This is a genomic window from Hydrogenophaga sp. ZJX-1 (genome assembly GCF_048590325.1).
GTDB lineage: Bacteria > Pseudomonadota > Gammaproteobacteria > Burkholderiales > Burkholderiaceae_C > Hydrogenophaga.
Window position 1 is genome coordinate 1 of record NZ_JBMBRA010000003.1, and the last position, 113,858, is coordinate 113,858.

Below are 113,858 nucleotides of genomic sequence, written 5' to 3' on the forward strand. Positions count from 1 at the left end.
GTGGTCAGGCCGATGTTTTCATTGACCCGGCCGTCGCCCGCGATGTAGTGGGCGTCCAGCAGTTCGTTGTCGTAGGTGCCTGCCGCCACCGGGCCACCCGCCACGGTATCGGCGTCGGCCACCAGCGGGGCACCGGTCTGGCCATCGACGGGATTGGCGGTGTGGGCGATGTCGACCAGGAACGCGTGGCCGGAGCTGACCGCGTTGACCACGCTGATCGGTGCGGCCGGGTTGCCCTCGACCAGGGCGCCGCCCTCCATCACCACCTGCGGGAAGCCGTTGGGTCCGCGGATGAACTTGCCGTATTGGTCGGTGGCGAGCAGCGGCACGCTCAAGGCATTGAGGTCGGTGAGTTCGATGCCCAGGATGTCGCGTGCCTGCGCCTTCACGACCGCCCAGGTCGCCATGCCGCCGAGGATCACGTCGTCTGCGGTGCCGTAGATGCCATCGCCACCCAGATCGCGGTTGACGATCAGGCCACCGGTGGCCTGGGGTTCGCCGTTGGCGTCGAACTCGTAGGCCCGCAGGAACACCTGATGCGACGGGTGCGAGCTGTAGGTCTGGTTCTGATCGACGAAGGGCGAGGTGGTGTTGGTTTGTTCGTGGATGTCGTCGGCCGTGCCCAGAACTCCGTCTGCACCAGGCTGATTCGTCGCGCGGGTCACCACCATGAAATTGGTGGTACCGCCCTCCACATACAGCGGGTCATCGGGCTGCAGCGGGATGAACACCGTGCCATTGCCACCCTTGGCCACCAGATCCAGTCCGTGGTCAAAGAACTGACCGAAGAAGGTCATCCAGGCGTTGAACGGAGCGGAGAGTCCTTCGTCCGGTGCCGTGTTCGGGAGGAAGAAGGTCTCGAACGGTGTGCCGTCGGCACGCGTGCCACTCACCAGGCCCGCGCCGTCAATGCCTGCCGCGGCCGCCACGGCCGCCGGGTTGTTGGCCGTCTGGTCAACGATCAGGTTGCTGATGGTGCGGGGATCGGAATCGACCACGTTTTCCGAAAGCCCGTAGTCGTTGTTGGTGACACCAAAAAATGGCGCGTCATCGCCTTCGTTGAGGAAGTCGGGCTCCAGCAGGCGCGGGAAGGTGTTGTCGGACGCGCCGAACTCGGACTGACCCTGCACCAGGTTGTTGAACGAGCCGTCCACCGTGCGCAGACCCTGCGCCATGCGCGGGTTGTCTACCAGGTCGAGCAAGTTCTCTCCCGCCGCGTGCCGCTCCGCGATCTTGATCTGGTTCAGGATGAACTGCAGATCGGACCCGATGAAATGGACGCCGGGGCTGACGACGCCATCCTGCGGCCCGTTCAGCAGGGGCGCTGGGGCCGGTGGCGGCGTACCGACCCCCACCGAACCTGTGGCCGCTGAAAAGACCGTCTCCAGCACCCTGTTGCCGCCCTCAAAATGGGCTTTGACACGCAGGGCGACCCCCTGGAGATCCGCGGTCACGGTGAAGCTCGTTCCCAGCGCGGTCGGTGCGCCGCCGTTGGGGCCCGCGATGTCGCGGAACAGGCCGCTGCCCGCCACCGTTTCCGCCTGCCAGATGTAGCTCACCGGGTTGGTGATGCCATCGCCATCGACCACGCTGCCCAGGTTGACGGTGAGCGTCTGTCCCACGACAGGCGCGGTGTCCGACACCGCGAGCAGGCCCGTGGGCTGGAGGTTGGTGCCGGAGAGCAGCACCGTGCCGTCGTTGAACTGCAGCCGTTCGATGTTGGTCAGGCGGTCCACCCCATCCGACAGGAGCCCACCACCGACGGCGGGGTCCACGTTGTGGGTGACCGTGGTCACTCCGTCCACACCACCCACCGTGACCACGGTGTAGTCTGCGATGTTGCCCGAGAACACCGCCGTGTCGTAGCTGTTGTCGCCCGTGAGGATCTCGCGCTGGATCACCAGCTGGCCGGGGTTGATGGCGCCGGACAGCATGAACGGAATCAGGGGAATCATGCTGTCGTAACTGTCGAGCTCCGTCCCTGTACCGTCGTTGTTCGACATCACCTTGATGCGCACGTTGAGCCAGCGGTCGCCGTCGATGATGTCGTCGCCGCCGCGGCCTTCGATGATGTCGCTGCCCGATCCGCCGAGGATGATGTTGCCGGCATCGAAGCGGTCGTCCGCGTTGCCGGTGATGCCGTCGGCGCCCGCCGCCGCCGACCCGAGGAAATCGCGCAGGCCGGAAATGAGATCAAGGTTGGTCAGCACGCTGCCGTAGAAACCGGCCAGCGCCATCTGCGTCGCATCGACATCGTCGCCGCGCAGGATGTCGGCATGGGTCGAGCCGGACAGGCCTTCGACCTGCGCGAACCGGGCGCCCACGGCGGCGGACGATGCCGGTATCGGCGCGGCGTTGAGCGCGCTCTTGAACATGTCGGCATTGACACCGGCCCGGTCGTCCTTGAAGGTGACCCAGTCGAAGCCAGACATGCCGTCGTATTTGTCGGGTCCTTCGCTGCCGACGATGATGTCGTCACCGCCTTCGCCCAGGGCTTCGTCAAAACCGCCGTCGCCCAGGAAGACATCGTGACCGATCACCTTGTCCTGGTTGAAGGGGTCGAAGTTGTCGCCCGCGGCGCCGTCCTGCAGGCCCAGTTCGAGCCAGTCGTTGCCTTCGTTGCCAAACGGGAACGCATCAAGCCGGGAACCGAGGATGAAGTCGTCGCCGGTGCCGGCAAAGGTCTCGGTTTCGTCTTCGCCGGTGATGATGAAGTCCTTGCCCGGACCGGCCAGGATGAGATTGATGCCCGCGCCGCCACTGATGACGTCGTTGCCGGTATCGCCCTTGATGACGTCGTCCCCCCCAATGTCGGTGATGATGTCATCGCCCGCTCCGGCTTCGATCACGTCGTTGCCGTGACCACCTTCGATGCGGTCGTTGCCTTCGTCACCCCAGATGGTGTCGTCGCCGATGCTGGCAATGAGGATGTCATTCCCGCTGGTTCCACCCAGCACCACATGTTCATCGCCGGTGTACTGCAGGTAGTTGCCGTCGGGGCCCGCCGTGGCCGGGTTGTCGCGGATGACCAGCGGCACCAGCGGATCGGTGCCCAACGGGTCGGCACTGCCGAGATCGCCATTGAACTGGAAACCCTGGTTCACTTCGAGGATCAGGCCGGGCGTCTGGAACACCAGGGCCGGCAGGTGCACCGCATCGGTGTTGAGCATTATCAGCTTGGAGAACGAATTGTTTTCCAGTTCGGAGAGGAAGTTCGTGCCGGCCAGGCGGTGCAGGTAGTAGAGCCGATCACCGTTCTGCAGGGCTTCGAGCTGGGTTTCAAAGACAAAGTTGAAGGTGGAGCCGAGCATGCCGCCGAAGGGCATCTTCTGCTCGGCCAGACCGCCGATCCAGAAGTCGACATCGTCCAGGCCGGTGGTGGTCACACCGTCGACACCGCTGGCCCAGATGCCTGTGCTGTAGAGGAAATCGATGCGGTCGGCCGGCTCGCCTGCACCGCCCAGCACCAGCAGCGTGGCCGCGTTGCGCTTGTCCACCATCGTGGTGGCCGATGTGATGCTGTCGTGCGTGCCGTAGGCGGCAATGAAATTGATCAGCGACTCGGGGTGCTTGATGTGCTGCACGAAGTCGGCCCAGCTCTCGTAGGGACGCAACTGGTTGTCGCCGGTGCCTTCAAAGAAGGTGCGCCGGGCCGCGTTCAACGAGGGAATGCCGGCGTCACGACCGCGCGCGATGTTGATCGCGGGCAGGTCCAGCGGCAGCCCCAGCAGGTTGTTGCGCAGCGCTTCGGTCACGAACTCGTCGATCTCGTTGCCCACCTGGCGTGTCAGGCCGCGCACGATGGCACCGGCAGCCTCGTCGGGCGTGGCGCCGCTGGCGGCGAACTCCAGCGGGTTGAGAAAAGCCTGGATCAGACCGATCTCGGTCGAGCCAAAGTTCGGGTCAAGCCGGTCGATGGTTTCGGTCAGCATGGAGTGGCCGAAGCGGTACACCGTGTGCGCAAACTCGGCCACGATGGACGGATCGATGGTGGCGTCGAAATCGAGGAAGGCGTCCACATTGGGCTGGATGGTGCGCGCAAACTCCTCGAACACCAGGTGCTGGTATTGCATCTCGGTGCCGAACTTCGCGGCCTGGAACAGGCGCTCACCGTTCCACACCAGGGAGGACGGGTCGGCAGGAATGGTGTCCACCGGTGTCAGCAACCAGCTGTTGAGGAATTCCACGTTGCCCGACTCGAGCAGCTGCGTTTTCGTGTGCTCGACCAGGCGGTTGTGCTCGGAGTGGAAGATGTGGTGCACCGTGGTCAGGCCGATGTTTTCATTGACCCGGCCGTCGCCCGCGATGTAGTGGGCGTCCAGCAGTTCGTTGTCGTAGGTGCCTGCCGCCACCGGGCCACCCGCCACGGTATCGGCGTCGGCCACCAGCGGGGCACCGGTCTGGCCATCGACGGGATTGGCGGTGTGGGCGATGTCGACCAGGAACGCGTGGCCGGAGCTGACCGCGTTGACCACGCTGATCGGTGCGGCCGGGTTGCCCTCGACCAGGGCGCCGCCCTCCATCACCACCTGCGGGAAGCCGTTGGGTCCGCGGATGAACTTGCCGTATTGGTCGGTGGCGAGCAGCGGCACGCTCAAGGCATTGAGGTCGGTGAGTTCGATGCCCAGGATGTCGCGTGCCTGCGCCTTCACCACCGCCCAGGTCGCCATGCCGCCGAGGATCACGTCGTCTGCGGTGCCGTAGATCCCGTCGCCCCCCAGGTCGCGGTTGACGATCAGGCCACCGGTGGCCTGCGGCCGGCCGTTGGCGTCGAACTCGTAGGCCCGCAGGAACACCTGGTGCGACGGGTGCGAGCTGTAGGTCTGGTTCTGGTCGACGAAGGGTGAGGTGGTGTTGGTGTGTTCGTGGATGTCGTCGGCCGTGCCCAGAACTCCGTCTGCACCAGGCTGATTCGTCGCGCGGGTCACCACCATGAAGTTGGTGTTGCCGCCCTCGACATACAGCGGGTCATCGGGTTGCAGCGGGATAAACACCGTGCCGCTGCCTCCTTTGTTCACCAGGTCCAGACCGTGGTCAAAGAACTGGCCGAAAAAGGTCATCCAGGCGTTGAACGGTGGAGACAATCCTTCGTCGGGCGCGGTGTTCGGCAGGAAGAAGGTCTGGAATGGCGTGCCGTCGGCCCGCACGCCGTTCACCAGCTCGGCGCCATCTTTCAGGACGTCATCGGCGCTCTCGTCTTCGACGGTGTCCGGGTTGTCGCCCAGGATGCCGTCCAGCCCCGCGTCGTAGGCGGCCGCATAGGCCGCCGGGTTGTTGGCGGTCTGGTCAGAAATCAGGTTGCTGATCAGGCGGGGATCGGCATCGACCACATCACCACTCGAGGCGTAGTCGGTGTTGGTCAACACGCCGCCTGGCGCCCCTCCGTTGAGGTCGATGCTGTCGCCGTCCTGATCGTCTCGGAAGACTGGATCCAGCAGGCGGGGAAATGTGTTGTCGGCGGCGCCGAACTCGGTCTGATCCGGTATCAGGTGGTTGAAGGAGCCATCAACGGTTCGCAATCCGAAGGACACCTCCGTGCTCGGAACGAGCGTCACCAAAGGTTCCCCTGCCGCATGCCGTTCCGCGATCAGGATCTGTTCCAGAATGAATTCCAGATCCGATATGATGAATGAGGCCATTTTCAGCTCCTTTGCGCGCCTGCCACGCTAATTGGAAATATCAAAACAATGGACAACAGAAAGCTATCGACCCTGCTGCCATTTCAGCCGGAATCGTTTTATTTAAAAAATAGGATGTGAATCCCCAACCGGCCCTAACTCCATGTCAGATGACAAATGAGTTCGGCCATCAGGTGTCGTCGTCGACGGGCTTTTAAGCCGTTGTTATCAGCCAGAAAACGCTTGACCATCGTAGGCAATCAAGGCCCCTTGGAAACCGAATCCGCTGGACTCGGGGAAATCGCCGACTGCTTCCGCCAGCGTCCAATGGGTCTATCGTCAACCGGCATTCGCATCCCCCACCGTCGCCTGGTGGGTTGATGCGGTCTTTGCCGTTCTGCCGGGCTTCCCGCCTTGGGTCACGGCATCCACACACTTGTTTCAATATGTGCCGCGATGCGCAGAGTGTGAGATGTGTCTCTTAAGGCTTCAATACCCAAAATGCCTCCCACCTTGGCGCCGTTGCGCCACCCACTTTCTCCCGGATTGATGAGCCTGTTTTCCTTGTAATTCAAGCCTCTGCGCAACTTGTGTAACAGTTCATCCGCATTGGTGAACCTCCGGAACAACCGGGAAAACTGGGTAGTGTGATTTTGAATCAAATGTATCAAGACGTAATACTGACTTTCACTGAGGGTCATTTGATCGACCTCGGACGGGCAATGAATGGCTGAGCCTCAATAAATAATCCATCCCGCCAACATGGCTTTAATGCCATGCAGCAGGCCGGAGCCATCCATGCGGCCTGGAAAATACCAACGAGCCCATAAAGACCTATTGATATCGTGGTTTCTTGAATTGCGATTGTTTCAGGCAGGAAACCTGAATCGAATGCGGCAGAGCCCATGCGGCCGGGAACCAGGCCCTCAAAGAACCGCTCCTGGCGGGCCCCACTGACGAATCAGGCGACTGAACGCGTCGCCATCGGCACCAAGGGCAGCGTGAGCTCGACGCAGGTGCCCTGGCCAGCTTCGCCGAAGATGTCCAGCCGTGCGCCCATTTCCGACGCCCGGCGCTGCATGCCGGCCAGACCGTTGCCCACGCCGGCACCCTCTCCTTGTTCCAGTCCCCGTCCATCGTCCCGGATCGAGAGAAACAGGGCATTCGGCTCGGGCAGGTAGCGACAGCTCACCCACACGGTGGTGGCTTGCGAATGCCGCATGACGTTGGCCAGGCACTCCTGCGTGATGCGCAGGACCTGTCGGCTGCGCTCGTGGCACACCTGCTCCAACGGCCCGTCCACATCCACCGCCCACACCATGCGGATGCCCAACTGGTCCAGCGCATGTTGCACGCGGTAGCGCAGGCGGCCCAGCGAATCAAGGACACTTTCGCCCTTGTCCTCGATCGCGTCCACCAGCAGCTTGATGTCCACGAGACATTGCTCCAGGGCCGACGCCATCTCCCGCTGCTGGGGCACGCTGCGGTCCAGGGCCGAGAGCAGGCTCACGATCTGGGAACCCACGCCATCGTGCAGTTCCCGGGCAATGCGGCTGCGTTCCTGTGCCACCACGTCGCTCGATCCCGCGTCCGATACCGGGTCCGGAGGAAGCTCCTGGCTGCCTGCGCCGGTGCCCTGCAAAGGTTCCCTGGTCAAGGCCTCGTCCCACCGCGGAGCGCCTCCCCTGACACCCACACGCCCCGTGATCAGCATCCACATCATCAGCAGGTAGCCCGCAAAGACGTAGTGCGTCCAGGTGACGGCCAAGTCCCACGCCCGGGCATAGACCATGTCGTTCAGCCCGATCCCCAGGGCCAGCAGACTGGCTCCGAACACCAGCCAGGCATGCAGTCCACCGCTGCGAAGCAGGTGCTGGCGCAATGCGAAAAACATGCTGGCAAAGAACACCACATTGAACACCTTCCACGCCAGGTAGCTGAGGTCGTTTCCTCCGGGGCCGCCAAAGCTCCAAGCCAGCAGCGCCAGACCCGTGACGGCGTGCGCCAGCCAGAGCGCTCTCGCACGCACCGACGGTGCCGAGATGCTGACCAGCAGCAGATAGGCGACGGCGGCCACCGCCAGCTGGTAGGCGATGTGGGTCGCCAGGCCCGAGACATCGGTATGGCTGGCCAAACCCGACCAGGCAGCGATCAACGCTAGCACGAGCCAGATCAGCGCATTGACCACCATGGCCAGGTCTTGCGGTCGGCGTTCGCCAGGTTCTGCGCGGTATGGCAGCTTCACGGTGGCGACCACAGCGATCAGCCCCGCCAGCAGGCTCAATGCCCAGGTCGCATGGTGCAACAGCCGGGCCGGTGCCAGCCCTTCCTCAAGAAAGCGGGGCGCCAGGATCTCCACGAGGGCCGACAGCGTCAACGCGATCACCGAGGCCGCCCAGATGCGGGTCCCCGGGCTCGTGATGCTGTTCAGCATGGGCCATCGCAGCCGGTGTGTGCAATGCGCCTCATATCAACCCGCGATCGGAGGCGTAGCTGACGGCCTGCGCGCGGGTCTTGACCTGCAGCTTGCTGTAGATGCTGCGCACATGCGCGCTCACGGTCCGCACGCTGATGCCGAGCCGGCCCCCGATCTCGGCGCTGGTGTAGCCCGAGGCCACCATCTTCAACACCTCGCACTCGCGGCTGGACAGCTTCGTTCGGTTGACCGGGCCGGTTTGCCCGGCATCGCGCGAATCCAGGCGGTGCAACAGGCGCCGCGCCAGACTCGGTGTGATCGAGGCGCCCCCATTGACCACCTGGAGCACCGCCTGCGGAAAGTTGCCGAACCAGGCGTTCTTGAGCAGGTAGCCCGTGGCGCCCAACTCAAAGGCATGCAGCACCTGCGGTTCGTCCTCGATGGCGGAGATCACCACCACTTCGACACCCGGCCGGCTCCGCTTGGCAAGCTCGATCAGGTCGAACCCCGTGCCGTCGCCCAGGTTGAGGTCCACCAGCAGCACGTCGAACGCATGCTGGGCGATCTTGCGGCGCCCCTCGCGCACACTGCCCGCCTGGTCGACCAGGGTGATCCGGTCATCGGCCAACAACTCCTGGGCCATCACATGGCGCACCAGCGGATCGTCGTCCACCAGCAGAACCCGCGCCGGTTGTTCCGTCTGTCCCACCAGAAAGTCCGGCCAGATCGAGGGCGGGTTGTCGCGCATCGCAAAGGCGTTGCCGGAACGGTTCAAAAAGGCTATGTGCTTGACACCCGACGGCGTCGGTGGCGCGCAGGTTGTGTTCGTTGCGTCCATACATCCCTCATACGGTGATTGTTTCAAGCATGGCTCCAGCGCCTCAAATTAGAACGAAATTTATCGCCTTGCACTTGCGTCCGCTCAATGCGGGACCATTGGCTTTCATCCATTTTGAGGACCGTCCCTCCGCCGTTCCGTTGCCCGTGCTGGCACCCTCAACCTGGTTCAGCTCGGGTCCATGGGCCCGCGGCGCATGAACGCCGCTTCATATCAACCCACGGTCGGAGGCGTAGCTGACGGCCTGCGCGCGGGTCTTGACCTGCAGCTTGCTGTAGATGCTGCGCACATGCGCGCTCACGGTCCGCACGCTGATGCCGAGCCGCCCCCCGATCTCGGCGCTGGTGTAGCCCGAGGCCACCATCTTCAACACCTCGCACTCGCGGCTGGACAGCTTCGTTCGGTTGACCGGGCCGGTTTGCCCGGCATCGCGCGGATCCAGCCGGTGCAACAGGCGCCGCGCCAGACTCGGTGTGATCGAGGCGCCCCCATTGACCACCTGGAGCACCGCCTGCGGAACGTTGCCGAACCAGGCGTTCTTGAGCAGGTAGCCCGTGGCGCCCAGCTCAAAGGCATGCAGCACCTGCGGCTCGTCTTCGATGGCGGAGATCACCACCACTTCGACACCCGGCCGGCTTCGCTTGGCGAGTTCGATCAGGTCGAACCCCGTGCCGTCGCCCAGGTTGAGGTCCACCAGCAGCACGTCGAACGCATGCAAGGCGATCTTGCGGCGCCCCTCGCGCACACTGCCCGCCTGAGCAACCAAGGTGATCCGGTCATCGGCCAACAACTCCTGGGCCATCACATGGCGCACCAGCGGGTCGTCGTCCACCAGCAGAACCCGCGCCGGTTGTTCCGTCTGCCCCACCAGAAAGTCCGGCCAGATCGAGGGTGGGTTGTCGCGCATCGCAAAGGCACTGCCTGCGGTGCGGGACGCGGGCCGCGGACCGGCCTCCGACGTTGGATCGAATTTGTTGAAGATCTCCATGAGTGCCCCCTTGGGTGCTGCTGGCCTGGCCAGGTAATCAGCCGTGTTGGACGCTACAAAATCTTTTTGTTACGGAGCCAGCGAGCCAAAGGACGCCGCTTTCGTGTGCTTTTGGCCTCACCGAAACAGCGAATTTGATACAGACCGATGTATTTTTACATCTTACTTTCGTAATGTTTCTTCTGTTTCATTTAGAAACTAGTTACTTCTCACACCGTCGTACAGCCCCTTCAGAACGTTCAGAAACCGCAGATTCCGGGCGCTGACAAGGGATCCGGGCAGCCCCGGCATGTGGACACACCCCGACAAATGCAGTAGTCATTTGTGACGCTGGTTGCAATTTCGTCCCCTGCCCACACTGGAGCCAGACAACGCCAGACGGGCAGCCCAAGTCCTCCAGGACAGCATGCCCGCCTGGCCGAGTCGATCAGGCTGGTGGCCAGGAATCCTCCGAACCACCTGGGTAATGTGAATCCACTTATTGAGGAACCATCATGAAAAAGCTTGCCATCATCGCTTTCGCAGCCCTTGCCACTTCTGCCTTCGCTGGAGGCAGTGGCGGCGGCGGCGGCGGGGACACTTGCTCGGAATGCCCGGAAATCGTCATCGACGGGAAGTCGTTCCAGGCCGTGGCCGCCACCTCTTCCCTCTTCATGAACCTGGCCAACGGCCAAGACGCCTATGCACAGCAAAACGTGTCGAGCAACTCCGGCAACGTGACGGTTGAAAGCGGAGGCGAATCGCTGCAGCTGACCGCCGCCCGTGGCTCGGTCGTGGCCAACCTCGCACTGGGTGACGAGGCCTACGCCAGCCAGAACGTGTCGTCCAACATTGGCAACGTGACCATTGATGGCAAGTCGTGGCAGATCACCGCGCTGGACCGTTCCGGCGTCGTCAACGTGGCGACGGCAGGCACCAAGGCGATCCAGAACATCGCCAGCAACAACGGCTGCGTGGCCTGCAAGCCGACAGCCGCAAGCCACGGCGGCCCCGGCCACTGAACGTCCCCCTGCTCCAACGCCCCCTGCGTCTGTGCGGGGGGCGCTGTCTTCTGATTCCATGACTTCAGGAGGACAACAATGAAAAGCAATCCGATGCGGGCGGTGAAATGGCTGCTGACCATCACCATGGTCAACCTGCTCTGCGCCCAGCTGGCGCACAGCGCGCCGGGCGAAGACACGATTCAACTGAACGGCCCCGTCAAGTACGTGGCCATGCCCGGCGCACCACGGCCGCAGTCGGGCGGCATGGATGGCCCCACCGACATACCTGCCTGGATGCGTGCGCGCATCAACCGCTACGTGGCCAAAGCCTATTCGGCGACGGGTGAAGACGGCTCCATCTACACCGACAGCGATGTGGTGACCACGGTCCAGACAGAGGGTCTGCAAAAGACCTGTGTGCAGGAGGTTGGCTCCAGCACCGCTGCCGCCGATGGCAGCCTGGGCACGCGTTACGGTCCGCAGGCGCGCGATCAGGTTGTGGTTCTGCGCGGCGACCTGGTCAACGTCTGCCGATAAAACGAAAACACCCAGAGGGCGAGGACATCATGGACATCCTGCACATTGGCACCCGGGCACTGCGCCAACCAGGGCGACGCCTGATCGCATCACTGCTGGCAACCGCGTTGCTGATGAGTGGCTGCTCCACACCCATGGACGCCCGCAAGGACGCCCGCTACCAGTCCCATGCCCATGCGCTGGACCGTCCGGCCACCCGGCCGGTGCGTTCACTGTCGAGTTTCTCGGACTCGCTCATGTGCATGGACCGGCTTTTCCGTGATGCCCAGATCCCCACCACCCTGATCACCAGCAAACAGATCCCCGATTTTTCCGGGCGCGTCCCCGTCGCGACCAAGGACATGATCATCACCGCCATCTCGCAGATGTCGCGCCTGAGCAATGCGTTCAGGTACGTCGACTTCGAGGTGGACATTGCCCGCCAGGACACGGTGCAGAACCTCACCACCATCCTGCTCAACAACAACCAGATCCGGCTGCAGCGCCCGGCACTCTATGTCTCGGGGGCGGTGGCCTTCGTCGACCAGAACGTGATCAACAACCGTTTCGACGTGGGCACCTCGGCCTCGCGCCTGGAGACCGGCTACAGCCGGGACAAGAGCGCCACCATCATCGGCATGGAGCTGCACCTGGGTGATTTCCGCTCGCGCACGCTCATTCCGGGACTCGATTCGGCCAACGAAGTGATCGTGGGTGCCGGTGGACAGGGGCTGGACCTCGCGGGTCGCATCGGCGACTACGGCTGGCAATTCAACGTCGGGCGCGACTACACGCAGGGTTCGGGCGCCGCCGTGCGCACCCTGGTCGAACTGGCGATGATCGAGCTGGCCGGCAAGTGGGCACGCGTGCCCTACTGGCAATGCCTGACGCTGGAACAGAACCATCCGGACTTCCAGCGCCAGCTGCGTGACTGGCACGACGAAGGTGCGACGGCGGTGCAGCAGGCGCTGGTGATGAAGTCGCTGCGCAGCGGTGGCTACCTGACCACGGAAACCGTGAAGCTGCCGGTCAACCACCCCACCGTGCGAGCCGCCATCGCCAAGTACCAGGCCGACCAGGGCATGGTGGTCAACGGCGTGGTGGATTTCATGACCTACGAACGGGCCCTGAGAAACTATGTGACCCTGGGTGACAAGGGCCAGTTGCTGCGCGTGGGCTGGAACACGGGGAACACCGAGCCCGCGATCCCCAGCGTGGCCGATGGCCAGGTCACCGCGGCCCCCACGGGCCCCGCGCTGGGCGCAGAAGCCGACCCGCTGCACCTGAACCTGCAGATCGAGAACCTGGTGGCCGACAAGACGGTGTTCGAGCAAGGCACGCAGATCTTCCTCTCGGCCACGGTGTCGCGCGCTTCGCACCTCTACTGCTACATGCAGGCCTCGCAGGGCGGCATGATCCGCCTGCTGCCCAACGCGACCAACCCCTCGTCGCTGGTGTCGGCCAACCAGACCGTGCGCATCCCCGACTGGATGGTCCCCAGCCCCGGCTTTGTGCTGGACGCCGGCCAGCCGGGCGAAGAAGCGGTGATGTGTTTCGCCACGGGCGAAGACGTGCTGCCCCGCCTGCCCGAGAACATGCAGGCGCCGGGTCTGGCGGTGATCGCCGGCATGAGCGGCATGGACAGCATCGAAGCCGCGTTCAGCCAGGCCACCGAAGGCGGCATGCCGTTTGCGAAGCAGCGCATGCAGTGGCGGGTGACGCCCAAGCGTGTCGTGCCGGTGGCGGCCCCCGCACCAGCGCCAGCCGGGGCCAAGCGTTGAGCCGGCTGGCAGAGCGACGGCACACCTTCGGCTTCGCACGGCATCCGATCCCATGGGACCCCAGCCCACCGCCCGCAGCGGCGCACAACCGGCGCGCCGGCTGCGTCGCGTTTTCACTTCGTTGCTGCTCTCGGCGGTGGTCCCGCTCGCCCTGGCCACCGGTCCCGTCCCCGCTGGAGCGCCGATCAGAGCGGAACCCCTGGAGGCCGCGCCGATCGAGGCCGCACCCATTCCGTCTGAATCCATCGAGGTCACCCCTCTGAACCAGGCGCCGATCCGCCTGCAGGACGCGCCCGACGCGGCGGTGCTGGCCGAACTCGAGGCCTTGCGCCGCGTCGCCAACAGCCGCACGCGGGCGGCTGGACAGGCGGCCTGGCAACTGGGTCTGATCCACCTGCACGGCGCCGGTGTGCCGCAAGACAGTGGCGAGGCGCAGAAGTGGTTCGAACGGGCACACCAGCAGAACGCTGGCATCGCGCTGGCCGGGCTCGCCTGGTGCGAGATCGACGGTTGTCAGGGTCCGGCCAACCCGGCGGCGGCCCGCAAGTGGCTGGCACCGCTGCGCCGCACCCACCTGGCCCGCGCCCAGTACCTCGAATGGCTCGTGGCCGCCCGTCTGGCGCCCTTGCGCCTGGCCCGGCCAGGCGTGGACACCGACGCCATCGACGAACCGCTCCCGGCGAGAGCCCTGCTGCAGCGGGCGGCGCGGGCCGGCGACGTGCATGCCCTGATCGAACTCGGCATGGAAAGCATGGCGGCCGGGCGCGACACCGAAGCCCTGCAGTACTTCCGCGCCGCTGCGCCGAAATCGGTCGTGGCGGGCACCAACGCCGCCATCGTGGCCGACCAGTTGCAGCCCCCCCGGAAGCCTCAGCCCGATGCATCGCGCCTGCCACTGGAACTGCTGAATCAGGCCCGGCGCCACCACCGGGGGGAAGGCACGCCGGTCAACTACACCGAAGCCATCCGCTACTACCGCCTCGCCGAAGCACAGGGCAGCGTCGAAGCCAGGCGCATGTTGGCCCTGATCTTTTCCCGCCCGCTGGTCAACGGGGGCCTGGACGTGGCCTGGATCAAGCAGCTCGGCGAACTGGACCTCTCACAGGAAACACCCAGCCGGCGCATGGGCAGCGGCCAGCGCCAGTTGCAGCGCGAAGTGACACCGCTGATCGACTTCCTGCCCGAAGTCTGGCGCAACCGCATCCCGTGAAAGGTCGCGGCGCCGAGCGCGCCCGCAGCGCGTGAAACGGTCCAGCCCAGGGCACCGCCGGGCCGGCTTTGCCGGACGGCCAGTGCGCCTTGCAGGCCGCGAGCCGCGGCCCACAGCCCCATGGCGCGGGGTCGCGCAAAGCGCGGCGGGGGTGTTTCTTCTCAGAGATTGAGCTTCAACCCCGCCGTTGCCAGACGGCTGGTGTCGGGTTGGGCCCAGAGCGCGATCGCCTTGCCCGCACCATCGTGTCCCAGCACCAGGCGTACCTGCGTCCCACCCCCCATCGCAGCCACTTTCACCGTCTGGACCGGCATGGGCAACGAAGCCAGGAGCGCGCCCACCACCGGCTCCAGGCCGGCCAGGTACTGGATCCGGGTCTGTGACTGCTGAAAGGAAGGGGCATTGGTCAGTCGGGTGGCAAAGATGCCCGCCGGTGCCAGTTTGTCCGCCGTGCGCCGGGCCAGACGGGTCGCGCCTGTGCCGTTCGAGACTTCTATCCGTGCCGGGCGGTGTTGCTCCGCCCGGTCCACCGTTGAGCTCTCGATGGCAAGCTCCCGGCGCAGGGCCAGGGCTTGCGGCAGCGCCTCCTGTTCACCCGCGGACAACTCAACGGCCTTCGTCTGTGCCCTGGCCAGCGCTTCGATGGCTTGTGGCCCCGCGGTGCGAAGCTCAAACACATGGGGCGCCACGGTCACCAGCTGCGGCCCCGAGGCATGGTCCGCGTCCGGCAAGGCGTCAGCCCCTCCAGCCTGCACGCCCTGCGGCGCCTGCCGGTTGCGCTCGTCGTGCTCGATCTGGGCTTTCGCCAGCAGATCGAGGTTCTCAAGAATCTGCAGGCTGTTCGGGTCCAGCTCACGGGCCACCCGCAGCCTGAGTTCGGCTTCCTTGAGCCGGTTGGCACTCAGCAGCGCGTAGCCCATGTTGTTGTGGACATGGGCGGCCATGGGGTCGAGCACGCGCGCCCGGTCGAACAAGGCCAGCGCCTCGGCGATTCGTCCCGCCTGCGCATGCAACACGCCCAGCGCGTTCAGGGCACCCAGGTGGTCCGGCTTGAGGGTCAGCGTTCGTTCGTAATACGCCACCGCGCGGGCAAAGTGCCCAGCACCATGCGCAGAGCGCCCGGTGACATACAGCACCTCGTGCTCCGCCATCGCCGTAACGACCGCAGGCACAGGCGCCATCTTCACCGGAACCGGTGCGCCGGGGCGCGCGTTCGGGGTGCCGTTCAAGGTGCCCGGCAACATGCTGGAGCAACCCATCAGGCTGCCCAAAATGGAAACCGATGCCCATGTCTTGAGCTTCATGGTGATACCTCCTGTCAAAGTCAACGACCGCCCATGGTGGGCAACAACACGCGGTAAATGCTGATCATGGCGGGGCCCATCAGCACGACCATGAGCGACGGGAAAATGAAAAAGATCAGGGGGAACAGCAGCTTCAACGGAATCTTGGCCGCGCGCTCTTCAGCGCGCAAACGGCGGTGCGTCCGCATCGTTTCGGCCTGAATGCGCAAGGCCTCGGCCACGTTGGTGCCAAACCGATCGGCCTGCACCAGCATGGCCACAAACGACGAAATGTCGTCCACACCCGAGCGCAGCGCCAGGTTGCGCAAAGCCAGCTCCCGCTTGACACCCATGCGCAGCTCCAGCGCGAGCAGGTTCAACTCGTCCGACAGCGCCTCGCTGCGCATGCCGATCTCACTGGCGGCCCGGTTCATGGCCGCATCCAAGCCCAGACCGGCTTCCACGCAGACGATCATCAAATCCAGCGCGTCCGGCAGCGCGTTCTGCAGGCTCTCCCGCCGTTGGGCCACCATGTGCGCCAGCACGGCGTTCGGCAGGTAGTACCCGAAGGCCACCAGCAAGAGCAGCAGCAGCAGCCCCGTGTTGAGCTCCAGGGACACATTGCGCAGACCGGCATACAGCATCAGCAAGCCGGGCATGCCCAGCGCCAGCACCGTTTTGGTCGCGAAAAAGAGCGCCGGCCATGACGCTTCGCGCAACCCCGCCTGCATGAAGCGCACACGCAGGCTGGACGCCTCCCACCCTTCCTTGGGCGTCGAGAGCCGGGCCATGGGGCCCACGACCTTCACCACCTTGGCGTGCCATTCCGCGTTGCCTTCCAGGCCCAGATCATCGGGAGGCCGATGGTCGGTGATGTCGCCCAGGCGGCGTCTGACCGCCTCGTCCCGGTTCAGCCATTGGGTCAGACCGAGCGTGAACCCGGCCACCGCCAGAAACACCAGCCCAAGAAGTATCCATTGCGTGTTCATGGGAGTCGTCCTCAGACCTTGATGTCGATGATCCGCCACATGACGAAAATGCCGATGACCATCATGGTCAACGCCCCGTACACCACCAGGATGCCCGCCGGATCGGTGAACAGCACCGACAGGTACTTGGGGTTCAGGATGTTGATGGCCAGTGCCACGCAAAACGGCAGGCCCGTCAGGATGTAGGCCGAGAGCTTGCCTTCGGCGGCCAGCACACGCACCTTGGCGAACAGCTTGAAGCGCTCGCGCACCAGTTCCGAGAGCTTGGCCAGCAATTCCGACAGGTTGCCCCCGGTTTCACGCTGGATGATCACCGCCATGGCGAAGTAACTCATGTCGGGACTGGGCACACGCGTGGCCAGGTTGTTGAGCGCGTTGTCGATCGAGACCCCGAAGCCGATTTCGTCGGAGGTGATGCGGAATTCCCCCGCGATGGGTTCTGGCGCTTCGGCGCCCACCATGCTGAGGGTCGACGGAAACGAATGACCAGCGCGCAAAGCGCGCGAAATGAGGCCCAGGGCGTCGGGCAGTTGCACCTCGATCTTCTGCAGCCGTTTGTTGCGGCGCCGGATCAGCCACAACATCGGCAACACGCCCAGCCCCAGCGCCAGCGCCAGCGTGCTGTACCAGGGCCAGCGCAGCAGCAATCCAACCAGCAGGCCCGCGATCCCGAAGATGCCGCACATCGACAGCAGGTGCGACACCGTGTTGCTGTCGCCGGCCTGCTGCATCAGCCGGTCCACATGCTGGACGCGCGGCACGCGCAGCAGCAGCCGCTGCATCGTCGGGCTGTCGCTGAGCATGCGCTGCTTGAGCAGCTTGAGCTCCGTGGCATCGCTGTGCCCACCGGCCGAGATCGCCCGCAGGCGCTCGCTCACCCGGCGCACCTCGGGGCTCTTGGTGTCGCTCCAGTAGACGAACAAGCCCTCGATCAGCAGCACCACGGCCACAAAACCCACCACCACGAACAGGGCAAAACTCAGGTTCATGACATCACTCGTAGATCAGTGAAGGGTCGAAGGTCGACTCGGACACCTGCAGTCCGTAGCTCTTGAGGCGCTCCATGAACTTGGGCCGCACCCCGGTCGCACGGAAATGGCCCGCGACCGTCCCATCGGGTTCCACACCCGTTTGCGTGAAGCGGTAGACCTCCTGCATCGTGATGACCTCACCCTCCATGCCGGTGATTTCCTGCAGGCTGATGAGCTTGCGGCGGCCATCGTTGAGCCGCGCGATCTGGATCACCGCGTTGATGGCCGAACTGATCTGCTGGCGCATCGCGTCCTGCGAGATCACCGCGCCGCCATAGCCCGACATGTTTTCCAGGCGGGTCAGTGCATCGCGTGGGCTGTTGGCGTGCACCGTGACCATGGACCCCTCGTGGCCGGTGTTCATGGCCTGCAACATGTCCAGCACCTCGGCACCACGCACCTCGCCCAGGATGATGCGGTCCGGCCGCATGCGCAGGCTGTTGCGCACCAGCGCGCGCTGGTCCACTTCGCCCTTGCCTTCGATGTTGGGCGGGCGCGTCTCCAGGCGCACCACATGCGGCTGCTGCAACTGCAGTTCAGCGGCATCTTCGATCGTCACGATGCGTTCGTGGTGCGGGATGGACGCCGACAGCACATTGAGCAAGGTCGTCTTGCCGGTTCCGGTGCCGCCCGAGATCACAACGTTCATCTTCGCCTTCACCATGGCCGAGAGCAATTCGGCCAGCATGGGCGTGAGCGAACGTTTGTCGATCAGGTCGCGGATCGTGAGCGGCACGACGGCAAAGCGGCGAATGGACAGCAGCGGGCCGTCCAGCGCGAGCGGGGGAATGATCGCGTTCACGCGCGAACCATCCGGCAGTCGCGCGTCCACCATGGGGCTCGATTCGTCCACGCGACGGCCAATACGCGACACGATCTTGTCGATGATCTTCATCAGGTGGTCGCTGTCGGAAAACACCACCTCGGTCAGCTCCAGCTTGCCCCGGCGCTCCACGAACACCTGGTTCGGTCCGTTCACCAGAATGTCCGACACCGTGGGGTCGGCCAGCAGCGGCTCCAGGGGGCCCAGGCCCATGATCTCGTCCTGGATGTCCAGCACCATCCGCTTGCGTTCCTGCGCGTTCAGCGCCGCCCCCGATTCCACCAGCAAACGCTCGGTCAGAATGCCCAGCTCCTCGCGCAGGCGCTCGGGCTTCATGCTGCCCATCACCTCCAGATCAATGCGCCCGAGCAACTGGGCATGCAACTGGTCCTTGAGGGCGTGGTACTGCATCGCGCCCGACGTCGGAACACGGCCGTCCTCCTCCGACCCGTTCAGGCGGGTGGGGCTGCGCAGTTCGGGGGTTGTGACTCTCAGGTTCATGATGTCGGTGCTCCGCAATGGGGGATAAAAGGGCGCTGCGTCGTTCACAGGCGGCCCGCGAGCGTCGAAAACCAGCTCTGCTTGGCCGCATTCACCGCCACCGGCGAAAGCGCCTGAGCCCATTCGTACAGCGCGCGCGCCACGGGGTCGCGCGCGGCCAGCTTGGCCAGCGGAATGCCCTGGTTGATGGAGGCCAGCACCGCGTCGTCGCTGGCGGGCAGAACCCGGGCCACCTTGTAGCCCGTCGCCCGCTCCACTTCACCCAGCGGAATCTGGCTGCTCTTGGTGTAGCGGTTCAGCACCAGCTGAATCTTTTCCCGGCTGTAACCCAGACCTTCGAACACACCGATGATTCGCCGCGTGTCCTGCAGGGCGGGCAAGGTCTGCCCCGTCACCACGTAGATGCGTTCGGCCAGATCCAGCACCTTCACCGCCGCCGGATCCATGGTTCGCGCCATGTCGAGCAGCACGAAGTCGTATTCGGTGCGCGCCAGGCCCAGAATGGCCGCCACGGTTTCGGGCGTCACTTCCTCAAGCTGGTAAGGCAGTTCCGGCGCACACAACACATGCAGGTTCTCCCGCACCTTGAGCACGCTCGCCTCCAGCAGCGAGCCGTCGAGCCGGCGACTCTGGCGCGCCACGTCCACCACGCTGGCCTCGGACTTGCGGCTCGTGAGGTAGCTGGCCGCGTCCCCGAAATAGAGGTTCAGGTCCACGATCAACACCCGCTTGGATGCCTTGGCCAGCAGGTAGGCAAGGTTGGTGACGAGAAAGGTGCAGCCACAACCGCCCTTGGCCGGCATGAACGCGCAGAGCGTGCCTTCGTTGTCCACAAACCGGGATGTGATCGACTTCGAATCCTCGACGTAGTCCACGCCCACCTGGACCGCCGCGGCGCTCAGAGGCCCGGGCAAGACATCGCGCACCCCCGCCCGCATGGCGCGCTTGAGCGTGTTCATGCCGCCGTCATCGTTCACCAGCAACACCATCACCGCCGGATGCCGAAGCGTCGCGGCCTCGATCAGCTCGAAAGCGGTATCGTCGGGCCGCTGCAGCGCCAGCAGCACCACGTCCGGCTTCTCCTTGGACATCACGGCCTGCAGGCTTCGCGCGCCGCCCACGTGGGCACTGACGCTCACACCGGGCAGCGGCTTGAGCTTTCCGATGAACGCGTCGCGTTCCTCGGTGGTCTCGAAAATGAGGGCTACTTTGTGTGACATGGGGCTTTTGGTCTTATGGGCACACCGGGTTGCCTGCGCTGGTCATGTACTCGCGCGGCAGGCTGGTGGGGAACTGGGGAATCGGGAAGTTGCCGCCAAAGAAGGGGCTGACCGGGTTGAACGTGGCCCCGACGATGCGCGCCGTCACGGTCTGGCAACTGGACGCGTCGCAGTTCACCGGAAAGTAATCGAGCACCATGTTGGCGGCCGGAATGCCTCCACCGGTCATCGCACTCATGCGCGCCTTGATGAGCGTGAGGTTCCCTGGCGCCTCGACACTGCACACCACCGCCAGCCGGGCACCCAGGCGGGTGGCCTCATTGGCCCCGTTGAGCAGGAAGAGCCAGCGACCAAACTCCATGATGCCCAGCAACAGCGTGAAGAACAGGATGGCGATCAGCGCGAACTCGACCGCAACCACACCGCGCTGGGCATGACGCCTGGCTGGGGAACAAAAGAGGTTGCGGGTGAATTTCACGGCCGTGGCCTCAGTTCGTGCTCGACGCCATCGTGATGCCGATCGGGCCAAAGGTGATGCTCGGGACCACCCAGGGCACGATCGACGTGAAGTCGTAACCGTTGTCGCCGGCACCGATGGTCACCGTCACCAGGCTGGTGGTGCCCTCACCGGTTGGCACATTGGCATGCGTCCCAACGCAAGACACCGGGTCGCACACGGAGATCTGGGCCAGCGTGAGGTTGGGCACCAAGGCGGGTGTTTGATCGCAATTGAACGCACCGCACAGCGCCAACGAACGGGCCTTGAGGCGGATGCCGTCGGCGGTCTCCCCGGCGGGTGGGCTGGCCAGACTCTGCTGGGAGAGGTAACGCGCGGCACCGCGCGTGGCCTTGACCAGGCCGTTGTATTGGTACAGCGCGCGCCCCAGCTCGGTGATGCCGAAACAGAGCACCAGCATCGGGATCAGCACGATCGCCAGTTCGACAGCGGCGACGCCGTGTTGTGAATGGATGGGGCTGCGCATGGTCACTGCACCAGTTGGGGAACGAGCGGGCCGAAGGTGCCGGGCTCGCCGTTGGTTGAGCAGGGACTTCCGGCACTGGTGCTCAGGCCCAGGAATTCGAGGCCAGGGACATCTCCGACCGCCAGCATCGGGTTGAGCATCAGGACACAGGCCCAACCGTCCACCACGGGGTTCGCGCCGCCGGTGTTCCATGTCTCGCAATTCACCACGGGGGCCACCACCACCCGCCGGAAACGACCGAGGTTGTTGTGCTGGGTGGCCGTCAAGCGGCTGTAGGGATTGGGCGGATCGGTCTGGTAGGGCCGGTAGTTCGCCGCGGCATTCCCATAGTTGAACTGCCCCGCCACCGTCCCGGTGTAGGCGTTGGCTCCGAGCGTCCAGTTGGTCGTCGTGTAGCTGTACCCCGTCACATCCGGTGGCGCCGAACCCACCTGGGGATTCCCACCGCCTGGCTTGTACAAGCCAAACCGGGAGTTCCAGGCGACGTCCAGCGATGAGATTGCGCCCGGCTCACCCACCTCGGTGCCGATGGTGGTGCTGCACTGCCCTGGCCCCGTCAACAAATCCGCCAGTTCGGAGGCTCCCCCACCGGGAGGGGTGAAGTCGATCCAGCCAAAATTGCCGGTCCCATAGGGCGAGCCCGCCCCCTCTGGCGGGCTCATCCACTGTCCGACAGTCAACCCGAAGTTGGACGCCGCCGTGCTTCCTGGCGCCTTGCACACGGCCACCGGTATCGCGCACGCAGATGCCGAGGGTGCCAAGGTGGCGGCCGCCATGGCCGAAACGGTCTGCGTGCCCAGCACCGGGTTGAGCACCCGCATGAAAAAGATGGGCAGCCCGGTCAAGGGAAAGGTGCACTTGGCAAAAGCGGCTGTGTTGTAGTCGGCCGAACCAGCCTCTTCGTATGTACCGCCCAAAGTGTCCGAGAACGTGATCTGGTTGGCCGCGATATCGATCACCGTGCTCTGGAAGTTGGCGCGGTTCCTGATGGCCGCGATGTTGCCTTCCAGTGGGGCCGTGGCCGGATCATCAATGCCGCCGGTTGAAAATACACGGCCGTAGGCGATGGCCTTGGTCAACGCGGTGGGGTTGTTTTGTCCGGGTCTCAGCTGGGATGCAGCCGCCAGCGCACAGGCATCCATCGCGTTCTGCAGCTCGGTCTTGATCACGAAAAAGCGACCCAGGTCGATGGCCAGGCCGGCAAAACCGATCAGCACCGCCAGCGTCAGGCCCAGGATGATCGCCACCGCCCCCCGCTCGCGGCGGGCGGCAGGGTGCTGGCGTGGTTTCAACAGCATGGCGGTCTCCCTGGGCATCGGTTCATTGGCCCGTGATCGCGCCGCCGATGTTGATGATCTCGAAGGTCCTGGGCGGCGCCTGGAACGACTCCTGGTAACGCTGCTGCGCCGATGCCCCGGCTTTGCCGTCGATACCCAGCACCGGGTCGGTGTTCTCCGAAGCCTTGGGGTTGAGCGTCTGGGCCGTGCGGGCCTCGCGCACCGCATCGCCAAACACGGCGTCGAGCTGCGGTGTGGTGCTGGCGCAGGCCGTGAGCAGGCTGGTGGTGGCCAGCAGGGCGGCCAGGCGAAGGGACAAGGTGGTGGTGGACATGCTGATGCTCCTTACTTCACTTCCATGCCGCCGGTGCCTGCGGCCGGTGCGGGTGGCGCGGCGGCGGGTCGATCGGTGGGCACGTCGGCGCGGCCCGAACCTTCCAGCTGGTTGCCAAAGAAAAACTCCGAGCGGCTGGGCGGCTTGTAGCCATCGGTGGGCAGGATGTAGCCCGGGTCGATCGGCTTGACCAGGCGCGGCGTGATCACGAACATGAGTTCGCTGCGGTCGCCCTGAAACTCGTTGCTGCGGAACAGCGCGCCCAGGACGGGCACCTCACCCAGGCCAGGCACCGCGTCCATGGCCTGGCGCACGTTGTTCTTGATCAGGCCGGCAATGGCCAGGCTCTGACCGTCCATGAGCTGCACCGAAGTCTGCGCGCGGCGGGTGGTGAAGCTGGGCAGGATCGCCGTCTGGCCATTCACCGTGGTGAACGGCGTGCCGGTCTGTGACAGCTCCGACACCTCGGGCGACACCTTCAGGTGGATGCGGCCGCCTTCGAGCACCGTGGGGGTGAATTTCACGCCCACGCCAAACTCCTTCTCTTCCAGCGTGATCGTGGTGCCGCCCGTGGTTTCGTTGCTGCGCGCCACCGGGATGAAGATCTTGCCGCCCGCGAGAAAACTGGCTTCCTGGCCGCTGATGGCCACCAGGTTCGGCTCGGCCAGGATCTTCACCAGACCGTTGCTCTTCTCGGCGTCGATCTCGACACCATCGCCGTTGTTCTTGATGGCGCTGAGCAGGCCACGGCCATCGCCACCCAACGCCGAGGTGATGCCATACGCCCAGCTGCCGCCGGTGCGGGTGAAGACCAGGTTGGCGCCCATCTTGTCCATGAGGGTCTTGGACACCTCGGCCACGACCACTTCCAGCATCACCTGCTGGGCTTCGGCGATGCTCAGCAGGTTGACCACCTTGGCGCCCGCCGCGTTGGCCGCCGCTGCGCCACCGCCGCTGCCGCCGACACTGACCGCCAGCTTGGTGCCCGACTCGGCGCGGTTGTCACCCGCCACCACCGGCAACACCAGGCTCTTGTTCACATCGCGCACGAAGGCGGCGGCGATGTCCTCGGCGGCCTTGGCCTTGACGGCGCTCGACACCACCCCGGTGAGGATCACCGAGTCGGCCGCCGGGCGCACCTGAATGCCTTTTTCACCCGGCAGCAGCTCGCGCAGCTTGGCTTCCATGCGCTTGTAGTCAATGTTCACATTGACGTCGATGGCGGTCGGGCCGCCACTCTTGCGCCAGATGATGAGATTGGTCGAACCGTAGGTCTTGCCCAGCAAATACAGCTCGGTCGGGCTGATCAGCGTCACGTCGGCCACGGTGGGGTTGCCCAGCGAAATGCGGGACACGGCCGAGGGCATGCGCAGCAGGGTGGACTTGCCGATGGTCAGGTCCAGCGTCGGTCCGACGGTGGCCAGGTCGGTGCCGACGTCGGCCGACATCGGCGCGGCGGCCACCTTGCTGGTGGTCACGCCCCTGGTCACCGCGGTTTGCGCCCAGGCGGTCATGGTGAGCAGGCCCGCGGCCCAGATGGAAGCGCTCAGCGCACGCAGAACGGGTGTTTTCATGATCGCTTCCTTAGAAATGAGACGAAGACTTCTGGGTGCCACGGATCACCTCCACGGTGTCGGTCGGTTCGGCCGGGGCGCGGGGCGCGGGCGGGCGCGGGGCGGTGCGGCGGACCGGCGGCGCCTTCTTGACGGCGACCACGGCAACCGGTGCACTCACAGGCACTTCATCGCCGAAGAGGTCTTTGCGGGTGATGCCCGCCGTCGCGTTGTCTTGCGTGTCCACCTGGTTGCGCAACATGAGCGACAAGGTGCCCACGTTGCGCGCCAGGTCGATCTTTTCGGCCTGCTCGGGGGTCACTTCCAGCGTGACGGCGTTGACCACGCGGGCCTTGGTTTCCTCCGGGCGCCGGGCTTCCTGGGCCACCGCCAGCACCATGATGCGTTCCAGCACCACCCGCGAAATGGCCGTTTCGCGGTCGTCCTTGATGTTCACCAGCAGATCCACGTGACTGCCCGGCGCCAGAAAGCCGGCCACGCCCACCACCTCGTTGACCTTGACGGTGATGGCGCGGTGCCCCGGCTTGATGATCGAGTCCAGCCCGGCCTTGGTCCCTTCGGGGGCCAGCTTGGGCTCCAGCACCGGCTCGCCCTTGTAGATGCTGGTGCGCACCACCCGGCCTTCGAGCTTTGCTGGATCGTTGAACGAACCTTCCGGCTGGGCGCCGGCCGGCCAGGCAACGGGCTGCAGCATCTGGGCGGTGATCGCCTGACCGAGATCAAGATCGCTCGTGGCCACCAGCACGGTGGACCGTTCGCCCGACGCCTGCTGCCCCATCCAGCGGGCCGCCAGGATCACGGCGGCCACACCGGCCAGCACCGACAGGGTCAACATCACGAAAGCGCGTTTGCTTTGCATTTCATTCTCCTGAATTCTTCGGGGGGATGCCGGCCGCTTCGTGGCGCTCCTCGCGGCCGAAATAGGTGTTCCACGCCCACTCCAGCCGTTCGGTTGTCATGCGGGCGGGCTGGTCCAGGTAGCGGCCGTGGTCGGCGATCTTGCTGATCACATCAAACGGAATGCACGGGTAATAAGGCTGCCCGTCGCGTGGGTGCAGCGTGTGGATGAGGTAGTCCACCCCGGCCGCTTCCTCGGGCACGCCGGTGCGCTCGCAGGCCTGTGCGACCACGCTGCGGTAACGGTCGGCGTCGAGCGCGTCGATCCGGATCTTGTAGCCCAGGCGGCGGGCAAAGGCCGGGTCCACCAGGTCGGCGGGCGGCCAGTTGCTGGAAAAAATCACCCGCACATCAAACGGCACGGCGAACCGGGTGCCGGTGTTGAGCGTCAGGTAGTCCACATGGCGGTCCAGCGGAACGATCCAGCGGTTCATGAGCTCGCTCGGGCTCACACGCTGGCGCCCCAGGTCGTCGATCACAAAAATGCCGTTGTTGGCCTTCAACTGCGGCGATGCCGTGTGCAGGCGGGCATGGGGGTCGTATTCCAGGTCCAGCGTGTCCAGCGTGAGTTCGCCACCGGTGATCACCACCGGCCGCTCGCAGCGCACCCAGCGGCCATCGGCCGACAGGTCTCGGGCGAGCGCGCGATCGGGCACCGGCGCCAGGGTCACCCGCTTGTGCACGATCGGGTCAAACACCTGCACCACCTCGCCATCGACATACAAGGCGTGTGGCACCCAGATGTGGCCATCCAGCGTGTGCACCAGGTGCTCGGCCAGGTAGGTCTTGCCGGTGCCGCTGTCGCCGTGCAGGTAGATGGCCTTGCCCGAGTTCATCGCGCTGCCCAGCGTGGGCAGCAGCTCGGGCACCAGGACCATGTCCTTGAGCACCTGCTGCAGGCGCTCGGCGCGCACCGGCGCCTGGTGCTGGGCCTGGTCCCGAACTTGGGCCACGTAGTCGGCCAGCGGCACCGGCGCCGGCCCCACGTAATGGCACTTGTCAAACGCCAGGCGCGCCATGCGGTGGCCGGCATCGGTGAGCGCAAAGCTGATGTCGCCCTCCAGCGTGCCGCGCCGCGGCACCTCCAGCAGGGCCAGGCTGCGCATCTGGGTGAGCAGGTGGTCCACCACCGGCACCGGCAGGCCCAGCTGCTGGGCCACAGCAAAGAGCTTGAGCTCGCCCTTGCGCGCGAAATGGCGCAAGGCCAGGTCGGTCACAAACGACGCGGGCAGGCCCTCGATATCCACCGCATCGCCCAGGGGATCGGTCACGGCGGTCTTGAGCAGCGGGGAGGCGACGGGGAGTGAAAGCTCTTGCATGGTGGGCTTTCAGAAGTTCAGGATCGGGTCGTGGCCGCTGAACAGCCAGGCGGCATAGGCCGCAACGCCGAGCGCGATGGCCACCGCGTAGGGCATGCGCCAGGCGGTCTGGGTGCTGGCATCAAAAGAACCGGCCGAGCCCGGCAACATCTGGCCCAGAGCGGCCAGCGTGTTCCGCATCACCAGGCGGCTGTTGCGCACCATGGCCATGCGGACCAGCGCCAGCACACCACCTACCAGCAGCACACACAAGGCGAGGTTCACGCTGGCGGCGGGGCCGGCGAAGGCGCCCACGGCGGCAAAGAGCTTCACGTCGCCGGCACCCAGGACGTGCAGGGCATGGAAGGGCAGGAAGACCAACAGCGCCACCAGCGCGCCCAGCAGACCGGCGCCCAGACCGAGGGCACCGGGATACATGGCAAACAGGCCGTCGTTCTGGCGGAAGGGTTGCGGACCGAAGGCGTTCAACAGCAGGCCGGTCAGCAGGGCCACCAGCACCAGCGCGTTCGGGACGCGGCGATGCCGTGCATCGGAGAGTGCGGCCAGCGCGAGGCACGACGCCAGCAGGCCGAGGCCCAGTACCTGCCAGACGCGAGGATCCATGTCGATGGTCATCCCTCACTCCCAGTTCGGGTTTTGCGCCTGGCGCAAAACCGGTGATGGTCGTCTCTATCGCTCTCTCGGCAACCTTCCAGGGGTTGGACCGATCATTGTTCTCATTCGGGCGCACAGCCGTTGCCGACTGCACTGCTCCCGGCCTGCACGCAGGCCTGCCCGGTTCATGGAGGCGAAATCACGGCGAGCACCCGCGCCACCCACGCATCCCAACCCGCGCCATTGGCACCTCCCAGCGCGGTCATGCCCACGATGGCCACCAAGGCGATCAGCGCGGCGAGCAGGCCATATTCGATGGCGCTCACGCCTTTCTGCAGGTGGCGATATCCGCAGGTTGGTTTTGACATGGTTGGGACCCTTGATGTCCTTTTTCCGGATCAGCGGGAAAAATGCATCGTTGGCTGCGAGTGGACCGACCGCCCGCCCTTTTTGAGGGCTCTCGGTCGGCCACAACCAGCACCGGTTAGCCGCCGCAGATGGCTCCGGCCGGTGGCGTTGCCAGGCAGCCAGCGATATCGTTAAAGAGCGTATTGAGGTTGGTACCCACCAAGCCAGCGCCGACGATGATCACCACCGCAATCAGCGCCGCAATCAGGCCGTACTCAATCGCGGTCACACCCTCTTCGTCACGCAGGAACCGACGGGTCGCATTCAGGAACTTGTTCATGATCAGACTCCTAACTTGAGGTTGAAACATCGGCCCCATGAGCGACCGATGACTGCATGAGCTCCCTGGCGGGCCATGAAACCGATTACCTAGGCGCTCGGTATCAGACACTTCCTGTAACTCACGATTACATGATGAACATTACGTATCAAAATGCAATCGCCAGAAATAGGTACCGTTACAAGTTGGAGAGTTCCACCCCCTGGATTGTTAATTTTTCGTGACATTTTTCACAAAAAATACCACCAAACTAGGGGAAAACACCGACTACCGGGTTTTTTTGTAACAAAATCCGGTTCCTACATATGTATTGAGGCAACTCAATATTTACCTAAGACGATGGTTTATTGGCGCTCAGGCGCGCAACTGGGATTTGAGCGCGGAACCAATTTCCGGCCGCTCGACGAACGGATCGGGCGGATTGGTGCCGGCCACAATGGCGTCAAAACGCGACTGCGCATTGCCCAGCGCCTTGGGGTGGCTGTAGATGTAGAACTGGTCGTGGCGCATGGCGTGGAACACCATCTCGGCCACCGCCGCAGCGGTCACCTTGCCCGAACTCACCGCCTTGTCCGTCATCGCCTGGCCGATCAGCTGGCTCTGCGTGGGCTGTTCATCGGCGAGTCCGGCCGGCTTGTTGCGGTGGCTCTGGCTGATGCCGGTGGCCACGAAGTACGGGCACAACACGCTGGCGCTCACCTGGTCGTTCACCAGCTTCAGGTCCTGGTAGAGCGTTTCGGTGAGGCTCACCACGGCGTGTTTGCTCACGTTGTAGATGCCCATGTTGGGCGGCGTGAGCAGGCCGGCCATGCTCGCGGTGTTGACGATGTGGCCCTGGTACGCGGGGTCGGCTTTGGCGGCGGCGAGCATCAGCGGCGTGAACAGGCGCACGCCGTGGATCACGCCCCACACGTTCACGCCCAGCACCCATTCCCAGTCTTTCACCGAGTTTTCCCACACCAGCCCACCCGAGCCCACGCCCGCGTTGTTGAACACGAAATGCGGTGCGCCGAAGCGATGCACCACGTCGGCGGCCAGCGCCTCCATCTGCTCGGCGCTGGACACGTCCACGCGCTTGGCCAGCACGGCAGCACCCGCCGCCGTCATTTCCGCGGCGGCCTTGTCCAGCGCGTCCTGCTGCACGTCCACCAGCACGAGGTTCATGCCAAGCTTGGCGCCGATGCGCGCGCATTCGAGCCCGAAGCCCGAGCCGGCGCCCGTCAGTACTGCGGTCTTGCCTTTGAATTCTGAAATCATGCTTTTGTCTCCTGGTGTTTTGGGGTTTCAGCGGCGGAGCATTTCCAGATGGGGAATGCCGTCTTCGATGTAGGGCTTGTCGTCGGACACGAAGCCGTGTGCGTTGTAGAAGCGTTCCAGATGCGCCTGTGCGCCGATGCGGATGGGCTGCACGCCCCACAGGCTGTGCAACATGCGGATGGACTCGGCCATCAGTGCGTGGCCCATGCCGCTGCCGCGCGTGCTGGGTGCGGTGACCACCCGGCCGATGCTGGCTTCGGGGTATTTGAGGCCGGCGGGGACGAGCCGTGTGTACGCGAGCAGTTGCGGTTGACCATCCGGGCCGCTGGTTTCGCCGCCGGGCCGCCCCAAGGCGAAATGCGCCCCCTCGGGGGGCAACGAACCGCGCGCAGCGGAGAGTGTGGGGGCAACAGTCTCGCCCAACAGATGCATGCAGCCGGCATCGGCGCCGTCCAGGTCCTGGAACGCGCAGGCCTGCTCGACCACGAACACCGCGCTGCGCAGCTGGAGCAGTGCGTACAGCGTGCGCGGCAGCAGCGCGTCAAACGGCAGGCAGCGCCACGTCACCGGGGTCGGATCAGTCCGGCTCAAGCGCGCACTTCCCGCAAGACAAAGCCGATGCGCGGGAAATGCACATGCAACCGGCCGGCGCGCTCGTCTGTGCGCTCCAGCGTGTAGTGGGTGCGCGAGGCCGCGCGCAGGATGCCCTCGGTCGGCTCCTGGCCGAAGCTCTCGGCCGCCACCGTGACACGGCTGCCCAGCGCGATGCCGTGTTCGTCCTGAAAGGCTTCGTCGTGCAACGGGGCCGGCTCGGCCGCCGCCGCGATGGCGATGGCCTCAGGGGACGAGAGCTTGGCCAGGTGGCCGTGACCCATCGCAGCCATGCGGTCCATCCATGCCAGCACATCGGGCGTCGCGTCCAGGATGCCGGCCATGCTCGGGTTGATCACGCGGGTGAACCACAGCGGATGGTAGGCCGCGAAGTCGGCCACGCAGGATGCCGAGCCCAGCAGGAACGGCCGCTCGTGCAGCATGTTGGCCAGACGGCGCAGGTAGCTGCGGTAGGCGGCGGTGGCGTCGCCCGGGCGCAGGCTGGTCATGCCCGCGCGCATGGCGCCGCGGTCGGCCGCAAAGGCCTGGCCCACTTCGGGTGGCTGGTTGGCAAACAGGGCGGCGGCACCCTTGGGGCTGAGGGTGTAGGCCATCGCCGCCCAGAACAGCGTGCTGTCGGCCCACTGGGCCAGCACGCGGGCGATGCCCTTGTTGTGCTCGGGGTAAAGCGTGGGGGCGGGTTGGCGGTGTTCGAGCACATCGCAGATCAGCGCGGTGTCGCAGTAGATGTCGGCACCGATCTGCAGGAATGGCGTGCGCCGGTAACCACCGGTGAGCGCCAGCACGTCGGGCTTGGGCATCACGCTGGGAATCAGCACGCTCTTCCAGTCCAGCTGCTTGTGGCCCAGGATCAGCCGCACCTTTTCCGAAAAGGGCGACATGGGGTAGTGGTGCAGGATCAGGTCGGCCATTGGTCTCTCCAGAGTTCAGCGGGGTTGGGCCCGGGCAATGATGGCATCGAAATCGGTGCCCGCGCCCAGCGAGCCGAAGCTGTGGCCCCAGTGGCCAGCGAGCCGCGAGTCGCAGAAGGCGCCGAACACGGCAGCCGGCGCGGTCTGCGCGAGCAAGGCGGCCTGCACGGTCAGCGCGACGTCCTGGGCCAGGCGCCGCGCTTCCATCTCGGTGGCCATCTGTTCGACGCGGATGGGCAGGCTCGCGGCCAGGTGGTCCAGCGCCGGGTGCATGCCTTGGGCGGGTGCGAGTTCGTGCGCCAGCGCGGCGGCGGCATCGGCCTTGCGCAGGGCGCGCAGCAGGTCCAGCGCCATGATGTTGCCCGCGCCTTCCCAGATGCTGTTGACCGGCATCTCGCGGTAGATGCGCGCCATGATGCCCTCGCCGCCCTCCTCCACATAGCCGTTGCCACCCAGGCATTCCATGGCTTCTTCGGCGAAATGGCTGCCGCGCTTGCAAATCCAGAACTTGGCCACGGGCGTGAGCAGGCGCTGCATCGCGCGTTCGTGTTCATCCTCCGGGCGGTCGAAGCTGCGCGCCAGCCGCAGTGCCAACGCCGTGGACGCTTCGGACTCCAGCGCCAGATCGGCCAGCACGTTTTTCATCAGCGGCTGGTCGATCAGCTTCTTGCCGAACGCCATGCGCTGGCTCGTGTGGTTCAGCGCAAGGGACAGCGCCTGGCGCATGAGCCCGCTGGTGCCGAGCGCGCAGTCCAGCCGCGTCATCGTGCCCATGGCCAGGATCTGCGGCACGCCGCGGCCCTCTTCGCCCACCAGCCAGGCAGTGGCGCCCGCGAACTCCACCTCCGAGCTCGCGTTGGCCTTGTTGCCCAGCTTGTCCTTCAGGCGCTGGATGAAGAGCTGGTTCAGCGTTCCATCGGGCAGCACGCGCGGCAGGAACAGGCAACTCAAACCGCTGGGTGTCTGCGCCAGGATCAGGAAGGCATCGCACATGGGCGCCGAAAAAAACCACTTGTGGCCGGTGACGCTGAAGCGCTGGCCCCACTGATCGCTGCCAGCGGGCACCGCCTGCGTCGTGTTGGCGCGCACGTCCGAGCCACCCTGCTTCTCCGTCATGCCCATGCCCATGGTCACGCCGGTCTTGTCTTTCCAGAGCTTCAGCGCCGGGTCGTAGGCGCGGCTGGTGAGCTGCGGCGCCCAGTCGGCGTAGATGGCGGGGTTGTCGCGCAGCGCGGGCGTGACCGCGTAGGTCATGGAGATGGGGCACAGCGTGGACGGCTCCAGCTCGGTGAAGAGCATGAAAGCGGCCGCTCTGTTCACATGAGCCGTTCCCGAGGCCTGTTCAGCGTCGGAAAACGGTGTGCCGTGCAGACCGGCCCCCGTGGCCGCCGTCATCAGCGCGTGGTAGCTGGGGTGGAACTCCACCTGGTCGATGCGGTGGCCAAAGCGGCTGTGGCTTTTGAGCTGCGGCGTGAACACGTTGGCCAGCCGCGCGTGGGTCTGCATGTCGGCGCTGCCCAGCGCATCGCCCAACGCATGCAGGTGTGCCGTGTCCAGCGCGGGCGCGTTGAACTTCAGTGCCGCACCGAGCGCCTGATTGCAAGCAAACAGGTTGTAGTCAACCAGCGGCTCCACCTGATTGAACACGTCATGGGTAGCGCTCATGAAAACTCCTCAAACAGAAGCGGTGTCTTCAACCGAGGCCGCCGCGGAACCGGCTTTGCCGGGCGGCCAGCGGCGCCCCTTGAGGGGGTCGCGCGCAGCGCGGCGGGGGTGGTTACAGCTTCACCAGTTGCTTGCCAAAATTCTTGCCCTTGAGCAGACCCAGGAAAGCCTCGGGCGCGTTCTCGAGGCCTTGCGCAATCGTCTCGCGCGGACGCAGCTTGCCGGTGGCGACCAGCGTGCCCAACTCCGTCAGCGCCTCGGGCCAGACTTCCATGTGTTCGCTGACGATGAAGCCTTCGATCTTGAGGCGGTTCACCAGGATCAGCGCCGGGTTGGTCAACGGCAGCGGCGCGCCGTCGTAGCCGGCGATCATCCCGCAGACGGCGATGCGGCCGAAGGCGTTCATGCGCAGCAGCACGGCGTCGAGGATCATGCCGCCGACGTTCTCGAAATAGCCGTCGATGCCGTTCGGGCAGGCTTCCTTGAGCGCCTTCGCCAGCGAGTACATGTCCTTGTGTTGCTTGTAGTCGATGCAGGCGTCAAAGCCCAGCTCTTCGATCGCGTATCTGCATTTGTCGGGTCCGCCCGCAATGCCGACCGCGCGGCAACCGCGCGCCTTGGCCAGCGCGCCGTAGGCACTGCCGACCGCGCCCGTGGCGGCGCTGATGACCACCGTATCACCGGCCTTGGGGTTGATGATCTTCACCAGCCCGTACCAGGCGGTCACGCCCGGCATGCCGACCGCGCCGAGGTAGTAGGACAGCGGCACGTGCGTGGTGTCCACCTTGCGCAGCGCGCCCGGCTGGTTCGCATCGACCACGCTGTATTGCTGCCAGCCGCCCATGCCGACAACCTGGTCGCCGGCCTTGAACTTGGGGTGCTTCGACTCCACCACTTCGCCCACGGTGCCGCCGATCATGACCTCGCCCAGCGGCTGAGACGCGGCGTAGCTCTTGCTGTCGTTCATGCGGCCGCGCATGTACGGGTCCAGGCTCAGGTAATGGTGTTTCACGAGCACCTGGCCGTCGGACAGGGCGGGCGTCTCGGTGGTCACGAGCTTGAAGTTGCCGACGGTGGCTTCGCCTTGCGGGCGGTTGTCGAGCAGGATCTGTTGGTTGCTGGGCATGGGGAATGTCTCCGGGGTGGTGTTCAGGCAAGAGGGCGACGCAGCGTGGGCAGGCCGACGCCGGCGGCATCAAAGCCGCCGTCGACCGCCAGCACCTGGCCGTTGATGTAGCTCGCTTCCGGGCTGCACAGGAAGCCGACCGCGTTGGCGATCTCTTCCATTTGCCCATAGCGCGCGAGCGGAATGGTGTCGTGGTAATCGGCGCGGATGGCGGGTGTGTGCACCTTCTTCGCCATCTCGGTCTCGACCGGGCCGGGCGCGATCGCGTTGACACGGATGCCGGCGTTGCCGTACTCCACGGCCTGCTGGCGGGTCAGGTGGATCAGCGCGGCCTTGGAGGTGCCGTAGGCCACGCGCAGCGTGCTGGCGCGCAGGCCCGAGATGGACGCGATGTTGACCACCGCGCCACCGCCGTTCTTCAACATCAGCGGTGCGCAGGCCTGCACGCACAGGAAGGGTCCATCGAGGTTGGTCGCCATGACCCAGCGCCATTCGTCAAAGCTGGTGTCACCGATCGGCTTGAAGGTGGCGACGCCCGCGTTGTTGACCAGCGCGTCGAGCCGCCCGAAATCCGATTCGATGCGCTGCACGGCGGCGGTCACCTGCGCCGGGTCGGACACGTCGCCGTGGATCACCAGCAGGTGGTCCGCGCGCGCACCCAGTTCCTGGCGCAGCGTGGCTTCGGTGGCGGTCAGTGTCGGCGCGTCGTTGTCGATCACGGCGACGCGGTAGCCCTGGTGAAAGAACCAGCGGGCGATGGCCAGGCCGATGCCGCGGGCGGCCCCGGTGACGAAGGCGACAGGAGGGTGCGAGGAAGTCATCAGTCGGTCTTCAGGGTGTTCAATGCGTTGGTGGACTTGCCCACCGGCAGGCGCGGCACGAACTTGAAGGTGCCGGTGGCGTGGGCGCAGAGCTTGCCCTCGGCATCGAAGATGCTGCCTTCGGTGAAGGCCATGGTGGCGGTGCGGTGCAGCAGCTTGCCTTTGGCCAGCAGCGCCCCCTTGGCCGCGCGCATGAAGCTGGTCTTCATCTCGATGGTGACGCAGCCCATGGCCGGCTCCACCGAGCGCGCCGCGTGCGCCATCACCACGTCGAGCAGGGTCATGCTGGCGCCGCCGTGCACCACGTTGAAGGAGTTTTCATGCTCGGGCCTGGGCGCGAAAGCGATCTCCGCCTCACCGCCTTCGAATTTCTGCAGTTCGAAGCCGAGCAGTTCGACAAAAGGAATGTGAACCGAGAACTCCACTCAACCTCCTGTGATGACCGATACGCCACCATCCACCGCCAGCCACTGGCCCGTGATGTGTTTGCCCGCGTCCGACGCGTAGAGCACGGTCAGGCCCTTGAGGTCTTCGTCGTCGCCCAGGCGGCGCAGGGGGGCGTGTGAAGCCAGCTTCTCTTCACCCATGGCCTTGAGCGTGCCCTGCGTCATCTTGCTCGGGAAGAAGCCCGGGCAGATGGCGTTGACACGGATGCCATGTTCGCCCCATTCGGCGGCGAGCGCACGGGTGAAGTTGATCACCGCGCCCTTGGAGGTGTTGTAGGCAATGGTCTTCATGCCCGAGGGGTTGCCGCCCAGGCCGGCGATGCTGGCGGTGTTGATGATGCTGCCGGTGCGGCGTGGAATCATGCTCGCCTTGGCGATCAGCTGGCTCAGCAGGAAGTAGCTGCGCACATTGAGGTTCATCACCTTGTCCCAGGCTTCGAGCGGGTGGTCTTCGGCGGGGGCGCCCCAGGCCGCGCCCGCGTTGTTGACGAGGATGTCCACCTCGCCCACGCGCTGGAGGGTTTCGCTGGTGAGGCGGCGGATGTCTTCTTCGAGCGAACAGTCGGCGGCGATCCAGCGCGCGTCGATGCCCGCGGCCTGCAGCTCGGCCGTGGCCTCTTCCAGGTCGGTGGCCTTGCGCGAGCTGAGCACCACGCGGGCGCCGGCCTCGCCGAGCGCATGGGCCATCTGCAGGCCCAGGCCGCGTGAGCCGCCGGTGACGAGCGCCGTCTTGCCTTTGAGATCGAAGAGCTGCTGGATGTTTCGGGTCATGTGTTGTCTCCTGTGGATGGTTGTTCAGAAAGCGGCTTCGGGCAAGCTGGCGCAGGTCTGGTCGCGCGCGCTCACCACCTGCAGCCAGGCGCCGATTTTCGGCAGTTCGTAGTGGAAAAAATAACGCATGGCACCCAGGCGCCCGGTGCGCGCAGGCGATTCAGCCGAGGCCTGTGCCGCCAGCGCCACATCGAGCCAGATCCAGGCCAGCACCGTGTGGCCAAAGGCCTGCAGGTAGGGCACGGCGTTGGCCAGCGCGTCACCCGGGTCGCCGGTGGCCCAGGCGGCTTTCGTCGCTGCGCCCACCTGCGCCAGCGCCTGACCCAGCGCGTTGGCGTGCGCCGCGAGTTCGGGCACCTGGATCGCGCGTTCGATGGTGGCATTGATGCGGCCGGCCAGCAGCTGCAGGCCCTTGCCGTTTTCCATCAGCACCTTGCGACCCAGCAGGTCCATGCCCTGGATGCCGTGTGTGCCTTCATGGATCATGTTGAGGCGGTTGTCGCGCCAGTACTGCTCGACCGGAAAATCGCGCGTGTAGCCGTAGCCGCCATGCACCTGGATCGCCAGCGAGTTGGCTTCGAGGCACCACTCGCTGGGCCAGCTCTTGGCGATGGGGGTCAGCACTTCGAGCAACAGGCGCGCATCATCGGCGGCCTCAGGCGCTCCGGTGTGCTGCTCGTCCACCAGTCGCGCGCAATACAACTCCAGCGCCAGCGCGCCTTCGCAATAGCTCTTCTGCGCCAGCAGCATGCGTTTCACATCGGCGTGTTCGATGATGCGCACCTGGGGTGCGGCGGCATCTTTTCCGCCCGTTGAAACAGGCCGTCCTTGCGGCCGGTTCTTCGCGTAGTCCAGCGACGCGTGGTAGCCCGCCATGCCCAGCATGGTGGCGGCCATGCCGACACCGATGCGGGCCTCGTTCATCATGTGGAACATGCACTGCAGGCCCCGGCCCGGCTGCCCAACGAGGTAGCCCACCGCGCCGGCTTCACCCCGCACCGGGTACTTGCCCTCGCCAAAATTCAGCAAGGTGTTGGTCGTGCCGCGCCAGCCACATTTGTGGTTGAGGCCGGCCAGCGCCACGTCGTTGCGTTCACCGGTCAGCTGGCCTTCGGTGTCCACCAGTTTCTTGGGCACGATGAAGAGCGAGATGCCTTTGACACCCGGGACCAGCTTGCCGTGTTCATCGGGAATCTTGGCCAGCACGAGATGGATGATGTTCTCGGTCAGCTCGTGTTCGCCGGCCGAAATCCACATCTTGTTGCCCTTGAGGCGGTAGCGCGGGCCGAGCGGGTCGCTTTCAAAATGATCGCCGTCCGGCAGCGCCCGCGTCATCACGTCACTGAGCGAAGAACCGGCCTGCGGTTCGCTCAAACACATCGTTCCCGAGAAGCGGCCATTGAACTCGTTGAGCGCGAACACGCGCTTCTGCGCGTCGGTGCCGTGTTTCATCAGCAGGTTGGCGTTGCCCGTGGTGAGCATGCCGCTGCCGATGCTCACCGAGGCCATGGCGAAGAAGGCGTTGGCCGAAGCCTCCACCGTGTAGGGCAACTGCATGCCACCCACGTCGTAGTCCTGCGCGGCGCTGAGCATGCCGCTCCCGGCATAGGCCTTCTGCGCGTCGTGCGTGGCCTGCGGCAGGATCACCTTTTCACCATCGAACTGCGGCTCCTGCGTGTCCACGAGGCGGTTGAAGGGTGCGTACTTCTCGCGTGCGATGCGCTCGCAGGTGTCGAGCACGGCGTCAAAGGTTTCGCGGCTGTGGTCGGCAAAACGTTCGCGCAACTGCAGCGACGCCACACCGAGCCACTGGTGGAGCAAAAAATCAAGGGTGGGACGCAGACTCATGGAACTCCTCAACCAGGGAGCGCCAACTGTAATGCGCTCAGGCGCGCAGACTTGACCCCTGCATGACAGCGCGCGGCGTTTTCAGGGTTTCCACGGGGAGCTCGCCGAAGCGGCGCTGGTACTGCGCCGCGAAGTGACCCATGTGCAGGAAACCGTGCTCGGCGGCCACCTGCGTCACCGCCACGCCGGCCGGCGCCTGACTGGCGGCCCGGCGCAGCACCTCGCGCACCTTGTCCAGGCGCAGGTTGCGCCAATAGACCATGGGCGACTCGCCGGTGTGGGCGACGAAGGCCTGCTGCAGGCTGCGCGCGTTCACGTGCAAGTGACCGCACAGGTCGGCGAGCGTCAATGGCCGTTTCACGTTGGCCTGCATGAAGTCCTGCGCCCGTCGCACGGCGCGGGGCAGCAGCGGTCGGCGAGCGTCCCCGCACAAGGCCTCGCTGTAGTTGTGGGGCGCCTGCAGCAGCAACACGTTGAGCAGGTAGGCCTCGGCCTGCTGAGCCAGGGCGGAACCGGCGAACCCGCCGTCGCCTTCCAGGGTGTCCGCCAGGTAGCGCACGAAACCGGCCAGTGGCGCCAGCGCCGGCGTGTCCATGGCCAGACCCAGCCCGAACACCAGCGGCCGGTGCACGGCCGTTTGCGCCAGCTGCTCCACCTGCCGCACCACGGCGCCTTGCGAAATGCGCAGGATCAGGTGCGGGCTGTCGTCGGCCCAACGCATCTTCAGGTATTCGCTGGGGGACGGCAGGGAGGCCATGCCCTGTCCGGCCGTGACGTGCTGCCCGCCGCAATGCACCTCGGCACTGCCGCGCAAGGGCAGTTGCAGCAAGTAGAAGCTGCCGAGCGGCCCCGGTTCGATGTCGACCGCCGGGCCGTACTGCACGTAGTTGAGGCTGACGTCCTGAAACACCGGCGCGCTGTGGTGGCGCGCATCGAGCACCACGATGGGTCCACAGGGCTGGAGCACATGGGGACAAAACACGCGCGCCACCGCCTCGCGCGCCTGATCCACATCCCGTGTGTGAAACAGCGCATGACTGGCCAGCGGATAGCGGTAGGGCGACAACATGGCGCAGAAGCTAGCAAAACACGCGCCGGTCTGCTACGGGACTTTCCCGCGTCGATGCGCCATGAAAGGGCATGCCCTCGAATTTCTCGTTTTTGGGACAGTGGCTGCGCAAACGGGATGCCGCCAGAGCCTGGCGGTTTCTACATTGGCCCCAGCCGCCATACGCGGCGTGATTCCCAAAACAGGAGACCCCATGTCCAAAGCCACTTTTCTCGGTCTGTCCGGCAAAACCGCCATCGTCACCGGCGGCGCCACCCTCATCGGCGCCGCCGTGGTGCGGGCCCTGCACGCCCAGGGTGTTCGCGTCACGCTGGCCGACATCGACACCGCCGGCGGACAGGCCGTGGCCGATGGCTGCGGTGACGGCGTGTGGTTCCGAGCCACCGACATCACCGACGACGCCCAGGTGCGTGCCTGCGCTGACGAGACCGCGGCGCGCTTCGGCAGCGTCGACTTCCTTGTCAACCTGGCCTGCTCGTACGTGGACGACGGGCTGCAGTCGGGCCGTGCCGACTGGCACAAGGCCCTGGACGTGAACGTGGTCAGCGCGGTGATGATGCTCAAGGCGGTGCACCCGCACATGCAGCGGGCCGGACGCGGCGCGGTGGTCAACTTCACCAGCATCTCTTCCGGCGTGGCGCAAACCGGCCGCTGGCTCTACCCGGTCAGCAAGGCCGCGCTCGTGCAGCTGACGCGCAACATGGCCATGGACCTGGCGCCCGACCACATCCGGGTCAACAGCGTGTCGCCCGGCTGGACCTGGTCGGCCATCATGAACCAGCTCACCCACGGCGACCGCGCCAAGACCGATCGCGTGGCCGCCCCCTTCCACCTGTTGAAGCGCGTCGGCGACCCCGACGAAGTGGCCCAGGTGGTGCTGTTCCTGTGTTCGGACCACGCCAGCTTCGTCACCGGCGCCGACTACGCCGTCGACGGCGGTTATTCGGCCATGGGACCGGAGTCCTTTGAGCCGGCCATCCCGAAGCTGATGGACTGAGCCACCCCCCGCTTTCCCCACACCACAAGGAGACACCACCATGCGCAAGATCATGATCGTCGGCGCCGGCCAGGCCGGGCTGCAACTGGGTATCAGCCTGCTCCAGCGCGGCTACCGCGTCAGCATCACCAGCAACCGCACACCCGAGGACCTGCGCACCGGCAAGGTGCTGTCCAGCCAGTGCATGTTCCACGACAGCCTGCAGCTCGAACGCGACCGCGGGCTCAACTTCTGGGAACAAGACTGCCCACCGGTCGAAGGCATTTCCTTCACCGTGCCCCACCCCGAGCTGCCCGGCGAAAAGGCCATGAGCTGGGGCCACCGCCTGGATCACAAGGCGCAGTCGGTCGACCAGCGCGTGAAGGTGCCCGGCTGGATGGCCGAGTTCAGCCGCCTGGGCGGCGAGCTGCTGATGCACGAAGCCGGCATGGACGATCTGGAGCGCTGGACGCAGGACCACGACCTGGTGATCGTGGCCGCCGGCAAGGGCGCGATCGCCCAGATGTTCCAGCGCGACGCCAGCCGCAGCCCCTACGACAAGCCGCAGCGCGCCCTGGCGCTGACCTATGTGCACGGCATGGCGCCCCGCCCCGAATACTCGGCGGTCAACTTCAACCTCATCCCCGGCGTGGGCGAGTACTTCGTGTTCCCCGCGCTGACGGTCAGTGGTCCCTGCGAGATCATGGTGTTCGAGGGCGTGCCCGGCGGCCCCATGGACTGCTGGGCCGATGTGGCCACACCGGCCCAGCACCTGGCCCGGTCAAAAGAAATCCTGGGCAAGTTCCTGCCCTGGGAGGCGGCCCGCTGCACCCAGGTGGAGCTGACCGATGCCAACGGCATCCTGGCCGGACGCTTCGCCCCCACGGTGCGCAAGCCGGTGGGCCAGTTGCCCAGCGGACGCGTGGTGATGGGCATGGCCGACGCGGTGATGCTCAACGACCCCATCACCGGCCAGGGCTCCAACAACGCGGCCAAGTTTGCGAATGCGGTGGAACGTGCGATCGTGGCGCACGGTGACAAGCCCTTTGATGAAGCCTTCATGCAGCAGACCTTCGAGGATTTCTGGGCAAGCTATGGCCACTTCGCCACCGACTGGACCAACGCCTTGCTGTCGCCGCCACCGCCCCATGTGCTCAAGGTGCTGGGCGCGGCCTGTGGCGAACCCCGGGTGGCCCGGCGCATCGCCAACGGCTTCAACAACCCGACCGACTTCGTGAACTTCTTCATGACGCCGGACAAGGTCGACGCCTACCTTGACGCGGTGCCGGCATGAGCGCCGCCCGGCCGTTCCGAAGGCGCTCAGCCCCGCAGTGCGCAGCACGGAGGGTAGTCCAGTGACCGCCGCCGAACTGGGCACCCTGCCCCCCCTGCAGGCCCTGCGCCACAGCGCCAGCCTGCCGCTGTCCGACTTCCGCCTGGCCATGCGCCGCCTGACCGGCGCCGTGACCCTGGTGGCCACCCACGATGGCCAGACCCTGGCCGGCCTGACCGCCACCGCCGTCACGTCCTTCTCGGCCGAACCGGCGCGGCTGCTGGCCTGCGTCAACCTCAAGGGCTCGACCTTCCGAGCCATTGCCGAGAGCCGGCGCATGAGCGTGAACCTGCTGGCCTACCGCCACCTCGACCTGGCACAGCAGTTCGGCGGTGCGCCCACCCCGCAGTCGCAGCGCTTCGAGCCCGGCCGCTGGGGCACGCTGGCCACCGGCGCGCCGGTGCTGCTGGACGCCCTGGCCGTGTTCGACTGCGTCGTCGACGAAATGATGGTGGCCCACAGCCACGCCGCCATGATCGGCGAGATCAAGGCGGTGCTGCTGAGCCCCCGCAACGAGGCGCCGCTGCTGTACTCGGACGGCCAATACACCACCCTCGCAGACCTTGGAGAAACCGCATGACACCCACCGCCCCAAACATCCGCATCCCGGCCAGCGACGGCAGCGGATCTTTCGACGCCTACCTCGCCCTGCCACCTTCGGGCCACGGCCCCGGCATCGTGCTCGCGCAGGAGATTTTTGGCGTCAACGCCACCATGCGCGCCGTGGCCGACCACTACGCCGAAGAAGGTTATGTGGTGCTGGTGCCCGACCTGTTCTGGCGCCAGCAGCCCGGCATTCAGCTGGGCTACACCGAGGCCGATTTCCAGCGCGCCTTCGGTCTGTACCAGGGCTTCGACGAAACCCTGGGCGTGGCCGACATCCAGGCCTGCCTGAACGCGCTGCGCCAGCGCCCCGAGTGCACGGGCCAGGCCGGTGTGCTGGGCTTCTGCCTGGGCGGCAAGCTGGCCTACCTGGCGGCCTGCCACACCGATGCCGATGTCGCCGTGGGCTACTACGGCGTGGGCATTGAAAAGGCGCTGGACGACGCCCAGGGTCTGCGCGGCCATCTGGTGCTGCACATCGCCGAAAACGACGCCTTCTGCCCGCCCGAGGCGCGCGCCGCCATCCTGGCTGCGCTGTCTGGCCGCGAGCAGACCGAGTTGTACGTGTACCCCGGTGTGGACCATGCGTTTGCCCGGCAGGGCGGCGACCACTTCCACAAGCCCTCCGCGCTGATGGCGCACCAGCGCAGCGTGGCCGCCTTCAAGGCCGCCATGGGCCCCCACCCCGACTTCTCGGCCCTGTGGGACAAACACTGCGAACACGAGTTCGCCACCCGCGACGTGGCAGCCACCATGGCCACCATGGTGGCCGAGCCGTATGTGAACCACATTCCCACCATGACCGGCGGCGTGGGCCACACCATGCTCTCGCGCTTCTACCAGCACCACTTCGTCAACAGCAACCCGCCCGACACCACGCTGGTGCCGATCTCGCGCACCATCGGCGCGACCCAGATCGTCGACGAGCTGCTGTTCTGCTTCACCCACACCTGCGAGATCGACTGGATGCTGCCCGGCATCGCGCCCACCGGCAAACGCGTCGAAATCCCCCTGGTGGCCATCGTCAAGTTCCGGGGTGACAAGCTCTACCACGAGCACATCTACTGGGACCAGGCCAGCGTGCTGGTGCAGATCGGCAAACTCGACCCGACCGGTCTGCCGGTGGCCGGCATCGAAACCGCGCGCAAGCTGCTGGACGAACACCTGCCGTCCAACACCTTGATGGCGAGCTGGGCCCGGTCGGCGCCCTGACGAACGCCTCCGCGCCGGCGTCGGGGTTCCCGGTGCTTATTGCGGCTCGATCTTCGCGTCCTTGATGGCCTTGGCCCACTTGGCGGTCTCGGTCACGCTGCGCTTGGCGAGGTCGGCGGGGGTGCCGGGTTCGACCGCGAAACCGATGCCAGCGAAACGGTCCTGGATCTCCTTGCTGTTGGCCGCTTCGTTGACCGCCTTGTTGAGCTTGGCCACGATGTCGGGCGGCGTTCCCGCGGGCGCGAACACGGCGAAGTAGGCGATCAGTTCGTAGTCCTTCAGGCCCAGGGCTTCGTTCACCGTGGGCAGCTCGGGCACGGCGGGCGATCGTTTCGCCGACGTCACCGCCAGGCCGCGCACCTTGCCCGCTTTCACCTGCGGCAGCATCACCGCGAAGTCGGCGCTGAACATCTGCACCACGCCGCCGATCAGGTCGGTCATGGCGGCCGGGCCGCTCTTGTAGGGCACGTTGGAGAGCTGGATGCCGGCCATGCCGGCCATCATCTCGGTGGACACGAGCTGCGAGGTGCTGGCACTGGCGAAGTTGATGCTGCCCGGCTTGGCCTTGGCCATGTCCACCAGCTCCTTCAGCGTCTTGGCTGGTACGTCGTTGTTGACCGCCATGATCAGCGGCACCGAGCCCATGTAGGCCACGGGTGCGAAGGCGGTGTCCTGGTCGTAGGGCAGCTTCTTCATCAGGCTCTTGAGCGCGGCGTTGGTGCTGTTGGTGCCGATCAGGATGGTGTAACCGTCGGGTGCGGCCTTGGCCACCGCGTCGGCCCCCAGCAGGCCACTGGCGCCGGGCTTGTTGTCGACCACGATGGTCTGCCCCAGCGACTCCTGCATCTTCAGTGCGAAGGCCCGGCCGATGGTGTCGGTGGCACTGCCGGCGGCAAAAGGCACGACCGCCTTGATCGGCCGGTCGGGGTAGGCCTGGGCCAGGGCGGTGGATGAACACACCAGCGCGGCGGCGGTGGTGGCGAGCAATCGGAACACAGAACGCATCAGAGTCTCCTTTGGTTGGTATAAGAAAGGCGGGGTCAGTGTAGGGCTCAGAGCGGCAGATCCAGCACGGCGGCACTCAGGGTTTTACCGTGGGCGTCGAGGGCCAGCGAACGCGTGACGCCACCGCCCAGGGCGTCGAACATCACGAAATGCACCGCCGCGAGATCGGGCAAGGTGTAGCGTTGCACCGGGCCATGCACCACGCCTGCAAAGTGGGCCTGCACACGCTCGGCGCTGAGCAGGCGCTCCATCTCCGGGTAGTCCTTCGGATCCAGCGCGATCACGCTGAGCGTGGCGCGGTTGCCCTTGTCGCCCGAGCGTGCCAGCGCGATGTCGCGCAGCGTGCGGTGGGGGGATGTTGCCCCCACGCTTGTCACTTCATGTGCTGCGCTGCCCCCCGAGGGGGCACGAGCTTGCCTGGGGCGGCCCGGCGCTGCGCTCATGTTCATTGCGTCCACTCCAGAATGTCGCAGCGGGCACAAACCGCCGAACGCGGCACCAGGGCCGAGGCCGCGGCGATCACCTCGCGCACCGACTGCGTCACACCGCCACCACCCGCCGGTCCGTTGAGGTACAGCGCTTCCACTTCCTGGCCCACGGCTTCGGCCTGCGCGCGGTTGGTGCAGCGCACCGCCAGGCGCACGCGCACCTCGTAGGGCTCGCGGTCCGCGCCCAGCTGAGGGCCGTGCATCGCGTTCACGCCGATCAGCTCGGCGCGGTGTTCCAGACCAGCGAGACCGTGGGACAGCGTGGCGTCCTGCAGCCGGTGGCGCAGGATGGACAACGCCAGTTCCCCACGTGCACGAGCGCCCGGTCCGGCGTAGGAAATCTGCCCCTCGCCAATGAAGCCGTCGCGGTAGCCCAGCGTGGCCTTCAGCTGCTCGGGGCGCGGATGGCCACTGGCGCCCTGCGCCTGCACCCGGTCGGATTCAAGCTGCGTGAAATGGACTTTTGAAAAGTCGCCCACCACATCGGCCTGCAGGTAGTGCGCCGGGTCTTCCACTTCGTAAAGCAGTTGCGCGGTGCAGCTGAGCCGGTCCACGCGCCCGCCGGTGCCCGGCAGCTTGGTGATGACCGCGCTGCCATCGGCCGACACCTCGGCCAGCGGAAAGCCCACGCGGTGCAGATCGGGCACGTCCACGTGGCCCGGATCGGCCAGATAACCACCACTGACCTGGGCCGCGCATTCGAGCAGATGCCCCACCAGCAGGCCCTGACCCAGGTGGTGCCAGTCGTCCGCGGACCAGCCGAAGTGGGCCATGAGCGGCGCCACGAACAGCGACGGGTCGGCGACACGGCCGGTGATGATCACGTTCACGTCGGCCTGCAGCGCGGGCAACAAGGCGTCGGCGCCGAGGTAGGCGTTGGCCGAGATCAGGCGCCCGTCCAGCGAACGCACGGTGTCGGGCGAATCCATCAGCGGCACGTCGTTCGCCTGCATCCAGGGCAGCACGTCGTCACCCGTCACCACCGCCACGCGCAGGCGCGGCAGGCCCAGTTCGCGCGCCACGTCCAGCACCGCCTGCCCGGCCGCCATCGGGTTGGCGGCGCCCATGTTGGTGATGATGGTCACGCCGTTGCGCACACAGGCCGGCAGCACCGCGCGCATGCGCGCCTGGAGCATCGGGTCGTAGCCGGCTTGCGGATCGTGGGCGCGGCGCAGCTGGGCCAGCGCGATGGTGCGTTCGGCCAGGCACTCGAACACCAGGGCATCGAGCTCGCCACGTTCGGCCAGGTCCAGCGCGGGGTCGATGCGGTCACCGGCGTAGCCGGCACCGGAGCCGATGCGGTAAGGATTCATCGGGGCAGTATGGTTCGAAGCGCGCACGGTGGACATGGGGTGAACCCCGGCACCGGCACCCGTTCAGATTGGCGATGCCGGCAGCGCGGCAATCGTGCCCTGCGCCACCGCGCAGAGTTTTTCTTCTCCGTCTTTCACCACGAACACGTCGCAGCGGCAGACCGCTTGCGACTTGCCGGTGTGCACGGCTTCGGCGCGCGCGATCAGGCGCTCGCCGATGGCCGGCCGCAGGTAGTTGATCTTGAACTCGGAGGTGACCACTGGCACGCGCAGCGCCGTGCCACCCGCGTAGGTGAGCGCGTTGTCGGCCGCGTAGCTGAGCACGCCGCCGTGCACAAAACCGTGCTGCTGCTTGACCGCTTCCGTGATCGGAACATGCAGTTCGCAGCGCCCCGGCGAGAGCGCCACCAGCTCGGCCCCGATGAGCTGGGAGAAGGGCTGCGAGGCCAGGACCTCGCGACCCATCGCCAGGAACACCTCGGGGCTGACGGTGACGTCGCTCACCGGAAGTCCTTACAAGACTTCGAAGATGCCTGCCGCACCCATGCCGCCGCCGATGCACATGGTCACGCAGACGCGCTTGGCGCCGCGGCGCTTGCCTTCGATCAGCGCGTGGCCGGTCAGGCGCTGGCCCGACACGCCGTAGGGGTGGCCCACGGCGATGGCGCCGCCGTTCACGTTGAGCTTGTCGTGTGGAATGCCCAGCTTGTCGCGGCAGTAGAGCACCTGCACGGCGAAGGCTTCGTTCAGCTCCCACAGGTCGATGTCGCCGATTTTCAGACCCAGGCGCGCGAGCACCTTGGGAATGGCGAACACCGGGCCGATGCCCATTTCGTCGGGCTCACAACCCGCGACGGCAAAACCCAGGAAACGGCCGAGCGGCTGCAGGCCCTTCTTCTCGGCGAGGGCTTCGTCCATCACCACGCAGGCACCGGCGCCGTCGGAAAACTGGCTGGCGTTGCCGGCCGAGACCAGGCCGCCCGGCAGCGCAGAGCGCAGGCCATGGATGCCTTCGAACGTGGTACCGGCGCGGATGCCTTCGTCGTTCTCGACCGTGACCTGTTTGGTCATCAGGCCCATGACCTTGTCGGCCACGCCGGCGGTCACGGTGATGGGGGCGATCTCGGCCTTGAACAGCCCCGCTTCCAGCGCGGCCGTGGCTTTCTGCTGGCTCGCGGCGCCGTACTCGTCCATGGCATCACGACCGATGCCGTAGCGCTTGGCCACCTGCTCTGCGGTCTGCAGCATGTTCCAGTAGATCTCGGGCTTCTGCTTCTGCAAGGCCAGGTCCACCAGCATGTGCTGGTTCATCTCCTGCTGCACACAGGAGATGCTCTCCACGCCACCGGCCACGTAGACCGAGCCTTCGCCGGCGATGATGCGTTGCGCGGCCAGCGCGATGGTCTGCAGGCCGGATGAACAGAAGCGGTTGACGGTCATGCCCGACACCGTGATGGGCAGGCCGGCCTTGAGCGCGATCTGGCGCGCGATGTTGGCGCCGGTCGCGCCCTCGGGGTTGGCGCAGCCCATGATCACGTCTTCGACTTCGGCGGCGTCGATGCCGGCGCGCTGCACGGCGTGCTGCACCGCGTGGCCGCCGAGCGTGGCGCCATGGGTCATGTTGAAGGCGCCCTTCCAGCTCTTGGCCAGGGGCGTGCGGGCGGTGGAGACGATGACGGCGTTGGTCATGATGTATTCCTCAATTCAATGTTCGTGCGGTCATCAGAAAGTCTTGCCTTCGGCGGCGAGTTTCCCGAGCAAAGGCGCAGGCTCCCAGAACTTCGCATCGTCCAGCGGGTTCTTCGCGAAGCGCTTCATGGCCTGGACCACGTTGAACAGACCCACTTCGTTGGCGTAGTTCAGCGGGCCGCCGCGGTAGACAGGGAAGCCGTAGCCGAAGATGTAGACCACGTCGATGTCGCTCGCCTTGTTGGCGATGCCCTCTTCGAGGATGTGCGCGGCTTCGTTGACCAGCGAGAACACCAGGCGCTGCACGATCTCTTCGTCGGAGATCTTGCGCGGCGTGATGCCGGCGGCGGCGCGGTGGTCCTCGATCATCTTCACCACTTCGGCGTTCGGGATCGCGTCGCGCTTGCCGGGCACATAGTCGTACCAGCCGGCGCCGGTCTTCTGGCCGAAGCGGCCCTTCTCGCACAGCAGGTCGGCGGTCTTGCTGTACTTCATGTCGGGCTTTTCGGTGTAGCGGCGCTTGCGGATCGCCCAGCCGATGTCGTTGCCGGCCAGATCGCCCATGCGGAACGGACCCATGGCGAAGCCGAACTTCTCGATCGCCTTGTCCACCTGCGCGGGGGTGCAGCCCTCGTCCAGCAGGAAGCCGCCCTGGCGGCCGTACTGCTCGATCATGCGGTTGCCGATGAAGCCGTCGCACACGCCAGACACCACAGCCGTCTTCTTGATCTTCTTGGCCACCGCCATCACCGTGGCCAACACGTCCTTGGCGGTCGCGTCACCGCGCACCACTTCCAGCAGCTTCATCACGTTGGCGGGGCTGAAGAAGTGCATGCCCACCACGTCCTGCGGGCGCTTCGTGAAGTTGGCGATCTTGTTGACGTCCAGCGTCGAGGTGTTGGACGCCAGGATGGCACCCGGCTTCATCACGCGGTCGAGTTCCTTGAACACCGCTTCCTTGACGCCAATCTCTTCGAACACGGCCTCGATCACCAGATCGGCCGCACCCAGATCGTCGTAGCTCAGCGTGGTGCTCAGCAGGGCCATGCGCTGCTCGTACTTGTCCTGCTTGAGCTTGCCCTTCTTGACCTGGGCTTCGTAGTTCTTGCGGATGGTGGCGATGCCGCGGTCGAGCGCCTCCTGCTTCATCTCCAGCATCTTCACCGGGATGCCGGCGTTGAGGAAGTTCATGGAGATGCCACCGCCCATGGTGCCGGCGCCGATCACGGCGACCGACTCGATGCTGCGCTTGGGCGTGTCTTCCGGCACGTCGGGGATCTTGCTCGCCGCCCGTTCGGCCACGAACAGGTGGCGCAGCGAACGGCACTCGGGCGTCCACATCAGGTTGATGAAGATCTCGCGCTCGAAGGCCATGCCGTCGGCAAACTTTTTCTGGGTCGCGGCTTCCACCGCGTCCACGCACTTGGCGGGCGCCGGGAAATTCTTGGCCATGCCCTTGACCATGTTGCGCGCGAACTGGAAGTAGGCCTCGCCATTGGGGTGTTTGCAGGGCAGGTTGCGCACCAGCGGGAAGGCCGAACCGTCGGCGTGTTTCGCGGCCATCTCGCGGGCCAAGGCCAGCGCCTCTTCGGCCAGCGACTCGGGCGATGCGGACAGCTTGTCAAACAGCTTCTGGCCAGGCACCTGAGCGAGCATCTCGCTCTTCACCGGCTCGCCGCTGACGATCATGTTCAGCGCCACTTCGACGCCCAGCACGCGCGGCAGGCGCTGCGTACCACCGGCGCCGGGAATCAGGCCCAGCTTCACTTCGGGCAGCGCCACGTTGCAGCCCGGTGCGGCGATGCGGTAGTGCGCACCCAGCGCCAGCTCCAGGCCGCCGCCCATGGCCACGCTGTGCAAGGCCGCGATCACCGGCTTGGTGGTGTTCTCGACGCGGATGATCACCGACAGCAGGTTGGGCTCCTGGATCGCCTTGGGCGAACCGAACTCGCGGATGTCGGCACCGCCCGAAAACGCCTTGCCGGCGCCGGTCAGCACGACGGCCTTGACCGCCGCATCGTTCTCGGCTTTCTCCAGCCCGTCGACGATGGCCTGGCGGGTGGACAAGCCCAGACCGTTCACCGGCGGGTTGTTCAACGTGATGACGGCCACATCGCCGTGGACCTGGTACTCAGCGGTCATGGAATCTCCTCTGTGTGGATCGGGAAAGGATGCACGTCCGAAAAAACGAACGGTCGTGCGATTCTAGGGAATTTGTGCGGTGCGGCAAGAGCCACCTGTCGCAAGAGGGTCAGACCTCAAGCCACTCTTTTCTGGTGTACGGATCGGCTCTGAGACTTTCGGGCGTGCCGTGGAACACGATGCTGCCGTGGCCCATGACCAGCGCGCGGTCCGAGATCGCCATGGCGATGGTGAGCTTCTGCTCGATCAGCAGCACCGACACACCGCGGGCCTTGAGCTTCTGCAGGTATTCGCCCACCAGCTCCACGATCTTGGGCGCCAGGCCCTCGGTGGGCTCGTCGATGATGATCAGGTCGGGGTCGCCCATGAGCGTGCGGCACAGCGTGAGCATCTGCTGCTCGCCGCCCGAGAGCACGCCCGCTTCGGTGTGCTCCCGCTCCTTCAGCCGCGGGAACATCGCGTACATGTCGTTGAAGCTCCAGCGCACGTCCTTCCCCTTGCCTTTCTGGCCGAGCAGCAGGTTCTGGTGCACGGTGAGCTTGGGGAAGATGTCGCGGTTTTCCGGCACGTAGCCCAGCCCCAGGTGGGCAATCTCGAAGGGCTTCTTGCCCTGGATGGACCGCCCCTTCCACTCGATGGCGCCTTCGCAATCGACCAGGCCCATGATGGCCTTGGCGGTGGTGGAACGGCCCGAGCCGTTGCGCCCGAGCAGCGCCACGATCTCGCCCTGTCCGACACCGAAGGAGACGCCGTGCAGCACATGGCTCTTGCCGTAGTAGGCGTGGAGGTTTTCGATTTTCAGCATAGAGCGGTCCTCCTCAGTGTCCGACCGAAGCGGCCTGCTCGTCGGCCAGAACCGAACCGAGATACGCCTCCTGCACCTTCGGATTCGCGCGCACCGCCTCCGGCGAGTCAAAAGCGATCACCTCACCGTAGACCACCACCGCGATCTTGTCGGCCAGGCCGAAGACCACGCCCATGTCGTGCTCCACGGTCAGCAGGGTCTTGCCCACGGTCACTTCGCGGATCAGGTCGATGAAGCGGCTGGTTTCGCTCTTGCTCATGCCGGCCGTGGGTTCGTCGAGCAGGATCACGTTGGCGCCGCCGGCGATGGTGATGCCGATCTCCAGCGCGCGCTGCTCGGCGTAGGTCAGGTTCATGGCCAGGGTGTCGGCCTTCTTGTCGAGCCGGATCATGCGCATCAGCTCTTCGGCGCGCTCATTGGCGTCGTCCATCCCGGCCAGGAAGCGGAACAGCGTGTAGCGGTAGCCCAGACTCCAGAGCACGCCGCAGCGCAGGTTTTCGAAAACGCTGAGCTTGGGGAAGATGTTGGTGATCTGGAAGCTGCGCGAAAGGCCCAGGCGGTTGATCTCGAACGGCTTCTTGCCGTCGATGCGCGTGCCGTTGAGCAACACCTCGCCGCTGCTGGGTTCGAAACGACCCGAGATCAGGTTGAACAGCGTGGACTTGCCGGCGCCGTTGGGGCCGATGATGGCCACGCGCTCGCCGGGGCGCACCGCGAGGTCCACCCCGCGGATGATCTCGGTCTTGCCGAAACGCTTGCGCAGATCGCGCAGCTCCAGTGCATAGCCACCCGCGTGCACGTGGCTCATGGCCTGTTCGAAACGGCCGGTGTCGGCTGTGGACGTGGCGCTGCTCATTGGGTCTCCCGGCGCTTGATTTCTTTTTCGATGTCGGTCTGGATCGCGGCCCACTGGGCCATGAACTGGCGGCGTGTGAGTTCGAAGATGCCCAGGCCGGTCAGCGTCACGAAGGCGGCGCCGAACCAGCTGCCGGCGGTTTTGGAATGCAGCTCCATGCCGAGGTATTTCACCGAGTCGCCCATCGCCGCGTCGAGCTGCAGGTGGTAGATCATTTCGACCATCGCACCGCCCCCGAGCAGGACCACCAGCGCGGTCACGCCCAGCGCCAGGTACGCCACCCAGACTTCGCGCAGCTTGCCGAACGAGGCCACGCGCAGGTTCATCATGATCAGGCTGGCGATGCCGCCCGGTGCGTACATCACCATGAACAGGAACACCAGCCCGAGGTAGAGCAGCCAGGCCTTGGTCAGCTCCGACAGCAGCACAAAGGCCAGCACCATCAGGATGCCGCCGATGATGGGGCCGAAGAAGAAGGTCGCGCCGCCCAGGAAGGTGAACAGCAGGTAGCCACCCGAACGCGCCGCGCCCACCACCTCGGCGGTCACGATCTCGAAATTCAGCGCGCCCAGGCCACCCGCCACGCCGGCAAAGAAGCCCGCGATCATGAAAGCCAGATAGCGCACCTTCTGCGTGTTGTAGCCGATGAACTCGACGCGCTCGGGGTTGTCGCGCACGGCGTTCAGGATGCGGCCCAGCGGCGTGCGCGTGAACGCGAACATCAGGCCGACGCAGATGAAGGTGTAGACCGCGATAAGGTAGTACACCTGCCGTGGCGGGCCATAGGTGATGCCCATGAAAGCCTCGCCCACCACCCGGTTGCCCGACACGCCCGCCTCGCCACCGAAGAACTCCGAGAACATCAGCGACATCGCGAACACCAGCTCGGCCATGCCCAGCGTGATCATCGCGAACGGCGTGCCGGCCTTCTTGGTGGTCACGTAGCCGAACAGCACCGCAAAGAACAGCCCCGCCACGCCACCCACCAGCGGAACCAGGCTCACCGGAATCGGGATCTGGCCGTTGGTGGCCGCGTTGAGCGCGTGCATCGCCATGTAGGAACCCAGGCCGGTGTAGACCGCGTGGCCGAAGCTCAGCATGCCGCCCTGCCCCAGCAGGATGTTGTAGGACAGGCAGGCGATGATGGCGATGCCCATCTGCGAGAGCATGGTCACCGAGAGGTTGCTGCCGAACACCAGCGGCGCGAACACCAGCACCAGCGCAAACAGTGACCAGACGATCCAGCGACCGACGTTGAGGGGTTTGAATTCGTAATAGGCTTTAGACATGACCGGTCATCCTTCTCGCGTACCCAGCAAGCCTTTGGGCCGGAAGATCAGGATCAGCACGAGGAACAGGTAAGGCAGGATCGGCGCCACCTGCGACAGGGTGAGCTTGAGCACCGAGTTCTCCCTCATGGCGTCCGAGGCCTGCACGCCCAACTGCTCCACCAGGTGGATGAACGAGTAGTCCAGCCCCACGGCGAAGGTCTGGATCACGCCGATCAGCAGCGAGGCCAGGAAGGCGCCGGAGAGCGAGCCCATGCCGCCCACCACCACCACGACAAAGATCACCGAGCCCACCGTGGCCGCCATGTTGGGCTCGGTCACGAAAGTGCTGCCGCCGATCACGCCGGCCAGACCGGCCAGCCCGGTGCCGGCGCCGAACACCAGCATCAGCACCCGCGGCACGTTGTGGCCCAGGCTCTCCACCATCTCGGGGTGGGTCAGCGCGGCCTGGATGATCAGGCCGATGCGCGTGCGGGTCAGCAGCAGCCAGAGCGCCACCAGCATCAGGACCGCCACCAGCATCATGAAGGCGCGCGTGGCCGGGAACGGCGAACAGATCACCCCCGCGCCGGCGCAGACCTCGCTGCCGACAGCGCCCCAGAACATCTCCAGCGTGTCGTTGGCGTGGTGCACCAGCGTGAAAGCCGGACCGCGCAGGACTTCAGGCGGAACAAACTCCACCGCCGTGCGGCCCCAGATCAGCTGCACCAGCTCCAGGATGATGTACGAGAGGCCGAAGGTCACCAGCAGCTCGGGCACATGGCCGAACTTGTGCACCTTGCGCAGGGTCAGCCGTTCAAACAGCGCACCCAGCGCGCCCACCACCAGCGGGGCCACGAACAGCCCCGGCCAGAAGCCCACCAGCTGGGCGATCGTATAGCCGATGTAGGCGCCCAGCATGTAGAAGCTGGCATGCGCAAAATTCAGCACTCCCATCATGCTGAAGATGAGGGTGAGTCCCGAGCTCAACAGAAACAGCAGCAAGCCGTAGCTGACGCCGTTGAGCATGGAGATGATGATGAACTCCATGGATCCTGCCTTTCGAGGGCGATACGTGGGGGAGGGGTGGGCGGGGGGAGTATGGCCTGTCGGGAACGACACCGCTATCAGCAGCAGGTCAGACCAGCAACCCCGCGATGCAGCGGTCCAGCCACCTCACCGGAGCGAAGTGTCCCCCGTCCAGGAACGCGGCGGAACCGGCTCCGCCGGGCCGCACCGCGTTGCCCCCTTGAGGGGGTCGGGCGCAGCGCGGCGGGGGTGGGTCAATCAGCCCGGCCGCTTCATCTGGCAGCTCGTCGGCGTGCTTGACACGAAGGACGGGAATTCCTTCACCGGGGCCAGCGTCATACCGGTGTTTTCCGGGCTGTAGGGGTACTTCTTGTCGGCCTTCTGCCAGACCGTGAGGAACAGCGGCTGCTGCAGCTGGTGGTCCAGCTTGCGCACCTCCACCTCACCGTTGAAGTTGTTGACCTTGATGCCCTCCATGGCGGCGGCCACCTTCACCGGGTCGGTGGACTTGGCCTTGGCCATGGCCGCACCGAGCACGTTGAACGCCGTCGGGATGGCGCCGGTGTACATGTCGTCCTTGTACTTGGCTTTGAACTCGTCGCCCCACTTGCCCATCTGGCCGCCCATGTTGTAGTGCTGGTAGGCCACCTGGAACACGCGGCCTTCGCCGCCCGTGCCAAGCGCTGTGGGCGTGCCGGTCACGCCGGTGTAGTAGGTGTAGAACTTGCCGGTGTAACCGCCTTCGTTGGCGGCCTTGATCAGCAGCGCCAGGTCGGAGCCCCAGTTGCCGGTGATCACGGTGTCGGCGCCCGAGGCCTTGATCTTGGCGATGTAGGGCGCGAAGTCGCGCACCTGGGCCAGCGGGTGCAGGTCTTCGCCCACCACCTTCACATCGGGGCGCTTGCGGGCCAGGTTTTCCTTGGCGAACTTCGCCACCTGCTGGCCGTGCGAATAGTTCTGGTTGAGCAGGTAGACCGCCTTCACGTCGGGCTGGTCTTTCATGAAGGTGGTCATCGCCTCCATCTTCATGGACGTGTCGGCGTCAAAGCGGAAGTGCCAGTAGCTGCACTTGCTGTTGGTGAAATCGGGGTCCACGGCGGCGTAGTTCAGGAAGATCACTTCCTTGCCCGGGTTGCGCTCGTTGTGCTTGTTGACGGCGTCGATCAGCGCGCCGGCCACCGAGGAGCCATTGCCCTGGGCGATGTAGCGCACGCCCTGGTCCAGCGCGGCCTTGAAGGCGTTCAGGCTCTCGGCCGGGCTGAGCTTGTTGTCAAACGCCACCATCTCGAACTTCACGCCCGCCGGGTTGGTCGCACTGAACTTCTCGGCAAAGAACTGCCAGCTGCGCAACTGGTTCTGGCCCACCGGACCCATCAGGCCTGTCTGCGGGTCGATCAACGCGATCTTGACCGTCTCGCCCTTCTGGGCATGGGCGCTGAGCAGGGTCAGCGACAGGGCGGCGATGGCAACGGATTTCAAGACAAACGACATGACTGGGTCTCCTGAAGGTGGAAAACCTTAGCGTAGCCTGACAGTCCAGCAAACCCGTCAGGGATTGCCCCTAGCAGCTATCGCGCAGGCGACTGTGCGCTCGCACAAACCTAGCATCCGACGGACGGCACGAGCCCGCTGCCGCGGTTCGTGCGGGCAGGTGTGTCAACCGATCCGGGGTCAGGGCCGCTGCATCTGGCAGCTCGTGGGGCCCCTGATTTCCGATGCGCTCATGTAGCGCACCGGCGCAAAGGTGTAGCCCGTTTCCTCGGCGGCGCGCGGATACCGCTCATCCACCTTCTGCCAGCGTGAGACGTAGAGGCCCTGCTGCAGCTGGTGATCGTCGGCACGCATCTGCACCGGTCCGCTGAACCCCGGAAACACCATGCCGCTCAGGCGCGCCGCCACCTGGGCCGCATCGGTCGTCCTGGCATGGCGCATCGCCTGCAGCAGCATCACCGTGCCGTCGAACGCGGCGTACACCACCAGGTCTTCGCCGTAGCGTCGGCGGAACGCGGCGGCCAGTGGGGCGATGTCGCCCGCCTGGTTGGTGTGGTTGTTGGCCACCTGGTACACCGGCAGGCGGCCGTCGCCCGAGGCCAGCAGTTCGGGAACGCCCTTGAGCATCGGGTAGTAGGCGTAGAGCGGCAGCGTGACACCCTGCTTCTGCATCGCCTTCACCAGACCCCGCAGGTCGGCGCCCCAGTTGCCCGTGACCACGGCCTGCGCGCCGGACTCGGCGATCCGCCGCACATGGGTCGCAAAATCCAGGCCCACGAAAGCGGTGTGCAGCTCATCGCCCACGATCTGGATATCGGGGCGCTCCTGCGTCAGCGCCTCGCGGAAGTACCTCGAAAACTGTTGCCCATGGGCGTAGTTCTGGTTCAGCAGGTACACGCTTTTCAGATCGGACTGCGTGGCCATGAAGAGCGCCAGCGCGCGCGTCTTCATGGTCGTGTCGGCGTCGACGCGGAAGTGCCAGAAGCTGCACAGGTCGTTGGTCAACGCCGGGTCCATCGCCGCGTAGTTGATGTAGAGCACCGCCTGCTCGGGGTGGCGCGCGTTGTGCCGCGTCACTGCATCGGAGATCGCTGCCGCCACGCCGGAACCGTTGCCCTGCACGATGTAGCGAAAGCCCTGGTCGATGGCGGCCTTGAGCGCGTCCAGGCTTTCCTTGGGCGAACCCTTGTTGTCAAAGCCCGCCACCACGAAATGCACGCCCGCCGGGTTGCCCGGGCCGGCCAGCTGCTCGGCCATGAACTGCCAGCTGCGCAGGCTGTTGCGGCCGATGTCGGCCGCCGGGCCCGAGAGCGGATCGATGAAGGCGATGCGCACCACCTTCTGCGGCGCATCGGCGGCCCAGGCCGGTCCGCCCAGACCCGCCCAGGCGAAGGCACCCAGCAGCGCCAGCCGCAACCAGCGCCGCACGCCCGACGAACGCCCGCCACCCAACATCAAAGGCCCGGCAGCACGTAGTCCTTGAGCTGCTGGCGCAGCGTCATCTTCTGCATCTTGCCCGTGGCGCCGAGCGGGATCGCGTCCACGAACACCACGTCGTCGGGCACCTGCCACTTGGCGATCTTGCCTTCGTAGAACGCCAGCAATTCTTCGCGCGTCACCTCGGCGCCGGGCTTCTTCATGACCACCACGATCGGGCGCTCGTCCCACTTGGGGTGCTTCATGCCGACGCAGGCCGCCATGGCCACGGCCGGGTGCGCCATGGCGATGTTTTCCACGTCGATGGAGCTGATCCACTCGCCGCCGGACTTGATCACGTCCTTGCTGCGGTCGGTGATCTGCATGAAGCCGTCGGCGTCGATGGTGGCCACGTCACCGGTGGGGAACCAGCCCTTGCCCGCGTCGTCGTAGCGCAGCGGGTCACCGCCCTCGCCCTTGAAGTAGCTGGCGATGATCCACGGCCCGCGCACCAGCAGGTCGCCGTAGGCCTTGCCATCCCAGGGCAGTTCGTCACCGGCCTCGTTGACGATCTTCATGTCCACACCAAACACGCTGCGACCCTGCTTCAGGCGCACCTTGAGCTGGTCTTCGGGCGACAGCGCGAGCTGTGCGTTCTTCAGCGTGCAGACCGTGCCCAGCGGCGACATCTCGGTCATGCCCCAGGCGTGCAGCACCTCCACGCCGTAGGTGTCGTTGAAGGCGTTGATCATGGCCGGCGGGCAGGCCGAGCCGCCGATCACCGTGCGCTTCATGGTGGAGAAACGCAGGTCGTTCTGCTGCATGTGGCCCAGCAGCATCTGCCACACCGTGGGCACACCCGCGGCCATGCTCACCTTTTCGGATTCGATCAGTTCGTAGACCGATTTGCCGTCCATCGCCGGGCCGGGGAACACCAGCTTGCAGCCCACCGCCGCGGCCGAATACGGCAGGCCCCAGGCGTTGACGTGGAACATCGGCACCACCGGCAGGATGCTGTCGCGCGCCGAGCAGCCCAGCGCATCGGGCAGCGCCGCGCCATACGCGTGCAGCAGCGTGGAGCGGTGCGAATACAGCGCGGCCTTGGGGTTGCCCGTGGTGCCGCTCGTGTAGCACATGCTCGATGCGCTGTTTTCGTCCAGGTCGGGCCAGAGGTATTTTTCCGACTGCGAGCCCATCCAGGCCTCGTAGCTCACCAGCCCGGGCAGGCCACTGTCGGCCGGCAGCTTGTCGGCGTCGCACAGCGCGATCCAGTGTTTGACGCCCGGGCACTTGCCCGCCACCGCCTGCACCAGCGGCAGGAAGGTCATGTCGAAGCAGATGGCGCGGTCGTCGGCGTGGTTGACGATCCAGGCCAGCTGCTCGGGGTGCAGGCGCGGGTTCAGCGTGTGCAGCACGCGGCCGGTGCCGCTGACGCCGAAATACAGCTCCAGGTGGCGGTAGCCGTTCCAGGCCAGCGTGGCCACGCGATCGCCAAAGGCGAGGTGCAGGCTGTCCAGCGCGTTGGCCACCTGGCGCGCACGCCGCGAGACCTGCCCCCAGGTGCTGCGGTGGATGTCGCCTTCGACGCGACGGGAAACGATTTCGGTGCTGCCGTGGTGGCGCTCGGCGTGCGTGATGAGCGACGAAATCAGCAGCGGTTGGCTTTGCATTTGTCCCAGCATGGGGTTCTCCTTGAGTGTCTTGCTGAAAAAACGAACGGTCGTGCGTTTAATTCACCCAGCATCATGCCTCAACAACGCCCGCTGGCCGTAGCGGGTTGCCCCGTATAGCCCACCCGGGTGTGGGTGCAAGTCGTCCCGGTGACAATGCGCCGCATGACCCTGCCCCATGCCCTGCCGCCCGCGCCCGCCACCGATGCACCGACCGGCTGGACGCACCGCTTCGCCGGCCTCGGCCGCGAGTTCTACACCGAGCTGCGTCCCACGCCCCTGCCCGCTCCCTACTGGGTCGGCCGCAACCCGGCGCTGACGCACGAACTCGGGCTGCCCGACGACTGGATGGCCAGCGACGAAGCCCTGCAGGCCTTCACCGGCAACCAGCTGCTGCCCGGCATGCGCCCGCTCGCCAGCGTCTACAGCGGCCACCAGTTCGGCCAGTGGGCCGGCCAGCTGGGCGACGGGCGGGCGATCCTGCTCGGCGAACTCGCCGGCAGCGGTGGCCCGCAGGAGATCCAGCTCAAGGGCGCCGGGCTCACACCGTATTCGCGCATGGGCGATGGCCGTGCCGTGCTGCGCAGTTCCATCCGCGAATTCCTTTGCAGCGAGGCCATGCACGGCCTGGGCATCCCCACCAGCCGGGCGCTGTGCGTCACCGGGTCCGACCAGCCGGTGCGCCGCGAAGAGATCGAAACCGCGGCCGTCGTCACGCGGGTGGCGCCCAGCTTCATCCGCTTCGGGCACTTCGAACACTTCTCGCACAGCGGCCAGCACGCGCAGCTGCGCACGCTCGCCGATTTCGTCATCGACCACTTCTACCCGGCCTGCCGCGACCTGCCCGGCAACGCCTACGCCAACCTGCTCGAAGCCGTGAGCGAGCGCACCGCCGAGATGGTCGCGCAGTGGCAGGCCGTGGGCTTCTGCCACGGCGTGATGAACACCGACAACATGAGCATCCTGGGCCTGACCATCGACTACGGTCCGTTCCAGTTCCTCGACGCCTACAACCCGCGCCACATCTGCAACCACAGCGACAGCGCCGGACGCTACCGCTACATGCGCCAGCCCGGCATCGCGCACTGGAACCTGTATTGCCTGGGCCAGGCCCTGCTGCCACTGATGGAAGACCCGCAGCAGGCGCTCGACGCGCTCGAACCCTACAAGGCCCTGTTCCCCGCGGCGCTGCAGCGGCGCATGGGCGCCAAGCTCGGCCTGGGCACCGTGATGGCCGGCGACGAAGCGCTCACCGAGCAGCTGATGGCGCTCATGGCGCAGGACGCGGTGGACTTCACGCTCTTCTGGCGCCGCCTCTCGAACGCCGTGGCCGGCTTTGCGGAACCGGGCGCGGGCGCCGCGGCGGCCAGCGCGGCCATCGAACCGGTGCGCGACCTGTTCCTGCAGCGCGAAGCCTTCGACGCCTGGGCTCTGCAGTGGCGCGGGCGGCTGCAGACCCAGCCCGGTTTTGACGCCCGCCTCACCCAGGTGCTGATGCTCTCGACCAACCCGCACGTGGTGCTGCGCAACCACCTCGGCGAGATCGCCATCCAGCGCGCCCGCGAGGGCGACTTCTCGGCCCTGCAGCGCCTGCAGACCGCGCTGGAAACCCCGTTCACCGAGCTGCCCGGCCACGACGACCTGGCCGACTTTCCGCCCGACTGGGCGGCCCACATCGAAATCAGCTGTTCATCGTGAAGGACCCCGCCATGACGTTCCCCATCCAGAAAACCGATGCCGAGTGGCGCGCCCTGCTGGCTGAAAAAGGCGCCGAACCCGCCGCCTTCGAAGTGACCCGCCACGCCCACACCGAGCGCCCCTTCACCGGCAAATACGAAGAAGTCTGGGCCGACGGCAGCTACCACTGCATCTGCTGCGGCAACCACCTGTTCGACGCCGGCACCAAGTTCGACGCCGGCTGCGGCTGGCCCAGCTTCTGGAAGGCCATCCCCGGCGCCATCACCGAGATCACCGACCGCAGCCACGGCATGGCCCGCGTTGAAACCGTGTGCAGCCAGTGCGGCGCGCACCTGGGCCACGTGTTCGAAGACGGCCCCACGCCCACCGGCCTGCGCTATTGCATGAACTCCGCTTCGCTGGAACACCAACCCGAGTAAAGGGAAACACCCCCCGCGTCGCCTTCGGCGCCACCCCCTCTCTGGCGCCTTCGGCTTGGAGGGGGCGATACCTTGGGCCGGCAAAGCCGGACCCTCGGTCTCCCTGGGCTGGGGTTGCTTCATGCGCTGCGGGTCACGCGCCGGCGTGGTGTCCAATAGCCCCATGAGCACCGCTTCGACCCCACCCTCAGCCCCCACCGCCTTGCACCTGGAAGACCGCCTCACCGAACTGGAGATCAAGGCCAGCTACGCCGACGACCTGCTCGACACGCTGAACACCGTGGTGGCCCGCCAGCAGGAGCAGATTGACCTGTTGCTGCGCGAGGTGAGCCAGTTGCGCCGCCAGGGTGCTGACAGCGGATCACCCGGGTTTCGCAACCCGCGCGACGAACTGCCGCCGCACTATTGACGCGGGTACACCGCCTCAGGCGGGTTCGACCACACCCACCGGGCTTGCAGCGCTGACCACCGGCTCGATCGGCGCGTAATCGCCCAGGCCTTCGGGCCAGGGCGTGAGGATCTCGAAACCCGTCTCCGTCACCGCCACCATGTGTTCCCACTGCGCCGAAAGCGAGCGGTCGCGTGTGACCACCGTCCAGCCGTCCGACAGCTCCTTGGTCTCGCGCTTGCCCGCGTTGATCATGGGCTCCACCGTGAACACCATGCCCGGCGCCAGCTTCAGGCCCGTGTTGCGCTGGCCGTAGTGCAGGACCTGCGGCTCGTCGTGGTAGATCTGCCCGATGCCGTGGCCGCAGTACTCGCGCACCACGCTGAAACCCGCCGCGTGCGCCACCGTCTGGATCGCGTGGCCCACATCGCCCAGCGTCGCGCCCGGGCGCACCTGCTGGATGCCCGCGCGCATCGCCTCGTAGGTCGTGCGCACCAGGCGCTTGGCCAGAATGCCCGGCTCGCCCACGCAATACATGCGACTCGTGTCGCCGAACCAGCCGTCCTTGATCAGCGCCACGTCGATGTTGACGATGTCGCCGTCCTTCAGCTTCTTGTCCGACGGGATGCCGTGGCAGATCACGTGGTTCACCGAAGCGCAGATCGTCTTCGGGTAGCCGTGGTAACCGATGTTGGCCGGCACCGCCTTCAGCTCGTTCACGATGTGGTCGTGGCACAGCCGGTCCAACTCGTCCGTGGTCACGCCCGGCTTCACGTGTTCGCCGATCATGCGCAACACGTCGGCGGCCAGCTGCCCGGCGCGCCGGGCCATGTCGATCTCGGCCGCCGTCTTGATGGTCACCCCCCGCTTGTTGCCCGTCATGCCGCCTTCTCCAGGCTGGCGGACGGCACGCTCCTGAGGTTTGGCGGCTGCGCCTGCCGCTCCGACTCGATCAGCAGCTGGCAGATCTCGCCGTGGCACAGCGTCGGGTTCAGCTCCGACAACATGCCCACGCGCAGCCAGTGTTCGGCCTGCGCGTTCATGGAGCGGCTCAGCGCCCCACTGGTCAGACGCAGGTTTTCATGCATCTGCTCTGAAATCTTGATGATGCCCATGGTGAGCCTCCTTGTATACGGTTTGTAGCTGGTTCGTATATTACCAAGGAGAGGCGGCTGGAACAACGGCCGGGGGAACCGCCCTCAAATGGGAGGGACTTTTTTGAGCGCGCTTGGTGGATGCTGGCGGTGTCAGGCAGTGATCGGCCAGGAGCAGTCAATCCAACGGCGGAGGTGCTGGCGGACAGCAGGTGAAGGCCGCTGCCTGCCATTACCGCGTGCCCGATTTAGTATGTGCTGCCGTTTGCAAACTTTTTCCAGTGTTCGTTTTCAACAAGAGTTGAGCGATAAATTTTCACCTGGGAGCACCCGGGGATAGCCTTGAGCGTTTTCTTGACTCTATCGGCAACTGAATCGTGAAGCCACGGGCTCAATACAATTCGATCCACGGTACTGCGGGGCATTGGAATTCTGCGAATTGGAGGGCCGACTTCTTTAGAAGCGCAAAAAAGCCTGCGCTCGCCTTCATTTTGAAACGCATACCGCTTTAAAAATGGAAGTTCATTGAGGGTTGGATTCGTGCGTTTCAGTTCTTCTATGGTCTTGTACTGAACTGCTTCCGACCTTATCCCATCCACTTGGGAAATTGCCCTTGAGAATTTCTCAGGGTTGAACTGAATGCAAGCACCGCCTGATCCGTGAGAGAAAACCCGCCAATGATGGTAGGTTTCTGCGCAGTTAGCTAAGCAGAGTGCATATACAGACTTGGAACCAGAGCGACGGGCGTATTCCTCCATGTAAAATGAATCGTTTCGATCATCCCAGCTAGCCGGATTCAAAAGGGCGAGTTCTTCTGTATGCAAATAGTCAATGACAAATGGAAGCTCAGTGTATCTACGCAGCAATGTTTCCATCAAGTCCATCCTTTCATAACAAAAATAATGGCTTATGTGCTATAACCTGATTCTGATTCAGGTCGAAGTCACGAAATCCAGCGGAACATGAAATTTCGACCAAGAAAGGCCGACATCTTTCGCCAATGCTGTTGCTCACATTTTTTCGTTAGGACGTTCCGTTGGAATCAAGGTGTGGACTCTCACTTGCGGTTCTTCGCAATAACGTCTCTGAATTCTGCAGCAACAAGAAATCCTCTCAGTTGACCACTTGCGGCCCAAATGGAAGTGACGAAGAGTGCGACTCTCAGGGGAATAGATACTTCAACTATGAGTGCGGCATCTTGGGGTGGCAGTTGGGTTGTGAGGTAAACTGCGACGCCCTTTATGCTCCGTTCCAAAATTAGTAGAAAGACAATGAGGGCACCGTTGTACAGAACTTCCCGTTTCAACTGCGTGAGCTTCTCTTGTGCTATTGAATAGTTCGACCTGTTCACTTCGTTTCGTAGTTCTGTCAAATCCTTTGCAATGTTGTCAAGGTAAGTGAACATAGCTACTGACATGGCAGAAAGTAACATCGCGACAACAAGGAAGGCTGTCAGTATTTCCTCAAAAACAGAAGCAGCAAAACCGTTCGAAAGCTTGAGAATCCCATAGCATGCCGCCGCAGATATACCCATAAGCAAGAGTAACTTTACTAACTGCCTAGCGTTCACGGTAGCTTTCAATTTCATTAAGGATCTGATCTATCAGTGTCATCTCAGGCGTAATGGCTGTTTCCTTGATATCTGGTATTTCGAATTTCAGTTGCCCAACGGATTCAACGGTACTCTCTGCATCCACGTCGAGCAATGCTGTCACAATATTTTCGGAACTGCTGTGCTTCTTCTTGCCTCCGTGAACGCCTTCTGTTGTCAAGGCCCAAGTCCCTTCTCCTTCTTCGATGTACTCTAGGTAGCTGGCAACAGGTTCCTCTGGGACCTTAAGTTGCCCGGCATCGCTATTCAAGGTGACATCAACTTGGTCTTGCGCAAATAGTTGTTTTAATGCGGCTAGTGCTTCTCGCGCCCTCAAATTTGTCTCAAGGATATTTGGCGAGATAAGTCTCAACTCAAGTTTATAGATTCTCTTGTGCTGCCTGACGACCTTCCAAAATGATTCTCCTCTCGTCTTTCCCTCTACGAATACACGATGATTGTATCTAGCCAGAACAGGTTCCCTGAGACCACCCTGCATTGCGCGAACGGTTTGTTCTGGGGTGCCAAAACGCCAGTCCTTTGCTACAAATATGTACTGATCTCTTAAATCAAAAATTGTGAGCAATGGAAGCCAATCGTCCTCCTCAGTTTCTACGATGTCACCCGGAACCTTGACGCCCATATGGGCCTTCTTTCGTTTGGCAAATTTGCCAATAAAGAATCGTAAAGATTCGATCTTGGAATTTTGGAAATATCGTACCTCCGCAAAGCCAACGAAGCTGTAAAGAACTCCATTTAAAGTGAACTCTCGATCTTTAATTATCGAAGCGAGCACCGCCTGGCCTTTTGGAGATGGAAGTGATTCCGCATTAATCTGACTCTGATTCTCTTCAATGAGCGAGTACCGAAGAACCAAGAATTCTTTCTTATCTGGCATTTTATTTCCTCCTGCTGTACGTGCTTATACTATTTATAAAACCGGCTCTGCGTAGAGCTCACAGGCACTCAACCCAATAAAGGCGCTGGACTCCATCAATGGCCATCAATTCGCGAAGCGATGGTTCACATTGGCATCTCCGTGCAGTGATGGGTTATATTCGCTTCGGTGCAAACTTATCGAGTTCTTTGCTTACGAAGCCGTTTGAGCTAACCTTTTCGGCCAGGACTGAAATCGTTGCGAACGATCTAGAGCTTTGTATTTCCACAGTTGGAAGTCTGTATCTCTTGCCTATTTGCTGAAGACACTCGAGATAGTAGCGCAGACTGCACAGCAGTAGAAAGATACCAAAGTTTCCTGTCTCGTACTCAAGTTCCCCGATTCGTGTTTCATAGTCCGTGGATGAACCAACGATAAAGTCATTTAATATGTCTTCGGCATCGTGATGTGCTTGCGAACACATTGCCATATACACTGTTCGATAATCGACGGCCTTTCCAAGCGAGACGCAGATATCGTATGTACTTGGCCAGTTCTTTGACCCGGCAGAGTCGGTTTTTTGCATTCGTGCGAAGTGCTCAATGAAGGCTTTGTATCCGTCAAGGGCACTTAGTTTCACATCGATTCTGATCTGATGGTCGCTCTGCGTCTCTAAGTTTAGGCCGGGTAACTCGCCTTTCCATTTCTTGATTTGATCGCGTTCCGTTTGAATATAGTGTTTAAAGTACTTGACTAGTCGGTGACCAGTTTGTTGTGCCAGCGCATACTGAATTGTTAGGGCGCTCTCCATAATTGTGCGGGAGAGAATTTCCGCTTCTTGAATCCGGCCTAAGACTACGAGCGTGAGCGCGCCCGACGTTGTGTTGTGAAGGCGACGCAGTAGTGTTATCAGTATCCCGTCCACTGGATCAGTTGAGTCCGCCAGACCAGAGGGCTCGAGAAGTTCCAAAAATAGGTAAAACGGCGCCTCGACAGATGCAATAACAGTCTCTGTGGAAGGTGCGATGTCGGCTGAACTGATGCGATTGGTCTTGCAGAACATCGCGGCCAACGTCTTACGGGCGTGCGGTTTCATGACTTGCTCGAGTGGGTTAAGCAAACTAACTTTGAATCACCGAGATCACCGGTTTGACAGATCACTTTGCCAGTCTACTCGGGCACGTGTAACTACACAGGACTGCCCGATCACTGCCAATGGAACAGCGGTTTTGCGACGCTTTGTCAGACGGCCGCTCAGGGTCGACATGAGCCGGTGGAATCGCCCCCGGGCATGCGGACTCGTTTGCCTGCAGCCACTGTTTGCTGACCGCGTTCAAAGCCACCCAGTCATTTCCCCGCTTCCGTCTGCTCCAACTGTTTGGCCCGCTCAGCGGCCAGATCGTTGATGTAGCCCCCAACCTGCCGTTCAAACACGGGCACATCCTGGCGCCTCACGGGCATGGCGGGAACAGCCACATCGGAAGAATGGGGTCTTGCCTTTTGCTAGGGTCGGAATGTCAAAAGGGCAATACCTGACCCCGACGAACTCGCCCGCATCGCCGGGTTTCAATCCTTGGGCGGACAGGTTCAGGTTGAGCTTGTGGTGGGAGACGGAGTAGCGCATGGGGTAGGCGGCGCGGTGCGCTGTAGCGCACTGCACAGCCAGCCAGGTCATCTCAGCGATGCCAAGTGCGCGGCCAGCGACTCGATCTCGGCGTTGCTGAGGTTGGCCAAGAGCGGATCCGGCTTCGCGGCGGTTCCGTGCGACCGGGTGCCGCCCCGCATCAGTTGCAATGACCAAACGGTGTAACGCGCCTTTTGCCCAGCGAGCCGTGCCGCGCCGGCGTTCGTCCCCTGCAACGCCGGACCGTGGCAGTCAGCGCATCGCAAGCGATCGGCCAACGCGCGGCCGGCATCGCTACCGGCCGATTCCGGGGCGCGCGGGGGCAGCAATGCTGCGTAGTACTCGGCGAGGTCGTTGACATCCTGCTCGCTCAACTCCTCTGCAAGGCTCACCATCACCGGGGCGGTGCGCTTGCGTTCGCGGAAGGCACGCCACTGCGCAATGAAGGCGGCTTTTGGCTGCCCTTCGAGCAGCGGTAGCGTGGCGTGGATCGTTTCCGTCGACGAGTGGCAGGATACGCAGCGCGCGGCGGCGAGCCGTTCGCCAGCTGCCGGGTCGCCGGCCACCGTGCCGTGCGCGACCAGCAGGCATCCTGAAAGCGCAGCGGCTGGAACTGCGCGTCGAGCACGACTGGAGATCATGGCGAGTTCTCCCGTCCCTCTCGATGGAAAGGCTTGGCGCCACTGCTGCACGAGCCTCGCTTCGAACTTTGACATTCGGTTTGCTGTCATGGCGTTCTCCTGTATGCGACGGCACGCTGACTTGGCGGCGCATTTTCGCCATACGACGCTATGCCACCGAGCACCTTCGAACGGTTTCAAACGTTCTGGTTGTTATCTCTTTGCCAAATGTCCTTTCGAGCAAAACCATGAAAGCAGGGCCTTGCTCGTTTGGCACATAGGCCGAGAAAACTTCAGTGCGCTCCAGCTTGAGGATGGAGGCTTGCGACTTCTCGATGGGTAGCTTGATCTGCTCTTCGTGTGGCTTGCGCAGGAAGGTGATGACTGGTTTTGCGTTTGCAGGCAAGTCGAACTCAGCGAATGGCGCGCGTTCAACAAGCAACTGAAGGAAGGAAGAGGGTCTGACGATGGTCTGGAATTTCTTTCCAAGGTGTTTTTCCATGGCCGCTTCTGCCGTCTTTTCCAGGATGGGAACGATGGCTGGGCTCGCCGAAAACGCCACGTTTCCACTGGACAACAGCGTCTTGACATCACGAAATCCCGCGGCTTCGAAGCAGCGTTTCAGTTCTGGCATCTTGCAATTCATCGGGCTGACACCCCGAAGGAAAGCTACATAGCGCTGCATGGGAGCTCCAAGATTCCAAAGAATTTTCAGACCCCCGTCATTTCCCCGATTCCGCCTGCTCCAACTGTTTCGCCCGCTCAGCGGCCAGATCATTGACGTAGCCCTCCACCTGCCGTTCAAACCCGGGCAGATCCTGAGGCCTCGTGGGAACAGCGGGCACAGCGGGAACAGCCACATCCGAATTGGCCTCCGGCTTCTGGACCTGGACGGGCGACCCGCCGTCCAGTTGACGGGCCACGAGAAGCCCCACCACCAGAAGCGCCAACAACAAAGCCACCATTCTCATGAGAACCCACCTCTTTCAACGTCATCGAGCTTTCGAACCGGGCAGAACGCTACTCGATCATCGTGCCTGATCGCCACTTCGCCAAGGCCGCGTGTGTGGCCCTGTAGCCCGCTTCGATGGCATGCTCTTGCGAGGCATGGTCGGACATGCCGGGAACCGCCACAACGGGGGCGACCAACACATCCGCCTCCGCCATTTCCGGCGCCGCGATCAGGCAGCTTTGCGATTGCATGACTTTGGCGAGCACGGCCGGCACGTTCACAGCGGTGGCCCGGGGGCTCTGGCAGTAGATGTCGACCGCGACAACCACGTCCGCACCCATGGCCCGCGCGAACCGGACCGGGACCAGGCTGGTGATGCCGCCGTCGATCAGGTGCCCGCCCGGGTAGGCCACCGGCACCTGCATCCCCGGCACGGCGGAAGACGCCTGAATGACCCGCCCGGCCGAGCCGTTGTCCAGCAGCATGGGCTGCGCGCTCTGCAGATCGGTGGCGACGGCGGCGAACTTGATGGGGAAGTCCTCGATCCGGGTGTCACCGATGAGGGCGTTGGCCCAGTTCGCGAGCTTGTCGCCCCGGATGAACCCGCCGGCTTGCCAGGTGAAGTCGAGCAAGGACGACACTTTCACGCCGAGCGCGGCCTGCCGGATCTGCTCGACGCTCAGGCCACTGGCGTAGGCCGCGCCCACCACGGAGCCGGCCGACGTGCCGACCACGATGTCGGGGCGCATGCCGGCTTCTTCGAGTGCCCGCAAGGCGCCCACGTGCGCGAACCCGCGCAGCCCTCCGCCACCCAGGGCGAGCGCGACCGCGGGGCGCTGCCCTCGGGCCGGCGCGGTGCGCTGAACGTCGGACAGCGTTTGCGGGCGGAGGTCGGCGGGCGCGGGCTGCCCGGAGGCGGCGCAGCCCACCGTCAGCAGCAGCGCCGCGAGAGGGGTGGCCCACAGGGCATGGGCTTTCAGGTTGGTGTTCATGGCGGCTCGTTCGGGCATCACAAGGCGGCGCTGAGTTCGCGGGCCGCTCCCGCGAACAGCGGGTTGCGCGCTGCCAGCGCCACCGCATCGGCGCCGGCCGGGTAGCGCAACTGTGGCGTGGTGTCGTTCGCGGCCCGCCAGACGGCTTCGGCCACGTCCCGTTCGCTCGTGGTGGCGGCGGGCTGGCCCAGCGTGGCGAAGACGGATTGGGCGTAGGGCACATAGGCCTCGGGAACCAGGCCCTGCATGCGCTCGGCGCCGTTGGCAGTGAACCGGGTGGTGGGCGCATAGCCCGGCTGGACGAGCTTCACGCGCACGTTGAAGGCCTCCAGCTCAAAGGCCAGCGAAGCGGTGAACCCTTCGATGGCGGTCTTGCTCGCGGTGTAGGCCGCCACCAGCGGCATGGGGGCCAGCGTGGTGCTGGAGGTCACGTTCACCACCAGGCCGGCGCGGCGGGCGCGAAACTGCGGCAGCACCGCCTGGGTCATGGCCATGGTGCCGAAGGTGTTGGTCTCGAAGATGTCGCGCACCGTCGCCATGGGCGTGGCTTCGAAGGCGCCGAAGAGGCCGAGGCCGGCGTTGTTGACCAGCACGTCGATGGGGCCTGCGGCCTCCAGCGTGCGGGCGATGCTTTCGGGCTGGGTCACGTCCAGCGGCAGCACCTGCAGGCTGGCAGACGCCGGCAGCAGGTCGGCGCGCGGGCTGCGCATGGTGGCCACCACCTTCCAGCCTTGGGCGTGGAAGTGGCGGGCGGTTTCGAGGCCGTAGCCGGAAGAGCAGCCGGTGATCAGAACGGTTTTCATGTGAGAACTCCTGGTGGTTCGGTTGAGGGATGGCGCAACGATACCGGCCAGAAGCCGGATTTAATACAATCAATAGTCCACATTTAATTTGCAGGAGTCCGACCATGATCGATCCCCTCGCCGAAGTCATTGCCCTGATGCGACCGCGCGCGGTGTTCTCCAAGGTGATCAGCGGCGCAGGCGCCTGGGCCGTGCGTTACTCGGCGTTCGGCCAGCCGAGCTTCTGCACGATGCTGGAGGGGGAATGCGTGCTGGCGGTGGACCAGCAGGCACCGGTCACCCTGGAAGCGGGTGACTTCGTGCTGATGCCGGCCACGCCCGGTTTCACGCTCTCGGGCCTGGAGCCCGCGGTGCCGGTGTTCCTGAACCCGAAGGACAGACAGGGATCGGCGGCCGAGCTGCGCCATGGGCGGCAGGCCGGGCCGCCCGACGTGCGCATGCTGGGCGGCTATTTCGAGTTCGACTCACCCGATGCCGCGTTGCTGGTGTCGCTGCTGCCGGTGCTGCTGCACGTGCGTGGCATTGAGCGCCTGTCGGTGCTGGTGAAGCTGGTCCGGGAAGAGTCGCTCGACACGCGGCCAGGGCGTGAGCTGGTGCTGGGCCGGCTGGTGGAGCTGCTGCTGATCGAGGCGCTGCGCTCGACCACGGGGGACAGCGCCCCACCCGGTCTGCTGCGCGGGCTGGCCGACACGCGGGTGGCGGTGGGGCTGCGCCTGATGCATGGCGCACCCGCGCGCACCTGGACGGTGGATGCGCTGGCGAAGGAGGCCGCGCTGTCGCGTTCGACGTTCTTCGAACGGTTCTCGCGCGCCGTCGGTCTGCCGCCCATGGAGTACCTGCTGGCGTGGCGCATGGCGCTGGCCAAGGACCTGCTGAGCCGCAGCGGCGTGGCCATCGCCGAGGTGGCCGAGCGGGTGGGCTACAGCTCGGCCAGCACCTTCAGCACGGCCTTCAGCCGCCACGTGGGGCAGCCACCCGGCCGGTTTGCGCGCCGACACCAGGGGGCTGTCCCTGCCTGATTTGGGGTCGCCATGAGGCCGCTGGCGCGCGCACCCTGAGCACGCTGATCGGTCAGGCCTCACCCTCGACCGCGCGACGGGCGAGCAGGAAGGTGGCCGCATTCCAGCTTTGCCCGGCCATGCCCATGGGCTTGAGCGTGCGGCCGTGAAACCATTCGGTGAAACGCCAGGCATCCAGCTCGTTCGCCTGGGCGAGTCGCGTCAGTGCAGACCGTGCCTGCTCTCGCAGCCCGAGCCGCGCCAGCGCCATGACCCAGTAGCCACCCACGAACGGCCAGATGCCACCGTTGTGGTACTGGTGGACGCTGTTCTGCTGATGCCGCGCCATGTAAGGCCGCCAGAGCTCGTGCTGGCGTGACAGCGGATGTAGAACGACCCGCACCGGGTAGGGCTCGTCCGCGTGCGCGCTGGCGATGGTCTGCACGATGCGGTGGCACTTGGCGGTGTCGGCCAGCCCGTTCAGCACGGCCATGAGGTTGCCGAACACGTCACCCTCGTGGCCAGAGACCGCCAGGTTGACAAAGCTGAGGTACAGGCCCGGATCCCGCCGGCCGCGACGCGCGTAGTGGCGCAACAGCCGCGCCCGGTGGTACTCGGGCAGATCGCGCTGAAAGGGGTCGAAGAGGTGGTTGAAGTGGTGGTGCGAGGCCTCGGCGTCCGCCAGCCCATAACGCCGCTTGACGTCGTACCACAGCGCGTTGGTGTAGAGCACGTAGCCCGATCGCGGCATGATGTCGGCCCAGTCGCTGGCCTCGTTCTGCTGCAGCAGCCTGAAGCGCTGGTGCTCCTGCGCCAGCAGCCAGGTGATCGCGCGATCGACCCCGGCTTGCCAGCGATCGGGGCTCACCTGCCCGGCTCGCCGCACGTGGTCCACCGCGATCAGCCACCACAGGGTGGCGTCGATGCAACCGAGGTACCAGAAGTCGGCATCCTGCCCTTGCGGGTCGACGTACTTGGGTATCTGGCCATTCGGCGCCTGCTGCGCGACCAGCGCATCCAGGCTGGCGACCGCGCCCTCCTCCAAGGCGTCAACGCCGCTGCCACACATGGCCATGACGCAGATCGCCGCATCGCGCCCGAAGATGCGGGTGTAGCGGCGCGCCTCGGCGGCTTCGGTCCGAGCGGCGGCCAGGATGCCGTGCGGCGTCAGGTTGGCCTGCAACAGCTTCAGCGCGGCCTGGGTGCAGGCTTCGATGAGCGGGATGGTGGAGGCGTCAGGCTGTTGGGTCATGGGTTCCGGCGTCGGCGCTGAAGAGCGCCGCCACCGGAAATTCTCGCAGCACTTCGGCCAGCGGCAGCGTCGCCCCCAGTGGCCCGTGGCGCCGGCCGCTCACCGCATCGGTGAGCCAGGGGTCTGCGGGGTCCGGCATGCCGCCTTCAGGCCAGACGATCGCAGTGTCGCCCCAACGTTCGCCGACCGGTGCAGTGCCCATCGGCAGCCCGAATGCGGCGCTCAGGCGCGTGCCGACCACCACCACCCAGGACCGCCCCTGGCGCCGCGCGAACGCGATCACGTTGGCGCTGCGCTCGCCGCGCACCGCCAGCGGCAGGTAGTCCGCGTGGCGCAGCATGTCGGCATGGGCCTGCCGAAGTTGCAGCGCCTGCCAGGTGACCCAGAACTTGGCCCGACCGTCGCCCGCATGGGCCAGCAGCTCGCCCAGCGCAGCAGACCGGTCGGGCAAGGCTGCGATGGCCCGCGCCTCGGCGAGCATGTCCCGGCGCCGGGCGAAGTCGACCGGGCGCCGGTTGTCGGGGTCGACCAGCGAGAGCTGGATCGCTTCGTGTCCCTGGTAAAAATCCGGAACGCCCGGGGACAGGGTCTTGACCACCGCCATCGTCAGGCCATTGAGGGCGCCGTGCCACCCGACCACCGCCGCATTGCTCTGCAGGTCCTCAAGAAACAGGTTGTGCTCGCGGCGCCCCAGCACCGCGCGCACGAACGCGCTCAGCGCGCCTTCATACGCCACGTTGGGGTTCATCCAGCTGGTCACCGCCTTGGACTCGCGGGCCGACTTGAGCATCACCTGCTCGATCCGCAGCGCATAGTCGCCCAGCCCTGCATCGTCGAGCTCACCGTCGGGCAGACTGCCCAACAGCAGTTGATAGAGCAGGTACTCGTCGTTGCGCGTCGGTGCGCGCTCGCCGTCCACGGTGCGCTTGTGGCTGCGGTTCAACCGGCTCCAGCGCCGAACGGTCAGGCGCCAGGCCGCGGGCATCTCGCTGATGACGTCGATGCGCAGGCGCACATCTTCCGAGCGCTTGGCATCGTGGGTGGAGGTCGCCAGCATCGTGTCTGGCCATCGGATCGAGCGGTCAAGACTGGCGGCGTGGAAGGCATCGACGGACATGCCGAACGCATCGGGGTCGCCGCCCACGTCGTTCACCGAAACCAGCCGGTGGTGGCGGTACAGCGCCGTGTCCTCGATGCCCTTGGCCGCCACCGGCGCCGTGTACTGCTGCAGCCGGCGCGCAAACGCCCGATAGCGCACGCCCAGGCCGAGCGGAGCGCCGGTCAAAGGGCGACCGATCAGCACGCGCCGCAGGAAGTCGAACACACCGGGGGAAGCCACGAGACTGCGACGGCGGGCGCGGCCAATGGCCCAGTCGATGAACTTGCGATCCTGCGCGCTCGGCTTGTCGAGCATGTAGGTGCGGTAGACCGGGAACGACGCCACGACTTCGGCCAGCGCCAGCCGCAGCGAGTTCAGCGTGAAGTCGCGCGTGCGGCGATCCTCGCGGGCCAGGCGCAACAGCGAGGCGCTGAGCACCGTGAGCTCGCCGGCCAGCGTTCCATCCATCACGACGTGGCGGCAATGCCAGGCCAGGGTGTCGAAGTCCACGGCCTCCTCGCCCACGAACGAGCGCCACACCCGGTCCAGCCGGGTTTTCGCGGCGCCGTCGATCATCAGCCCGTTGATCACGTTGGCGAAGCGGTAGCCGGTGGTGCCGTGGACCGCCCAGTCGTTCGGCACCGCTTCGTGCGGAGCGACGATCTTCTCGATCACGACGTACAGCGGCAGATCGGGCGCCCCGTCACCCCGTCGCCCGGTGGGCGCTGGCAGCCCCGCCATCTGGGCATAGCGCAGTTGCAGGCGTTCGAAATAGCCCGCCGGATCGGCCATGCCGTCGGGGTGGTCGACCCGCAGGCCATCGATGGCGCCGCTGGCCGCCAGCTCGAGCAGCAGGCGGTGCGTCGCCTCGAACACGTCGGGGCGCTCCATGCGCAGCGCAGCGAGTTCGTTGATGTCGAAGAAGCGGCGGTAGTTGATCTCGTCGGCCGCGATACGCCAATGCGCGAGCCGGTAAGCCTGCGCGTCGATGAGTGCGTCGAGTGCATCGAAACTGCTGCGGTCCCCTGGTCGACCGTTCATCACGGTGACCGTTTGATCGATGGCCGACACCAGCGCGGGAAATTCGTGCACGTGCTGTGCCAGCGCCGCCTTCAATCGGGTCGTGTCCAGCTGACGGCGTTCGCGGGCGGAGGCCTCGGTTTCGTTGCGCGCCGGCAAGCGGTCGAACAGGGTGGCGAGGCTTGAAAGCCGGTTGACGCGCACGCCCGACATCGCGCCCGGCAACAAGGCGCGCTGCGCCAGCCGCAGCAGCGCGCCGTATCCACTCGGGTCGATCGGCAAACGGTGTTCGTGGTAGGCCAAGGTGAAGCACCCGCCAGCCGCATCAAAAGCCAGACGAATGTCACCCCGTTCGAGTTCTGCGCCGTACTGGTCACCCAGAACCGGCAACAACACCTTTTCCGACAGCACCGGATCGGCGTTGCGCCACGCGATGTCGAAGTGGTCGGCGTACGCCGACGCGGGGCCGTTCTCCAGCACGTCGAGCCACCAGGCGTTGTCGCCGCCGAGCACCCCCATGTGGTTGGGCACGATGTCGACCAGCAGCCCCATGCCACGTGCGTGCAGGCTCGCAACGAGCTGATCAAAATCGGCGCGCGTGCCCAGCTCGGGATTGAGCATGCCGTGGTCGACCACGTCGTAGCCGTGCTGGCTGCCAGCCCGCGCCCGCAACGGCGGCGAGATGTAGAGGTGACTGATGCCCAGATCGGCCAGGTAGGGCACGAGCGCCATCGCATCGGTGAAGCGAAAGCCGTTGTGCAACTGAACGCGGTAGGTGGCGTGCGGCACGATGGCCTGCCGCCGGGGGGAATGGGTTGTCATGGCGCCTCGATCGCGATCTGCACCGACCAGGGGGCCAGCCGCGCAGCGACTGGGTGGCTGCGATACACCAGGGCACCCGGCAGCTCGGTCGCCAGGCCTGCGGGGCTTTCGTGCGATGCCAGCTGCGCCAGCAGGTGCCAGCGATGCCCTGAACCCAGCGGCCAGGTGATGCGAAGCGTGCCGGGCGCCGGCAGCGTCATGACGCCGCTGCGTGCGCCCTGGAGCCAGGGTATGAGGTGCGCGTGCCGCCGTCGCAGCAGATCGCTGTACAGCGCGAGCCATTCGGCGTGCGGCGCCCGCTCGCGTTCCTGCCAGTCGAGCTGGCTCCTGGCGAAGCTGCTTTCGGCGTTCGGATCGGGGATGGCGTCGCGTGCGCCCGGATCGTTGAAGCGGGCGAAGCGGCCGAACTCCGCACGCCGCCCGTGGGTCACGGCCTGCGCGAGCTCACCCTGGTGGTCGCAGAAGTACAGGAACGGTGTGCCGGCCGCCCACTCCTCGCCCATGAACAGCATCGGCGGTGACGGCGCCAGCAGCACACACGCCAGCAGCGCGCGCAGCGCATCGCTGCGATCCGCGGCTGCGGCGAGCGTGGCGATGCGCTCGCCGAACGCGCGGTTGCCCACCTGGTCGTGTGTCTGCAGCGAGTTGACGAAGGCCAGCGGCGGCAGATGCGCCGAGGGCGTGCCGCGCCGCTCGCCGTCGCGGTAGGGTGAAGGATCGCCCTGGAATCCGAAACCCTCGGCCAGGGCGCGGCCGAAGAGTCGCACCGGCTCGACGGCGTAGTCGCTGTAGTAGCCGTCCGTCTCGCCGGTGGCCATGACGTGCACGGCGTGATGCACGTCGTCGTTCCATTGCGCGTCGGCCAGCAGCGGTCCACCGCTCTCGTCGCGGCGCAGGCGCGCCGCGTCGTTGAGGTCGTTTTCCAGCACCAGGTGCACGTGCCGCTCGCGCCCGGGGCCAGCGCGCACGGCAGACACGAGCTCGTCGATGAAGTGCGGCGTTCCGGTGTCGTGCATCGCGTGCACCGCGTCGATGCGCAGGCCGTCGAGATGGAACTCTTCGATCCAGTAGAGCGCGTTGTGGATGAAAAAATCGCGCACCACGCGGCTGCCCTCACCGTCGAGGTTGATGGCGGCGCCCCAGGGCGTGGTTACGTCTGGATTGAAGAAGCCGGGGGCATAGGCGTTGAGGTAGTTGCCGTCGGGGCCGAAGTGGTTGTAGACCACATCCAGCAGCACCATCAGCCCCCGCTGGTGGGCCGCACAGACCAGCCGCTTGAAATCGTCGGGCGAGCCGTAGGCGGCCTTGGGGGCGAACGGCAGCACGCCGTCATAACCCCAGCCGTGTCGGCCTGCGAATGCCGCCACCGGCATCAGCTCGATCGCTGTGATGCCGAGGGCGACGAGCGCGTCCAGCCGGGCGATGGCGGACGCGAACGTCCCCTCGGCGGTGAAGCAGCCCACGTGAAGTTCGTAGATCACCGCTTCGTGCCAGGGCCGGCCGCGCCAGGCGCCGTCGGTCCAGTCGAAGTTGCGCGGGTCGATGAAGGTGCTGGGTCCATGCACGTCGTCGCGATGGCTGCGGGAGGCGGGATCGGGCACCACCAGGCCGTCGTCGATGCGGAACGCGTAGTCGGTGCGGACCTGGGCTCGCGGCAATTCAAGCTCGAACCAGCCGCCCTCCAACGCATCCATGGGGAAGCTGCCCTGGTCCGGTCCGTCGCCGCTGCGCACCAGCACGACATCCGTTGCGGCCGGCGCCCACAGGCGAACCCGCGCGCCGCCCCGTTCGGTCGGCTGCGCCCCAAAAGGCATGTCGTGCAGACGCTTCATGGCGCAGGGTTCCTCTTGAAGCGCACGAGCGCGAGCGATCGCGCGGCCAGCACGTAGGGTTCGCCCGAGTCGAAGGGGGCGTCGGGTTGGTCCGCGCCGGACGAGGTGTCGATCAGCAATTCGCCCGCCGGTGGGACCAGGCCTGACGGCAGCACAAACTGCACTTCGTTCGAACTGGCGTTGAACATCAACAGGAAGCTGTCGTCGCGCACGGCGCGGCCCCGCAGGTCGACTTCATTGAGGCCATCGCCCGACAGAAAGACGGCCAGGGCGCGAGCGTGGTCTTCTCCCCATTCCTGCTCGCCCATCTCGGTGCCGCGGGGTTGCAGCCAGACAATGTCGCGCACGGTGCTGCCGTGCAGCGGCCGGCCCTGGAAAAAGTCGCGTCGGCGGAACACCGGGTGCGCCGCGCGAAGCGCCATCACGCGTTGCGTGAAGGCCAGCAAGGAGCGCTGGTCGGCGCTGGGCGTCCAGTCGAGCCAGCTGATGTCGTTGTCCTGGCAGTAGGCGTTGTTGTTGCCGCGCTGGGTGCGCCCCATTTCATCGCCGGCCAGCAGCATGGGAACGCCCTGCGAGAGCAGCAGCGTGGTGATGAAGTTGCGCTGCTGGCGCGCCCGCAGGGCACGCACGTCGACGTCGTCCGTCGGACCCTCGACACCGGAGTTCCACGAAAGATTGTGGCTGTGGCCATCGCGGTTCTCTTCGCCGTTGGCTTCGTTGTGCTTGTCGTTGTAGGCCACCACGTCGGCGATCGTGAAGCCGTCGTGGGCGGCGATGAAGTTGATGCTCGCGTAGGGCTTGCGGCTGCTGCGGTTGTAGAGGTCGCTTGATCCCGTGAGGCGCTGCGCGAATTCACCGATCACGCCGCCCTCGCCCTTCCAGTACGCCCGCATGGTGTCGCGGTACTTGTCGTTCCACTCGGCCCAGCCGACGGGAAAGTTGCCGACCTGGTAGCCACCGGAGCCCAGGTCCCATGGCTCGGCGATCAGCTTGACGCGAGACAGCACAGGGTCCTGACGCAGGATGTCGAAGAACGCGCTCAGCCGATCGACGGCGTGCAGCTCGCGCGCGAGCGCCGACGCCAGATCGAAGCGGAAGCCATCCACATGCATCTCCGTGACCCAGTAGCGCAGCGAGTCCATCAGCAGCTGCAACACACGCGGATGCCGCATGTTCAGCGTGTTGCCGCAGCCGGTGAAATCCTGGTAGTGGCGCGGGTTGTCTTGTGCCAGGCGGTAGTAGGACGCGTTGTCGATGCCGCGGAAGCCCAGTGTCGGACCGAGTTCGTTGCCTTCCGCCGTGTGGTTGTAGACCACGTCGAGAATGACCTCGATGCCGGCCTCGTGCAGCGTGCGCACCATGGTCTTGAACTCGCCGATCTTGCCGCTCGCGCTGTACCGGTGCTCGGGCGCGAAGTAGCCGATCGTGTTGTAGCCCCAGTAGTTGCGCAGGCCGCGTTCGACCAGGTGGCGGTCGTCCAGGAAGGAGTGCACCGGCATCAGCTCGACCGTGGTCACGCCGAGGCGCTTGAAATGCTCGATCACGGGCGCGCAGGTCAGGCCGGCATAGGTGCCGCGAAGCGCGGGCGGCACGTCGGGGTGGCGCTTGGTGAAACCGGCGACGTGGAGTTCGTAAATCACGGTCTCGTGCCAGGGAACGTTGGGCGGACGGTCGTCACCCCAGGTGAACGCCGATTCGATGACCTTGCAGCGCGGCAGGTAGGGGGCACTGTCGCGCCGGTCGAACGACAGATCGCCCTGGGCGCTTCCAACCCGGTAGCCGAACAAGGCGTCGTGCCAGCGGATGGTGCCGACGATGTTGCGGGCGTAGGGGTCCAGCAGCAGCTTGTGGCCGTTGAAGCGGTGGCCGTCTTGCGGACGGTAAGGCCCATAGACCCGATAGCCGTACAACAAACCCGGGCGCGCCTGGGGCAGGTAGCCGTGGAAGACCTGGTCGGTCTGCTCGCGCAGGGCCAGGCGCGCGATCTCGTTGCGTCCGCTCGCATCGAAGAGACACAACTCGACACGCTCGGCCGACTCGGAAAAGAGCGCGAAGTTGACACCCATGCCATCCCAGGTCGCCCCCCTCGGATAGGGTTTCCCGGGCCACAGGGCATCAATGAGGGCGGTGGTGGCCATCAGATCCGATCCGTCGGGTCGCGCGGGAACCAGCGCTCGATCAGTTGGGCAGCGCGCTCACGCGCGCCGAGCCCGAACGCCAGCGCCAGCGCGAACACGACGCCGCCCAGCAAGATCAGGAAGGTGTGCTGGATCAGCCCACCACCAATGTCCAGGTGGTCAACGGCCAGCAGCAGCACGAAGATCATGACCGCGTAGCGCACGATGCGGCCCAGGATCTCGGCATCGCTGATGCCCGCGGCACGGAAGTAGCGCTGCACCGTGTTCGCGACGAAACGCGAAAAATAGCTGCCGAACACGATCACCAGCAGCGCCACGAGCAGACGTGGCACGAACAACAGTATCTTGCCCAGCAGATCGGTCACCTGGGTCAGGCCCAGGGTGTTGAAGGCGACGATCAGTGAGGCGATCAGCACCAGCACGTAAGCGATGACGCCGAACCACGCGACCGTGTCCTTCTCGGTGCCACCCTGCTTCAGGAACCCGTCGATGCCGGCACGCTCGGTCAGGATGTGGAAGTTGAGCGCCCTCAACGCTTTCACGACACCCATGCGCAAGCCCTTGGCCAGCAGCCAGCCGACCACAATCACCGCCAGGGCCACGCCCAGGCGGGGCAGAAAGTTGCCAATTTCAAGCAGGAGCCCGCGCAGCGGGACCAGCATCACGTCGATGTTTTCCATCTCAACTCCTGGTGTCTAGTGTTCAACGCCGGCAAGCGCGGCAATTCCGGCGAGCGGGACGCCGACCCAGTCCGGCCGGTTGTCCAGTTCGTAGCGCAGCTCATACAACGCCTTCTCGAGTTCGAACAGGTCCAGCAATGCGGTGGCTTCGTCGAACGCGGCCGCATCCGCGTAGAGTCCTCCGGCCACCACGACCTGACGGTAGGCCCCCAGAAACGCCTGCCTGACGAAGCGCTCCCAGCGCCGGGCGCCTGACGCCAGCCGCTCCAGCTCGACGCTGCCCTGCGCGGTCTGGTGCAGCGCCGTGTGTCTGGCGTAGTCGAACGAGCGCAACATGCCGGCCACATCCCGCAGCGCACTGTGTTTGGCACGCCGCTCTTCGAGCGATCGCTGCGGCTCACCCTCAAAGTCGATGATCAGGAAGTCGTCTTGTGCGATCAACACCTGTTGCAGGTGCAGATCGCCGTGCAACCGGGTCTTCACGCCGGCTGGCGCTGTCGCGGCGGCCTGGGCAATCCGTGCATCGAGCGCGGCGCGGGCGGACACCACCCGGGAGGCCAGGACAGCCTGCGGCTCGCTCAATGCGGCGTGGCGCTGATCCAGCAGCGCGAGCGTGCGTTCGAACTCGACGCGCACGGCCGACGACCAGTTCACGAGGTCATCGACCCGGATGGGCTCCGGGTCGAACGCTGGCAACCCATGGGGTTGTGCCAGTGCCACGTGCAGCGCCGCCACACGCCGCGCCAGCACTTCCACCCGCTGCGCCATCGCGTCCATGCCGGCCTGCAGATCGGTGTCGACGTTGCGCAGCGATTCGAGCAACCGCGCCAGCTGGTCGACCGTGAAGTTCCATGCGTCGCCCTGGTTCTTCACCTGCGCCTGCAGCAGTGCCAGCGCCCAGACCGAGCCGTCCTTGGCGTGGAACTCGACGCTGCCGGCCACGGGCACGCAATGCTCGAAGTGCGCAACGTCGGTGAGAAAACCGCCCATTTCAAGTTCGGGGCTGACGCCGGCATGCAATCGCCGGTAGGCCTTCAGGAAGATCTGATCGCCCAACAGGCTGATCGAGTTGCTGCTCGTGGTCAGCCGCTGCAGCGGCGTGGCGCCCTGGAGCGCGTCGCCAATGACCGCGCTGTAGGCCTTGGTCGGCACGAAACGCACCACGCCGCCGTCGGCAACGGTTTCGCGCCGCGCGCCAATGGCGGTCACCATGGCCCGGCAAAAGAGCTCGTCGCCCATCGCGTCGGCCAGCACGCCCATCGTGGCCTGCTGGCGCACCTTGGTCACCGCCAAGGGCATCAGGGTGCGGGTGCGCTCTTCGTCGTCGTCTTCGAAGGCAATCACCAGGGGCGCGAAATAGCGTTCGGGTTCCGCTGGGCCCTGGGTGTCGATCAGCGCCAGCAGCCACTGCGACTTGCCTTCTTCGAGCAGGCCGTGCGCGGCCAGTGTGGCGCGCTCCAGGGGCTCACCTTTCGCGGCGTACCAGCGCTGGCGCAGCATGAAGCGGGGCATCAGTTCGCGTTCGAACTGGTTGCGCGTCTTCTCGGCCATGCCGATGCGCCACGGCACGACTTTGCCGCGGAAGAAGCTGTTCCAGTCGTCGAACAGCACGAGCACCGGCAGGTCCTCGAGCGCCAGGCGCTCTTCGTGCCACCGCGGCGGCGCGGCATCGGTGGCGAGGCGGAACCAGAAGAAGCCATAGGCCGGCAGCGTCAGCATGTAGGGCAGATCGCCGATGGGTGGGAACGGGCTGCGTCCCATCATCTCGACCGGTACGCGGCCCTTGTAGGCCTCCAGCGACAGCTCGACCGGCTGCGCGACGCGGCTGACGTTGAAGACGCACAGGATGACGTCTTCGCCGTGATCACGCACGTAGGCCAGCACCTTGCGGTTGCCCGGATGCAGCATCGTGAAGCGGCCGCGGCCAAAGGCCTGGGTCGCATTGCGCATGGCAAGCATGCGCTTGGTCCAGTTCATCAGCGACGACGGCTCGCGCGCCTGTGCCTCGACATTCAAGGCCTCGAAACCGTAGATCGGGTCCTGGATCGGGGGGAGGTACAGGCGCTGCGGATCGGCGCGCGAGAAGCCACCGTTGCGGTCGCTGGTCCACTGCATCGGTGTGCGCACGCCATCGCGGTCGCCGAGGAAGATGTTGTCCCCCATGCCGATCTCGTCACCGTAATAGAGCACCGGCGTGCCGGGCATCGACAGCAGGAGGCCATTCATCAACTCGATGCGCGCGCGGTCGTTTTCCAGCAGCGGCGCGAGCCTGCGGCGGATGCCGAGGTTGATGCGCGCCCGCGCGTCGGAGGCGTACATGCGGTACATGTAATCGCGCTCCTTGCTGGTGACCATCTCCAGCGTGAGTTCGTCGTGGTTGCGCAGGAACACCGCCCACTGGCAGCTGTCGGGGATCTCGGGCGTCTGCGCCAGGATCTCGACGATCGGGTGGCGGTCTTCCTGGGCAATGGCCATGTACATCCGCGGCATCAGCGGGAAGTGGTACGCCATCTGGCATTCGTCGGCGTCACCAAAATACTCGCGCACGTCCTCGGGCCACATGTTGGCCTCGGCCAGCAGCAGGCGACCCGGGTAGCTGGCTTCGATGCGCGCGCGGATCGCCTTGATCACCGTGTGGGTTTCGCGCAGGTTCTCGTTGCTCGTGCCGTGGCGCTCGATGAGGTAGGGGATGGCGTCGAGCCGGAAGCCGTCCACCCCCATCTCGAGCCAGAACTCCATGGTCTTGAGCACGGCCTCAAGGACCAGCGGGTTGTCGAAGTTCAGATCGGGCTGGTGGCTGAAGAAGCGGTGCCAGAAATACTGCTGCGCGACCTCGTCCCAGGTCCAGTTCGACTTCTCGGTGTCGGTGAAGATGATGCGCGTGCCCGAATACAGCGTGTTGTCGTCGCTCCAGACGTAGAAGTCGCGCTCGGGCGAGCCCTTGGGGGCTTGCCTCGCGGCCTGAAACCAGGGGTGCTGGTCGGACGTGTGGTTGACGACCAGCTCGGTGATCACGCGCAGGCCGCGCCGGTGTGCCTCGATCACGAAGGCCCTGAAGTCGTCGAGCGTGCCGTAGTTGGGGTTCACGTCCTCGTAGTTGGCGACGTCGTAGCCATCGTCACGCTGGGGTGACGGGTAGAACGGCAACAACCAGATCGTGTTGACGCCGAGCGACTGCACGTGGTCGAGACGTTCGGTCAGACCCCGGAAGTCACCGATGCCGTCGCCATTGGCGTCGGCATAGGCCTTGATGTGGAGCTCGTAGATGACCGCATCCTTGTACCAGAGCGGATCTGGTGCGGGATCGGCCGCCGATGTGTCAGGGATGATCGCGCCGATCTCTGCGAGCTGGGGTTCATCGATCACAGGCATCTCTCAAAGGAAGTAGTCAAAATCGTTCTCGCGCTTCAGGCGCGACCGGAGCTCCATCACATGGACGGGCGAGCGCTGGGGGTCCAGGCTGACAAAATTGCGCGCCCCGTGCCAGAGAAAGTGGGAACCACTGATCAGATCGTGCAACTGGTAGGCCTGCCCGGGCTGGATACCGAGGGTGTCCTGTTCGAGCTCGATCCAGCCGCTCTGCGTGTGGTGCGGATCGAGGTTCACCACACACACGACGGTGTTCGCACCGTCGGCAGAGGTCTTGGCGTAGGCGATCATCTGCTCGTTGTCGATGTTCAGGAATCGCAGGCCGGCATCGCTCTGCAACGCCGGGTTGCTGCGCCGGGCGCGGTTCAGCACCGCGATGAACTCGGCCAGCGAATCGGCGCGCGTGCGGTCCCACACGCGGCGCTCGAACTTCTCCGAATCGAGGTACTCCTCGCCACCGGCACGCAGCGCCTGCGCCTCCAGCAATTCGTAAGCCGGCCCGTAGATCCCATAGTTGGCGGCCAATGTCGCTGCCATGGCCACCCGGGCCATGAAGACCGGGCGTCCACCGTACTGGAGCGCAGCGGGCAGGATGTCCGGCGTGTTGGGCCAGACGTTGGGGCGGAAGTACTCGCGGCCCGGGCCGCGGGTCAGCTCGGTGAAGTAGTCGGTGATTTCCTGCTTCGTGTTGCGCCAGGTGTAGTAGGTGTACGACTGGCTGAAGCCCACCTTGGCAAGCCGGTGCATCACGCGCGGCCGTGTGAAGGCCTCGGACAGGAACACCACCTCGGGCTGCAGCGCGCGCACGCGGGCGATCACCCACTCCCAGAACGGATAGGCCTTGGTGTGCGGGTTGTCCACGCGAAACACGCGCACCCCTTCAGCGACCCAGTGCTCAAAGACGCCCGCCAGCGCGAGCCACATCGCGCGCCAGTCGGCGCTCTCGAAGTCGAAGGGGTAGATGTCCTGGTACTTCTTCGGCGGGTTTTCGGCGTACTGGATGCTGCCGTCCGCACGCTTCTTGAACCAGTCGGGATGCTCGCTCACCCACGGGTGGTCGGGCGCGCACTGGAACGCGATATCGAGCGCGATGTCGATGTCGAGCCGGGCGGCCTGCTCGACGAGCCGCCTGAAGTCAGCGGCCGTCCCGAGTTCACCGAGGATCGCCGTGTGCCCGCCCTCGGCGGCGCCGATGGCCCACGGGCTGCCCAGGTCGTCGGCCTTGGCGTCGAGCGTGTTGTTTTTTCCTTTGCGACGCGACCGTCCGATCGGATGGATCGGCGGAAAGTACAGCACATCGAATCCCATGCGCTTGACGTAGGGCAGCCAGGCTTCGCAGTCGGCGAACGTACCGTGCCGGCTGGCGTCGTCTGACGCCGATCGGGGGAAGAACTCATACCACGCGGAGAAGCGCGCCCGCTCACGCTCGACCGTGACAGCGTAGGTCTGGGGGTGGGTGAACGCGTGGCGCAGATCGGGGTGGCGGCAGGCGACGGCGGCACGCGCTGCGTCATCGCCAACGCGCTTCAACGCATCGACGTCGGCCTGGGCGTCGGTGGCGAGTTGCGCGAGTTCGCGCGACCATGCCCGGAGCAGTTCGGCATCGGCCACACGGTCACAACGCGCCGCGCATTCATCGATCAGGCCGACCCCGGAGGCGGCGGCGACCCGCACGTCGTCGATATCGACACGACGCGCGAAATCATGGCGCCAGGACTGGAACGGATCGACCCAGGCACAGACCGCGTATTCCCAGATGCCCAGCGCGTCGACGACGAAGCTGGCACGCCAGCGGTCGTTGCCGAGCGGCTTCATCGGCGTGCTCTTCCAGGCCGATCCGGCGCTGCGCCACTTCAGCATGCAGGCCACCACGTCGTGGCCGTCTGCAAAACAGTCGGCTTCGACCACGACCTCATCGCCGGTGATGCGCTTGACGGGGAAGCGACCGCCGTCCACCGCCGGCTGGATGTTCTCGATCACCACGCGGACACGGCCATCGGTCAGGGCGATGGGATGGACTTCTTTGTCGAGGCTCACGACGCAGCTCCTTCCAGTTTCAGGAACAGCACGCCCAGCGGCGGCAGTTGCAGGTTCAACGCGTGAAAGCGGCCGTGCGCCGCGACGGGCACGCTGTCGACGCCGCCCTGGTTACCCACGCCGCTGCCGCCATACAGCGTCGCGTCGCTGTTGAGCAGTTCGCGCCAGTATCCCGGCGATGGCACGCCCACCAGGTAGTTCTCGCGCGGCATGGGTGTGAAATTGGCCACCACGAGCACCGCGTCGCCTTCGCCCGACTTGCGCAGATAGCTCAGCACGCTGCCTTCGGCGTCGGCGCCATCGATCCATTCGAAGCCTGCGGCATCAAAGTCGAGCGCATGCAACGCGGGCTCGCTGCGATAGAGGCGATTGAGATCCCCGACCCACCGCTGCAGGCCGCCGTGCATTACGCTGCCGTCGATCAGGCCCCAGTCCAGTTCGCGGTCGTGGTTCCATTCGCGTCGCTGGCCGAATTCGCACCCCATGAACAACAGCTTCTTGCCGGGGTGTGCCCACATGTGGCCGTAGAGCAGCCGCAGGTTGGCGAACTTTTTCCAGTCGTCGCCGGGCATTTTTTCGATCAGCGACCCTTTGCCGTGCACCACCTCGTCGTGCGAGAGGGGCAGCATGAAGTTCTCGTTGAAAGCGTAGACGAGCGAAAACGTCAGCTGCCCGTGGTGCCACCGCCGGTGGATCGGGTCCTCTTGCATGTAGCTGAGCGTGTCGTGCATCCAGCCCATGTTCCACTTCATGCCGAAGCCCAGGCCGCCGACGTAGGTGGGCCGCGACACCATCGGCCACGCCGTGGACTCCTCGGCGATCACCTGCACACCGGGATGGTCGCGGTACGCCGATTCATTGAGCTCGCGCAGGAAAGTGATGGCTTCCAGGTTCTCCCGTCCGCCGTGCACGTTGGGGATCCATTCGCCGGCCTTGCGCGAGTAGTCGAGGTAGAGCATGGAGGCCACGGCGTCCACACGCAAGGCGTCGATGTGGTATTCGTCGAGCCAGAACATCGCACTCGACAGCAGGAAGGAGCGCACCTCGTTGCGCCCGTAGTTGAAGATCGACGAGTTCCACTCCGGGTGAAACCCTTGCCGCGGATCGGCATGCTCGTAGAGGTGGGTGCCGTCGAACTGCGCCAGCCCGTGTGCGTCGGCAGGGAAGTGAGATGGCACCCAGTCCAGAATCACCCCGATGCCCGCCTGGTGCAGCGTGTCGACGAGGAACTTGAAGTCCTGCGGTGTTCCGTAGCGCGAGGTCGGCGCGAAATAGCCGGTCGTCTGATAGCCCCACGAGCCATAGAACGGATGCTCCGTGATCGGCATCAGCTCGACATGCGTGAACCCCAGATCCGTCACGTGTTGCGCCAACAACCACGCCATGCTGCGGTAGTCGAGCATCTCCCCGCCCTCGCCGCGCCGCCAGGACCCGAGGTGTACCTCGTAGACGGACATCGGCGCATTCAGCGCACGGGTCGTCGCGCGACCCGCCATCCACGCACCGTCGGCCCACGCGTGACCATCCAGAGGCCAGGCCACGGATGCGGTGGCCGGCGCCAGCTCGGCGCGGAACGCAAAGGGGTCCGCCTTCTCGAGCCGCTCACCGGCTTGCGTGAAGACCGCGAACTTGTAGCGCTGCCCTGCCTCGACGCCGCGCACATCCAGCTCCCAGATGCCCGAGCCGTCTGAACGCGCCTGGGCTGGATGGGCATCGGCATTCCAGTCGTTGAAGTCACCGATCACCGAGACCGACCGGGCGTTCGGTGCCCAGAGCGCAAAGCTGGCCCCCGTCGCATGCAGGTGACACCCGAGCTTCTGGTGCAGCCGCGAATGTGTGCCCTCGCGGAACAGGTGGATGTCCTGTTCTCCGAGGGCTCTGCCGGGCCGGTCCGCGGTCGTCTGCAGGAGTGGCTTGTTCATTTCAGTTGTTTCCGGTTAGGCGGCGGCTTGAGGTGACCCGCAGTTCGTCGAGGATCGACACCATCGCGCGTTCGTTGTCGGCTGCATTGCGCATCGGTCGATCAAGAGAACGGGTGAGGAAGGCCAGCCCTTGCTGATCGGCGTACATGTAGAGCTGCCCCATCTTCTGGGCGACCTCGCGGTATCCGACCTCGATTTCAAGCACACGCCGTTTCAGTTCCACCAGCACCTGCTCGGGAACCGGGCCTGCTGCAAGCGTCATCAGGTTCTTCGGTTCCGCCGCAGAACGCTTGCGGCGCGATGCAGCGCCCGACTTCGTGTTCTCTTTCATATCTGCACAGTAACTTATGAACCCTGCGAAACTAAGCTGAATTTTGAAAGTCGAAGTTTGCAAAAATGATCATGTGAGCAGCCGGTTGCGCACCAGATACACCCCTATTCCCCCATGCGACAAGCAACCACCCATCCCGACGAACGGCGACTCCTGCTGAACTGGTCCGACTTCCAGACCGTGCTGGCGGTCTCGCGCCATGGCAGCGTGGCGAAGGCCTTCGCGCCACTCGGCATGACGCATTCGACCTTGCTGCGCAAGCTCGATCTGATCGAGTCGCGCCTCAAGACCAAGGTGTTCAATCGCGGGCGGCTTCGTTACACCCTCACCGCTGCGGGTCACGAGATCGAACGGGCGGCGCGAGAGTTCGAGCCACTGGCCATCGGCGCCGAGATGCGCGCCAGCGGTGCAGACCTGCGTCCCAGTGGCAACGTGCGCGTGAGCGTGTCGTCCATCGTCATCGATCATTTGCTGCCTTCGGTGCTGGCGCAGTTCAGGTCGTCGTTCCCGGACGTCCAGATCGAGCTGGTCAGCACCCGGGAACACGTCAATCTGAGAAGACGTGAGGCCGACATCGCGATCCGCATCGCCGACACGGTGCCGGACTGGCTGGTGGGTCGAAGGCTGGCCGACCTTCAGTTCAAGGTCTTCACGCGCCGGACAGGGCGAGGGAAATTGCCCCTTCAAAACATCGATGACCTGATGGGCCAACGACGCTGGATCGGTTTCGAGCACGACGCCCACGATCTGAAGTTCGACCGGTGGCTGGCCAGGCGCGTGCCCGCCGATCAGGTCGTGCTGCGCGTGGACAATTTCAGCCACGCCGCCAACATGGCACGCGCCGGCATCGGCATTGCCCTGTTGCCGGCGTTTGTCGAGTCGAGCATTCCGGATCTGCAACCGCTGACCGCCTCGATCGAGGAACTGGTGACGCCTCTGTGGCTGGTCACGCACCCGGAACTGAAGGACGCCGCGCGCATTCAGGTCCTGATGCGCGCGTTTGGCCCCGCGCTCGCCAATGCCGCCATCGCGTTGCGCGCCTCGTCGTAGCCCGCCCTCTACAATTCGCGCCCCCAAGCCATTCCCCGAACCCCGACTTCATGAACATCACTGTCAACCCGGAACTCAAAGCCTATATCGACCCCTTGACCCCGGAGGAACACGAGGCGCTGGAGCGCAGCATCCTGGCCGAGGGCTGCCGCGATGCGCTGGTGCTCTGGGGCGACGTGCTGGTGGACGGGCACAACCGCTACGGCATCTGCCAGAAACACGGCCTGCCCTTCGAGACGGTGCAGAACCCGCGCTTCCAGTCCATGGAGGACGTGCACCTGTGGATGATCGACCAGCACCTGGGCCGGCGCAGCGTGTCGGACTTCCAGCGCGGCGTGCTGGCGCTGCGCAAGCGCGAAATCATCGCCGAGCGGCGCGCCCGCTTTCTGGCTGCGCCGCGCGAGGAAACATCGCCCGAGCCGGATGAGCCGGACGCGCCTGCAGCCCACCCGGTGGCCACAGCGCCCGTGCCCGAGCCCCGGCCGCTGAACAGCCGCGAAGACATCGCCCGGGCGGCTCGGCTCAGCAGCAGCCAGGTGGTGATGATCGAAAAGATCCAGAAGCAGGCCGAGCCCGAGCTGGTGGCGGCGCTGAAGTCCGGGGCGATCTCGCTCAACGCGGCGGCCGCCGTGGCCAGCCTGCCGGCCGAAGAGCAGAAGGCCGCCGCGCTGGCCGGCAAGGACGAGCTCAAGCTGGCGGCCAAGCGGGTTCGCGACGCGAAGCGCAAACCGTCGGAAGCGGCGCCAGAGCAACCGGCCGATCAGCCGGCCGACGAAGCGGGCGATGAACTGCAGCGCCTGCGTGCCCAGGTCAGCGAGTTGCAGGCGGAAAACGCGGCGCTGCGTCAGCAGCTGGAGGCTTTGCGCTCAGGGCAAGAGGTGCCGTTCTAAAGGCTGTGTACGCGCCCGCACAGTCAAGCCGCTTTTTTTGGCGCGTACTGGCGCCACTGTTTGCCGTATCGTGTCCTCACGCGGCGGTTCGACGAACTGGGTAGGCGCTGGGATCCTGGAACACCTGACGCTCAGCGTCCAGCGTGAGAAAGGAAACCTCATGAACACCCCATCTGTCCTGCCGCGCGCTGTCTGCGACCCGGCAGCCTGCGCCTATCTGCTGCGATTCCTGTCGCACGATGGCCGTGATCAAGATGTCACCGTGCCCTGCGACGAAGCCGGCAACGTTGACATGAACGCCCTGACCGAGCACTTGCGCAACACCTACCTGGGGGCGCGCGCCATGGTCGGTCGTGACTATTCGTGCCCCACGGTGCAGACCACGCCTTCGGCCCCAGACCACCACGAGCCCCTGCTGCGGCCCTGTGCGGCCTGACGAACAGCCTGTTCACCGGCCCTGGCCAGCGCTCAGGCCGCGGCCCGAAACTGCCTGGCCGCAAAAGCCCAGACCATGCGCGACGCATCCGGCCCCTGGCCGTCGCTGAAGGCCTTGCTCGCGAGGCCTCCGCTCCAGGCGTGGGCCAATTTGCTCACGGCGACCAGCGTCGCCACGGTGCTGCCCTTGCGTTTGAAATCGGTGACCGACATCGGGTAGCGCTGGCCCCGTTGCACGCTGCGCGCCTCGCTCGCCTTCGCCCCGGCCGCGTGGGCCCAGACTTGCGCCGCGGCCTGGCCGTTCTTGGGCGAGACCACGGCGTCCGCGTCACCGTGGATCACCAGCAGGGGTGGCCAGTGGGCCTCCATCGCGTTCGGCGTGGTCATCAACGGGGTCGTCACGCGATGGCCATGCATGGCGCCCAGCGCCGACAGGGTGGAGTGCGCGGTGCCGGGCGGAATGCCCGAATGCATGACAACGGCCTTGAAGCGCCCCGGGTGCCGGGTGACCAGCAAGGCGGCCATGCTCGCACCAGCCGACAGGCCAGCGATGGCCACGCGGGTCTTGTCCACGGGATGCAGCAGGCAGACCTGGTCGACCGCCTGCATGATCAAGGCGGCTTCGCCATAGGCACGGCCGGTCTTGGTGTCGAACCAGTTCCAGCAGCCCTGCCCGTTGGCGAGGCGGTCCTGCTCCGGGTAGAGCACCAGAAAACGTTCACGCATCGCGATGCGGTTCATGCGCGTGCTCGCGGCGAAGCTGTTGGCGTCCTGACCGCAGCCGTGCAGCATCACCACCAGCGGCAGCTTCTCGCCAAACTCGACACCCGGCGGGCGGTAGACCCTGAAGCGCCGGGCGCCGGCCGCGCCCATGACGACGCCGGGCATCCACGCGCCGGCACCGGGCGGCGGTGCGCGCTTGGCCGCCGCGGGCTTGAGGGTCTTCTTGAGCGCCCGGGTACGGGAAGCGGTGGCCAGGCGTGTCATCGCCTTGAGGCTCCGCTCGAAGCTCTTGGCCCAAGCGGACGGGCGTGATCGTTTTTTCATTCGGGTCATTCTGCATGGCCCTTCGCATCCGTTGCGGGGTGCACGCTGGTGCCAGCATCGATCCGTAGGGGTATGCAAAACCCAGCCCACTTCGCGGCCAGGGTGATGAAGTTTTTCAGGATCGCCCGCCACGGGCGTCACGGCCTTTCGACGCTTTGGTCTACGCGAAGCAGTGTGCGAAAGCGAACAGACCTCCCTGGCTCGTGTCCTTACGGTCCGCCCTGCGCAAAGCACGAGGTGACGGAAGTCCCGGCACCCGACCCGCTCTTCGCCGAAAGGAGTTCCGATGGCCATTGCATCCACAGCAAACGCTGAAGACCTTGCCCGCGCCCGCGTGCTCCGGGGCAGCATCGCCGACAACACGAGGCCGCTCAGCAGCGCTGTCTCGTGGGGCGCCATCGCCGCAGGCGGGGCCGCTGCTGCATCGCTGTCCCTGATCCTGCTGATCCTCGGTGTCGGGCTCGGCCTGTCTTCCGTGTCGCCCTGGGCCCAGGATGGTGTGAGCGCAGCGACCCTCGGTATCTCGACCATCGTGTGGCTGACGCTCACGCAATTGTTGGCGTCGGGGATGGGTGGCTACCTCGCCGGCCGCCTGCGCACCAAGTGGACCGATGCGCGCACCGACGAGGTGTACTTCCGCGACACCGCCCACGGCTTTCTGGCCTGGGCCGTGGCAACACTGGCCACCGCCGCGCTGCTGACCTCGGTCATCGGCTCGATCATTGGCGGTGGTGTGCAGGCTGGTGCCCAGGTGGTCGGTGGCGTTGCCCGCACGGCCAGCTCCGCCGTCGGGAGCGCCGCGGCCTCGGCAGGCATGGCGCATGACGACGAAGGCGGTCCGATGGGCTACTTTGTCGACTCGCTGTTCCGGCGTGATGCCGCCACCGCAGCACCCGCCATGGGAACCGAAGGCATGCAAGTCGACACGGCGGCCAGTGAACGCGCCTCTGGCAGGGACACGGCCGAGGTCAGCCGGATCTTCATGAACGTCAGCCGCTCGGAGCCTCTGCCACCCGAAGACATCCGCCACGTGGGCCAGATCGTGGCCCAGCGCACCGGGCTGTCGCAGCCCGAGGCCCAGAGGCGGGTCTCTGAGGTCTACGCCAAGGCGCAGGCCAGGTTGAACGACGCGGAAGTGGCTGCGCGTGATGCGGCCGACAAGGCACGCAAGGCCTCGGCCTACAGCGCGCTCTGGCTGTTCGTTTCGCTGCTCGTCGGCGCATTCGTCGCCAGCCTGGCCGCCACGTTCGGTGGTCGGCGCCGCGACGCCTGAACCCTGTTTTCCCACAAACCCAAGGAGGCCACCATGCGATCCCTGCTCTTGCTGTTTCTCGGCATCCCCATCCCGATCATCATTTTGATCGCCCTGTTCACCTGACACCGTCCCATCTCTCCCCCCACCTGTCCAAAGACTCAACATGACCACCACCAAGACCACTGCCCCCGCACCGAAAGACGCCATCGCCATGCTCAAAGCCGACCACGCGGCCGTCAGCGAGATGTTTGCCGAATACGAAAAGAGCCGTTCGATCCCGAAGAAGAAGGCCCTGGTCGCCGAGATCTGCACGGCGCTCAGCGTGCATGCACAGATCGAAGAAGAAATCTTCTATCCCGCCGTGAAGACGGCGCTGAAGGACAAGCTGCTGGTGCCCGAAGCCACGGTGGAACACACCAGTGTGAAGGACCTGATCGCACAGATCGAAGGCCTCGAGCCCGACGGCGAGATGTACGACGCCAAGGTCAAGGTGCTGTCGGAGTACGTGAAGCACCACGTCAAGGAAGAGCAGAACGAGATGTTCCCCAAGGCCAAGTCCTCGTCGCTGGACATGGACGATCTGGGTGCACAAATGGCCGCCCGCAAGGACGAACTGCTGGCCCAGACCGCCTGACCAACCCCAGGAGCCCGACATGAACGAAACCATGCAACCCCATGCCGCACCGCCAGTCCCCTGGGTCACCAGCGATCACCACGAGCGTGTGCCCGACACCTCCATGCTGCCGGGGTCTGAGAAAGCCCCGCCAGCGGCCGTTGCCTCTTTGAACCGGGTGGTGCACGCGGCGCACGATGCCGTTGATCGCCTCGCCGGCAGCGCGGCGCCCAAGGTCAGGCAACTGGGCGAAAGCCTGTCAGGCGCTGAAGCGAGCTTGCGCGAAACCGCTCACCAGATGGGCACCACCCGCGACGAATGGGCCGAAGCCTTGCGCGGCACGGTCAGGCGTCATCCGCTGTCTGCGGTGGCCGCCGCGATGGTGCTGGGCGCGCTGATCGTGCGCGTCAGGCGCTGACGTTCGCCACAGGCCGCGGCCCTTGAAAACCATGGCCGCCACGAGGCGGCCATGGAGCGGGACCGCCCCCTGTGCCAACACGAGGTTCACCGATGAAAACACACACCTTGCTCAGGGCTCGGACCGCCGGAACTTCCGGCGTTCGCTGAGTCCTTCCACGTCAAACATCGAAAGCGCACCATGTCCAATCCCTGGCTGAAGAAAAACCCGTTCATGAGCATGTGGCTGAGCACGGCGAACAGCGTGGCCGGTTCGATGCGTGGCCAGGCCAGCGCAGAGGCGAAGCGGCAGGTGAACGCCGCCATCGCCGAGGCGACCCGCGAGAACCTGAAGGTCTGGAACGCCGCCGTCAAGCCCGCCGCCGCCAAACCCGCAGCCCGAACCAAGCGGACGCGATGAGCGCTTCTCGCCACACCCCTGCAGGCAAAGCAACGCCGCACCGTCCCGATAGAAGGTGACGCCGATGGCACGCTGGCCCCGCTGGACACACCTCGGGCGCATGAACAACCGGACGCACCGCAAGCCGATGATCGTCGACGGCCTGCTGGTCTCGGTGGGTTCGACAAACTTCGACAACCGCTCCTTCCGGCTCAACGACGAAGCGACGCTGAACGTCGTCGACAAGGCCTTCGCGAGCGCCTGGGTGAAACGCTGGCTTCCCTGTTGGGCACGCAGCTATGAGCCGTTTCGATCAGCACGCGCTGGGTCCTGCCGTTCGCGGAAACGTTCGGTTCCGCACAGACGCGACCGGCGCCGACGAAGAGCATGGTCCCCCTCGTGAACCCCTTCGGTTGCGCGCAATGGGCATGTCATCCGATGCGCGCGCAACCCACTCGCTCCATGAGCCTGCCAACCAACAGAGGAACTGCATGAACACGCCATTGACCTTGATCGCGCTCTGCGCATGTGTGGTGCTTTTGGGCGCCTGTGACAAGACACCGGAGGCCCCCACCGCGCCGGTGGTCAACCAGCCGGTGCCGGACGGATACGGTGCCACAGCAGGACCGGCCTCCGATCCGTCGTTGCCGCCCGCCGAGTCGGTCTTCCCGCCCGGGGCCGAAGCCAGAACGGATCCGGCGCTGGGGGAAACAGACGGCACAAGGAAGCCGAAGCAGGCGTCCGAACAGAAGCTGTTGCCCGGTCAGAACAACGACCACTCGGCACCGCTCAGCCCGGCGGTCAAGTGAGTCAGCCCAGCCATCACCCCATCGAGGTAACCCCATGTCCCTGAACGCCAGAGCCCGGCATCCCGTCGGCCGCCAGGTGGCCACACCGCCGCGTGGCGCGAAGCCGCCCAGGTTGAACCCCGACATGCCGCTGCCTCACGAACGCGACCAATCGGTCGACGCCACGGCCAAGGCGCCCGACCCCCAGATGGTCCAGGCCCAGCGCGACATCGACGCCGGCCTGGTCGACACCGACATGCGTGCCACCCCCGGCCTGGACGCGAAGCGCCGCGCCCGACTGGTGCCCGGCCCGGGTGGCAAGCCGCCACCGTCGGGCGGCTGATACCCCCTGCAGGCGAAGACGTCTGCGCATTTTTTTACCTTTCACGTCACGAGGTCTCCCATGAAGTCCACACCCAAGGTCAAGAGCGCAGGCGACCCGCGGCCAAAGAGCCCCCCGCAGGCGGAACAGCGCGCCGCCGCACAGGCGCTCGCCGCAGCGATGCCTCACAACGCCAACAAGGCGCTGGATTTCGGCCGCGAGAACGCTGTCACGCCGCCGCGTGGCGCCACCGTGTCCAGCGACTCGCCCACAGCGTCGGCCAGCACGCTGAGCGAGGTCAACGTGTCGGCCAAGAGCAGCCACCTGGATCGCGCACGCTCGGACGCATCGGGCCAGGTGCTGACCACGAACCAGGGCGTGGCCATCGGCGACAACCAGAACTCGCTCAAGGCCGGGCTGCGCGGCCCGACGCTGCTCGAAGACTTCGTCCTGCGCGAGAAGATCACGCACTTCGACCACGAACGCATTCCGGAGCGCATCGTGCATGCCCGCGGCTCCGCGGCCCACGGCTTCTTCGAGGCCTACGAGCCGATGACGGCGTTCACGCGCGCCGCGCCGTTCCAGGCGGCCGGCAAGATCACCCCCGTCTTCGTGCGCTTTTCGACCGTCGCCGGCGAACGCGGCTCGACCGACACCGCGCGCGACATCCGCGGCTTCGCCGTCAAGTTCTACACCGACGAAGGCAACTGGGACCTGGTGGGCAACAACATCCCGGTGTTCTTCATCCAGGACGCGATGAAGTTCCCCGACCTCGTGCACGCGGTGAAGCCCGAGCCGCACCACGGCATGCCGCAGGCCGCCTCGGCGCACGACACCTTCTGGGACTTCGCCTCGCTCAGCCCCGAGACCACACACACGCTGATGTGGGTGATGTCGGACCGCGGCATTCCGCGCAGCCTGCGCATGATGCAGGGCTTCGGCGTGCACACCTACCGGCTGGTCAACGCGGCGGGCGAGTCGCACTTCGTCAAGTTCCACTGGACCCCCAAACTCGGCACGCACTCGCTGGTGTGGGACGAGGCGGTCAAGATCTCCGGCGCCGACTCCGACTTCCACCGCCGCGACCTCTGGGAAGCGATCGAAGCGGGCGAGTACCCCGAGTGGGAACTCGGCCTGCAGATCTTCACCGAGGCGCAGGCCGAGGCCTTCAGCTTCGACGTGCTCGACGCCACCAAGCTGATCCCCGAAGAGCTGGTGCCGGTGACGCCGGTGGGCCGCATGGTGCTCAACCGCAACCCGGACAACTTCTTCGCCGAGACCGAGCAGGTGGCGTTCTGCACCGCGCACGTGGTGCCGGGCATCGACTTCAGCAACGATCCCCTGCTGGCCGGGCGCATCCACTCCTACATCGACACCCAGATCACGCGCTTGGGCGGCGCCAACTTCCACGAGATCCCGATCAACGCACCGCTCGCCGCCCCCCACAACCACCAGCGCGACGGGCTGCACCGCCAGGCCATCCCGCGGGGTCGTGTCGCCTACGAGCCCAACTCGCTGGGCGGGGGTTGCCCCTTCCAGGCCGGCGCTGCGGGCTTCGTCTCGTTTCCGCAGCCGCTGGAAGGCGACAAGCTGCGCGGCAAGCCCGAGAAGTTTGCCGACCACTACACCCAGGCCACGCTCTTCTATCAGAGCCAGACCGCCGTCGAGAAGGCCCACATCGCGGGCGGCTTCCGCTTCGAGCTGAGCAAGCTCACGGTGCCGGCAATCCGCGAGCGCATGGTGTCGTCGCTCGTCAACGTGTCCGAAGAACTCGCCGCCACCGTTGCCGCGGGGCTGGGCATCGCCGTGCCCAAGGCCATGCCGAAGGCACTGGCGCATCCCACGGCGCCCGAGGTCACCACGTCGGCCGCGCTGTCACTGATGGCCCTGCCGGGTGACGGCGGCATTCGCTCGCGCAGCGTCGCCATCCTGGTGGCCGATGGCGTGGACGGCAAGTCGGTGGTCACCGCGCAAGCGGCGCTGCGGGCCGCCGGTGCGCAGGTGCACCTGATCGCACCGCGCCTGGGGCCGGTGAAACCCGCCAGCGGCGAGCCGTTCGACGCCACCGGTACGCTGGAGAACTCGCCCCCCGTGCTGTTCGATGGTCTCGTGCTGCCCGACGGTGCCGCCGGTGTGAAGGCGCTCGGTGCGCTCATCGAGGTGATGGACTTCATCTCGAACCAGCACCGGCATGGCAAGACCCTGCTCGCGCTCGGGGCCTCGAAGGCGCTGATCGAACAGGCGGGCGCTTCGCCGACGTTGGCGAGCGGCGAAGCCGATCCGGGCATGGTGATCGGTGCCGCCGCCAAAGCAGCCCCTGCGGTGGCGGACTTCATCACCGCGCTGGGCAGACACCGCCATCCCGAACGCGAAGCGGGCGCGCTGGCGCCCTGAGTGAGGCACCGGCTGTCGCCGCCACGGTCCTATCGCTGGTCGAGAAAAGCGTGAACCGCTCGCAGCTCGATCTCAAAATCGGCCATCAGCGGATCGAGCACCGAGATGTGCGGCGTGGGGCGTGTGACGGCGGTCTCTTCGATGTCGGCACAGATCTGACCGAGGCGCGCCGCGCCGATGGCCCGTGCGGTCGACTTCAGCTTGTGGGCGAGATCCGACATGGTCCGCACCTCGCCGCCGGCGTGGGCCTGGGCCATCGCCAGCGCCGAGCCGGCCGTGCCCGCCCGAAAGGCCGCCAGCACCTCCTGCACCCCCTGCGTGTCATCACCGAGCAGATCGGCCAGCACGCCGAGGTTGACCGGTGGCGATGCGGTGGTGGCCGCTTCGTCGGCCACGGCCACGGCCCCGCTCGGCCGCGCTGACGCGGGCCGCAGCCAGGCATCGATGGTCGATTTCAGCTGTGCCAGGCGAACCGGCTTGCTCAGGTAGACGTCCATGCCGATCTGGTGGCAGCGCAGTTCTTCCTCGCGCAGGGCGTTCGCGGTCAAGGCGATGATGGGCAGGCGCGGACCGTCACCCTCCTCGGCCCGCACCGCGGCGGCCAGCGTGTAGCCATCCATGATCGGCATGTGCAGGTCGGTCAGCAGCAGGGCATGGCCCTTCTGGCGCCAGCAGGCCAGGGCCTCGGCACCGTTGGCCACCATCTCGGAGCGGAAACCAAGCAGCGAGAGCTGCTGGGCCAGGACCCGCTGGTTGATCTCGTTGTCTTCCGCCACCAGGATCAACGGTTTCGCTTCGTGGCGGCCCGCATCAGGCTGCGGCGCCGGATGCCGCGGGACCGGGACGGTGTCCTCCCCGGCCAGCGGCGGCTCGACCGGTGCCTCCGTCGGCTGGAGCCCGGCCGCCAGGGCCACGCTGTGCAGGAATTTGTCGCGGTGCAGGCATTCACCGTACAGCCACATCGGGTCCGCCTTTTGCAGGCGCGGCCGGCGCTGGCTGCCCCGCTCGATGACCACGAAGGCCAGCGCCAGCTCGGGGCGCTCCGACCCGACGGCACGGCAGGCCGCGAGCATCGGTTCGCTGCCTTCGGTGGCGTCTTTGGCGCCGGCGATGACGACGACGCACCGCCCGGGGCCGACACGGCGCAACCACGCCTGCGCCTGCGCCACGGTCTGCAGGCAGCTCGCGACGGCGCCCGCGTGGTTCAGGTAGTCGGCCAGATCGGCGGCCGGACCGGCGGCAGCGCTCACCACCAGGCAGGACAGTCCCGCCAGCGGCTGCGGCATCGGCGCGGGCTTCGTCCCGTTGTCGGACCGCTCCCGCACGATGGGCAGGTGCACCGTGAAAGTCGACCCCTCACCCGCCGCACTGCGCACCGTCACTTCGCCCCCCATCAGCGTCAACAGGCGGTGCGAAATGCTGAGCCCCAGCCCGGTGCCGCCGAAGCGCCGGGTGGTGCTGGCGTCGGCCTGGGTGAACGGCGAAAACAGGCGCGCCTGGGTGTCGGCGTCCATGCCGATGCCGTTGTCGGACACCTCCAGCGCCAGCGTGTCGCCGCCGGCCGGGCCGGCCACGCGCAGGGCGCGCAAGGACACCGAGCCGGGTCGCGACAGCCCGTGGCTGAACTTGATCGCGTTGCCCACCAGGTTCATCAGCACCTGCCGCAGCCGCGCGGCGTCGCCCAGCATGCCTGGCGGCAGGCGCGGGTCGGTGTACAGGTGGAGGCAGACACCCTGGTTCACGGCCAAGGGGTACAAGGCATCGCTGACCCCCTCGACAACCGCCGTCACGTCCATCGGCTCGTGATCGATGTCGAACTGGCCGGCTTCGATTTTCGAGAAGTCCAGCACGTCATCGACGATGGCCATCAGCGCGTAGGCCGATTCGCGCGCAGTCTTCACCAGCTCGCGCTGTTCCGGGTCCAGACGGCTCTCTTCCAGCACGTCAATCATGCCGACCACACCGTTCATCGGCGTGCGGATCTCGTGACTCATCGTCGCGAGGAAAGCGGACTTGGCGCGGTTGGCCTGCTCGGCCAGCTCACGCGCCTGCTCCAGTTCCAGGGTGCGGTGGCGCACCCGTTCTTCGAGCCCGGCGTTCAGCTCAAGCAGCGTCTGTTCGCTGCGGCGGCGTTCGCTGATGTCGCGTATGACGGAGACGAAGTGCGTGAAGCCCTCGCCGGCCGTGGCCACCGGTGTGATGTCGATCTCGACGGCGTACTCCCGGCCATCCTTGGTGGTCCGCATCAGTTCGGCGTGCACCGGCGCGAAACAGTCGACCGCGTCGCGGATGCGCGCCAGCTCGGCCGCGTCCGTCGAGGGGCCGTCGAGCAAGCCGGGGGACCGGCCGATCACCTCCTCCCGCGCGTAGCCGGTCAGGCGCACGAAGGCATCGTTGACGAACACGATGCGCCGGCCGTGCTGCAGTTCGGGTGCCGGCTCGGTGATGATGACGACGTCGTTCAACTGCGCCACGCTGGCTTCGAGCAGATTCAGCTGCTGACGCGCTGCGCGGGTGGCGGTGACGTCGCGGAAGTACACCGACAGCCCGTCGTCCGTCGGGTGGCAGTCGACGCCGAACCAGGCCTGCAACGCCGGGTAAAAGGCCTCGAAGGTGACCCCCGTTTCACCGCCCATCGCACGCTGGTAACTGCGGTCGAAGACCGTGCCCACCCCCTCGGGGTAGATCTCCCACAGCACGCGCCCGAGCATGGTGCCGCGCGTGCGCCCCCACAGGCGCTCGGCCTCGCGGTTGATGTAGGTGAAGCGCCAGTCGCGGTCGACGGTGAAAAAAGCGTCGCTGATGCTTTCGAGCGTGTTGCTCAGCCGTTGCGCCAGCTTCTGGGTCTCCAGCGCCGCCAGCTTGCGCTCGGTGATGTCCTGCAGCGCGCCCTGGATGCGCACGATGCGGCCCTCGGCGTCGCGCACCGCTTCGCCGATGGTGCGCACCCAGAAACGGCGTCCGGTGGCCGATACCTTCTCGGCTTCCAGGTCGTAGGGCGTGCCGGACGCGATGCAGCGCTGGACGGCTGCCTGGACAGCGGCGCGGTGCTCGGGGGCGAAGGCGGCCAGGCCCTGCTCCATCGAGGGCGAATAGCCGGCCGGTTCGTCGTGCAGGCCGGCAACCATGTCGGACCAGTGCAGGCGCCGCTGAACCACGTCGAAGGTCCAGCCGCCGACCTTGGCGCTGCGGCCCGCCATGTCGAGCATCGCCTTGCTGTCGCGCAGTGCCTGCTCGGCCAGCCGCTCGTCGGTGATGTCGCGGGCGACGCCGATGACGCCGATCACCTCGCCCCGGGCGTTGCGGTAGGGCGCACGCGTCGATTTGAAGACACGCCGGCCGCTCACGCCGGTGAGCCATTTTTCTGAGGTGTGCACCTCGCCCGTTGCGAACAACGTGCGGTCGTTCTCGACGATCTGCGCGGCCTCCGCTGCGTCGTACAGGTCCCGGTCGTCGCAACCCAGGATCTGTTCGACCGTGCGCCCCGTGAAATGGGCCAGGGCGTTGTTGCAGAGCAGATACCGACCTTGCAGGTCCTTGACATAGACGATGTCGGGCGTGCCGTTGGCCACGGCTTGCAGCAGTTCCGCACTGCGAACGTAGGCCTGCTCGGCCCGCAGCGCGGCTGCCACCGCCGGATCCCGGACCGTGAGCAGCAGCTTGCTGCCAGCCCGGTTGGTCACGGTGTCGATTTCATCCGCTGTCAACGCCTGCAGCTGCTGCTCCACATCGTGCAGGGTCTCGATGAGCGCGGCGATGCGCGCCTGGCGGCCGGGATCGGCGTCAGGGGGACCTGCCAGCATCACAGGACGCTGCGCGGCAGGCTCAGGGCACGCGCCGGGTTCCCGGCCTTGCCGGCGGTGGTGGCTGGAGAGAGCGGTGCGGTCATGGGATTGTTGGAGGGAATCGAACGTGTCGGTCTGGCCGAGCATCCTGGTTTCAGCGGCCAGCGCTGCTGGCCACGCAGGCCACACAGAAAACCCGGAGTGTAGAGATACATCGCCGAAAGCCCCATAGGCTCGCGTACTTATTGACCACGATCACCGCCGGGCACACCGGATTCGATGCGCATCCCGGCCGAGGTCCACTCCCGACAGCGCCGGGAGCGCATGAACACATCGTCATCGCCGACCAGGACCATCGGGCGAACCCCTTGCGTGACGGGCTGTTGGGTTCAGTATGGCGCGCGCCATCAAGGCGTCTGTGCGACAGCACACCCACTCCGGGCACTGGGGTGTGCGCAAGCGCACAGACCGGGGGCAACGGCGGGGTGAATGATCTCCTTTCCAGCCTCGGATAACCGCTTCCAGGCGCCCTCGCCCACCCTGAAAGGCCCGTTCCATGAACCGCCTCGCTGACCTGCCCGTCACCGCCCAACCGCCTGTCCTGGCGTCGATCCCGGTCCCGTCGCCCGTGCCCTGGCCCGAACCCGAGCCTTCGCTGCCGCCGGGGCAAGCGCCGTCACCCGACGGCGTGCCGCAGCCCCTGGAACCGCTGGACATACCGCCTCAGATCCCACCCGAGATCCGCGAGCCGCACCAGCCCGGCGAACACCTCCCTCTCAGCACCGACCCGGGCCTTTCACCCCCAACGCGCCACTGACGCACAGGAGCCAATCATGAATCCATCCACTTCTCCTCTGGCAAAGCCGGTACCGCTTGACGGCGACCTCGCCGAGCAGGCCCGTCCCGGCCACGGCATTCCGTCGCAGGACCTGAACCCCGCAGCCCAGTCCCTGCTGAACCCCGAGGACGCCCAGCGCGAGGCCAACTCGGTGCTGACGGGCGGCGGCGTGGTGGCCGGTGCGGCCGCCGGTGTGGCCATCGGCAGCGTGGTCGCTGGCCCCGTGGGTGCGGTGGTGGGCGGCACGGTGGGGGCCGTTGCGGGCGCCCTGGGTGGCGCCGCGGCCGGCAGCTTGGTGGGCCCTGAGGATTCAAGCGCAGTCGACCAAGCGCAAGCGACTGCGGTCCGCGCGGGCAACGCCGCAAAACCTGTGGCCTCACACGCCACCAACCTCAATCTGGAGAAGACGATGCAACGACTCAAAGACGTGATGAGCCACGACGTGCAGGTGATCGGCCCCGACGCGACGCTCCGGGAGGCCGCAGCCCGGATGCGGGACCAGGGCTTCGGGATGCTTCCCGTGGGCGAGAACGACCGCATGATCGGCGCGGTGACCGACCGCGACATTGCCGTGCGGGCCGTCGCCGAAGGCAAGGACGGCGACACGCTGGTCCGCGACGTGATGTCGAATGACGTGATCTGGTGCTATGACGACGACACCGTGGAGAAAGGCGCCGACACGATGAGCAAGTGCCAGGTCCGGCGCCTGCCGGTGGTGAACCGCGAAAAGCGCCTGGTGGGCATCGTGTCGCTCGGCGACTTTGCCGTCGCAGCCGACGACATCCAGCCCAGCGCTGACGCCCTGGTCGGCATCTCGCAGCCCTAGGGCCTGTTCACGGGCACGGTCGGCCGGCCTGGGGCGCGGAGGCACGGCCCTGCTGACCACCGCGTTCATCCTGCTGGTACTGATCGGACTCAGACGCCTCGAAGTGCGCAAGGCGCACAAGGCTTCCCGGTTGATCGCCTTGCCGAAGGTCGGCACCGATGACGCCATCGACACCGGGCGGAGGGTCGATCGGTATTGACCGTGACCTGCGGCTGCGCGGTGCAGGCGGTCAGCCCGGCCGCTGCGGAATGGCCGGTGGCGGGGCGACGGGCTTGGGCTTGCCACGTTGCGCGAACACCCAGGTGAACTCCGCGCCGAGCAGGAAGACCTGCGCCGAGTAGTACACCCACAGCAGCAGCACCACCAGCGACGATGCGGCGCCGAACACCGAGGCCACCGCGCTGCGGCCGATGTACAGGCCGATCAGCGTTTTTCCGACCGTGAACAACAGGGCGGTGATGAAGGCGCCGATCCACACGTCGCGCCAGGCGACATGGGTCCTGGGCATCCACTTGTAGATCATCGCAAACACCGCGGTGATGAACGCCAGCGTCAACACAAAGTTGACGGCATCGGCCACGACCGCGAATTCGCCGAACCAGGGCGCCCACCATTTGCCCAGCGCGGCCATCAAGGCGCTGAGCACCAGTGAAACCAGGAGCAGGAAGCCGATGCCCAGGACCAGCCCGAGCGAGAGCAGGCGCACCCGGAAGAAGTCCCGCACGCCATTGAAGTCGGGACGGGGCGGCACCTGCCAGATGCGGTCCATGGCGTTCTGCAGTTCGACAAACACGGTGGTGGCACCGACCAGCAACGTGCCCAGCCCCACCAGCATGCCCATCAGGCTCGCGGCGGGCTTGTTCAGGCTCTCGAGCACCGTGTTCAGGGTGGTGGCGCTGTCCTCGCCCACCATCAGGGATATCTGCGCAAAGATCTCCGCCCGGGCAGCCGCTTCACCAAAGAAAAAGCCGGCGACCGAAATGACGATCAGCAGCAACGGCGCGATCGAGAAGAGCGTGTAGAAAGCGAGTGCCGCACCCATGCTGGGCGCGTAATCGTCAAGCCACGCATTCACCGTCGAGGTGAGCAGGCGCCAGATCATCCAGGCTTCCGATCAGTGGGTTGGCGTCAAGAAGCACCCGCGCGCGCAGGTCGAGCAGGCTCCGAAATTTCGGCCAGGGTGAGCCCCGCCATTTCAGGGTCCGACCTGGCCGCCAGGTCGCCCAGCGAGAGCATGCCCACGAGCCGCTGGGCACCGTCCAGCACGGGCAGCCGACGGATCTGTGATGCCTGCATCTTCGCGATCACTTCTTCAAGCGCCTCATGTTCAAAAACGCATTCCACCTGTTCCGTCATCAACTCGCTGAGCGGGGTGGTGGCCATCGGCACCTCCAGCGCGACGCCGCGCACCACGATGTCGCGGTCGGTGATCACGCCCATCACGCGCGCGCCCTCAACGATCGGCAATGCGCCGACGTTCAGCGCCTCCATGGCCTTGGCCGCGAGCAACACCGTGTCCTGCGGCGACATGGACCACACGCCTCGCGTCATCACGTCTTTGACCTGTTGCATGGCGGGCTCCTGGTTGGGTTTGGCGTCGGAACGCGCGCTCATCCGGAGGGGTGCGCGCAGGGGGCGAATGCGAGGTTTGAGGCGATGCGGGGCCGGGATTTCAGAATTCTTGAATAACGGGCCGGTTTGCGTCGGTGCGATAGCGCACACACTAGAAACGGTCTTGCGCCGGCTCGGCTTCGCGCACGGCGGGACCGGTCTGCGCCAGCGTCATCCACACATGAAACGGCAGGCGCTCAATGGCGCGGCGCGGCGCTTCGCGGGCGATGCTGAGTTCGCCGTCGCGGGCGTACATCACGCCGCACTCGGGCGGCACCTCTTCGGGTTTTGCGATGGGCCGGCCCTTGGCGTCGTGCCCGAGCACGTACCAGCAGGCGCTGGCCATCTCCAGGTAGGCGGCGCGCTTGGCGGGCTTCTTCAGGTCGCCCAGCAGGTCGGCGCGGCTCACCTTGATTTCGTGCACCACCGGCTCCAGGTAGGACTCGACCGAGCTGCGGCGGATGGAAAACACATCGGGGCAGGCCATGCACCAGGCGTGTTCTGGGGCTGCAGAGTCGGGAATCACTTCGGATTCAAACGCCGCCATCTGCGCCGCCCAGCCGGGCGCGGGCTCCGCCGCCATGGGCGCGGCGGCCTCGCCCAGCAGCAGCGCGCGCGGCAGCGGCACGCGCAGCATCAGCCCGCGCCAGGCCAGGCGACCCGCGCGCGTCATGGCCACGGCCACCTGCTCGACCAGGGCCTCGTGCGGCGAGCGCGCGGCCTTGTTGCTGGCGAACACGCGCGCCAGCGTCTGGATGCCGGCGTCGGTCACGCGCAGGGTTTCGTGGCCGTCGGCGGACACCCGGCGCTCCAGCAAGCCGGCCGCCAGCAGCTCGACTTCCACCATGTCGGCGCAGGGCCAGCCGGCCGAACGGTAGATATCGCGCAGGCGCCGGTGGTGCTGGCGGTTGAGCGGGGGTGGTTCGGGGGACAGGGCGGACTCCATGAACTGACTATATAACCAGTACGATGACCCCTACAAGATGAGCCCGACCGAGAACACCGCCACGCCCCGACTGGTTGACGAAGCCGCCGCCGACGCCCCGCTGGGCGCCGTGGCGGTGCGCACGCTGTGCGATTTCGCGGCGCGCCGGGGCGACCTGGATCTGCGCTTCACGCCCTCGCCTTCCGGCAGCGAAGGCGTGGCCGGCCATGGCGAGGTGACGTCGCGTCGCGGCGCGGGCTACCAGCGCGAAGTGCCGCTGGCCAGCCAGTGGCATGGCCTGCGCGTGCAGGGCCGGGCGGACGGCTGGGATGCCAGCGCCCAGCGCCTGGAAGAGATCAAGACGCACCGTGGCGACGCCGCGCTGATCGCGGACAACGCGCGCGCCCTGCACTGGGCGCAGGCCCGGGTCTACGGCTGGATGCTGTGCGAACAGCTCGGGCTGGAGCGCATCGAACTGGTGCTGGTGTACTTCAACATCGACACCGGCCAGGAAACGCCGCTGTCGGAAACCCAGAGCGCCAGCGCCCTGCGCGCGCACTTCGAAGACCTGTGCGAACGCTACAGCGGCTGGGCCCGGCAGGAGCGCGCTCACCGCGCCGCGCGCGACGCCGCCTTGCGCGCCATGGCCTTTCCCTTCCCCGAGTTTCGCGCCGGCCAGCGCACGCTGGCCGAGGCCGTCTACCGCGCCCACGCGGCGGGCCGCGTGCTCATGGCGCAGGCGCCCACCGGCATCGGCAAGACGGCGGCCACGCTGTTCGCCGCGCTCAAGGCCGCGCCCGCGCAGGGGCTGGACAAGCTCTTCTACCTCACCGCGCGCACCACCGGCCGCCAGCTCGCGCTGGACGCGCTGGCGCGGCTCGGCGCCGCCGGCCAGGCGCCCACGCGCCCGGTGCTGCCGCTGCGCGTGCTCGAACGTGTGGCACGTGACAAGGCCTGCGAACACCCGGACAAGGCCTGCCACGGCGAGTCGTGCCCGCTCGCGCGCGGCTTCTACGACCGCCTGCCCGCGGCCCGCGCCGCCGCGGCGCAGGCCGGCTGGCTGGACAAGACCGCGCTGCGCGAGCTGGCGCTGGAACACAGCGTGTGCCCCTACTACCTGGGGCAGGAGATGCTGCGCTGGAGCGACGTGGCGGTGGGCGACGTGAACCACTTTTTCGACATCGGCGCCCACTGGCACGGCCTCACGCTCGAACACGGCTGGCAGAGCGCGCTGCTGGTGGACGAGGCGCACAACCTGATCGAACGCGCCCGCGCCATGTACAGCGCCCAGCTCGACCCGGCGGCCTTCCAGGCGCTACGCCGCAGCGCACCGGGCGCGCTGAAAACGGGCCTCGACCGGCTGCACCGGCAGTGGAACGCGCTGGCGCGGGAACAGGCGGGTGATTACACCGTGCTGCCCGAACCACCCGGCCCCTTCACCGCCGCGCTGCAGCAGCTCTGCGGCGAGATCGGCGACCACCTGGCGCTGCACCCGCAAGACGCCACCGGCGGTCCGCTGCAGGCCTGGTTCTTCGACGCGCTGCACTTCCAGCGCGTGGCCGAGCTGCACGGCGACCACAGCCTCTGCGACCTCACGCGCACGCCCCACCCTGCCCCGGGCACGCGCGTGGCGCAACCGCTGATCAGCCTGCGCAACCTCGTGCCAGGTCCGCTGCTGCAGGACCGCTGGAGCGCCGTGCGCAGCGCCACGCTGTTTTCGGCCACGCTCGCGCCCATGGACTACGTGGCCGACCTGCTGGGCCTGCCGGCCGACACCCTGCGCGTGGACGTGCCCTCGCCGTTTGCCGGCGAACAGCTCGCGGTGCGCGTGGCGCCGCACATCTCCACCCGCTGGACCGACCGGCTCGCTTCGCTCACGCCCATGGCCGACACCATGGCTGCGCAGTTCGCGGCCGAGCCCGGCAACTACCTCGCGTTTTTCAGCAGCTTCGACTACCTGGCGCAGGCGCTGGACCGGCTGCAGCAGCACCACCCGGCGATCCCGGTCTGGGCACAGTCGCGCGGCATGGGCGAGCCCGAGCGCGAGGCCTTCATCGCCCGCTTCACCGACAGCGGCCAGGGCATCGGTTTTGCGGTGCTCGGCGGCGCGTTCGGCGAAGGCATCGACCTGCCGGGGCGCCGGCTCATCGGCGCCTTCATCGCCACGCTGGGCCTGCCGCAGGTGAACCCGGTGAACGAACAGCTCAAGGCCCGGCTGCAGGCGAAGTTTGGCCGCGGTTACGACTACACCTACCTGTTCCCCGGTGTGCAGAAGGTGGTGCAGGCCGCGGGCCGCGTGATCCGCAGCGAGCAGGACCACGGCACGGTCTGGCTGCTCGACGACCGCTACGCGCGCGCCGAGGTGCGGCGGCTGTTGCCGGCGTGGTGGGTGGTTGACCGCCGACCCCTGGGCTGAATCCCCGGCGATCAGCCCCGCGGCGGCGCGTCGACCTGGCCCCGCAACCACTGCGCCAGATCGCTGAGCACCTGCCCGCCCAGCGGCGAGACCGCCGTGAAGTGGATGCAGGCGTGGATGCCGTCCGGGTAGTGGCGGTGCTCGGTGGCGACGCCCGCCTGCTGGATGCGCCGCGCCAGCGCGTGGCCTTCGTCGCGCAGCGGGTCGTGGCCCATGGTGGCGACCCAGCTCGGCGGCAGCGTGGCGAGTGTGGGCGCGCTCAGCAAGGCGAAGTCCGGGTGCCGGGTGAGTTCGCTGCGCCCCCCCAGGTAGCTGTCGATGAACCATTGCATGACGCCGAGGGTGAGGAACTTGCCCTCGCCGTTCTCGGCCATTGAGGCGCTGGGCTCGCTGTGGTGCTGCGCCACCGGGTAGATCAGGCCCAGGGCGCGCGGCTTGATCGTGCCGGCCCTGTGCAGGCAGGCGACGGTGGCCAGCTGGGCCCCCGCGCTGTCGCCCGCCAGGGCGATGCGCGACGGATCGGCGCGCAGCTCGCGCGCATGCGTGGCCAGCCATTGCAGCGCGCAGACCACGTCCTGCACGGCGGCGGGAAACGGGTGCTCGGGCGCGAGCCGGTAGTCCACCGCCACCACCACGGCGCCCACGTCGTGGCACAGGGTGCGGCACACCGCGTCGTGGGTCTCGAGGTCGCCGATCACGAAGCCCCCGCCGTGCACGTAGAGCAGCGCGGGCAGTGACCCGGTGGCGTCGGGGTGGTAGATGCGCAGCTGGAGCGGCCCGCCGGAGCCCGGGATGCTGCGGTCTTCCGTGGCCACCGCCGGCGGCGGCAGGCCCAGGCCCGCGGCCAGGTCGCGGTATATCTGGCGCCCGACCGCGGGCGGCAGCGACTCCAGCGGCGGGTTGCCCTGCGCGGCGGCCTGGGCCAGAAAGCTGGCGAGGCCGGGGTCCATGGGGGCACGGGGGAGCGTGGTGGTGACGGTCATGGTGTTCTCTGTTGGGGGGCAAAAAAACGCTCGGGCGCTCAGGCCGCAGCGGGTTCGGGGTGGGGCCCGGGCGCCTCGGCCGCTGGCGTGCGGGCGGCCTGGGCACTGGGCAGCAGGAAGTGCGCGAGCGCGGGCAGCAGCACCAGCGCGCCCACCATGTTCCAGACGAACATGAAGGCCAGCAGGATGCCCATGTCGGCCTGGAACTTGATGGGCGAAAACGCCCAGGTGCCCACGGCCAGTGCCAGCGTCACGCCGGTGAGCATCACCACGCGGCCGGTGAACTGCAGCGCGTGCGCATACGCTTCGGCCAGGCTGGCCCCGGCGCGCAGGCGGGTGAGCGTGACGCTGAGCACGTAGAGCGCGTAGTCCACGCCGATGCCCACGCCGAGCGCGATCACCGGCAGCGTGGCCACCTTCACACCCATGCCCAGGCCCACCATCAGCGCCTCGCACAGGATGGAGGTGAGCATGAGCGGCAACACCGCCACGATCACCGCGCGCCAGGAGCGGAAGGTGATCCAGCACAGGATCACCACCGCGGCGTAGACCCACAGCAGCATCTCGCGCATGGCCTGGCGCACCACGATGTTGGTGGCCGCGTCGATGCCGGCGCTGCCCGCGGCGAGCTTGAAGCTCAGCTCGGGCGAGTCGTTGTCGGCCTTGAAGCGTTCCACCTCGGCCACCACGCGCTCCAGCGTTTCGGCCTTGTGGTCTTTCAGGTAGACGTAGAGCGCCAGGAACGAGCAGCTCTGGTTGAACAGCTCGCGCGGCGCGCGGGTCTGCACCCCGCCCAGGGCGCTTTCGTTGGGCAGCAGATCGAACCACTTCAGGTGCCCTTCGTTGTAGCCCACCATGGCCAGCTTGGACAGCGCGGCCATGGAGTTGGTGGACTCCACGCCGGGCAGTTGCTCCAGCTGCCATGCCAGCGCGTCCAGCGTGGACAGCGCGCCGTAGCTGGTGCAGCGGTCGGGCGGTGTGGTGGCCATCACGGTCAGGATGTCGGTGCTGGCCGCGTAGTGCGAGATCAGGTAGGCGTTGTCCTGGTTGTAGCGCGAGTCCGGGCGCAGCTCGGGTGCGCCCGGGTCGAGGTCGCCGATGGACAGGTGCAGGCTCACCGCGAAGCCGGCCACGGCCAGCAGCGCGCCCGTGCCCACCGCGACGGCGGCGGCGGGCTGCCGGGTGAAGCGCGTCAGGCCCGACCACAGCCACGAGCGCTGCAGGGCCTCGGCCGAGTCCGCGCGCAGGCTGCGCGCGGCCGCCTTGGGGCTCACGCCCACGTAGGACAGCAGGATGGGCAGCAGCAGCAGGTTGGTCACGATCAGCATGGCCACGCCGATGCTGGCGATCAGTGCCAGGTCCTGGATCACCTTGATCTGGATGATGAACAGCACCGCGAAGCCCACCGCGTCACACAACAGCGCGGTGGCGCCGGCCACGATCAGGCGCCGGAAGGTGTAGCGCGCGGCCACCACGCGGTGTGTGCCGCGCCCGATGTCCTGCATGATGCCGTTCATCTTCTGCGCGCCGTGGCTCATGCCGATGGCGAACACGAGGAAAGGCACCAGCACCGAATACGGGTCGAGCTCGAAGCCCAGAAGGCTGAGCAGGCCGAACTGCCAGACCACCGCCACCAGTGAACACGCGACCACCAGCGCCGTGCTGCGCTTGCACTGCGTGTAGCCGTAGAGCAGGGCCGTGGTGATGGCCAGCGCCAGCAGGAAGAACAGCAGCACCTGCTGCAGGCCTTCGATCAGGTCGCCCACCACCTTGGCGAAGCCGGTCACGCGGATCTGCAGCGCATCGCTGTCGTAGCGCGCGCGCAGCGCCTCGATCTGGCGCGAGAGGTCTCCGTAGTCCAGCGCCTGGCCGGTCTCGGGGTGGCGGTCGAGCAGCGGCACGAAGACGATGCTGGACTTGAAGTCGCCCGCCACCAGCTGGCCGATCTCGCCCGAGCGTTCCACGTTGGCGCGCAGCTCGGCCAGGCTTTGCGGCGAGCCGTCGAAGGCATCGGGGATCACCGGCCCGCCGTCCAGGCCTTCTTCGGTCACGGCCACCCAGCGGGTGTTGGAGGTCCAAAGCGACTTCATGAACGGGCGGTCCACCCCGGGCAGCAGGAAGATCTCGTCGTTGATCTTCTGCAGCGTCTCCAGGTACTGCAGGTCGAAGATCGTGCCCTCCTTGGCCTGCACCACCAGGCGCAGCGCGTTGGTCTGGCCGCCCAGGTCGGCCTTGTGCGCCAGGTAGTTGGCGATGTAGGGGTGGCCGGTGGGAATGGTCTTCTCGAAGCTGGCGTTGAGCTGCAGCCGCGTGGCCTGCCAGCCCAGCACCAGGGTGAGCAGCAGGCTCAGCAGCAGCACCCAGGGCCGGTGGTTAAAGAAGGCGCGTTCGATGAGCGAGCCCGAGGCCGGGTCAAAGTCCTCCAGCCGCGTGACGACGGGCTGGGCGTCGAGGGGGGAATCGTGGTTCATGGAAACGGGTTCACTCGATGGGCAATGAAGCCAGGCGGCGCATGCCACGCAGGCTGGCCAGGACCAGGGCGCCGTCGGCGGCCAGGGCGGCGCCGGCGATGGGCACGGCTTCGCGCACCGGCAGGCGGCGCAGGGCGGCGGCGTCGGGTGGTGCGATCAGCACCTCGCCGACCTGGCTGACCAGCACGAAACCGCCGTTGGGCAGCACGGCGCTGGCGCCCAGCGTGGCCGCGGTCTGGCTCTCCAGCCGTTCCCAGCGCGACGCGCCGGGGCCGGCGCGGTAGGCCGAACCGCGCAGCCCGTGGGCAATCAGGTGACCCCCCGGGGTCTGCAGCAGGCCGAGGAAGCTGCCGTTGTAGGGCGATGGCAGGGCCTCGAAGCTGGCACCGTTGTCGACCGAACGCATCAGCAGGCCCTGCTCGCCGGCCACGACCAGCTGGCCGACCGTTGCCCGCAGACCGTAGAGGTGCAGGCCCTGCGGGTTGGCCGGTCGCGCCGAAAGCGGCCGCCAGGATTTGCCGCCGTCCGCCGTGGCGAACAGCAGCCCGTAGGCGCCTGCGGCAAAGCCGCGCCGGGCGTCGATGAAGCTCAGGTCGAAGAAGGGCTTGTCCGGGCCTTCGTCCACCAGGGCCTGTGCGCCGGCCAGGGCCGCGGCGTCGCCCGATGCGCGCGCCGCTTCGGCCACGCGCGCGGCGGCGGCGATGCCATCGAGCTGCTTGCGCCAGGTCTGGCCGCCGTCGTCGCTGTGCAGGATGGTGCCCAGATGACCGGCGGCCCAGCCGTGGCGCTCGTCGGTAAAAGCCACGCAGGTCAGCGTCACCTGCACCGGCACGGCCGCCTGCCGCCAGTGTTGACCGTGGTCGTCCGACAGCAGCACCGTGCCACGCTCACCCACGGCCACCAGGCGGCTGCCGGCCCGGGTCACCGCGAGCATCGCGGCCCCCAGGGCCTTGGGGCTCATCAGGGCCGGGCGCGCGAGCACAGCGGGGGCCGCGCCGGTCTGCGCCGCGCGGGCGCTGGCGGGCAGCAGGCCCACGACGGCCCAGCCCGCCAGCCCCGCCAGGGCGCGACGCCGCGCCACGCCAGGGTGCGACAGCCGATCGTTCATCACCTGCTGCCTTCGCTGGCCAGCAACTCGGGGCTGAACACCGAACGCAACAACGGCGGCATGACCTCGTACTGCCTGGGCAGTTCGTTGGAGGCCATGTTCAGGTAGTAGGCGCCGCTCTGCATGTCATAGCCGCCCCACATCACGAAGCTGGTCACGGCGGGGATGTCGGGCGCGGTCAGCATCAGCGAGTAGTTGGTGCGCCAGAGCTGGCCCTTGGCGTCCCAGCCATCGAACAGCACGATCTGCCACGAGTCTTCGTCGATGTAGTACTTGCGCATGGGCACCACGTGGCGCTTGCCCGCGGCCAGCGTGGCCTCGACTTCCCACACCCGGTGCAGCTCCCAGCGCACCTGGGCCGGGTTGAGCGTGCCCGGTGTCACCAGCTCCTCCACCTTGGCGGCGGCTGCGCGGTTGTTGTTGTAGGGGATGTAGACCTCTTTCTTGCCGACCAGCTTCAGATCGTGTTTGTCGATCGGGCCGAACAGGTTGAAGGCTTCGTCGAACAGGCCGATGCCCGAGGTCACGGAGTCGGGTGTGTCGTAGGCCACCGAAGGGGCCTTGCGCACGCGGCGCTGCCCCACGAGGTACTGCCACAGGCCGCGCGGCGCCGAGGCGTTGACGCCGTCGTGCGCGAGGATCGCCTCACCGGCCTTGGAGCCCGGGGCGTTGGCCACGAACTTGCCGAACTGGTAGAAGCCGTCGAACTTGTCCAGGCTGCCGGTCTTGTCGTAGTAGGTCTGGCTGATGGTCTGCACACCGCCCGAGGCCATGCTGCGCCGGCCGTCGGCCGTCACCACCCAGACGCGCACCGGCATGGTGTAGTTGCCGCCGCGCCAGGCCAGGCGGTGGTTCCAGATGGCTTCATAGCCGTCTTTCGGAATGGGAAACGGAATGCCACCGTAGGCGCCTTCGACGCCATGGCCCCCTTCCACCGTCTTCGCCCGGGTGGCATTCTGGAAGGTGTTGTCGTAGACGAACTGCGGCGCGGCGGCGCTGCGGCGCGTGGGGTAGACGTCGATGCGGAAGTCGGGGTGCTTCTTCATCAGCGCCTGCACGCCGTCGGTGAGCTTGTCGGCGTGTTCGGCCATGTTCTTCGCGCTGATCGACAGCACGGGCTTGTCGGCGGCAAAGGGGTCGGGGCGCGCGTCACCGTTGCGGTAGCCCGCGGGCGCCTTGCTCAGGCCGCCGTCCCAGGCCGGAATGGTGCCGGCCTTGTTGCCGGCTTTTTCCGCGCCCACCGGTGTCAGCGTGGACTTGAGCTTGGCGGCTTCCTCGGCCGTCACGGCGGCCTGCAGCGGGAGGGACGTGGCCAGCAGCGCGGCCAGCAGCCAGTGGGGTTTTGCGTTGTGCTTCATGGTGTTTCTCGGGTGGGGGTCAGAAGGTGCGGGAGACGTTGAAGGACAGGTAGTCGCGGTCTTTCAGGGTCTGGCCAAAGGACAACATGCGCGTGGGGGTGCGCGGGTCGGCCACGGTGAAGGTGTTTTCCTTGCCGAAGAAGGCCGTGTAGTTCAGGCCGACGTTCCAGCTGTTCTGGTACTTGGCCTTGATGCCCACGCTGACATCGCCCGCCTTGCTGGCACCGCCGGCGAAGTTGAAGATGGCCGAGGAGCGGCCGCCAAAGTTGTAGCCCAGGCCGATCGGCACCGACAGGTCCAGACCCGGCAACACCTGGAAGTACTGCGGCTCGAAGATCATGCGAAACGCCATGGCGCTGCGGGTGGTGTTGGGGTCGAGGCCACCAAAGCCCACGGCGCTGGGGTTCTTGTCCACGCTCATGACGCGGTTCCAGGCCAGTTCGGCCACCAGCGCGCCACCGTCCCACAGGCTGGACTTGTTGAGCACGTAGATGCCCGAGAGGTTCAGGTGCGCGGTCTTGCCGATGGCGTAGCAGGGGTTGCTGGCGGAGCCGCTGCAGTTGACCGGCGGCATGAAGGGTGCGCCACCGAGCACAGCGGGGTCGCTGGCCAGCGGTGCATCGGTGCGCACCGAGCCCTCGAGCGCCCAGTTGAGCTGGCCGATGGAGGACGTGACACTGGCGCCCACGGTCTTGATGCCCTCGGCATAGACCTGGTGCACGTTGCCGTTGACCAGATCGAACACCGGCACCGCGGGCGTCTTGTCGTGGTAGCGCGCGGCGTAGAAACCGAACTCGTAGTCACTGCCCGCGGGCGACCAGCGCAGCTGGGCGCCGAACTGCCCGCTGTCGCCCGGGCGCTGGTCCTTGCTGTTGTCGGTCACCAGCACCGGCGGCAGCGGCGGGCCGAAGAACACCTGGCCGCCTCCGATGTAGTCCTGGTTCGAGAAGTAGCTGCCCACGCCGGGGATCTTGCTGGGGCGCCACTTGAGCTGGTAGTAGCCGCCCAGGGTCACGCCCTCGGCCACCTGCAGGCTGCCCGAGACCTGCTCCACCGGCAGCAGCACTTCCTTGAACTGCCAGTTGGGCACCGAGACGATCTTGGCCACGTCCACCGGACCCTGGGCATTGGCGATGCCGTTCTGGCCGAAGAACAGGCTCTCACCGTATTGCAACGCGTGTTTGCCGACGCGGATGGAGCCAGGCAGATCGCCCACCGAACCCTTGGCGTAGACAAAGGCGTCGAGCACCTCGCCGCCCCGGCCGTGCCGGCTGCGCGTGGCCGGGATGAAGGCGTTGGCCGGCTGGCCCGGCTGGTTGCTCACGCCCATCGTGCCGGGGTTGTCGTTGCGGCCCAGGTACTTCGAGTCGTACCAGGCGGCGTGGCTCAGGCGCAGGCCCCAGTTGCCGCGGCTGTAGTCGAACTCGCTGAGCAGGTCCAGGCGGTTGGACACCACGCCTTTGCCGAAGTTGAGGTCGCCGTCGTTCTCGTTGGTCACGCCGCCGTCGCCGCGCGCGGCGGGCGAGGTCAGCAGGGCCGACGGGTCCTTGAGCCGGTAGGCCAGGCTGTATTTGGGCGTGAAGTCGAGCCGGATCCTGGTGTCCGGGTCGTCCGACGCCAGTTCCATGGCGAAGGCGGGCAGCGCGCAGGCCAGGCCGCAGGCCAGGGCCAGCGCATGGCGCCGGGGGTTGATGATGTGTCTGT

Annotated in this window: 98 protein-coding genes and 2 pseudogenes (1 of these 100 running past the window's edge); 27 read left to right on the forward strand and 73 right to left on the reverse strand. The window is 66.1% G+C overall.

Annotated features, from left to right (window positions below):
- From ACN5W5_RS08875 to ACN5W5_RS08895, 5 genes are all read right to left on the reverse strand, one after another.
- Positions 1-5,639 (reverse strand): peroxidase family protein (locus ACN5W5_RS08875; RefSeq protein ID WP_420048182.1); only part of this gene is annotated, 5,639 nt, incomplete at its 3' end.
- A gap of 398 nt (positions 5,640-6,037) precedes the next feature.
- Positions 6,038-6,319: a hypothetical protein gene (locus ACN5W5_RS08880; RefSeq protein ID WP_420048183.1), complete on the reverse strand. Its 282-nt coding sequence runs from the start codon at positions 6,317-6,319 to the stop codon at positions 6,038-6,040.
- A gap of 260 nt (positions 6,320-6,579) precedes the next feature.
- Positions 6,580-8,052 carry a sensor histidine kinase gene (locus ACN5W5_RS08885; protein WP_420048184.1) on the reverse strand — a complete coding sequence of 491 codons (1,473 nt, stop codon included), beginning with the start codon at positions 8,050-8,052 and terminating at the stop codon, positions 6,580-6,582.
- Between the two features lie 31 nt (positions 8,053-8,083).
- Entirely contained in the window at positions 8,084-8,782 is a 699-nt protein-coding gene (locus ACN5W5_RS08890; protein ID WP_420048728.1) for a response regulator transcription factor, read from the reverse strand.
- A gap of 298 nt (positions 8,783-9,080) precedes the next feature.
- Positions 9,081-9,860, reverse strand: a complete 780-nt coding sequence (locus ACN5W5_RS08895) for a LuxR C-terminal-related transcriptional regulator (protein ID WP_420048185.1) — start codon at positions 9,858-9,860, stop codon at positions 9,081-9,083.
- Between the two features lie 494 nt (positions 9,861-10,354).
- On the opposite strand from ACN5W5_RS08895, the gene ACN5W5_RS08900 reads away from it, so the two are divergent.
- The 4 genes from ACN5W5_RS08900 to ACN5W5_RS08915 all read left to right on the forward strand — a co-directional run bounded on the left by ACN5W5_RS08900 (position 10,355) and on the right by ACN5W5_RS08915 (position 14,350).
- Positions 10,355-10,861: a hypothetical protein gene (locus tag ACN5W5_RS08900; protein WP_420048186.1), complete on the forward strand. Its 507-nt coding sequence runs from the start codon at positions 10,355-10,357 to the stop codon at positions 10,859-10,861.
- Between the two features lie 78 nt (positions 10,862-10,939).
- Positions 10,940-11,380 (forward strand): hypothetical protein, encoded by a 441-nt coding sequence (locus ACN5W5_RS08905; RefSeq protein ID WP_420048187.1) that lies wholly within the window; start codon positions 10,940-10,942, stop codon positions 11,378-11,380.
- Positions 11,381-11,409: 29 nt separating this feature from the next.
- Complete coding sequence (locus ACN5W5_RS08910; protein WP_420048188.1) at positions 11,410-13,140, forward strand: DUF4384 domain-containing protein; 1,731 nt, start codon at positions 11,410-11,412, stop codon at positions 13,138-13,140.
- Between the two features lie 52 nt (positions 13,141-13,192).
- Complete coding sequence (locus ACN5W5_RS08915; protein ID WP_420048189.1) at positions 13,193-14,350, forward strand: tetratricopeptide repeat protein; 1,158 nt, start codon at positions 13,193-13,195, stop codon at positions 14,348-14,350.
- Between the two features lie 161 nt (positions 14,351-14,511).
- Here the strand turns inward: ACN5W5_RS08915 and ACN5W5_RS08920 are convergent, their stop codons facing one another.
- The 25 genes from ACN5W5_RS08920 to ACN5W5_RS09040 form a co-directional block, all read right to left on the reverse strand.
- Positions 14,512-15,654, reverse strand: coding sequence for a LytR C-terminal domain-containing protein (locus ACN5W5_RS08920; protein WP_420048190.1), 1,143 nt, complete (start codon positions 15,652-15,654; stop codon positions 14,512-14,514).
- A 20-nt stretch (positions 15,655-15,674) separates the two neighbouring features.
- Complete coding sequence (locus ACN5W5_RS08925) at positions 15,675-16,622, reverse strand: type II secretion system F family protein (RefSeq protein WP_420048191.1); 948 nt, start codon at positions 16,620-16,622, stop codon at positions 15,675-15,677.
- An 11-nt stretch (positions 16,623-16,633) separates the two neighbouring features.
- The gene (locus tag ACN5W5_RS08930; protein ID WP_420048192.1) at positions 16,634-17,611 is read right to left on the reverse strand and encodes a type II secretion system F family protein; all 978 of its coding nucleotides are present in this window, start codon (positions 17,609-17,611) and stop codon (positions 16,634-16,636) included.
- Between the two features lie 4 nt (positions 17,612-17,615).
- Positions 17,616-18,977 (reverse strand): CpaF family protein, encoded by a 1,362-nt coding sequence (locus ACN5W5_RS08935; protein ID WP_420048193.1) that lies wholly within the window; start codon positions 18,975-18,977, stop codon positions 17,616-17,618.
- 44 nt (positions 18,978-19,021) lie between these two features.
- A complete protein-coding gene (locus ACN5W5_RS08940) occupies positions 19,022-20,197 on the reverse strand; it encodes an AAA family ATPase (RefSeq protein ID WP_420048194.1) in 1,176 nt (391 codons plus the stop codon).
- A 13-nt stretch (positions 20,198-20,210) separates the two neighbouring features.
- Entirely contained in the window at positions 20,211-20,675 is a 465-nt protein-coding gene (locus tag ACN5W5_RS08945) for a TadE/TadG family type IV pilus assembly protein (protein WP_420048195.1), read from the reverse strand.
- 10 nt (positions 20,676-20,685) lie between these two features.
- Positions 20,686-21,180, reverse strand: coding sequence for a TadE family protein (locus tag ACN5W5_RS08950; protein ID WP_420048196.1), 495 nt, complete (start codon positions 21,178-21,180; stop codon positions 20,686-20,688).
- Between the two features lie 2 nt (positions 21,181-21,182).
- Complete coding sequence (locus ACN5W5_RS08955) at positions 21,183-22,478, reverse strand: pilus assembly protein TadG-related protein (RefSeq protein ID WP_420048197.1); 1,296 nt, start codon at positions 22,476-22,478, stop codon at positions 21,183-21,185.
- 22 nt (positions 22,479-22,500) lie between these two features.
- Positions 22,501-22,791, reverse strand: coding sequence for a hypothetical protein (locus tag ACN5W5_RS08960; RefSeq protein ID WP_420048198.1), 291 nt, complete (start codon positions 22,789-22,791; stop codon positions 22,501-22,503).
- 11 nt (positions 22,792-22,802) lie between these two features.
- A complete protein-coding gene (locus ACN5W5_RS08965; RefSeq protein WP_420048199.1) occupies positions 22,803-24,365 on the reverse strand; it encodes a type II and III secretion system protein family protein in 1,563 nt (520 codons plus the stop codon).
- 10 nt (positions 24,366-24,375) lie between these two features.
- Positions 24,376-25,224 (reverse strand): Flp pilus assembly protein CpaB, encoded by an 849-nt coding sequence (cpaB, locus tag ACN5W5_RS08970; protein ID WP_420048200.1) that lies wholly within the window; start codon positions 25,222-25,224, stop codon positions 24,376-24,378.
- A 1-nt stretch (position 25,225) separates the two neighbouring features.
- On the reverse strand, positions 25,226-26,581 hold the full coding sequence (locus ACN5W5_RS08975) for an ATP-binding protein (protein WP_420048201.1): 1,356 nt from the start codon (positions 26,579-26,581) through the stop codon (positions 25,226-25,228).
- 9 nt (positions 26,582-26,590) lie between these two features.
- A complete protein-coding gene (locus ACN5W5_RS08980; RefSeq protein ID WP_420048202.1) occupies positions 26,591-27,196 on the reverse strand; it encodes a prepilin peptidase in 606 nt (201 codons plus the stop codon).
- Positions 27,197-27,360: 164 nt separating this feature from the next.
- The gene (locus ACN5W5_RS08985) at positions 27,361-27,501 is read right to left on the reverse strand and encodes a Flp family type IVb pilin (protein ID WP_420048203.1); all 141 of its coding nucleotides are present in this window, start codon (positions 27,499-27,501) and stop codon (positions 27,361-27,363) included.
- A gap of 158 nt (positions 27,502-27,659) precedes the next feature.
- On the reverse strand, positions 27,660-27,863 hold the full coding sequence (locus ACN5W5_RS08990; protein ID WP_420048204.1) for a Flp family type IVb pilin: 204 nt from the start codon (positions 27,861-27,863) through the stop codon (positions 27,660-27,662).
- A 354-nt stretch (positions 27,864-28,217) separates the two neighbouring features.
- Positions 28,218-29,120, reverse strand: coding sequence for an SDR family oxidoreductase (locus tag ACN5W5_RS08995; protein WP_420048205.1), 903 nt, complete (start codon positions 29,118-29,120; stop codon positions 28,218-28,220).
- Positions 29,121-29,147: 27 nt separating this feature from the next.
- Positions 29,148-29,711, reverse strand: coding sequence for a GNAT family N-acetyltransferase (locus tag ACN5W5_RS09000; RefSeq protein WP_420048206.1), 564 nt, complete (start codon positions 29,709-29,711; stop codon positions 29,148-29,150).
- Positions 29,708-30,643 carry a glutathione S-transferase family protein gene (locus tag ACN5W5_RS09005; protein WP_420048207.1) on the reverse strand — a complete coding sequence of 312 codons (936 nt, stop codon included), beginning with the start codon at positions 30,641-30,643 and terminating at the stop codon, positions 29,708-29,710. Before ACN5W5_RS09005 ends, ACN5W5_RS09000 begins: the two co-directional genes overlap by 4 nt.
- 15 nt (positions 30,644-30,658) lie before the next feature.
- Positions 30,659-32,308, reverse strand: coding sequence for an isovaleryl-CoA dehydrogenase (locus ACN5W5_RS09010; RefSeq protein WP_420048208.1), 1,650 nt, complete (start codon positions 32,306-32,308; stop codon positions 30,659-30,661).
- A 112-nt stretch (positions 32,309-32,420) separates the two neighbouring features.
- Positions 32,421-33,434 (reverse strand): NADP-dependent oxidoreductase, encoded by a 1,014-nt coding sequence (locus tag ACN5W5_RS09015; RefSeq protein WP_420048209.1) that lies wholly within the window; start codon positions 33,432-33,434, stop codon positions 32,421-32,423.
- Between the two features lie 23 nt (positions 33,435-33,457).
- Positions 33,458-34,255, reverse strand: coding sequence for an SDR family NAD(P)-dependent oxidoreductase (locus ACN5W5_RS09020; RefSeq protein WP_420048210.1), 798 nt, complete (start codon positions 34,253-34,255; stop codon positions 33,458-33,460).
- Complete coding sequence (locus ACN5W5_RS09025; RefSeq protein ID WP_420048211.1) at positions 34,255-34,680, reverse strand: PaaI family thioesterase; 426 nt, start codon at positions 34,678-34,680, stop codon at positions 34,255-34,257. Before ACN5W5_RS09025 ends, ACN5W5_RS09020 begins: the two co-directional genes overlap by 1 nt.
- Positions 34,681-35,472 (reverse strand): SDR family oxidoreductase, encoded by a 792-nt coding sequence (locus tag ACN5W5_RS09030; RefSeq protein ID WP_420048212.1) that lies wholly within the window; start codon positions 35,470-35,472, stop codon positions 34,681-34,683.
- Positions 35,473-35,496: 24 nt separating this feature from the next.
- Complete coding sequence (locus ACN5W5_RS09035; RefSeq protein WP_420048213.1) at positions 35,497-37,320, reverse strand: acyl-CoA dehydrogenase; 1,824 nt, start codon at positions 37,318-37,320, stop codon at positions 35,497-35,499.
- A 37-nt stretch (positions 37,321-37,357) separates the two neighbouring features.
- Positions 37,358-38,389, reverse strand: a complete 1,032-nt coding sequence (locus ACN5W5_RS09040; protein WP_420048214.1) for a helix-turn-helix domain-containing protein — start codon at positions 38,387-38,389, stop codon at positions 37,358-37,360.
- A gap of 193 nt (positions 38,390-38,582) precedes the next feature.
- On the opposite strand from ACN5W5_RS09040, the gene ACN5W5_RS09045 reads away from it, so the two are divergent.
- From ACN5W5_RS09045 to ACN5W5_RS09060, 4 genes are all read left to right on the forward strand, one after another.
- A complete protein-coding gene (locus ACN5W5_RS09045) occupies positions 38,583-39,386 on the forward strand; it encodes an SDR family oxidoreductase (protein WP_420048215.1) in 804 nt (267 codons plus the stop codon).
- 40 nt (positions 39,387-39,426) lie between these two features.
- Entirely contained in the window at positions 39,427-40,659 is a 1,233-nt protein-coding gene (locus tag ACN5W5_RS09050) for a styrene monooxygenase/indole monooxygenase family protein (protein ID WP_420048216.1), read from the forward strand.
- Between the two features lie 61 nt (positions 40,660-40,720).
- The gene (locus tag ACN5W5_RS09055) at positions 40,721-41,278 is read left to right on the forward strand and encodes a flavin reductase family protein (RefSeq protein ID WP_226463119.1); all 558 of its coding nucleotides are present in this window, start codon (positions 40,721-40,723) and stop codon (positions 41,276-41,278) included.
- Positions 41,275-42,513: a dienelactone hydrolase family protein gene (locus ACN5W5_RS09060; protein WP_420048217.1), complete on the forward strand. Its 1,239-nt coding sequence runs from the start codon at positions 41,275-41,277 to the stop codon at positions 42,511-42,513. The genes ACN5W5_RS09055 and ACN5W5_RS09060 overlap by 4 nt, the downstream gene beginning before the upstream one ends.
- Before the next feature lie 36 nt (positions 42,514-42,549).
- Here the strand turns inward: ACN5W5_RS09060 and ACN5W5_RS09065 are convergent, their stop codons facing one another.
- From ACN5W5_RS09065 to ACN5W5_RS09125, 13 genes are all read right to left on the reverse strand, one after another.
- Complete coding sequence (locus ACN5W5_RS09065) at positions 42,550-43,518, reverse strand: Bug family tripartite tricarboxylate transporter substrate binding protein (RefSeq protein WP_420048218.1); 969 nt, start codon at positions 43,516-43,518, stop codon at positions 42,550-42,552.
- A 47-nt stretch (positions 43,519-43,565) separates the two neighbouring features.
- Positions 43,566-43,886 carry an AtuA-related protein gene (locus ACN5W5_RS09070; RefSeq protein WP_420048219.1) on the reverse strand — a complete coding sequence of 107 codons (321 nt, stop codon included), beginning with the start codon at positions 43,884-43,886 and terminating at the stop codon, positions 43,566-43,568.
- A 77-nt stretch (positions 43,887-43,963) separates the two neighbouring features.
- Positions 43,964-45,319 (reverse strand): acyclic terpene utilization AtuA family protein, encoded by a 1,356-nt coding sequence (locus ACN5W5_RS09075; protein ID WP_420048220.1) that lies wholly within the window; start codon positions 45,317-45,319, stop codon positions 43,964-43,966.
- Between the two features lie 63 nt (positions 45,320-45,382).
- Entirely contained in the window at positions 45,383-45,784 is a 402-nt protein-coding gene (locus ACN5W5_RS09080; protein ID WP_420048729.1) for a PaaI family thioesterase, read from the reverse strand.
- A gap of 48 nt (positions 45,785-45,832) precedes the next feature.
- Complete coding sequence (locus ACN5W5_RS09085; protein WP_420048221.1) at positions 45,833-47,008, reverse strand: acetyl-CoA C-acyltransferase; 1,176 nt, start codon at positions 47,006-47,008, stop codon at positions 45,833-45,835.
- A gap of 33 nt (positions 47,009-47,041) precedes the next feature.
- Positions 47,042-49,150, reverse strand: a complete 2,109-nt coding sequence (locus ACN5W5_RS09090) for a 3-hydroxyacyl-CoA dehydrogenase NAD-binding domain-containing protein (RefSeq protein ID WP_420048222.1) — start codon at positions 49,148-49,150, stop codon at positions 47,042-47,044.
- A 109-nt stretch (positions 49,151-49,259) separates the two neighbouring features.
- Positions 49,260-49,955, reverse strand: a complete 696-nt coding sequence (locus tag ACN5W5_RS09095; RefSeq protein WP_420048223.1) for an ABC transporter ATP-binding protein — start codon at positions 49,953-49,955, stop codon at positions 49,260-49,262.
- A gap of 13 nt (positions 49,956-49,968) precedes the next feature.
- On the reverse strand, positions 49,969-50,763 hold the full coding sequence (locus tag ACN5W5_RS09100) for an ABC transporter ATP-binding protein (protein ID WP_420048730.1): 795 nt from the start codon (positions 50,761-50,763) through the stop codon (positions 49,969-49,971).
- Positions 50,764-50,807: 44 nt separating this feature from the next.
- Positions 50,808-52,100, reverse strand: coding sequence for a branched-chain amino acid ABC transporter permease (locus ACN5W5_RS09105; RefSeq protein WP_420048224.1), 1,293 nt, complete (start codon positions 52,098-52,100; stop codon positions 50,808-50,810).
- Between the two features lie 6 nt (positions 52,101-52,106).
- Positions 52,107-53,129 carry a branched-chain amino acid ABC transporter permease gene (locus tag ACN5W5_RS09110; protein WP_420048225.1) on the reverse strand — a complete coding sequence of 341 codons (1,023 nt, stop codon included), beginning with the start codon at positions 53,127-53,129 and terminating at the stop codon, positions 52,107-52,109.
- A 237-nt stretch (positions 53,130-53,366) separates the two neighbouring features.
- Entirely contained in the window at positions 53,367-54,599 is a 1,233-nt protein-coding gene (locus ACN5W5_RS09115) for a branched-chain amino acid ABC transporter substrate-binding protein (protein ID WP_420048226.1), read from the reverse strand.
- A gap of 180 nt (positions 54,600-54,779) precedes the next feature.
- Positions 54,780-56,054, reverse strand: coding sequence for an ABC transporter substrate-binding protein (locus ACN5W5_RS09120; protein ID WP_420048227.1), 1,275 nt, complete (start codon positions 56,052-56,054; stop codon positions 54,780-54,782).
- The gene (locus ACN5W5_RS09125; protein WP_420048228.1) at positions 56,054-57,697 is read right to left on the reverse strand and encodes a 3-(methylthio)propionyl-CoA ligase; all 1,644 of its coding nucleotides are present in this window, start codon (positions 57,695-57,697) and stop codon (positions 56,054-56,056) included. The genes ACN5W5_RS09120 and ACN5W5_RS09125 overlap by 1 nt, the downstream gene beginning before the upstream one ends.
- 153 nt (positions 57,698-57,850) lie before the next feature.
- Here ACN5W5_RS09125 and ACN5W5_RS09130 point away from each other — a divergent pair, with 153 nt between their 5' ends.
- The 3 genes from ACN5W5_RS09130 to ACN5W5_RS09140 all read left to right on the forward strand — a co-directional run bounded on the left by ACN5W5_RS09130 (position 57,851) and on the right by ACN5W5_RS09140 (position 60,211).
- Positions 57,851-59,383, forward strand: a complete 1,533-nt coding sequence (locus ACN5W5_RS09130; protein WP_420048229.1) for a protein adenylyltransferase SelO — start codon at positions 57,851-57,853, stop codon at positions 59,381-59,383.
- Positions 59,384-59,394: 11 nt separating this feature from the next.
- A complete protein-coding gene (msrB, locus tag ACN5W5_RS09135; RefSeq protein WP_420048230.1) occupies positions 59,395-59,802 on the forward strand; it encodes a peptide-methionine (R)-S-oxide reductase MsrB in 408 nt (135 codons plus the stop codon).
- Between the two features lie 163 nt (positions 59,803-59,965).
- Positions 59,966-60,211: a SlyX family protein gene (locus ACN5W5_RS09140; protein ID WP_420048231.1), complete on the forward strand. Its 246-nt coding sequence runs from the start codon at positions 59,966-59,968 to the stop codon at positions 60,209-60,211.
- A gap of 15 nt (positions 60,212-60,226) precedes the next feature.
- Here the strand turns inward: ACN5W5_RS09140 and map are convergent, their stop codons facing one another.
- The 11 genes from map to ACN5W5_RS09195 form a co-directional block, all read right to left on the reverse strand.
- The gene (map, locus tag ACN5W5_RS09145) at positions 60,227-61,072 is read right to left on the reverse strand and encodes a type I methionyl aminopeptidase (protein ID WP_420048232.1); all 846 of its coding nucleotides are present in this window, start codon (positions 61,070-61,072) and stop codon (positions 60,227-60,229) included.
- Entirely contained in the window at positions 61,069-61,305 is a 237-nt protein-coding gene (locus tag ACN5W5_RS09150) for a ParD-like family protein (RefSeq protein WP_420048233.1), read from the reverse strand. Before ACN5W5_RS09150 ends, map begins: the two co-directional genes overlap by 4 nt.
- Positions 61,306-61,532: 227 nt before the next feature.
- Positions 61,533-62,159, reverse strand: a complete 627-nt coding sequence (locus tag ACN5W5_RS09155) for a DUF2971 domain-containing protein (protein ID WP_420048234.1) — start codon at positions 62,157-62,159, stop codon at positions 61,533-61,535.
- A gap of 182 nt (positions 62,160-62,341) precedes the next feature.
- Complete coding sequence (locus tag ACN5W5_RS09160) at positions 62,342-62,872, reverse strand: hypothetical protein (protein ID WP_420048235.1); 531 nt, start codon at positions 62,870-62,872, stop codon at positions 62,342-62,344.
- Positions 62,844-63,773, reverse strand: a complete 930-nt coding sequence (locus ACN5W5_RS09165; protein WP_420048236.1) for a hypothetical protein — start codon at positions 63,771-63,773, stop codon at positions 62,844-62,846. Before ACN5W5_RS09165 ends, ACN5W5_RS09160 begins: the two co-directional genes overlap by 29 nt.
- Positions 63,774-63,927: 154 nt before the next feature.
- Complete coding sequence (locus tag ACN5W5_RS09170) at positions 63,928-64,848, reverse strand: DUF5677 domain-containing protein (RefSeq protein WP_420048237.1); 921 nt, start codon at positions 64,846-64,848, stop codon at positions 63,928-63,930.
- 575 nt (positions 64,849-65,423) lie between these two features.
- Positions 65,424-66,092, reverse strand: a complete 669-nt coding sequence (locus ACN5W5_RS09175; RefSeq protein ID WP_420048238.1) for a c-type cytochrome — start codon at positions 66,090-66,092, stop codon at positions 65,424-65,426.
- A 73-nt stretch (positions 66,093-66,165) separates the two neighbouring features.
- Positions 66,166-66,681 (reverse strand): DUF1697 domain-containing protein, encoded by a 516-nt coding sequence (locus ACN5W5_RS09180; RefSeq protein ID WP_420048239.1) that lies wholly within the window; start codon positions 66,679-66,681, stop codon positions 66,166-66,168.
- 37 nt (positions 66,682-66,718) lie between these two features.
- Positions 66,719-66,967, reverse strand: a complete 249-nt coding sequence (locus ACN5W5_RS09185) for a hypothetical protein (RefSeq protein ID WP_420048240.1) — start codon at positions 66,965-66,967, stop codon at positions 66,719-66,721.
- 49 nt (positions 66,968-67,016) lie between these two features.
- Complete coding sequence (locus ACN5W5_RS09190; protein WP_420048241.1) at positions 67,017-67,940, reverse strand: patatin-like phospholipase family protein; 924 nt, start codon at positions 67,938-67,940, stop codon at positions 67,017-67,019.
- Between the two features lie 17 nt (positions 67,941-67,957).
- A complete protein-coding gene (locus ACN5W5_RS09195) occupies positions 67,958-68,743 on the reverse strand; it encodes an SDR family oxidoreductase (protein ID WP_420048242.1) in 786 nt (261 codons plus the stop codon).
- A 104-nt stretch (positions 68,744-68,847) separates the two neighbouring features.
- Between ACN5W5_RS09195 and ACN5W5_RS09200 the strand changes: the two genes are divergently transcribed.
- Positions 68,848-69,762 carry an AraC family transcriptional regulator gene (locus tag ACN5W5_RS09200; protein WP_420048243.1) on the forward strand — a complete coding sequence of 305 codons (915 nt, stop codon included), beginning with the start codon at positions 68,848-68,850 and terminating at the stop codon, positions 69,760-69,762.
- Positions 69,763-69,814: 52 nt separating this feature from the next.
- Here ACN5W5_RS09200 and ACN5W5_RS09205 read toward each other — a convergent pair whose 3' ends face one another.
- From ACN5W5_RS09205 to ACN5W5_RS09245, 9 genes are read right to left on the reverse strand one after another with little or no spacing between them, the layout of a single operon-like run.
- Entirely contained in the window at positions 69,815-70,993 is a 1,179-nt protein-coding gene (locus tag ACN5W5_RS09205; protein WP_420048244.1) for an amylo-alpha-1,6-glucosidase, read from the reverse strand.
- Entirely contained in the window at positions 70,977-73,934 is a 2,958-nt protein-coding gene (treY, locus tag ACN5W5_RS09210; RefSeq protein WP_420048245.1) for a malto-oligosyltrehalose synthase, read from the reverse strand. Before treY ends, ACN5W5_RS09205 begins: the two co-directional genes overlap by 17 nt.
- Positions 73,931-75,766 (reverse strand): malto-oligosyltrehalose trehalohydrolase, encoded by a 1,836-nt coding sequence (gene treZ / locus ACN5W5_RS09215; RefSeq protein ID WP_420048246.1) that lies wholly within the window; start codon positions 75,764-75,766, stop codon positions 73,931-73,933. Before treZ ends, treY begins: the two co-directional genes overlap by 4 nt.
- The gene (glgX, locus tag ACN5W5_RS09220) at positions 75,763-77,904 is read right to left on the reverse strand and encodes a glycogen debranching protein GlgX (RefSeq protein WP_420048247.1); all 2,142 of its coding nucleotides are present in this window, start codon (positions 77,902-77,904) and stop codon (positions 75,763-75,765) included. Before glgX ends, treZ begins: the two co-directional genes overlap by 4 nt.
- Positions 77,904-78,584 (reverse strand): mechanosensitive ion channel family protein, encoded by a 681-nt coding sequence (locus ACN5W5_RS09225; protein WP_420048248.1) that lies wholly within the window; start codon positions 78,582-78,584, stop codon positions 77,904-77,906. The genes glgX and ACN5W5_RS09225 overlap by 1 nt, the downstream gene beginning before the upstream one ends.
- A 15-nt stretch (positions 78,585-78,599) precedes the next feature.
- Complete coding sequence (gene treS, locus ACN5W5_RS09230; protein ID WP_420048249.1) at positions 78,600-81,956, reverse strand: maltose alpha-D-glucosyltransferase; 3,357 nt, start codon at positions 81,954-81,956, stop codon at positions 78,600-78,602.
- A 3-nt stretch (positions 81,957-81,959) separates the two neighbouring features.
- Complete coding sequence (locus tag ACN5W5_RS09235; RefSeq protein ID WP_420048250.1) at positions 81,960-83,990, reverse strand: alpha-1,4-glucan--maltose-1-phosphate maltosyltransferase; 2,031 nt, start codon at positions 83,988-83,990, stop codon at positions 81,960-81,962.
- Positions 83,987-85,912, reverse strand: a complete 1,926-nt coding sequence (gene glgB / locus ACN5W5_RS09240; protein WP_420048251.1) for a 1,4-alpha-glucan branching protein GlgB — start codon at positions 85,910-85,912, stop codon at positions 83,987-83,989. Before glgB ends, ACN5W5_RS09235 begins: the two co-directional genes overlap by 4 nt.
- Position 85,913: 1 nt before the next feature.
- The gene (locus ACN5W5_RS09245) at positions 85,914-86,243 is read right to left on the reverse strand and encodes a hypothetical protein (protein ID WP_420048252.1); all 330 of its coding nucleotides are present in this window, start codon (positions 86,241-86,243) and stop codon (positions 85,914-85,916) included.
- 114 nt (positions 86,244-86,357) lie between these two features.
- Between ACN5W5_RS09245 and ACN5W5_RS09250 the strand changes: the two genes are divergently transcribed.
- The 3 genes from ACN5W5_RS09250 (at position 86,358) to ACN5W5_RS09260 (ending at position 88,619) form a co-directional block, all read left to right on the forward strand.
- The gene (locus ACN5W5_RS09250; protein WP_420048253.1) at positions 86,358-87,293 is read left to right on the forward strand and encodes a LysR family transcriptional regulator; all 936 of its coding nucleotides are present in this window, start codon (positions 86,358-86,360) and stop codon (positions 87,291-87,293) included.
- Positions 87,294-87,343: 50 nt separating this feature from the next.
- Positions 87,344-88,183, forward strand: a complete 840-nt coding sequence (locus tag ACN5W5_RS09255; protein WP_420048254.1) for a plasmid replication/partition related protein — start codon at positions 87,344-87,346, stop codon at positions 88,181-88,183.
- 160 nt (positions 88,184-88,343) lie between these two features.
- Complete coding sequence (locus tag ACN5W5_RS09260; RefSeq protein ID WP_420048255.1) at positions 88,344-88,619, forward strand: hypothetical protein; 276 nt, start codon at positions 88,344-88,346, stop codon at positions 88,617-88,619.
- A gap of 32 nt (positions 88,620-88,651) precedes the next feature.
- On the opposite strand, the gene ACN5W5_RS09265 is transcribed toward ACN5W5_RS09260, so the two are convergent.
- Entirely contained in the window at positions 88,652-89,665 is a 1,014-nt protein-coding gene (locus tag ACN5W5_RS09265; protein WP_420048256.1) for an alpha/beta hydrolase family esterase, read from the reverse strand.
- A 286-nt stretch (positions 89,666-89,951) separates the two neighbouring features.
- Between ACN5W5_RS09265 and ACN5W5_RS09270 the strand changes: the two genes are divergently transcribed.
- From ACN5W5_RS09270 to ACN5W5_RS09305, 8 genes and pseudogenes are all read left to right on the forward strand, one after another.
- Positions 89,952-90,938, forward strand: a complete 987-nt coding sequence (locus ACN5W5_RS09270) for a hypothetical protein (RefSeq protein ID WP_420048257.1) — start codon at positions 89,952-89,954, stop codon at positions 90,936-90,938.
- Between the two features lie 145 nt (positions 90,939-91,083).
- Positions 91,084-91,554, forward strand: a complete 471-nt coding sequence (locus ACN5W5_RS09275) for a hemerythrin domain-containing protein (protein WP_420048258.1) — start codon at positions 91,084-91,086, stop codon at positions 91,552-91,554.
- Positions 91,555-91,573: 19 nt separating this feature from the next.
- Positions 91,574-91,951, forward strand: a complete 378-nt coding sequence (locus ACN5W5_RS09280) for a hypothetical protein (RefSeq protein ID WP_420048259.1) — start codon at positions 91,574-91,576, stop codon at positions 91,949-91,951.
- Positions 91,952-92,131: 180 nt separating this feature from the next.
- Positions 92,132-92,350 (forward strand): hypothetical protein, encoded by a 219-nt coding sequence (locus tag ACN5W5_RS09285; protein WP_420048260.1) that lies wholly within the window; start codon positions 92,132-92,134, stop codon positions 92,348-92,350.
- Between the two features lie 55 nt (positions 92,351-92,405).
- Positions 92,406-92,585, forward strand: a pseudogene (locus ACN5W5_RS09290) (phospholipase D-like domain-containing protein); the annotation flags it as partial.
- A gap of 235 nt (positions 92,586-92,820) precedes the next feature.
- On the forward strand, positions 92,821-93,138 hold the full coding sequence (locus tag ACN5W5_RS09295; RefSeq protein WP_420048261.1) for a hypothetical protein: 318 nt from the start codon (positions 92,821-92,823) through the stop codon (positions 93,136-93,138).
- A 34-nt stretch (positions 93,139-93,172) separates the two neighbouring features.
- Positions 93,173-93,460 carry a hypothetical protein gene (locus ACN5W5_RS09300; protein WP_420048262.1) on the forward strand — a complete coding sequence of 96 codons (288 nt, stop codon included), beginning with the start codon at positions 93,173-93,175 and terminating at the stop codon, positions 93,458-93,460.
- Between the two features lie 60 nt (positions 93,461-93,520).
- A complete protein-coding gene (locus tag ACN5W5_RS09305; protein WP_420048263.1) occupies positions 93,521-95,833 on the forward strand; it encodes a catalase in 2,313 nt (770 codons plus the stop codon).
- Between the two features lie 29 nt (positions 95,834-95,862).
- Here ACN5W5_RS09305 and ACN5W5_RS09310 read toward each other — a convergent pair whose 3' ends face one another.
- A complete protein-coding gene (locus tag ACN5W5_RS09310; RefSeq protein WP_420048264.1) occupies positions 95,863-99,636 on the reverse strand; it encodes a PAS domain-containing protein in 3,774 nt (1,257 codons plus the stop codon).
- A gap of 538 nt (positions 99,637-100,174) precedes the next feature.
- Between ACN5W5_RS09310 and ACN5W5_RS09315 the strand changes: the two genes are divergently transcribed.
- The 3 genes and pseudogenes from ACN5W5_RS09315 (at position 100,175) to ACN5W5_RS09325 (ending at position 101,282) form a co-directional block, all read left to right on the forward strand.
- The gene (locus ACN5W5_RS09315) at positions 100,175-100,435 is read left to right on the forward strand and encodes a hypothetical protein (protein ID WP_420048265.1); all 261 of its coding nucleotides are present in this window, start codon (positions 100,175-100,177) and stop codon (positions 100,433-100,435) included.
- Positions 100,436-100,451: 16 nt separating this feature from the next.
- A pseudogene (locus ACN5W5_RS09320) lies at positions 100,452-100,772 on the forward strand (hypothetical protein); the annotation flags it as partial.
- 114 nt (positions 100,773-100,886) lie between these two features.
- The gene (locus ACN5W5_RS09325) at positions 100,887-101,282 is read left to right on the forward strand and encodes a CBS domain-containing protein (RefSeq protein ID WP_420048731.1); all 396 of its coding nucleotides are present in this window, start codon (positions 100,887-100,889) and stop codon (positions 101,280-101,282) included.
- A 229-nt stretch (positions 101,283-101,511) separates the two neighbouring features.
- On the opposite strand, the gene ACN5W5_RS09330 is transcribed toward ACN5W5_RS09325, so the two are convergent.
- The 3 genes from ACN5W5_RS09330 to ACN5W5_RS09340 form a co-directional block, all read right to left on the reverse strand.
- Positions 101,512-102,384 carry a YihY/virulence factor BrkB family protein gene (locus tag ACN5W5_RS09330; RefSeq protein ID WP_420048266.1) on the reverse strand — a complete coding sequence of 291 codons (873 nt, stop codon included), beginning with the start codon at positions 102,382-102,384 and terminating at the stop codon, positions 101,512-101,514.
- A 26-nt stretch (positions 102,385-102,410) separates the two neighbouring features.
- The gene (locus tag ACN5W5_RS09335) at positions 102,411-102,854 is read right to left on the reverse strand and encodes a CBS domain-containing protein (RefSeq protein WP_420048267.1); all 444 of its coding nucleotides are present in this window, start codon (positions 102,852-102,854) and stop codon (positions 102,411-102,413) included.
- 151 nt (positions 102,855-103,005) lie between these two features.
- Positions 103,006-103,839 (reverse strand): hypothetical protein, encoded by an 834-nt coding sequence (locus ACN5W5_RS09340; RefSeq protein ID WP_420048268.1) that lies wholly within the window; start codon positions 103,837-103,839, stop codon positions 103,006-103,008.
- Between the two features lie 37 nt (positions 103,840-103,876).
- Between ACN5W5_RS09340 and ACN5W5_RS09345 the strand changes: the two genes are divergently transcribed.
- Positions 103,877-106,234 (forward strand): ATP-dependent DNA helicase, encoded by a 2,358-nt coding sequence (locus ACN5W5_RS09345; protein ID WP_420048269.1) that lies wholly within the window; start codon positions 103,877-103,879, stop codon positions 106,232-106,234.
- A gap of 11 nt (positions 106,235-106,245) precedes the next feature.
- Here the strand turns inward: ACN5W5_RS09345 and ACN5W5_RS09350 are convergent, their stop codons facing one another.
- The 5 genes in view from ACN5W5_RS09350 to ACN5W5_RS09370 are tightly spaced (at most 38 nt apart) and all read right to left on the reverse strand, a layout consistent with a single transcriptional unit that may run on beyond the window.
- The gene (locus ACN5W5_RS09350) at positions 106,246-107,217 is read right to left on the reverse strand and encodes an alpha/beta hydrolase (protein ID WP_420048270.1); all 972 of its coding nucleotides are present in this window, start codon (positions 107,215-107,217) and stop codon (positions 106,246-106,248) included.
- A gap of 38 nt (positions 107,218-107,255) precedes the next feature.
- Entirely contained in the window at positions 107,256-109,688 is a 2,433-nt protein-coding gene (locus ACN5W5_RS09355; protein ID WP_420048271.1) for an efflux RND transporter permease subunit, read from the reverse strand.
- A gap of 10 nt (positions 109,689-109,698) precedes the next feature.
- Positions 109,699-110,796, reverse strand: a complete 1,098-nt coding sequence (locus ACN5W5_RS09360; protein ID WP_420048272.1) for a WD40/YVTN/BNR-like repeat-containing protein — start codon at positions 110,794-110,796, stop codon at positions 109,699-109,701.
- Complete coding sequence (locus ACN5W5_RS09365) at positions 110,796-112,154, reverse strand: DUF1329 domain-containing protein (RefSeq protein ID WP_420048273.1); 1,359 nt, start codon at positions 112,152-112,154, stop codon at positions 110,796-110,798. The genes ACN5W5_RS09360 and ACN5W5_RS09365 overlap by 1 nt, the downstream gene beginning before the upstream one ends.
- A gap of 19 nt (positions 112,155-112,173) precedes the next feature.
- Positions 112,174-113,858, reverse strand: the 3' portion of a protein-coding gene (locus ACN5W5_RS09370; protein ID WP_420048274.1) for a DUF1302 domain-containing protein. It continues 4 nt past the right edge of the window; the window shows 1,685 of its 1,689 coding nt (coding positions 5-1,689); the start codon falls outside the window, past its right edge; its stop codon occupies positions 112,174-112,176.

What these genes read in the sequence shown, in the direction of transcription:
- ACN5W5_RS08880 (WP_420048183.1), bottom strand. Translation starts at nt 6,319, where the DNA reads ATGACCCTCAGTGAAAGTCAGTATTACGTCTTGATACATTTGATTCAA.
- ACN5W5_RS08885 (WP_420048184.1), bottom strand. Translation starts at nt 8,052, where the DNA reads ATGCTGAACAGCATCACGAGCCCGGGGACCCGCATCTGGGCGGCCTCG.
- ACN5W5_RS08890 (WP_420048728.1), bottom strand. Translation starts at nt 8,782, where the DNA reads ATGCGCGACAACCCGCCCTCGATCTGGCCGGACTTTCTGGTGGGACAG.
- ACN5W5_RS08895 (WP_420048185.1), bottom strand. Translation starts at nt 9,860, where the DNA reads ATGGAGATCTTCAACAAATTCGATCCAACGTCGGAGGCCGGTCCGCGG.
- ACN5W5_RS08900 (WP_420048186.1), top strand. Translation starts at nt 10,355, where the DNA reads ATGAAAAAGCTTGCCATCATCGCTTTCGCAGCCCTTGCCACTTCTGCC.
- ACN5W5_RS08905 (WP_420048187.1), top strand. Translation starts at nt 10,940, where the DNA reads ATGAAAAGCAATCCGATGCGGGCGGTGAAATGGCTGCTGACCATCACC.
- ACN5W5_RS08910 (WP_420048188.1), top strand. Translation starts at nt 11,410, where the DNA reads ATGGACATCCTGCACATTGGCACCCGGGCACTGCGCCAACCAGGGCGA.
- ACN5W5_RS08915 (WP_420048189.1), top strand. Translation starts at nt 13,193, where the DNA reads ATGGGACCCCAGCCCACCGCCCGCAGCGGCGCACAACCGGCGCGCCGG.
- ACN5W5_RS08920 (WP_420048190.1), bottom strand. Translation starts at nt 15,654, where the DNA reads ATGAAGCTCAAGACATGGGCATCGGTTTCCATTTTGGGCAGCCTGATG.
- ACN5W5_RS08925 (WP_420048191.1), bottom strand. Translation starts at nt 16,622, where the DNA reads ATGAACACGCAATGGATACTTCTTGGGCTGGTGTTTCTGGCGGTGGCC.
- ACN5W5_RS08930 (WP_420048192.1), bottom strand. Translation starts at nt 17,611, where the DNA reads ATGAACCTGAGTTTTGCCCTGTTCGTGGTGGTGGGTTTTGTGGCCGTG.
- ACN5W5_RS08935 (WP_420048193.1), bottom strand. Translation starts at nt 18,977, where the DNA reads ATGAACCTGAGAGTCACAACCCCCGAACTGCGCAGCCCCACCCGCCTG.
- ACN5W5_RS08940 (WP_420048194.1), bottom strand. Translation starts at nt 20,197, where the DNA reads ATGTCACACAAAGTAGCCCTCATTTTCGAGACCACCGAGGAACGCGAC.
- ACN5W5_RS08950 (WP_420048196.1), bottom strand. Translation starts at nt 21,180, where the DNA reads ATGCGCAGCCCCATCCATTCACAACACGGCGTCGCCGCTGTCGAACTG.
- ACN5W5_RS08955 (WP_420048197.1), bottom strand. Translation starts at nt 22,478, where the DNA reads ATGCTGTTGAAACCACGCCAGCACCCTGCCGCCCGCCGCGAGCGGGGG.
- ACN5W5_RS08960 (WP_420048198.1), bottom strand. Translation starts at nt 22,791, where the DNA reads ATGTCCACCACCACCTTGTCCCTTCGCCTGGCCGCCCTGCTGGCCACC.
- ACN5W5_RS08965 (WP_420048199.1), bottom strand. Translation starts at nt 24,365, where the DNA reads ATGAAAACACCCGTTCTGCGTGCGCTGAGCGCTTCCATCTGGGCCGCG.
- cpaB (WP_420048200.1), bottom strand. Translation starts at nt 25,224, where the DNA reads ATGCAAAGCAAACGCGCTTTCGTGATGTTGACCCTGTCGGTGCTGGCC.
- ACN5W5_RS08975 (WP_420048201.1), bottom strand. Translation starts at nt 26,581, where the DNA reads ATGCAAGAGCTTTCACTCCCCGTCGCCTCCCCGCTGCTCAAGACCGCC.
- ACN5W5_RS08980 (WP_420048202.1), bottom strand. Translation starts at nt 27,196, where the DNA reads ATGACCATCGACATGGATCCTCGCGTCTGGCAGGTACTGGGCCTCGGC.
- ACN5W5_RS08990 (WP_420048204.1), bottom strand. Translation starts at nt 27,863, where the DNA reads ATGAACAAGTTCCTGAATGCGACCCGTCGGTTCCTGCGTGACGAAGAG.
- ACN5W5_RS08995 (WP_420048205.1), bottom strand. Translation starts at nt 29,120, where the DNA reads ATGATTTCAGAATTCAAAGGCAAGACCGCAGTACTGACGGGCGCCGGC.
- ACN5W5_RS09005 (WP_420048207.1), bottom strand. Translation starts at nt 30,643, where the DNA reads ATGGCCGACCTGATCCTGCACCACTACCCCATGTCGCCCTTTTCGGAA.
- ACN5W5_RS09010 (WP_420048208.1), bottom strand. Translation starts at nt 32,308, where the DNA reads ATGAGCGCTACCCATGACGTGTTCAATCAGGTGGAGCCGCTGGTTGAC.
- ACN5W5_RS09015 (WP_420048209.1), bottom strand. Translation starts at nt 33,434, where the DNA reads ATGCCCAGCAACCAACAGATCCTGCTCGACAACCGCCCGCAAGGCGAA.
- ACN5W5_RS09020 (WP_420048210.1), bottom strand. Translation starts at nt 34,255, where the DNA reads ATGACTTCCTCGCACCCTCCTGTCGCCTTCGTCACCGGGGCCGCCCGC.
- ACN5W5_RS09030 (WP_420048212.1), bottom strand. Translation starts at nt 35,472, where the DNA reads ATGACCCGAAACATCCAGCAGCTCTTCGATCTCAAAGGCAAGACGGCG.
- ACN5W5_RS09035 (WP_420048213.1), bottom strand. Translation starts at nt 37,320, where the DNA reads ATGAGTCTGCGTCCCACCCTTGATTTTTTGCTCCACCAGTGGCTCGGT.
- ACN5W5_RS09040 (WP_420048214.1), bottom strand. Translation starts at nt 38,389, where the DNA reads ATGTTGTCGCCCTACCGCTATCCGCTGGCCAGTCATGCGCTGTTTCAC.
- ACN5W5_RS09045 (WP_420048215.1), top strand. Translation starts at nt 38,583, where the DNA reads ATGTCCAAAGCCACTTTTCTCGGTCTGTCCGGCAAAACCGCCATCGTC.
- ACN5W5_RS09050 (WP_420048216.1), top strand. Translation starts at nt 39,427, where the DNA reads ATGCGCAAGATCATGATCGTCGGCGCCGGCCAGGCCGGGCTGCAACTG.
- ACN5W5_RS09060 (WP_420048217.1), top strand. Translation starts at nt 41,275, where the DNA reads ATGACACCCACCGCCCCAAACATCCGCATCCCGGCCAGCGACGGCAGC.
- ACN5W5_RS09065 (WP_420048218.1), bottom strand. Translation starts at nt 43,518, where the DNA reads ATGCGTTCTGTGTTCCGATTGCTCGCCACCACCGCCGCCGCGCTGGTG.
- ACN5W5_RS09075 (WP_420048220.1), bottom strand. Translation starts at nt 45,319, where the DNA reads ATGAATCCTTACCGCATCGGCTCCGGTGCCGGCTACGCCGGTGACCGC.
- ACN5W5_RS09080 (WP_420048729.1), bottom strand. Translation starts at nt 45,784, where the DNA reads ATGGGTCGCGAGGTCCTGGCCTCGCAGCCCTTCTCCCAGCTCATCGGG.
- ACN5W5_RS09085 (WP_420048221.1), bottom strand. Translation starts at nt 47,008, where the DNA reads ATGACCAACGCCGTCATCGTCTCCACCGCCCGCACGCCCCTGGCCAAG.
- ACN5W5_RS09090 (WP_420048222.1), bottom strand. Translation starts at nt 49,150, where the DNA reads ATGACCGCTGAGTACCAGGTCCACGGCGATGTGGCCGTCATCACGTTG.
- ACN5W5_RS09095 (WP_420048223.1), bottom strand. Translation starts at nt 49,955, where the DNA reads ATGCTGAAAATCGAAAACCTCCACGCCTACTACGGCAAGAGCCATGTG.
- ACN5W5_RS09100 (WP_420048730.1), bottom strand. Translation starts at nt 50,763, where the DNA reads ATGAGCCACGTGCACGCGGGTGGCTATGCACTGGAGCTGCGCGATCTG.
- ACN5W5_RS09105 (WP_420048224.1), bottom strand. Translation starts at nt 52,100, where the DNA reads ATGTCTAAAGCCTATTACGAATTCAAACCCCTCAACGTCGGTCGCTGG.
- ACN5W5_RS09110 (WP_420048225.1), bottom strand. Translation starts at nt 53,129, where the DNA reads ATGGAGTTCATCATCATCTCCATGCTCAACGGCGTCAGCTACGGCTTG.
- ACN5W5_RS09115 (WP_420048226.1), bottom strand. Translation starts at nt 54,599, where the DNA reads ATGTCGTTTGTCTTGAAATCCGTTGCCATCGCCGCCCTGTCGCTGACC.
- ACN5W5_RS09120 (WP_420048227.1), bottom strand. Translation starts at nt 56,054, where the DNA reads ATGTTGGGTGGCGGGCGTTCGTCGGGCGTGCGGCGCTGGTTGCGGCTG.
- ACN5W5_RS09125 (WP_420048228.1), bottom strand. Translation starts at nt 57,697, where the DNA reads ATGCTGGGACAAATGCAAAGCCAACCGCTGCTGATTTCGTCGCTCATC.
- ACN5W5_RS09130 (WP_420048229.1), top strand. Translation starts at nt 57,851, where the DNA reads ATGACCCTGCCCCATGCCCTGCCGCCCGCGCCCGCCACCGATGCACCG.
- msrB (WP_420048230.1), top strand. Translation starts at nt 59,395, where the DNA reads ATGACGTTCCCCATCCAGAAAACCGATGCCGAGTGGCGCGCCCTGCTG.
- ACN5W5_RS09140 (WP_420048231.1), top strand. Translation starts at nt 59,966, where the DNA reads ATGAGCACCGCTTCGACCCCACCCTCAGCCCCCACCGCCTTGCACCTG.
- map (WP_420048232.1), bottom strand. Translation starts at nt 61,072, where the DNA reads ATGACGGGCAACAAGCGGGGGGTGACCATCAAGACGGCGGCCGAGATC.
- ACN5W5_RS09150 (WP_420048233.1), bottom strand. Translation starts at nt 61,305, where the DNA reads ATGGGCATCATCAAGATTTCAGAGCAGATGCATGAAAACCTGCGTCTG.
- ACN5W5_RS09155 (WP_420048234.1), bottom strand. Translation starts at nt 62,159, where the DNA reads ATGGAAACATTGCTGCGTAGATACACTGAGCTTCCATTTGTCATTGAC.
- ACN5W5_RS09160 (WP_420048235.1), bottom strand. Translation starts at nt 62,872, where the DNA reads ATGAAATTGAAAGCTACCGTGAACGCTAGGCAGTTAGTAAAGTTACTC.
- ACN5W5_RS09165 (WP_420048236.1), bottom strand. Translation starts at nt 63,773, where the DNA reads ATGCCAGATAAGAAAGAATTCTTGGTTCTTCGGTACTCGCTCATTGAA.
- ACN5W5_RS09170 (WP_420048237.1), bottom strand. Translation starts at nt 64,848, where the DNA reads ATGAAACCGCACGCCCGTAAGACGTTGGCCGCGATGTTCTGCAAGACC.
- ACN5W5_RS09175 (WP_420048238.1), bottom strand. Translation starts at nt 66,092, where the DNA reads ATGTCAAAGTTCGAAGCGAGGCTCGTGCAGCAGTGGCGCCAAGCCTTT.
- ACN5W5_RS09180 (WP_420048239.1), bottom strand. Translation starts at nt 66,681, where the DNA reads ATGCAGCGCTATGTAGCTTTCCTTCGGGGTGTCAGCCCGATGAATTGC.
- ACN5W5_RS09185 (WP_420048240.1), bottom strand. Translation starts at nt 66,967, where the DNA reads ATGAGAATGGTGGCTTTGTTGTTGGCGCTTCTGGTGGTGGGGCTTCTC.
- ACN5W5_RS09190 (WP_420048241.1), bottom strand. Translation starts at nt 67,940, where the DNA reads ATGAACACCAACCTGAAAGCCCATGCCCTGTGGGCCACCCCTCTCGCG.
- ACN5W5_RS09195 (WP_420048242.1), bottom strand. Translation starts at nt 68,743, where the DNA reads ATGAAAACCGTTCTGATCACCGGCTGCTCTTCCGGCTACGGCCTCGAA.
- ACN5W5_RS09200 (WP_420048243.1), top strand. Translation starts at nt 68,848, where the DNA reads ATGATCGATCCCCTCGCCGAAGTCATTGCCCTGATGCGACCGCGCGCG.
- ACN5W5_RS09205 (WP_420048244.1), bottom strand. Translation starts at nt 70,993, where the DNA reads ATGACCCAACAGCCTGACGCCTCCACCATCCCGCTCATCGAAGCCTGC.
- treY (WP_420048245.1), bottom strand. Translation starts at nt 73,934, where the DNA reads ATGACAACCCATTCCCCCCGGCGGCAGGCCATCGTGCCGCACGCCACC.
- treZ (WP_420048246.1), bottom strand. Translation starts at nt 75,766, where the DNA reads ATGAAGCGTCTGCACGACATGCCTTTTGGGGCGCAGCCGACCGAACGG.
- glgX (WP_420048247.1), bottom strand. Translation starts at nt 77,904, where the DNA reads ATGGCCACCACCGCCCTCATTGATGCCCTGTGGCCCGGGAAACCCTAT.
- ACN5W5_RS09225 (WP_420048248.1), bottom strand. Translation starts at nt 78,584, where the DNA reads ATGGAAAACATCGACGTGATGCTGGTCCCGCTGCGCGGGCTCCTGCTT.
- treS (WP_420048249.1), bottom strand. Translation starts at nt 81,956, where the DNA reads ATGCCTGTGATCGATGAACCCCAGCTCGCAGAGATCGGCGCGATCATC.
- glgB (WP_420048251.1), bottom strand. Translation starts at nt 85,912, where the DNA reads ATGAACAAGCCACTCCTGCAGACGACCGCGGACCGGCCCGGCAGAGCC.
- ACN5W5_RS09245 (WP_420048252.1), bottom strand. Translation starts at nt 86,243, where the DNA reads ATGAAAGAGAACACGAAGTCGGGCGCTGCATCGCGCCGCAAGCGTTCT.
- ACN5W5_RS09250 (WP_420048253.1), top strand. Translation starts at nt 86,358, where the DNA reads ATGCGACAAGCAACCACCCATCCCGACGAACGGCGACTCCTGCTGAAC.
- ACN5W5_RS09255 (WP_420048254.1), top strand. Translation starts at nt 87,344, where the DNA reads ATGAACATCACTGTCAACCCGGAACTCAAAGCCTATATCGACCCCTTG.
- ACN5W5_RS09260 (WP_420048255.1), top strand. Translation starts at nt 88,344, where the DNA reads ATGAACACCCCATCTGTCCTGCCGCGCGCTGTCTGCGACCCGGCAGCC.
- ACN5W5_RS09265 (WP_420048256.1), bottom strand. Translation starts at nt 89,665, where the DNA reads ATGAAAAAACGATCACGCCCGTCCGCTTGGGCCAAGAGCTTCGAGCGG.
- ACN5W5_RS09270 (WP_420048257.1), top strand. Translation starts at nt 89,952, where the DNA reads ATGGCCATTGCATCCACAGCAAACGCTGAAGACCTTGCCCGCGCCCGC.
- ACN5W5_RS09275 (WP_420048258.1), top strand. Translation starts at nt 91,084, where the DNA reads ATGACCACCACCAAGACCACTGCCCCCGCACCGAAAGACGCCATCGCC.
- ACN5W5_RS09280 (WP_420048259.1), top strand. Translation starts at nt 91,574, where the DNA reads ATGAACGAAACCATGCAACCCCATGCCGCACCGCCAGTCCCCTGGGTC.
- ACN5W5_RS09285 (WP_420048260.1), top strand. Translation starts at nt 92,132, where the DNA reads ATGTCCAATCCCTGGCTGAAGAAAAACCCGTTCATGAGCATGTGGCTG.
- ACN5W5_RS09295 (WP_420048261.1), top strand. Translation starts at nt 92,821, where the DNA reads ATGAACACGCCATTGACCTTGATCGCGCTCTGCGCATGTGTGGTGCTT.
- ACN5W5_RS09300 (WP_420048262.1), top strand. Translation starts at nt 93,173, where the DNA reads ATGTCCCTGAACGCCAGAGCCCGGCATCCCGTCGGCCGCCAGGTGGCC.
- ACN5W5_RS09305 (WP_420048263.1), top strand. Translation starts at nt 93,521, where the DNA reads ATGAAGTCCACACCCAAGGTCAAGAGCGCAGGCGACCCGCGGCCAAAG.
- ACN5W5_RS09310 (WP_420048264.1), bottom strand. Translation starts at nt 99,636, where the DNA reads ATGCTGGCAGGTCCCCCTGACGCCGATCCCGGCCGCCAGGCGCGCATC.
- ACN5W5_RS09315 (WP_420048265.1), top strand. Translation starts at nt 100,175, where the DNA reads ATGAACCGCCTCGCTGACCTGCCCGTCACCGCCCAACCGCCTGTCCTG.
- ACN5W5_RS09325 (WP_420048731.1), top strand. Translation starts at nt 100,887, where the DNA reads ATGAGCCACGACGTGCAGGTGATCGGCCCCGACGCGACGCTCCGGGAG.
- ACN5W5_RS09330 (WP_420048266.1), bottom strand. Translation starts at nt 102,384, where the DNA reads ATGATCTGGCGCCTGCTCACCTCGACGGTGAATGCGTGGCTTGACGAT.
- ACN5W5_RS09335 (WP_420048267.1), bottom strand. Translation starts at nt 102,854, where the DNA reads ATGCAACAGGTCAAAGACGTGATGACGCGAGGCGTGTGGTCCATGTCG.
- ACN5W5_RS09340 (WP_420048268.1), bottom strand. Translation starts at nt 103,839, where the DNA reads ATGGAGTCCGCCCTGTCCCCCGAACCACCCCCGCTCAACCGCCAGCAC.
- ACN5W5_RS09345 (WP_420048269.1), top strand. Translation starts at nt 103,877, where the DNA reads ATGAGCCCGACCGAGAACACCGCCACGCCCCGACTGGTTGACGAAGCC.
- ACN5W5_RS09350 (WP_420048270.1), bottom strand. Translation starts at nt 107,217, where the DNA reads ATGACCGTCACCACCACGCTCCCCCGTGCCCCCATGGACCCCGGCCTC.
- ACN5W5_RS09355 (WP_420048271.1), bottom strand. Translation starts at nt 109,688, where the DNA reads ATGAACCACGATTCCCCCCTCGACGCCCAGCCCGTCGTCACGCGGCTG.
- ACN5W5_RS09360 (WP_420048272.1), bottom strand. Translation starts at nt 110,796, where the DNA reads ATGAACGATCGGCTGTCGCACCCTGGCGTGGCGCGGCGTCGCGCCCTG.
- ACN5W5_RS09365 (WP_420048273.1), bottom strand. Translation starts at nt 112,154, where the DNA reads ATGAAGCACAACGCAAAACCCCACTGGCTGCTGGCCGCGCTGCTGGCC.